Raw genomic sequence first — 114,198 nt, forward strand, 5'->3', positions numbered from 1 at the left:
TGGGCTTTGGCTTTATCGTGCTGCTGGCCTTTGCTGTACCAGTACAGCTGCTGCGGGAGGAGATCCGCCGGGCAGGCATCGGCACAGGCGCTGCAGCGGATGCAGCCTTTCTCTTCCTGCTCCTCCCCCATTTCGGTTGGGGAAGGGGCGAGCAGGCAGTTGGTGATTTTCACTACCGGAACGTCGAGCCACGGCAGGGTAAAGCCCATCAGCGGACCGCCCATGATCACCATCTGGTCGCTGGCAGGGCAAAATTCAGCCTGTTCCAGCAGATGGCGCACCGGCGTGCCGAGGCGCGCCCAGACGTTACCCGGACGAGAGACAGACTCTCCGGTCAGCGTTACCACGCGCTCGGTCAACGGCTCGCCGTCAATCACCGCACGCTTGACGGCGTAAGCGGTGCCGACGTTTTGCATCAGCACGCCGATATCCGATGAGCGTCCGCCGTGCGGGACCTGCTTGCCGGTGAGGATTTGCGTCAGCTGCTTTGCGCCGCCAGAGGGGTACTTGGTCGGAATAACGCGCAGGGCGATATCATGGTTACCGGCCAGCACGGCGCGCAGCATTGAAATAGCCTGCGGTTTATTGTCTTCGATACCGATCAGCACTTCCCGCGGCTGCAGAATGTGCGCAAGGATGCGGATGCCTTCCACCACCTGGGCGGCGCAATCCTGCATCAGACGATCGTCGGCGGTGATGTACGGCTCGCATTCGGCGGCGTTGATAATCAGCGTCTGAATCTTATCGCCACCGCCGCGCAGCTTGACGCCGGTCGGGAAGCCCGCGCCGCCAAGCCCGGCGACGCCGAACTGATGAATACGCTCGATGAGCGCTTCGCGGCTCTGGCTGCGGTAGTCGCTCCAGCCGTCACGGTCAATCCAGCGATCTTCGCCGTCGGCTTCAATAATCACGCTCAGTTCCGACAGCGCGGACGGATGCGCCACCGTATGAGGGGCAATCGCCACCACTTTCCCGGAAGTAGGGGCGTGTACCGGCAGCATACGTCCGCGTCCGAAGGTCAGCGGCTGACCGCGCAGCACCGTATCGCCTTCTTTCACGCACAGCTCGCCCTCAGCGCCAATATGCTGCTTGAGCGGCATGACGTAACGCGTCGCCAGCGGAATTTGACGCAGCGGCGTGCCGTTGGACTGGGCTTTCATCTCTGGCGGATGGATACCGCCGTCAAAGTCCCAGATTTTCTCTTTTCTGAAAGCAGAAAATAACTTAAGCATGTTGTTCCACAGGAATATTGCGAACCGGAATGGTTTGAAGATCCCACTTCCAGCTTTCGGTAGTCGTTTCAACCGGGCGCAGCTCTATACATTGCGTCGGGCAGGGGGCCACGCAGAGGTTACAGCCGGTGCAGAGATCCGCCACAACGGTGTGCATGGCGCGGGTCGCGCCAACAATGGCGTCGACCGGACAGGCCTGAATACATTTGGTGCAGCCGATGCAGTTTGCTTCGTCGATCACCGCGAGGGCACGGACCGGCTCCTGGACTTCCGCATCGCCATCAACGGGCTGCGGATCGACGTTAAGCAGGGCGGCAATTTTCAGCATCACCGCTTCGCCGCCGGGCGCACAGCGGTTAATTTTTTCACCCTGAATGCCTACCGCTTCAGCGTAAGGGCGGCAGCCCGGGTAGCCGCACTGTCCACACTGACTTTGCGGCAAAAGCTCATCAATTTTTTCAACAACAGGATCGTCCTCTACCGCGAAACGGCGGGAGGCGTAGCCCAGGATAAGGCCAAACACCAACCCCAGGACGCTGATAGAGGCGATGGCAATCCAGATAGCACTCATTACAACTTCACCAGACCACTAAAGCCCATAAAGGCCAGAGACATTAAACCCGCGGTCACCAGCGCAATGGCATTACCGCGAAATGGCGCAGGGATATCCGCTGCTGCCAGACGTTCGCGAATCGACGCGAACAGCACCATAACGAATGAGAAACCGACAGCGGCGGAGAAACCGTACAGCGCCGACTGCATGAAGTTATGGCCAAGGTTGATGTTCAGCAGCGCCACGCCAAGCACCGCGCAGTTGGTGGTGATCAGCGGCAGGAAGATACCCAGCAGGCGATAGAGCGCCGGGCTGGTTTTACGCACGACCATTTCGGTAAATTGCACCACCACCGCAATGACCAGAATAAACGCCAGCGTGCGGAGATAGATTAACCCCAGTGGGATGAGGATCCAGGTGTCAATCAACCACGCGCAGATGGACGCCAGCGTCATGACGAAGGTCGTCGCCAGCCCCATGCCCATCGCCGTTTCCAGCTTTTTGGACACGCCCATAAACGGGCACAGGCCAAGGAACTTCACCAGAACGAAGTTGTTAACCAGCACGGTGCCGACAAAGAGCAGTAAGTAATCGGTCATTATTTAGCCTGAAATAAAAAAGCCGCCTATTATCGGACAAACCGGGGCAGGCGACAACAGGTTATCTGTAAGGTTATTACGGGTTCACGAAGGTGTTTTTCACACGCGTTGAACGTTTGAAATAGGGCACCAGCAGCGCCGCAGCCAGTAACGGGAAAAGCAGCTGGCGTACAGCAAGCGCGTCAGAGACGGGCGAGAAAGCAAACGCTTTAACCGCCAGCAGGACCGAGACCAGCAGCCAGATAATGTAGTGCTTAGGCACACTCTTGCGGCGCTTAAAGAAGGCGATAGTCAGCCACAGGGTGTAGTACCACATCCCAATCGCGAAAACGAACGACACAAACCACATCGCTATATTCAGCACGCTTTGCGACATCAGGGTCTGTATAGCGTGAGGGGTAATCAATGCGGTGGTATAAAGCAGCAGCGCAAGCGATGCGCTTAATAAGGCAACCAGCAGCCATGCCAGTGGGGCGATTAACCAGCCTCCGATGCGTTCTCCAGGCGTTGCGGTCATGAACTCTCCCATTATCTGCGCGAAATGTTGTACAGCCAGTTTGCAGGGCGGAGAGTATATAACATTTCGCGCGGATGGCTACTTTCTTATAAAACGTAACGCCATACGGACTTCGGCACCTCGCCGACGTTGAACAAGCGACCGCCGGAGACCAGCTCCGCACGGCGATGGTCAGCGGCGCGATACATATTGATGATGTCCTGATTATCCGACAGGGTGTAGTTCAGATGGTCAAACAGTTTTTCCAGGCTCTCAAGCGAATTGATCTTGCGAAATTTTAATAAATAGTCCTGAACTGTCATATTAATAATTTTCCATATAAAAGTGAGTAATACCAGTTAAGGTAATTCGGTCGAATAATAAACGGATTAATACAGACGTAAACAGCCCACTCAGATAACGCGACGAAATTAGGAGTTTTCTTTGCTGAAATTCAGGCACCGAAGGTGATGCCTGGAAGAGAAGGTTAACCGCGTTCACCAGGGCTGGCAATACGAAACTGACACATTATGTCACTCTTTAAAGCAGCAACCGGTTACTTAGGATGGGTGACGGCAGCAGGCTCCGGCGGCTGGTAGTTATCAATATGGCTGGCTACGCCGAGCAAAATGACCGAAACCCCAAGAACAATCCATCCCGCTAATTCAATGATTCGATTAATAATTGATGCCATGATTCACTGTTGTAATTTATCCATAAATACAGGTCGCAAATGTTACAGCGCTGTTTCTCTGACGGCAAGCGCTTTGGGAACGATTCCCTTAAACAAAATCAGAAGGTTAATACTATGTAACAAAAATAGCCGGTACAGCCTGCTATTTTAAGCGCCATGGCTCATTATTAATGAGGGCAATGCCAGAAAGGCCAGTATGAAATAAGAAACGCAAAAAGAGGACAACACGATGAGTGATAACATCCGCGTCGGGCTTATAGGCTACGGGTACGCGAGCAAAACGTTTCATGCGCCTCTGATAGCCGGAACGCCGGGAATGGCGCTGGCGGCGGTATCCAGCAGCGACGCCGCCAAAGTCCACGCTGACTGGCCCGCAGTGCCGGTTGTCTCCGAGCCTAAACACCTTTTCAACGATCCGAATATCGATTTAATTGTTATTCCCACCCCGAACGACACGCACTTCCCGCTGGCGAAAGCCGCGCTGGAAGCCGGGAAGCACGTCGTTGTTGACAAACCCTTCACCGTGACGTTGTCACAGGCGCGTGAGCTGGAGGCGCTGGCAAAAAGCCTGGGCAGAGTGCTGTCCGTTTTCCATAACCGCAGGTGGGACAGCGACTTCCTGACGGTTAAAACGCTTCTTGGGGAAGGCACGCTAGGAGAGATCGTTTTTTTTGAATCGCATTTTGACCGCTTCCGTCCGCAGGTGAGAAACCGCTGGCGCGAGCAGGCCGGTCCGGGCAGCGGCATCTGGTACGATTTAGCCCCGCATCTGCTGGACCAGGCCGTGAATCTGTTTGGGCTGCCGGTGAGCATGACGGTCGATCTGGCCCAGCTCAGGCCCGGGGCGCAGACAACCGATTACTTCCACGCGGTGTTGAGTTACCCGCAGCGGCGGATTGTGCTGCACGGCACGATGGTCGCGGCCGCGGAATCTGCCCGCTATATCATCCACGGCACGCGCGGGAGCTACGTGAAGTTTGGCCTCGATCCGCAGGAAGATCGCCTCAAAAACGGTGAACGTCTGCCGCAGGAAGACTGGGGCTATGATATGCGCGACGGCGTCGTGACACGGACGGAAGGTGAGGAGCTGGTTGAGGAAACCCTGTTAACGAGCCCGGGTAACTATCCGGCTTATTATGCTGCCATCCGCGATGCGCTTAATGGAACGGGGGAGAACCCGGTTCCGGCCAGCCAGGCGATTCAGATTATGGAGCTGATTGAGCTGGGGATTGAATCTGCCAAACATCGCGCCACGCTCTGCCTGGCATAAGTTTTAAATGCTTTTGTATGCCGGGTAAGGCGTAGCCGCGACCCGGCAAAGGGTTTACGCGGTTGCCACCTTATCCCGCAGCGCCTGCTTCTCCGCAGGCGTCAGGAAGGCGATCTCCAGCCCGTTGATCTGCGCCTGGCGAATCTGCTCGCGGCTCAGGCCCGCCTGCGGCGCGGCGATGTTGTACTCGTGGATGATATCCACGCCCTGAACCGCCGGGTCGTCCGTGTTCAGCGAGGCCAGCACGCCGTGCTCAAGGAACGTTTTCAGCGGGTGCTGCGCCAGCGTTGCTACAGTGCTGGTCTGAATGTTGGACGTCAGGCACGACTCAATGCCGATGCGCTGCTCCGCCAGGAAATCCATCAGCGCGCGGTCTTCTACCGCCTTCACGCCGTGGCCGATACGCTCGGCGCCCAGCTCGCGGATGGCCTGCCAGATACTTTCCGGGCCCGCTGCTTCACCCGCATGGACGGTAATGTGCCAGCCGGCATCGCGCGCGCGGTTGAAGTGGGAGAGGAACAGGCTGCCGGGGAAGCCCAGTTCGTCGCCGGCGAGGTCGACGGCGGTGATGGCATCGCGGTGCGCCAGCAGCGCTTCCAGCTCCTGCAGGCAGGCGGCTTCGCCGAACGTGCGGCTCATAATGCCGATCAGGCGGGCCTGAACGTCGAAGGTTTTACACCCTTCACGGACGCCTTCAATGACGGCTTCCACTACGCCTGCAACGGGCAGGCTGTGGGTCATCGCCATATAGCCCGGCGAGAAGCGCAGCTCGACGTAGTGCAGGCCGTTGCGGGCCGCGTCTTCAATGTTCTCAAACGCCACGCGGCGGCAGGCATCCAGCGACGCCAGCATCTTCACGCCCCAGTCGAGTTTGCTCAGGAAGCTGACCAGGTCCGGTTCATTAGAGGTCACCTGTACGTGAGGGATCAGGGACTCAAGGGTCTGAGCAGGAAGCGTTAAATTGAACTGGCGGCCAAGATCGAGGATGGTTTGGGCACGAATGTTACCGTCAAGGTGACGATGAATATCAGTTAAAGGCAGGCGTGTATCAATCATGGTCGCACTCTTTTCTGGTTAAAGTGCGCCATATTATAAAAACAAAACGGGGTAAAAAGCTATTTGCGCAAGGGAATATTCCGTTGCGCAAACAAATTACAGGAGCGTGTTGATCCCGGCGATGAGGCGCTGCACCCCTTGTTCCAGCTTGCTGCGCGGGCAGCCGGCGTTAAGGCGCACGAAGCCGTTACCCTCGTTTCCGTACGTGTATCCCGGCATGATGGCGACTTTTTGCTGCTCGATCAGTACTTTTTGCAGTGCCCTGTCGTCAATGTTCAGCGGGCGCAGGTCAATCCAGGCCAGATAGGTTGCTTCCGGCGGCTGCCAGTTCAGTTTCGGAAAAGCACTGTTTAATTCCTGTGCGATATACAACAGATTCTCTTCCAGATAACTACGCAAGGCATCCAGCCACGGCTCTCCCTGCTGATAGGCGGCGATATGGGCCGTCAGCGCCAGCACGGAAGGGGAAGAGAGCCCATCCCGTCCTTTTAGCGCGCTGAGATAGCCGTTACGGCTCTCTTCATCGCCGATCAGGCCGTATGCGCCCGTCAGTGCCGGAATATTAAAGCTTTTCGAGCCGGAGGTGAGAAGCGCCCATTTGCCGCGCGCTACCGCATTCCACGGGGTGTGGCGATGCGCCCCCCAGACCATGTCCATATGAATTTCATCGCTGATAACCGCCACATCATAGCGCTCACAGAGTTCCGCCATCTGCGTCAATTCATCCCGCGTCCAGACCTTGCCGGTCGGGTTCTGCGGGCTGCACAGCAGCAGAATTTTGTTTTCCGGTTTCGCCAGGGCCACTTCAAGCGCCGCCATATTGCCCTGCCAGCCAGCCGCCTGCTTTTCCATCTCAACGGCCACAACCTGACGCGCATTGCCTCCAATGGCGTTGTAAAACGCATCGTACGCCGGGGTGTGAACCACCACGCCGTCACCGGGCTTTGACCAGAGGCGAATCAGTTCTGACACCATGTAGATGACGGAAGGGCCATAAACGATGGTTTCTTTATCAATGCGGCTGTTAAAGCGCTGCCGAAACCAGTGCTCAACAGCGGCAAGAAACTCGTCGTTTTTCCAGCGGCTGTAGCCCAGCACGCCGTGGTTGATGCGCTGATGCAGCGCGTCGGTAATGCAGGGGGCGGTGGCGAAGTCCATATCCGAGATGGTGAAGGGCAGCAGATCCGCCGCGCCAAAGCGGTCGGCGACGTAGTCCCACTGCGTACACCAGGTGCCGTGACGATCCACGACGGTAGAAAAATCAAACATGACGTTAATCCTTAAAGTAAAACCCCCTCATGAGAGGGGGTTGAGGCATCAGGCTTCTACTGTTCGCATCAGGGTTGCCAGCTCATCTTTCACCGACTGAACCTGCGGGCCGATAACCACCTGCAAATTGTGCTGATTTAACTGTACCACGCCGATGGCCCGGTTGGCTTTCAGGGCGTTGGTATCCACTTTTGACATATCCGCCACCGACAGACGCAGGCGGGTGATGCAGTTATCCAGCGAGGTAATATTATCCGCACCGCCCAGCGCAGCCAGAATGGCAGGGGTGTTATACCCGGATTTGCCCACAGTACCGGCCACCGCCTGCTCAACGCTGGTGGCGGTATCGGTATCGCGGCCCGGCGTTTTCAGGTTAAAGCGGGTGATGGCGAAGCGGAAGATACCGTAGTACACCGCGAACCAAATAGCCGCCACGACCGGCACCAGATACCACTTGGTTGACAGGCCGTGCAGGATCCCGAACACCACGAAGTCAATCACGTTGCCGTCGGTGTTGCCGATGGTGACGCCCAGCACCGCCATCACGGTAAAGCCCAGGCCGGTCAGCAGCGCGTGGATGAGATACAGCACCGGCGCAACAAACAGGAACAGGAATTCGATAGGCTCGGTGGTGCCGCCCACGACGCAGGCAATCACGCCGGAGATCAGCAGCCCTTTAATTTTATGTCGGTTTACCGGGCGCGCGCAGTGGTACATCGCCAGCGCGGCACCCGGCAGGCCGCCGAGGAAGGCCGGCATTTTACCCTGAGACAGGAAGCTGGTGGCGCTTTCAGAGAAGCCGTGGGTAGTCGGACAGCTCAGCTGCGCCTGGAAGATGGTCAGCGCACCGCTCACGTCGTGACCGCACACCTCCATGGTACCGCCCGCTTCGGTGAAGCGAATCAGGGCCACCAGGATATGCTGCAGGCCGAACGGCAGCAGCAGACGCTCGCCGGTGCCGAAGATCATCGGACCAAAATCTCCCGCGCCGTTGATGATGCGGCCAATGCCGTTGATGCCCATCGCAAAGACCGGCCAGATCAGCGGAATGATCAGGCCGAACAGACCCATGACCACCAGGGTGACAATCGGCACGAAGCGGGTACCGCCGAAGAAGGCCAGGGCATCCGGCAGGCGGATATTGTGGAAGCGCTCGTGCAGCATCCAGATAATGACCCCGGCGATCACCGCACCGAGGATCCCGGTATCAATAGACTGAATACCAATCACGCTCTGAATGTTGTTGGCCTTCAGCACGGCAGCATCGGTCGTCGGCAGAATGCCTTTCGCGGTCAGCCAGAAGTTAACCGCCAGGTTCATCACGGCGTAACCCACAAACCCGGCAAAGGCCGCGACGCCTTTATTCTCGCGGGCCAGGCCCAGCGGGATGGCGATGCAGAACATCACGGGCAGGAAGCTAAACGCGAAGGAGCCGACCTTACTCATCCAGATAAAGATCGCCTGCAGCACGGGAGTACCGAGGAACGGGATCAGCGTGATGACGTCTTTACTGCTCAGCGAGCTGCCGATCCCGAGCATGATCCCGCAGAACGAGAGGAGCGCCACGGGCAGCATAAAGGTTTTACCCAGTTGCTGGAAAAACTCCCACAGCGATATTTTTTGTGCTGTTTTCGCCGTCATAAAACGACTCCTTTATTGTTAAAATCAGTTTGCCTGCTTCAATGCTGCGAGAAGATAAAACGTTTTATCAAAGTTTAGTGCGCGCTAAATCACATTCTCAGGCTTTGACTGGTAGTATAAAGATAACGTATTGATAAAACGTTTTACCGATCTCATTTCAGGGAGTCACGCTGACACATGGCTGTAGCGAAAAAAGTCACCATCAACGATGTCGCGCTGGCGGCGGGGGTTTCCGTCAGCACCGTTTCTCTCGTGCTCAGTGGTAAAGGGCGCATCTCGCCCGCAACCGGCCAGAGGGTGAACGAGGCGGTTGAACAGCTGGGCTTTGTGCGTAACCGTCAGGCGTCGGCGCTGCGCGGCGGGCAAAGCGGGGTGATTGGCCTGATTGTCCGCGACCTGACGTCACCTTTCTATGCGGAGCTGACCGCCGGGTTAACCGAAGCGCTGGAAGCGCAGGGGCGGATGGTCTTTCTGTTGCACGGCGGGCGCGAGGCCGGGCAGCTTCTCTCCCGTCTCGATATGCTGCTGACCCAGGGGGTTGACGGAGTGATCGTCGCCGGAGCGTCGGGCGTGGGTAGCGAACTGTGCGAGCGTGCCGCCGAAAAAGGCGTGCCGCTGGTGTTCGCCTCGCGCGCCAGCTATCTGGACGAGGCCGATACGCTGCGCCCGGATAACATGCAGGCCGCGCAAATGTTGACCGAACATCTTATTCGCCGCGGGCATCAGCGCATTGCCTGGCTGGGAGGGAAAAGCTCCTCCCTGACGCGCGCCGAGCGGGTCGGCGGCTACTGCGCGACGCTGATTAAATACGGCCTACCGTTCCACAGCGAATGGGTCGTGGAGTGTGAATCTAGCCAGAAGAAAGCGGCGGAAGCGATAGGCGCGCTGCTGCGAAGCAATCCGACGATCAGCGCCGTGATTTGCTACAACGATGTGATTGCCATGGGGGCCTGGTTTGGCCTGATCCGCGCCGGGCGTCAGAGCGGCGAGGGCGGGGTGGAAACCTTCTTCGGCCATCAGGTGGCGTTAGGGGCGTTCGCCGACGTTGGTGAAAACGCGCTGGACGATCTCCCCATCGTCTGGGCTACCACCCCTGCGCGGGAGATGGGCTACACGCTGGCAGACAGAATTATGCAGCGCATCGACAACACGGATGTCCAGTCCGGGCACCAGATTGTGGCGGCGCGGCTGGTGACGGTGAAATAATTCAGCTCTGCTGCGTAAGCGGGTTGAGCGTCAGATGTGTCTCCAGGGCTTCTACAAATTTTCGTACTTTTGCCGGGATCAGCCGGGAGGTCGGGTAAACCGCCCAAATGGCCAGCGATTCCGGCTGAGCATCTTCCAGGACGATCCGCACGAGTTTACCCTCAGCAATGGCAGGCTCTACGTACCAGCGAGATAAATTTGCGATGCCGAGTCCCCCCAGACAAGCCTCGAAAATCGCCTCAATAGAGTTAGCCGAGAATCGGCCTGACACCTTTTGTTTGTAGCGCTGTTCACCCTTCTCAAACGACCAGTGTGTCGTATCTGATGTGGCCAGGCAGCTATGTCCAGCCAGATCGTTAAGCAATTTCGGTGAACCGTACGCAGCGAGATACTCCGCGCTGGCGCAAAGCTCGCGGGGGTTATCACAGATGCGGTGTGCGACTAACCGGTTATCGCGCAGCGGTGCAATGCGTAACGCCACGTCTATGCCTTTCCCGACAATATCAATTTGCTCATCGGTTGCCAGCAGGTCGACCTGCAGGGCAGGATGTTGCTGCATAAACAGCGCCAACATCGGTGCAACGATCTTGCGTCCAAACGCCGCTGAGGCGGTAATGCGAAGGCGTCCGGACAGGTGCGTACCATCAGGAAACAGATCGGCCAGCGCGTTATTTTTATCTTCCAGCAACGCCTGCGCATGAGGCAAAAAAACGTCACCATCGCTGGTGGGTGAAAGGGATCGCGTGGTGCGATGCACCAGCCTGACCCCCAGCTCAGCCTCAAGATTGTTAAGAGAGCGTGACGCCGCCATGGCGCTCATTGAGAGCCGACGCGCGGCGCCCGCCAGGCTACCCGCCTTAATGGCTTCGACAAACACTTCTACGTCTTCCAGTTTCATTGTTTCGTTTTTCGTTATGCTGACTTATCAAAGGACATATCTACAGTATTTATCGTTACGTTGCCATAGTCTCTTCACAACCTGAAAAATATCAATCTGGAGTGAAGATGAAAAAGTTGAAAACGGTTCTGGCATTCAGCAGCCTGTTATTGGTAAGTGCCGCCTGGGCTGACGCACCTGCGCAGGTGAAGCAGCAAGTCCCCGGCTATTATCGTCTGGCGGTAGGGGAATATGAGGTCACGGCGCTGTTCGACGGCTATAACGACCTTTCGCCGTCATTACTCCACGGTCTTTCAGACGACAAGGTTCGTAAACTGCTGGCTCAGCATAAAATCGATGCCGACCGCATGCCGACCGCCTTTAACGCTTTCCTGGTTAATACCGGTAAACATCTGGTCATGATTGACAGCGGAGCGGGGCACTGCGTGTCGGAAACGGCCGGCCAGCTGGTTAACAATATGAAAGCATCAGGCTATCGTCCCGAGCAGGTTGATACCATTTTCCTGACGCATCTTCATCTTGATCATGTTTGTGGCCTGAGCGATGCGAACGGTAAAGCGTTGTTCCCCAATGCCACCGTCTACGTACCGCAGGGGGAGGCCGACTACTGGCTTGATCCTGCAAAAGAAGCGAGCGCGCCGGCTAATGCGAAAGAGTATTTTGCTATCGCCCGAAAAGCATTGTCTGATTATAAAGCCTCCGGACATCTTAAAACCTTCGTTCCGCCAGCTTCGCCGATCCCGGAAGTCCAGACGGCCTATGCCGTTGGCCATACGCCCGGCAGTACCGTTTATCGCTTTGCGTCGCAGGGGACGGCTATTAACTTCATTGGGGATCTGATTCATGCGCCAGCCGTCCAGTTCCCGCATCCTGAAGTGTCTATTCGCTTTGATGTCGATTCGAAAAAAGCCATCTCGTCCCGGGCGCAGGAATTTAACGCCCTGGCGAAAGACGGCGAGTGGATGGCCGCTGCGCATCTGCCTTTCCCCGGTATTGGGCATATCACCGCCTGGCAGCAGGGCTATAGCTGGAACCCTGTAAATTACGGTCCTTATCAACGTGCGGCCAACGTGCCTCTGCTGAAATAAAGTGAGGTTATGAATATGAAAAGTTACACCGTAACGGCAAACGGCATTCGCCAGTTTGTGGCTGAAGAGGGTGAAGGCGCGCCGGTTATTCTTCTGCACGGTTTTCCTGAAACAAACTATGCCTGGCGCTACCAGATACCTGTATTGTCCCGGCACTACCGCGTCATCGCGCCGGATTTGCGAGGATATGGCGAAACGGATAAACCGGCTTCTGGCTATGATAAACGGAACATGGCCCGGGATATCCGGGAGCTAATGCGTGCGCTGGGGTTACAGAAGGTGGTGCTGGTGGGGCACGATCGCGGGGCGCGCGTCGCGACGCGGTTCGCAAAAGATTACCCTGAGCTGGTGGATCGTTTGGTGGTCATGGATAACGTGCCAACGCGTATCGTGGCGCGCGATTTGAATGCGTCCATCGCCCGCGCATACTGGTTCTTCCTGTTCCATCTTGTGCCCGATCTGCCGGAAGCGCTGATTGCAGGACGTGAAAATATCTGGCTGCGCCACTTTTTCTCGGACTGGACCTACGATCCGTCAACCATCAGCGGCGAGGCGTTTGACACCTATGTTCGCGCGTATCAGGCGCCCGGAGCCGTGCGAGGCGCGATGGCTGACTATCGCGCCAACGCGGAAGACGTGGCGCAGGATCTTGCCGACGCTGACGTGAAAATCGCCTGTCCGGTAATGTCGCTGTGGGGCAATGATTTTCACGCGGTCGGCAAGCTCTTCGATATGCAAAGCGTCTGGGCTGAAATGGCGGATAACCTGCGGGCGCAGGGTATCGACGAGTGCGGCCATCTTCCTCAGGAGGAACAGCCTGAGAAAGTTAACGCCTTGCTGCTGGATTTCCTGCAGGGATGGAAAGGATAAGGGCAATAAAAAACCCCTCTTGCGAGGGGTTTTGACGTTTACTGCTGCGGTGCCGCCGGTACGGCTGACGCTGCGGGTTCAGCCGGTTCCGGCATTCCCAGCGTCGGCATACCAAACATGCCAACAAACTCTTCCAGCGGCATTTTGTCGCCGTTCAGCGTTACCTGGCCGTTGGCATATTGCAGGCTGGTGGAAATGGTGTTGTCTTCTACTTTGGTGATGCGGAACATCTGACCCATCGCCGCCAGACCTTTTACCTGCTGGTTCGCCAGCTTGCCGGCATCTTCATCGCCGTAGCCTTCCAGCTTCGCAATCTGGGTCATAAACTCGGTCGCCATATCCATCGGGATGGTCAGCTTGCTGTCGAGCGACTTCACGCTGCGATCCACTTCCTGCGCCAGAGTCTGCGGTTCACCCGTGGCGGCTGCAGGATCTTTCAGGAACAGCGACAGGTTAAAGCTGGTTTCGCCTTTGCTGTTTTTCCAGCTCAGCGGCGCAACGGTGACCACCGGCTGGCCTTTCAGCAGGATTGGCAGGTTATTGAACAGCACCGCCATCGCCTGCTGCTGGTACACTTCCGGGTTCTGCTGCAGCGCGGCGTCGGTCAGCAGCGCCTGGCTCTCTTTGCTGTATTTCTGGCTAAATTCGTGCCATGCCTGGCCGTCGATATTGCCGATCTTCAGCGACAGCTTGCCGGTGCCCAGATCCTGATTCTGCACTTTCAGGCTCTTCAGCGTGTAATCCAGCTGGGTATTGATACTCTTACCGTCTTTGGATACGTCGGATTGACCGTTAACGTCCATGCCTTCCAGCACGGCCATCTCTTTTCCTTCAATTGCGATAGCAATTTTATCCACGGAGAGCTTCTGATCGCCGATACGCTCTTTAAAGTCGGTCATACGGCTGTTGCCGTCGGCTTTCAGGTTGTTGAAGGTGAGCTGAACTTTTTGGTTATATTCGTTCACGGCGTTGACCAGGCCGCTTTCCGCTTCACCCGTCATGGAGAAGACGTTGCCGTCCCGATCCGCATCAAGTTTGAAATGGCCACCGCTGAAGGCGACTTTTTCGTTCTCTTTCTCGTAGTTCAGCGGTTTCAGCGCGATATCAGAACTGGTATCACCGGAGTAGCTAATACGGGTGTTAATGTCGAAAGGTGATTCATTCTTCGCCAGGTCAAACAGCGGTTTGGTGACGTCGTTATTCACCAGTACGGTATGAACGGACGCCATGGACGGGATCAGGTTAAACGACTTTAACTGCGCCAGCGGCAGCGGACCGTGGCTTACCACTTCATCCAGCACCACGCTCTGTCCCGGCTTCAGCCAGCCGTTTGCCGCACCGGCCACCGGCTTCACCACCAGCTGCATGCGGCTGGTGAACACGCCGCGCTGATAGTTCTGGTAGCTCAGTTCCAGACCCGCCTCCGGCGCGCTGCGCTTAATTTCTCCGTTAGCCTGCGCCACCATCTCAGCCAGACGGCCTTCCAGCTGTTTCCCGGTAAACCAGGAGGCACCCGTCCAGACCACGCCTAACGCTACAATCACTCCAACCGCTACGACCGATTTTTTCATTGCGACTATCCCTAAAATGAAACCAGGCGGTAAAAACCGCCCGGAGATATTAAGCCTTCAACTAGCTTAGCAAGAGTTGTTAAAAAATTCAGTAAGTGCTTAAAGCTTATTAAAAACGCGCGCCAGGCGACCGGTGCCGCTTACGCTGACCGGGGACTCATTGGCTGCAACGAATGCTGACTCGCCAGGCTGAAGAACCAGACGCTGCTCGCCTTTGCGCAGCGTTGCTTCGCCCTCGACGCAGAACAGGATCGCCGCGCTCTCCTGTGCGATTGTCGTTTCCGTCTGATTGAGGTCGTGCAGGGAGAACGCAAAATCCTCAACCGGAATCGGGAAGTCCAGCTCTGCACCGTTTTTCACCGGCTGAGTCAGCAGCTCCGCGGCAGGCTTCGCCACAAACTTCACGTTGGCAACCAGCTCAGGGATGTCGATATATTTCGGCGTCAGGCCCGCGCGCAGCACGTTGTCAGAGTTGGCCATCACCTCCAGCGCTACGCCCTGCAGGTAGGCGTGCGGGGTTTCCGCGAACAGGAACATCGCTTCGCCCGGGTTCAGCTTCACCACGTTCAGCAGCAGAGGGGAGAACAGGCCGCTGTCGTCAGGGTAAAACTCGGAAATCAGGCGGATGGTCTCCCACGGTTCCCCTTGCTGGCTGTTCAGGGCCGCTTTCAGCACCGCCAGCGCGTGAGATTTCTCTTCACCCTGCATATTCAGCAGGCTGGCAAACAGCTGGCTGAGCGCGTCCGCGTTTGGGTTTTCGAGGAAGTGGGCAATAGCCTTGTTGGCACCCGCGACCGGCTGCAGCAGGGAGATAATCTCTGAAAACTCGCGGAACGCGTTCATCGCCAGGAACGGGGTCAGAGCGAACACCAGCTCCGGCTTGTGGTTTGGATCTTTGTAGTTACGCTCGGCGGCATCCAGCGGGATGCCCGCCGCGTTCTCTTTGGCAAAGCCGATTTCAGACGCTTTCTTGTTCGGGTGAACCTGGATGGAGAGCGGCTGGTCGGCGCACAGCACCTTAAACAGGAACGGCAGTTCGCCAAAGCGCTGAGCCACCTTGTCGCCCAGCAGTGCGGCTTTATCGGCATCAATCACGTCACGCAGGCTGTGTATCTGGCCGCTGGCGTCTTCAATTTTTGAGCTGCTCTTCGGGTGCGCCCCCATCCACAGTTCCGCCATCGGCAGGTTGTTCGGGTTCGCGATACCGTAGAGATCCGTTAACGCAGTTTTACTTCCCCAGGCGTAGTTTTGCACTGAGTTAATGAGTTTTTGCATTATCAAGCCCTGATTCAAATGTGGAATTAACTCCGGGTATTAAAGCAATAAACTACGTGGAAGTAACCTGTGGATGTAAAAAGTCGTACTAGTCTCAGTTTTTGTTAAAAAATTGTGTAGGATAAGCTGACTCGCTTTTAAGCCGGGCAGCGGAACATCTGCCCTGAATAAACAGACCGAAGCAGTAAGTGAGAGAACAATGTCGAATAAACCCTTCCATTATCAGGATCCTTTCCCCCTCAGTAAGGATCAGACCGAGTATTACCTGTTAACCCGCGATCACGTCTCCGTCTCTGAGTTTGAAGGACAAGAGATCCTCAAGGTGGATCCGCAGGCGCTGACGCTGCTGGCGCAGCACGCTTTCCACGATGCCTCCTTTATGCTCCGCCCCGCGCATCAGCAGCAGGTTGCCGATATCCTGAGCGACCCGGAAGCCAGCGAAAACGACAAGTACGTTGCCCTGCAGTTCCTGCGTAACTCCGATATCGCGGCGAAAGGCATTCTGCCCACCTGCCAGGACACCGGCACGGCGATCATCGTCGGTAAAAAAGGCCAGCGCGTCTGGACCGGCGGCGGTGACGAAGCGGCGCTGGCTCACGGCGTCTACAACACCTACACCGAAGACAACCTGCGCTACTCGCAAAACGCGGCGCTGGATATGTACAAAGAGGTCAACACCGGCACTAACCTGCCTGCACAGATTGACCTCTACAGCGTTGACGGTGACGAGTACAAATTCCTCTGCATCGCCAAAGGCGGCGGTTCAGCCAACAAAACCTATCTCTACCAGGAAACCAAAGCGCTGCTCACTCCGGGCAAGCTGAAAAATTACCTGGTTGAGAAGATGCGTACCCTCGGCACCGCGGCGTGCCCGCCGTACCATATCGCCTTCGTGATTGGCGGAACCTCAGCTGAAAGCACGCTGAAGACCGTCAAGCTGGCCTCGACCAAATACTACGACGGCCTGCCTACTGAAGGTAACGAGCACGGTCAGGCGTTCCGCGACGTGCAGCTTGAGCAGGAGCTGCTGGAAGAGGCGCGTAATCTGGGGCTCGGGGCGCAGTTTGGCGGTAAGTACTTCGCCCACGACGTGCGCGTGATCCGTCTTCCGCGTCACGGTGCATCCTGTCCGGTCGGGATGGGCGTCTCCTGCTCTGCGGATCGCAACATCAAGGCCAAGATCAACCGCGAAGGCGTGTGGATCGAAAAGCTGGAAAACAACCCGGGTAAATATATTCCGGAAGCGCTGCGCAAAGCGGGTGAGGGGGAAGCGGTTCGCGTTGACCTGAACCGTCCGATGAAGGAGATTCTGGCGCAGCTGTCTCAGTATCCGGTTTCGACCCGCCTGTCGCTGAACGGCACGATCATCGTGGGCCGCGACATTGCGCACGCGAAGCTGAAGGAGCGTCTGGACAACGGCGAAGGGCTGCCGCAGTACATTAAAGATCACCCGATCTACTACGCGGGCCCGGCGAAAACGCCTGAAGGCTATGCCTCCGGCTCGTTAGGCCCAACCACGGCAGGGCGTATGGACTCGTACGTTGATCAGCTGCAGGCCAACGGCGGCAGCATGATCATGCTCGCTAAAGGCAACCGCAGCCAGCAGGTGACGGACGCGTGCCACAAGCACGGCGGCTTCTACCTCGGCAGCATCGGCGGCCCGGCGGCGGTTCTGGCGCAGGGCAGCATCAAGAGCCTGGAGTGCGTGGAATACCCGGAGCTGGGTATGGAAGCGATCTGGAAAATCGAAGTGGAAGACTTCCCGGCGTTTATCCTGGTGGATGACAAAGGCAACGACTTCTTCAAGCAGATCCAGTCGTCCCAGTGTTCTGCGTGCGTGAAGTAAATTGAAAAAAACGGGTGGCGCCGCCGCCACCCGACATCAAAAAGAGCGCACAAAGCGCCATACCGTTTCTCAGAAGTCATCAATACTTATCCCTTAAGCATGTGAGCAATCCCTCTTTTGTTATCAAGGAGAAAGTAATGACCACGGTACGCCATGAGAAAGACTCGATGGGCGCCATCGACGTCCCGGCCGACAAGCTATGGGGCGCGCAAACCCAGCGTTCGCTGGAGCACTTCCGTATTTCGACCGAAAAAATGCCCGTCTCGCTGATTCAGGCGCTGGCGCTGACCAAACGCGCCGCCGCGAAAGTGAACCAGGATTTGGGCCTGCTGGACGCCGATAAAGCCACCGCCATTATCAATGCCGCAGACGAAGTGCTGGCGGGCAAGCATCCTGACGAATTTCCCCTCGCTATCTGGCAGACCGGTTCCGGTACCCAGAGCAACATGAACATGAACGAAGTGCTGGCGAACCGGGCGAGCGAGCTGCTGGGCGGCGTGCGCGGCATGGAACGTAAGGTCCACCCGAACGATGACGTCAACAAAAGCCAGAGCTCTAACGACGTCTTCCCGACGGCGATGCACGTGGCGGCGGTAATCGCCATTCGCGAGCAGCTTATCCCGCAGCTCAACGTGCTCAAATCCACGCTTAACGAGAAAGCGCAGGCCTTCCGCGACATCGTCAAGATTGGCCGTACGCACCTGCAGGACGCCACGCCTTTGACGCTCGGCCAGGAGATTTCCGGCTGGGTGGCGATGCTGGAACACAACCTGAAGCATATCGAGAACAGCCTGCCGCACCTGGCGGAGCTGGCGCTCGGTGGGACGGCGGTCGGTACCGGGTTGAACACCCATCCAGAATACGCGGTGCGCGTGGCGGAGGAGCTTGCTGCCATCACCGGACAGCCGTTCGTCACGGCGCCCAATAAGTTCGAAGCGCTGGCGACCTGCGATGCACTGGTCCATACCCACGGCGCGCTGAAGGGGCTGGCGGCCTCGCTGATGAAAATTGCTAACGACGTGCGCTGGCTGGCCTCAGGTCCGCGCTGCGGCATCGGTGAAATCAGCATCCCGGAAAACGAGCCGGGCAGCTCCATCATGCCGGGTAAAGTGAACCCGACTCAGTGCGAAGCCATGACCATGCTCTGCTGCCAGGTTATGGGCAACGACGTGGCCGTCAACATGGGCGGTGCGTCCGGCAACTTCGAGCTGAACGTCTATCGCCCGATGGTGATCCACAACGTGCTGCAATCTGTTCGTCTGCTGGCGGACGGGATGGAGAGCTTTAACGAGCATTGCGCGGTAGGGATTGAACCCAATCGCGAACGCATCAGCCAGCTGCTCAATGAATCTCTGATGCTGGTCACCGCGCTCAATACCCATATTGGCTATGACAGGGCCGCCGAGATCGCCAAAAAAGCGCATAAAGAGGGGCTGACGCTGAAAGCCTCCGCCCTGGCGCTGGGCTATCTCACGGAGGCGGAGTTTGACGCCTGGGTTCGCCCGGAAGCGATGGTCGGTAGCCTGAAATAATCATCCCGCCACGTACAGGTGCAGCCGAGGAATAATCAGCTGTAGCGGCTGCGCCTGAGGTCTGTAACGGTGCTGAACATTGTCAGCATCGTAATTCAGCAGTTCCCCGATATCGGGTACTACCGCGCCCTGATCGGCATCGTAAAGCGCAATCAGCGGCGTCGGGCAGGCATACTGTACCTGCTTTTGCTGACCGGAATACCAGACGCGAGCGATAGGCTGCACCTTCACCGGGCGCTTTATCTTCAGGCGCGCATCCACCGGCAGCGAGGCGATGCTGTGGTACTCCTGCTCCAGGCGCTCAATCCACTGCTCCCGCGACCATGGCGCGACGGTGCGCGGCGTCTTCAGGCTTTTTTCCAGCTGGGCCAGAATCTCATCCCGGGTGAAGTTTTTAATGATGTGCTTATTCGCCCAGCCGAAGCGCAGCGTAGCGGGGTGACGCAGTACCGTCAGCGTCCGATAGGCATTCAGGGTAATCAGCCCCGGAAGCTGGCGGTGCACCCACTCAAACCGCGCGGCAGGGGCGAGGCCGGACTCTTCGGTGATGATCTTTTCAAAGGCCGCTTTCAGGGTGTTGATATGCGCAATCTGGCTTTCCAGCGCTTCGCGCGATGTCGCATCGGTTTGCAGGCAGATGACCCCCGGCAGGCGCACGGCGGCCTTGCTGCTGCGGTTTTCTGACTGCTGCTGGATAAACAGGCGACGATAGTGTTTTAGCGCCAGCTCAAGGGCCGCGCTGCCGATGTGCTGTTCGACCTCGATGGTGTCCAGCGGATCGTGCTCGGCTCCCTTAGCCACTTCCGGCAGGGTAAAGACGCGCGCGGCCAGCAGGCGACAGGCCTGCAAACGCTCGGTCAGGGTCAGGAGTTCGTGTTCTATTTCCCGAAACGTGCCGTTAAGCCGTTCGATGAGATCGTAGTTCGCCATAAACACTCTCATTAGTTACAACATACTTATCATATAGCATAGCACGCCGGGTCAGGCCAGCGTGCGGTTGAGGTCAGGCAGGAGCGGGAAGGGCGATGTTATGGTACACCGGCCAGCTAAAGCAGAAGCGCGCGCCGCCGAGCTCGCTCTCCTCGCAGTGTACCGTGCCGCCCATCGCCTGCGCGATAGAGTGGACAATCGCCAACCCCAGGCCGCATCCGCCGGTGGCGCGATCGCGGCTGGGATCGAGGCGGACAAACGGTTCAAACACGGTCTCTCGCGCTTCCGGGGCAATTCCCGGTCCGTCGTCCTCCACCGTCAGGCTGGCCCGGTTGCCCTGCAAATCCAGGCCAATCTGGAGCGTCCTTTCGCTGTAGCGCATGGCGTTGTTCATCAGGTTGTCCAGCACGCGCTCCATCAGGCGCATATCGAGCGCGCCGTAGTCACCCGGCGTGACGCGCGTCAACAGCGTGCGCTGCGGGTTTACGCTCTGAACGTCATCAATGTGGGTTTGCAGCCAGGCGGGCAGATCCGGCGTGGTGAGGTTCAGCTCGTTTTGCGGGCGGTCGAGACGCGCGTAGGTCAGCAGCTCCTCAATCAGCGCTTCAAGCTGGCCAATGTCGCGGTTAAGCGCCTGATTCTCTGCCTCGGTCAGATTCTCGCTCATCTCCAGACGGTAGCGCAGGCGAACCAGCGGCGTGCGCAGCTCGTGCGCAATTCCGTCGATCAGCTGCTTCTTACTGGCGATCAGGGCGTTGATGTTATCGGCCATCTGGTTAAAGGCCACGCCCAGACGCTCAAAGCTGGAACCGCTGTCGAAGTGAATGCGTTCGGTAAAATGCCCCTCGCCAAAACGCTGCGCGGCAGATTCCAGCTTCAGCATGTCCTGCCAGTGGGGCCGCATCCAGATAAAGACCGGAAATGCGAGCGAAATGGCGATAAAGGCCATCAGCGCCATGTCCAGCAGGCGCATCTGGTGCAGATAATAGAGATAGGGCACCGGCCCGACGGCCAGCACATAATGGCTGCGCGGAATGCGCTGGATAAACGTGTATTTCTCATCCAGCGCGACGATGTCACCGTCGCGCAGACGCTGCATGGCGGGCGGATCCAGCTCAAAATCTTTTAACGGCTCGATGCGTAAATCGAATGACAGATTGAGATCCAGCTCTTTCAGGGTTTTCGCCCAGTCGTGTGGCGGGATCTCTCTTAGCTCGCTGCGCATCAAATAGAGCGAGCTTTTCATCAGATCGTCCAGCGACTGCCGGCCCGCACGTTCGGCGGTGAATTTATAAACCAGGCCGACCAGCATGGTCATCACCAGGAAGCAGACAAACAGTAAAAGATAAAACTGCACAAACAGCTTTTTCATTGGATCTCACCGAAGAAACGCTTTGTGCAGAATATACATGAAATCCCATCGATATTTTCATGTCTGTGAAGCGCGTTACATGGCATTCGCGCTGTTTTTTACCCTGCCGATGAGTGTTTCCGTTATGGCCAGACCTTCCGCAATGTGCGGATCGATCACGGCAGTCCCAAATTCGTTAATCAAATCCAGGAGTATTTCGTAAAACTGGATGAGTTCAAGGAGGTCAATGAGCGCTTTTTGATCGGCACGTGAGGGTAAGGCATGGCTAGCTGCTGCCTGATTAACTATCCATTCAAGATTGGTTTTAATGGCTTCTACTTCAGAGTAGCTATACATATCTCATCGGCTTAAATCCTCATTTCAAGATTTCATGGGAGAGAATGTGCTGAAAAGGTGTGGGCTTATAGCCGGCCCGGCGCGACTTAAAGGAGAGAACGTGTGAATAATAATTATGGATTAGTTCGCGCGCTTATCAAGTTAACTGTTGCGCAAACGTGAAAATTAACGCGCGAAAGAAAGGGCTTAGACGCCTGATGCCTTCATTTCGCGCATGTTATCTTTTATCAGGTTTCCCAGGCGTGTGGGGCAAACAGATAACCCTTGTTACGCACGGTTTTAATGCGGTAGGGCTCGGTGGCGTTATCCTGCAGTTTTTTGCGTAATCGCGAAATCGCCACGTCAACGCTGCGATCCATACCGTCATAGCTCACGCCACGGAGGTTTTTCAGCAGCGCGTCGCGGTCCATGATTTGCCCGGCATGCGTGGCCAGCTCCCAGAGCAGGTCAAAGTCTGCGGTAGAAAGGGCGATAAGCTCGCCGGAAAGCAGGACCTGGCGATTAACCGGGTCAATAGACAGCGTACCGAAGCGCAACGCTTTGTGCGGCGTCAGGGACGGCGCGGGCGCTTCGCGTTCAATGCTGGCGTGCTGGCGCAAATGCAGGCGCAGGCGGGCCAGCAGGACGGCAGGCGGTGTGGTTTTCAGAATGTAATCATTGGCGCCCATCTCCAGCGACAGAATATGGTTCATATCGCTGTCCAGTGAAGTAAGCAGAACGATAGGACCGTCCCAGCGGGCGCGCAGGTCCCGGCAGAGCGTCATGCCGTCTTTGCCTGGCAGCATGATGTCCAGCAGCACTAAATCCGGGTTTTCACGGACGACCACCTCTTCGGCACGATCGCCGCGAGGCTCGACAATGACGTCCATATCATGTTTACCCAGATAGGCGGCGATCAATTGCCCGACTTCGGGTTCGTCTTCAACATATACAATCTTATTCATGCAGCGTCTGTTTTCGTGAAAAAAGCCAAAATACACCGCGGAACCTTAACCTTCCATTAATCTTTCAAAATTAACGCCGCTTCCGTTATTCTGACGTTTCTTGTTATTTGATTGTTATAGGAAAAAATATGGGGCTGGTGATCAAAGCCGCGCTGGGGGCGCTGGTGGTGTTACTGATTGGCATTCTGGCAAAAACCAAAAACTACTATATTGCCGGGCTGATCCCGCTATTCCCGACCTTTGCGCTGATTGCCCACTATATTGTGGCCTCTGAGCGGGGTACGGAAGCGCTACGCACGACCATCGTGTTTGGCATGTGGTCAATCATTCCGTACTTTCTCTACCTGCTTTCCCTGTGGTATTTCACCGGTTTTCTGCGGCTTCCCCTGGCGCTGGGCGGGGCAGTGGTCTGCTGGGGGCTCAGCGCCTGGGTGTTAATCTTCTTCTGGAGCCGCTTTCACTAGCGCAGCGGGCGACCGCCGTCCACGGCAAAGGTTCTGCCGGTGACGTAGCAGCTGGTGAGCAGATAATCTACAAGGTCGATCACCTCTTTCTCGCCTGGGGCAATTTTCATCAGCGACTTATTCAGCGCCTGCTGGCGGTATTCCGCATCATCGTGTTCGTTAAACAAAATCATCGCCGGGGCGATGGCGTTCACCTTTACCTCGGGCGCGAGCTTGCGGGCAAAGGAGCGCGTCATGTTATCCAGCGCGGCTTTGCTGGCCGCGTAGGCGATATGCTTGTCGCTGCCGCGCTCCACCACATAATCGGTAAAGTGAATAATGTCGCCCGCCGCATGCCCGTGGCCGCGCAGCAGATCCTGCAGCGCGTGGTTAAGCAGATAAGGGGCGTTAACGTGGATCTGCAGCATGGCGGAGAGCGTATCGCTGAGGGACGTGCCGGGCTTCTCGGCACACCATGCGCTGGCGTTATGGATCACGGCGCGCAACCCCGTCGCGGTGGATTTAACCTGTTCGGCAAAGGCCAGAATGCCTTCGTCGGTGGAAAAATCAGCCTGAATGCAGATCGCTCCGGCTTTGCGCAGCCCCTCAATCGACGGGTATTCCGTACGGTAGCTGACAATGACCGGATGGCGAAGGTTGAGAAAGTGATGGGCGAGGGCGAGGCCGATACGGCGGCCTCCACCGGTGATCAGTATTGGGCGAAGCGGTGCATTTCCCATCGTATTCTCCTTTACAGTTCAACAATGGGAAAGACAGTGCTATCCCATTAACATCCAGGTTGCCGGTACGGCAGCAACCAGTAACAGCCCGATTAAGGCCATTTCACGGCGTTTCAGCGCGTTCTCCAGCTGATGCGTGCGGCGGGCATAGATAAACACCAGCAGACCCGGCGCATACAGCACAACCGACAGCAGCAGATGCATCGGCCCGGAAGCATACAACAACCACAGGCCGTAAATACAGGCCCCTACGCCCACAACATAGTGCGCCGGACGCGTGGCGATTTTTAACAAATACGCACCCACTAAGAAATAGGGTACCAGAATCATCTCCGAGGCGATGGTCAGCAGGGTGTTATAGTCTGAACCTGTGAGCCAGATCAGCACCAGACAGACCTGAACGCTGATGTTGGTCAGCCAGAGTGAGGCTGATGGCGCATTATTTTGGTTTTGACGAGCAAACAGGCGGGGAAACGCCTTGTGCGTAGCGGCCAGAAACGGCACTTCAGCCGCCATGATGGTCCAGCTCAGATAAGCGCCGCAGACGGAGACGATCAGCCCTGCGGCAATCACCACGTCGCCCCACGGGCCGAGCATTTTCACCATCAGTCCTGCCATGGACGGGTTACGCATTTCGGCCAGTTCAGGACGCGCCACCACGCCCAGCGACAGCAGGGTCACCAGCAGATACACGCCCAGCGCTGCCAGGACGGCCAGCAGCGTGGCGCGTCCCACATCGCGCTTATTACGCGCGCGGGCAGAAACCACGACGGCACCCTCAACGCCGATAAATACCCACAGGGTAATCAGCATCGTGTTTTTCACCTGCTCCCAGACCGGAACGCCCAGCGCAATGCCGCTGAAATCAAGCGAAAACACGTCGAGACGAAACGCGATAAAGGCCAGCACGATAAACAGGCCAAGCGGCACCAGCTTCGCCAGCGTTGCCACCAGGTTGATGCTGGCGGCGGTCTGGACACCGCGCAAAATCAGCCAGTGAACAATCCACAGCAGCACCGAGGCGCCGACGATAGACTGCCAGGTATTACCGTCGCCAAACAGGCGCAGCTCAGGGGTATCGGTAAAGAAACTGAGCGCCGAGAAGACAATCACCAGATAAGAGACGTTGGCGATGACCGCGCACAGCCAGTAGCCCCAGGCGGAACAGAAGCCGATCAGCTCGCCGAAACCTTCACGTGCATAGGTGAAAATGCCGCCGTCCAGATCCGGGCGAATGCGCGTCAGCAACAGCATGGCAAACGCCAGCAGCAATATCCCGACACCGGTAATGCCCCAGCCAATGAGCAGGGCGGCAGGGCTTGCGACGGCCGCCATGTTCTGCGGTAAACTGAATACGCCCGCGCCCAGCATTGAGCTCAATACAAGTGCAGTTAAAGCACTCAGGCCAAGTTTCTTTTCCATTGGCTTCCTGTTATGAAAAGTCCCAATCCAGAATAATTATTTCGCTAAGGCGCATAAAAATGGTGGATCACACTAAGGCGCGGGATTTTACGGAGTGTAACGAAAGCATGCAATGATGTGTGGCAGATTTTCAAAAAAAGTAACAAAAAAGGCGGCATTGCGCCGCCTTTCTTCAACGGTTTTGTTACTTGTACAGATCGGCGCTGATGGTCACGTTGTTACCACGTTCCTGCCACTGGCGGGTGATGTGGTAATACTTCGCCCCTTTCTTCGCCGCACGCTTCGCGACCTGATAAGAGACTTCCGTCATATTGCCGTAGTTGCCGGTAAACTTGATGCTGTCGAACGGCACCATCTGCGCGGCAGTGGCTTTGTTCAGCTCTTCAATTTTGGTGCCGTCCGGCAGCGTCACGGAGTAACGGCCACCTTTCGTGGACTGCGTTTCAAAGAAACGGCCCACTTCAGCGCTTGGCGCCGCAGAGGTCGCTACGCCCGGAATTTCAACTTTCTTCGCTTCTTCGCCGCCTTTGGCTATCGCCGCGCGACCCGCTTCAGAATCCGCAGGGATGGCATCCGGGCTCTGCAGAACGCGTTTTTTCGCATCTTCTTTGTAGATGAATGCGGTAATGCGCTGGTTGCCGCCCTGGTTAGCATCCACCTGACGCACGATATAGAAAGAGTAGGCACCTTTCTCTTTCGCGGCTTTGGTGATGGCATCGTTCACTTCTGGCTGGCTGCGATAGAAGCCCTGAACGGTAACGGTGTCGTAAGGTTCCAGCTCAATGGCCTGATCTTTCGGCAGCTCAACGATACCGTTGATCACGCGATTTTTCGGCGCTTCAGCCTTTGGTGCATTATCTTTATACAGCGCAATGGTCACGCGCTGGTTACCGCTGTTGCCGTAATCGGACTGGTCAACTACGTAAAACGAGGCCGCCCCGTTTTTATCCGCGGCTTTTGATGCGGCGGCGACGGCATCGCCAATAGAATTATAACGACCCACAATGACCGTATGGTCAAAAGGTTTTAACGCTGCCGCTTGCTCTGGCGTTAACTCTGTTGCGGCATTCGCAGACAGGGCGGTCGCACAGAGAAGTGCGGACGCCAGGAGTGTGTTCTTAAGCTTCATAAAAATAATCCTTCGCCTTGCGCAAACCATGTACTGGTATTGTTGTTTATTTGAGACGGCCCCGATTATGGCATTTAAAACCCGTCGCTGTCTGCGCCATTTTTCACTGCCTGTGCTCACTCAATTACCGAATTCGATAACATTTAGTGATATGTTGAAAAAACAGGCGTTTGACAAGCAAAACTGATAAAGCATATGACTTTTACAAGTTAATTTAATGTTAATAACTTGTTCTCTTATGGCGCTATATCATGTTTTTACCGCTTCGCTTGCGCGATTTATCGGTTCTGGCGATGAATTTAAGGTAAATATCACTGTCAGTGACGCCGATCGCTTATTTTTCACAGATAAAGTAAGAAATAGTGTTTTCTGGCGGTAGATCACAAGCGCTATTTTCAGTAGGTTATAGACAGTTTGTTACTGTTTTATTTTGCGGGGTTACTCATTTCTCGTCGCTATCATGCTGGCGAAAATTGATACAAACCGCGGGCATTTATCGACAAACCATCATCAAAAACCGATGGAAGGGAAAACTATGCGTATTGGGGTACCAAAAGAACGGTTAGCCAATGAAACCCGCGTAGCGGCAACACCGAAAACGGTGGAGCAACTGCTTAAGCTGGGTTTTACCGTCGCGGTTGAAAGCGGCGCAGGCAAGCTGGCGAGTTTCGATGACGAAGCATTTATTCAGGCTGGCGCGGAAGTGGTGGACGGTGCTGAAGTCTGGCAGTCGCCCGTGATTCTGAAGGTCAACGCGCCGGAAGAGAGTGAGATTGCGCTGCTGAATCCAGGCACCACGCTGGTGAGCTTCGTCTGGCCTGCACAAAATCCTGAACTGATGGAGAAGCTGGCGGCCCGTGGCGTGACCGTGATGGCGATGGACTCTGTGCCGCGTATTTCGCGCGCGCAGTCGCTGGATGCACTGAGCTCCATGGCAAACATTGCCGGCTACCGCGCCATTGTTGAAGCCGCTCACGAATTTGGACGCTTCTTTACCGGCCAGATCACCGCGGCGGGGAAAGTCCCACCGGCGAAAGTGATGGTGATTGGCGCGGGCGTGGCGGGTCTTGCCGCAATCGGTGCGGCAAACAGCCTGGGCGCTATCGTGCGCGCGTTCGACACCCGTCCCGAAGTGAAGGAACAGGTTCAGAGCATGGGGGCCGAATTCCTTGAGCTGGACTTTAAGGAAGAAGCGGGCAGCGGTGATGGTTACGCGAAGGTGATGTCCGAAGCCTTTATCAAAGCCGAAATGGAACTCTTCGCCGCGCAGGCGAAAGACGTCGACATTATTGTTACCACTGCGCTTATTCCGGGTAAACCGGCGCCGAAGCTGATCACCCGCGAGATGGTCGACTCCATGAAGCCGGGCAGCGTGATTGTCGACCTGGCGGCGCAAAACGGCGGTAACTGCGAGTATACCGTTGCCAATCAGGTGACCACGACCGCTAACGGCGTGAAGGTGATCGGCTATACCGACCTGCCTGGCCGCCTGCCAACCCAGTCGTCTCAGCTGTACGGCACCAACCTCGTTAACCTGCTGAAGCTGCTCTGCAAAGAGAAAGACGGCAACATCACCGTCGATTTTGACGATGTGGTGGTGCGCGGCGTCACCGTCGTTCGCGAAGGTGAAATTACCTGGCCTGCGCCGCCTATTCAGGTTTCAGCCCAGCCCCAGGCTGCGCCAAAAGCGGCACCCGAGCCAAAAGAACCGGCAAAACCGGCTTCTCCGTGGCGCAAATACGCCATCATGGCGCTGGTCATTATTCTGTTCGGCTGGCTGGCTGACGTCGCGCCGAAAGAGTTCCTCGGCCACTTTACCGTCTTCGCACTCTCGTGCGTTGTGGGTTACTACGTGGTGTGGAACGTCTCCCATGCGCTGCATACGCCGCTGATGTCGGTGACCAACGCTATCTCCGGGATCATCGTGGTAGGGGCGTTGCTGCAGATTGGACACGGCGGCTGGATCAGCTTCCTGAGCTTTATCGCGGTGCTGATCGCCAGTATCAATATTTTCGGTGGTTTCACCGTGACTCAGCGCATGCTGAAAATGTTTCGTAAAGGCTAAGGGGTAGCATATGTCTGGAGGATTAGTGACAGCCGCATACATTGTTGCTGCAATCCTGTTTATTTTCAGTCTGGCGGGGCTTTCCAAACACGAAACGTCTCAGCAGGGAAATAACTTTGGTATCGCCGGGATGGCGATTGCGCTGATTGCCACCATCTTCGGGCCGGATACCGGCAACGTGGCGTGGATCCTGGTGGCGATGATCATCGGCGGCGCGATTGGTATTCGCCTGGCGAAGCGCGTGGAAATGACCGAGATGCCGGAGCTGGTGGCGATTCTGCACAGCTTCGTGGGCCTGGCAGCGGTGCTGGTGGGCTTCAACAGCTACCTGTATCACGAACCGGGCATGGAGCCGATTCTGGTCAACATTCATCTGACCGAAGTGTTCCTCGGTATCTTCATCGGTGCAGTAACCTTCACCGGTTCTATCGTGGCGTTCGGCAAGCTGCGCGGTAAGATCTCTTCTAAACCGCTGATGCTGCCTAACCGTCACAAGCTGAACCTGGCGGCGCTGGTGGTGTCGTTTGTGCTCCTGGTGGTCTTCGTGCGTACCGAAAGCGTGGGCCTGCAGGTACTGGCATTGTTGGTGATGACCATCATCGCGCTGGCGTTTGGCTGGCATCTGGTGGCGTCCATCGGCGGTGCGGATATGCCGGTGGTTGTCTCGATGCTGAACTCCTACTCCGGTTGGGCTGCGGCGGCTGCGGGCTTTATGCTGAGCAACGACCTGCTGATCGTCACCGGTGCGCTGGTCGGTTCTTCCGGTGCCATCCTGTCTTACATCATGTGTAAGGCGATGAACCGTTCATTCATCAGCGTTATCGCCGGTGGCTTCGGTTCTGACGGTTCTTCTACCGGCTCTGACGAAGAAGTGGGTGAACACCGTGAGATCAGCGCGGAAGACACCGCGGAAATGCTGAAAAACTCGCATTCTGTGATCATCACCCCAGGCTACGGTATGGCGGTGGCGCAGGCACAATATCCGGTGGCGGAAATCACCGAGAAGCTGCGCGCGCGCGGTATCAAAGTTCGCTTTGGTATTCACCCGGTGGCGGGACGTCTGCCGGGCCACATGAACGTACTGCTGGCGGAAGCGAAGGTGCCATACGACATCGTGCTGGAGATGGACGAGATCAATGATGATTTCGCCGACACCGACACCGTGCTGGTTATTGGTGCTAACGACACCGTTAACCCGGCGGCACAGGACGATCCGCGCAGCCCAATCGCCGGGATGCCGGTTCTGGAAGTGTGGAAGGCGCAGAACGTCATTGTCTTCAAACGCTCGATGAACACCGGCTATGCTGGCGTGCAGAACCCGCTGTTCTTCAAAGATAATACCCATATGCTGTTTGGCGACGCCAAAGCCAGCGTAGATGCGATTCTGAAAGCGCTGTAATTCGCTTCACCCTGACAAACCGCCTTTCGGGGCGGTTTTCCTATTTCTGCGGCCAGCGTTTCTCCTCTGTCTATACTTTACCCTTTGTGTAATACGAGGAGGTGTAATGCAATTTCTGTCCCGCTTCGACATCATCGCGTTGATGATGACGCCGACATTCTGGATAGGCGCCGCCACGGTTGTCTTTGTGACGCTGCTGGTGTACTGGCTGCTAACGCGCCTGATCGCGTTCGTTAAGAAAGGCATCACCACCTGGGGCGATAAGCACCCGACCACCAACCGGATGCGTTTTATCCTGACCGATATGCTTAACCGCACCAGCCGATTCCTGCTGTTTGTGGTGGCGCTGCTCTTCAGCCTGCGTTTCGTTGACTTGCCGGATCATCTCTTTGGCACCGTGAGCCACGCCTGGTTTCTGGTTTTCGCCATCCAGGTGGCGCTGTGGATGGATCAGGGGGTGGTGTCGTGGCTTCGTCACGTCATGCTGGCGCCCGGAAGCCATAAAAACCCGGTCACGCTGGTGATCACGGGGCTTATTCTCCGTGCCATCGTCTGGTCAGTGATGCTGCTGTCTATCCTTGCTAATGCGGGCGTCAACATCACTGCTCTGGTTGCCAGCCTTGGGGTAGGGGGTATTGCCATCGCCCTCGCCGTACAAACGATCCTCAGCGACGTGTTTGCCTCGCTCTCTATCGGCTTTGATAAGCCGTTTGAAATTGGCGATTTTGTGGTGTTCAACGACGTGGCGGGGACGGTAGAGCACATTGGCCTGAAAACGACCCGCATCCGCAGCCTGAGCGGGGAGCAGATCGTCTGCGGTAACGCCATTTTGCTTCAGCAGACGCTTCACAACTACAAACGCATGCAGACGCGTCGCATCGTCTTTACCTTTGGCGTTGCCAGCGACACGCCGCCCGATAAGTTGCGCTACGTGGGGGATATGGTCAGGCAGATCATTACCGATGTCGGCGAGACAAAATTCGATCGTGCCCATTTTCTGGGATTTGACCGCGACCGCCTGACGTTCGAAGTCGTCCATATCGTTAATACCGCGGATTACAACAAATACATGGACATCCAGCAGGAGATCAATATCCGTATTCTTGAAGGGCTGAACGCCCAGGGGATTAAGCTGGCGCTGCCCAGCATGGTACTGCACGCGCCGTGGATGCAGGATGAGTCAGGTGAACAGCCGAAGCCGGTAATGGAGAGCTGATGAGAAAAGCCCGCCGGAGCGGCGGGCTTTGATGTTTACGTTAATCGTCTTCCGGGTCGTCCAGCTCAATCGGCGTCTGATACTCATCCGGCTTGATGACCAGCAGGTCGCAGCGCAGATGGTCGATCACCTGTTCGGCGGTATTGCCGAGGAAGGCAGCAGAGATACCGGTCCGGCCAATGGTGCCCAGCACCACAATCCCGGCCTGCAGATGTTCGGCTAAATCCGGGATCACCTCTTCAGGCAGCCCTTTTTCCACGTGCGTCATGTTCTCGTCAATGCTGAACTTCTGGCGCAGCGCTTTCATCGCCAGCAGGTGCTGACCGCGGATCGCGTCGTTATAGACGCTAGGGTCAAATTCCGGCAGCTCAATGGCGATATTGATCGGGGTAACCGGATAGGCGCCCACCAGATGTACTTCGGTATGGTTAACCTGATCGGCAAGCTGGATGGTCTCCTTCACCAGCTTCTCGTTGAGCGAATTGTGATAATCCTCTTCGCTCGCGAGATTCACCGCCACAACGGCTTTCCCGCCTTCAGGCCACGGCTGGTCTTTCACCATCCAGACCGGGCAAGGGCATTTACGCAACAAATGCCAGTCGGTCGGAGTGAAGATGACGGACTCCAGCTTGTCGTGCTGGTGCGCCATCTTCAGCAGCAGGTCGTGCCCACCGGCAACCACTTCCTGGATAATGGCCTCAAAAGGTCGGTTATGCCAGACCACTTTAATATCAATAGGCACTCCCGCTTCCAGGTAATACTTCGCCTGTTCACGGATCCACGCGGTACGCTGGCTGATGACGCCCTGACGCATAGCGGTGCGCTCGTCAGGCGACAGAAGGGTGGTCATCTCATACGAGAAGTCATAGATCGGCAAAAACGCTTTGATTTTGCCACCAATCCGTTGATGTAAATACACAGCACGTCGTAATGCCGGCTGATCGTCCTGATTCGGATCGATAGCTACCAGCATGTTTTGATACTTGGCCATACAGGTCTCCTTACTACTGTCACCACAGTCTGTAATTAAAAGAGTAACCTATATATCCTGAATGAAACAGAGGGGAGCTTTTGCCAGATCAATAATTCATGAAAATTTATCAGAGGAAAAGCACGGTGGATGTCACCGCGATAAACGCAATGAACAGCAGCACCATCACCGCTATCGCAAAGGTCGTGGAATCCTGAACGTAGGTTTTTTCCTCCCCCTTCATCGGACCAATAAGCATGATCCAGATGAATATAAAGGTCACTGAGGCGATCACGACTGAAACGAAAAACAAACTTTCTCTCAATTCATAACCTCAACGACAACCTTTCAGGCGCTGTGTGGGGACGTGCTACGGTGAAAATGTCTTAAAGCGGAAGCGATGATACCAGACCAATAAATCACTTCAATTTATCAGTCTGGTTATCAACATGCGGAGAGTTACGCCACGTTGCGGGCGTGTCCGGCAAGAACGGCCAGCGCTTCGCCGTTTTCGATAGTGATGTATTTACCCTTAACGGCCAGCATTCCGCTCTTCTGGAAACGACCCAGCAGACGGCTGATGGTTTCAACGGTCAGGCCCAGGTAGTTACCGATATCGCCACGGGTCATGGTCAGACGGAACTCACGCGGCGAGAAACCGCGCTCGGCGAAGCGGCGGGAGAGGTTGTAGATAAACGCGGCCAGACGCTCTTCTGCGTTCTTTTTAGAAAGCAGCAGAATCATGTCCTGATCGCCTTTGATCTCACCGCTCATCAGACGCATCATCTGCTGACGCAGGTTAGGCATCTTACCGGACAGATCGTCCAGGGTTTCAAACGGAATTTCGCAAACCATTGAGGTTTCGAGTGCCTGAGCAAAGCTCGGGTGGTGACCAGTGCCGATGGCATCAAAGCCCACCAGATCGCCTGCCAGGTGGAAGCCGGTGATCTGCTCGTCACCCTGTTCGGTGATGGTGTAGCTCTTGATGGTGCCAGAGCGGATAGCATAGAGCGATTTCAGTTCGTCTCCCGCTTTAAACAGCGTCTGCCCTTTCTGAATCGGCTTTTTGCGCTCGATAATATTATCAAGCTGATCGAGTTCATGCTCATTCAGGGTAAACGGGATACAGAGCTGGCTGATGCTGCAATCCTGGCAATGGATAGCACAACCGCCAGACTGAATGCGTCGTATAATTCGCTTTTCCGGGATCATAGGTTTGCTCAAGCCTTAATTGATATTGGTCAATTTTAACATCTTTTTGGTAAGTACGTAAGCCTGACAAACCCTCAATAAGGACAAGAGACGGCAACGTGTTGCCATCTTCTTGAAATTCCACAGCTTGATTATGGATTTTTAGCCTAACCGATAGAAAATTAAGCACAAAAAGCCTGGGATCTACAGCAAGAGATACCCTTCGTGACGCAGTAACCACTCCTTGCGCTGCACGCCGCCGGCATAGCCGGTCATGGTGCCGTTACGGCCAATGACCCGATGGCAGGGCACCACAATGCTGACCGGATTAGAGCCATTGGCGGCACCCACCGCGCGTGCGGCGCCTGCGCGGCCTAGCTGCTCCGCGAGCTGGCCGTAATGCATGACCTGCCCGCACGGAATCGACCGCAGCGCCTGCCACACTTCGCGCTGAAAAGGGGTACCTGCCGTGGCGGTTGGCAGAGTGTCAATGATGCTGAGATCGCCTTCAAAATACGCCGCCAGCTTGTCGCTCAGCCCGCCCGGGTTGGTGGCGCTGATGCGTTCATAACCTTGTGCGCGGTAATGAATATCAAGCAGTTCCTCCATGCGGTCGCTGTGCTCTTCCCACTCAACGGCGCGCAGGCAGAACTGCTCGTCCGCGATCACCCACAGCGGCCCGAGCGGCGTCGCAATTTTATCTTCGAGTAATCTCAGCATTTTCAATCCTTTAATTTAGCCTCGGGTATATCCCCGGCCCAATCGGCAGGCCGACAAGATACCATGCCACCAGCATCACCAGCCATACCCCTAAAAAGATAAGCGGGTAGGGTAAAACCAGCGAATAGTAGGTACCCAGTCTGGCCTCGGGCTTATAGCGCTGCAGGAAGCCTAAAAACAGCGGAACGAAAGGTGAGACGGGCGCCAGCGGGATCACCGAGGAGTCCGCGATGCGGAACAGGATCTGGGCAAACGCCGGGTGGAACCCGAGCATCATAAACATCGGCACGAAGATCGGCGCCAGAATTGACCAGATGGCGGAGCCGCTGGCAATAAACATGCACAGCAGGGATGACAGCAGCGCCAGGCCGACAAACGCCGGTACGCCGCTTAATCCGGCAGCCTCCAGCGCGTCGGTCAGGCCCACGGCCATAAACTTGCCCATGTTGCTCCAGTTAAACATCGCCACGAACTGCGCCAGCGGGAATACCATCACGATAAAGCCCGCCATCTCTTTCATCGGCTCGATCATCAGCTGCGGCAGATCGCCCTGACGGCGGATTTTGCCGGTAGCGATACCGTAGGCGAGCGAAACGACAAAGAAGAAGAGAATAATCAGCGGCACGATGCCCTGAATAAACGGCGACGGCAGGACGGTATGCTTAACCGGATCGCGCAGTATGCCGTTTTCCGGCACCACCATCAGCGCCACCAGCGCGATAAACGCCAGCGAGACCAGCCCGGCCACGCGCAGGCCGAAGCGCTGCTCTTTGCTCAGCGTCTCCAGCTTTTCATCGCTACGGCCTTCCCATTTGCCCAGACGCGGCTCGACGATCTTATCGGTAATCAGCCCGCCGACAATCGTCAGGACAATCACCGAGCTGGCCATAAAGTACCAGTTGTCGATCACGCTGACGTGCATGGCCGCATCAATGGTTTTCGCTGCCTCCGTGCTGATGCCCGAGAGCAGCACGTCGGTGGTGACGATCAGCAGGTTGGCGGTAAAGCCGCAGCCCACGCCCGCAATGGCCGACAGCAGACCCGCCACGGGATGGCGCCCGACGGCGAGGAAGATCAGCGCCCCCATCGGCGGCATAATCACCAGCGCGGCATCGGATGAAATGTGGCTAAAGAAGGCGATAAACAGCACCATGTAGCTGGCGTAGCGCGCGCTGACGTGGGACGCCATTTTTACCATCAGTGCGGGTAACAAGCCCACGCGTTCAGCCAGCCCGGCGCCCAGCACCAGCGCCAGAATGGCCCCCAGCGGAGCGAAACCGCTGAAGTTTTTGATCACGTTCGGTAAAAACCAGTGCAGCCCGTCAACGCTGAGCAGGTTTTTCACCGCCACCAGGCTGCCGTCTGCCGGGCTGCGCACGCTGACGTCAAAGACCGAGAGCACGGCGGTGGCAACCATCAAAATCACAATCAGATAGATAAACAGCAGGAAAGGGTGCGGCACTTTATTGCCGATCCTTTCAACCCAGCCATAGAGCTTACCGGATGGGGAATGCGAAGGTATGGATGACATACTCATGGGCGTTCCTCGGGAGTGTTGTGTTGTTGTGTTTTTTTATTTTAAAGGTGACGGTGTCACGCCAGGTGGGATCGGACACGCGTACGGTTTTTCTTCTATTTGTTGTTCGAACTCTTCACGGCATGTTTTCAGCAGGTCTGCATCCTGCAGCAGATTGAGTGCGGTTGCGCCCATCACTTTCCCGGCCAGCAGCATGCCTTTATGGGCGATGGAGGTTCGTCCTTGCGCCACCAGTTGCCAGGTGTGCAGCGGCGTGCCGACGGTAAAGCAGGGGCTGAAGCACTGGGCGACCGGCATTTTCCAACTGACGTCACCCACGTCCGTTGAACCCGCCAGCACGTTATCGGTGATGGCATAGGGCGCGACTTCATCCACCAGCAGCGTCTCCTGATGGCGGCGGGCAAAGGCTTTGCCTGTTTCTCCCCCCGTGGCGGCAATGTTTTTCAGGCTGTTCTGCAAATCGTTGGGCGTCAGCGTGGCGCGGATTTCGCGGGCAAAGTCGCGCTCTTCATCGGTCCACTCTGGCGTGCCGTAGTGCTGCAACGCGCGGTACATCGCAGCCTCAAGCGTGCGGTTCGGCAGGTAGCTGGAGCAGGCCTTATCAAAGCGGCATTCCACGGTGGTTTCGGTCATCAGCGCCGCGCCCTGGGCGATTTTTTCGATGCGCTCATAGATCTGCTGCGCGTCGGCCATCTCCGGGGCGCGGATCAGGTACAGCACTTCAGCCTGCGCCTGCACCACGTTGGGCGAAATCCCGCCGGTGTCGGTGATGGCGTAATGGACGCGCGCTTTCTCTATGATGTGCTCGTTAAGGAAGTTGGTGCCGGTGGTCATCAGCGTCACGGCGTCCAGCGCGCTGCGCCCTAAATGGGGCGAGTTGGCCGCATGCGCCGCCACGCCGTGAAAACGCCAGGCCGCCTGAATGTTGGCGAGCGTGCTGACGTTAAACATCCCGGCAAAGGCCTCCGGGTGCCAGGTGACGGCGGCATCAACGTCATCAAACAGACCTTCACGTACCATAAAGGTTTTCCCGGAGCCGCCTTCCTCACCGGGACAGCCGTAAAAACGCACCGTTCCGCTGCCGCCGTGCTGCTCCAGCCAGCTTTTTACCGCCACCGCGCCCGCAAGCGCCGCGGTGCCCAGCAGGTTATGCCCGCAGCCGTGGCCGTTCGCCCCCGGCGTGGCGGATTGAGCCGTCGCGCAGTGCGCCTGCTGGCTTAGCCCGGCCAGTGCGTCGTACTCGCCCAGCAGAGCGATAACCGGTTTCCCGCTGCCGAAGCTGGCGATAAACGCGTTTGGGATACCGCCAGCCTCGCGGGTCAGCGTAAAGCCCTCGGCTTCCAGCTCGTCAGCGAGCCGTCTGGAGGACCAGAACTCTTCAAAGCGGGTTTCGGGATGATCCCAAATTGCGTCGGCAATATCGGTTAGCGTCTGACATCGCGTGTCGATGGCATCGGCAATAAAAGCGTAGTTCTCCTGCATTACACACCTCGCGTCCACGGGAAATTGAGCGCAGTTCGCGCCAGCGTTTCAATGGCGACAGCCATGACCTGCTCATCGAAGTCGAATTTTTCGTTGTGATGTCCGGCGCTCAAATCCGTGCCGAACACCATATACGACGCCATGCCGCCGTTCTGCTGCACGCGGGCCATCATCAGCGTGGCGTCTTCAGAGCCTGCTGGCGCTTTCACCTTATCGATTGCGTGCACAATTCCCGATACCTGGCTCGCCTGTTCACGCAGGTAATCAACCCAGGCCGGCGTCGGTGCGCTGGAGGTGGCGGCCCCCATCAGGCGCATCTCCGCGCTCACGCCATAGAGCGCGGCCGCGCCGGTAATGACAGCCTGCGCGCGTTCAAAGACATACTGGTTTATTGCTTCGCTTTCGCCGCGGGTTTCAACCTTAATCAGTGCATTTGCGGGCACCACGTTGCGGCCGCTACCCGCCTGCATCACGCCGACGTTGACGCGGGAAGCGCCTTCGCTGTGCGGGGCGATGCTGTGCAGGGCGAGGGCGGCCTGCGCGGCGGCAAGCAGGGCGTTACGTCCATCCTCCGGTTTGCCGCCCGCGTGTGCGGCAACGCCGGTAAAGTTCACGTCGAACTTGGTGGTTGCCATAAAGTTATCGCTGCCGCAGATCGCCGTTCCGGCGGGGACGCCGGTACCAATATGGATGGCGGTAAAATAGTCCACGCCGTCCAGCGCCCCGGCGGCGACCATGGCGCGCGCGCCGCGGGTGCCTTCCTCGGCAGGCTGGAAGATCAGCTTGACGGTACCGTTGAGCCGCGCTTCGTTCTGCTTAAGCACCTTTGCCAGCCCCAGGCCAATGGTGGTGTGGCCGTCGTGCGCGCAGGCGTGCATCATTCCCGCGTTGCAGGAGGCAAAACCGTCGCGGAACGGGCGATGACTGTCGTCGAACGCTTCGCTTAAATCAAGGGCATCCATGTCGACGCGAAACGCCAGCGTCGGGCCCGGTCGTCCGGTATTCAGGGTCGCCACAATGCCGGTAAATCCGCCTTCAAACGGTGCCAGCCATTTCTCAGGCGCGCCCTGTGACCGCGCACGGGCAAACTCTCGCGAAAGGGTAGCGTCATCGGGCAGCCCCATACGGCTTTCGGCATCGATCACGTCGCGACCCATCGCCAGTTCGTAGCCCAGGGAGTCAAGGATTTCCGCAACCTTTGCGGCGGTACGGAACTCTACCCAGCCGGATTCCGCAAAATGGTGAAAATCGCGACGCCATGCGATCAGCTGGGGGGCTAATGTCTGGATGTACTGCGCCAGTGTGTCCATATCTGTTCCTGTCATCATTAAAAAATGTGAACTGCTTCACGCTGTGATAGTTTTTACTTATCACTAACCGTTTTTTCACAGTTTTAACCGTTCAGGAATTACCCTCGCACATCCCTTTCCATTAAAGTAGATGACAGTTTCTTTACTCTGATAAACAACGGTTATCGGTTGGGCTATGTCATTTCAGATTAAATTCCATCAAATCCGGGCGTTTGTTGAAGTGGCGCGTCAGGGCAGCATTCGCGGTGCCAGCCGGACGCTGAATCTCTCGCAGCCGGCGCTGACCAAATCCATCAAAGAGCTGGAGGAGGGCATGGCGGCGCAGCTTTTTGTTCGCCGGAGTAAAGGCGTTGCGCTGACCGAGTGCGGGGAAGGGTTTTACCAGCGCGCCAGGCTGATTCTGGAAGAGCTGCGTGCGGCGCAGGATGACATTCGCCAGCGGCAGGGGGATCTGGCCGGGCAGATCAATATCGGGATGGGGGCCAGCGTGTCACGCAGCCTGATGCCCGCCGTCATCACCCGTTTTCACGCCCAGCACCCGCAGGTTAAAGTGCGAATTATGGAAGGGCAGCTGGTGTCGATGATCAATGAATTACGCCAGGGCGAACTGGACTTCACCATCAACACCTATTATCAGGGGCCTTACGACCATGAGTTTACGTTTGAAAAACTATTCGAAAAACCATTTGCGGTATTTTGCCGGGAAGGGCATCCGGCGACAGGGGCAACATCCATTAACGATCTGCTGCATTATAACTGGACAATGCCAACGCCGCGGGGAAGTTATTATAAGCAATTAGAAGATCTATTTAGCCACCGCTCGCAAATACCGCGGATTGGCGTAGTGTGCGAAACCTTTTCTTCCTGCATTAGCCTTGTTGCGCAAAGTGATTTTTTAAGTATCCTTCCGCAGGAGTTAGGCTGTGACCCGCTGCTGGCGCACCGTCTGGTCATTCTGCCGGTTGCCGAGTCGCTTCCAAAAGCCGCATATTATTTAATTCAGCGCCGGGATTCTCGTCAAACTCCGCTTGCCGAATCATTAATTACGCAATTCAGAAGGGAGGCGAGGAAAATAGTTTCAGGGTGAATGTCGCATAATAAAAAAACAGAGTCTGCCCGACATCAGACAGACCCTATAGTACACACAGCAGTGCGTCCTTTCGCAAGTCCTGGGTATTATATCCATGAGGCAGGTAAATTTAGTTATAACACCTTTCCCGAAAAATGAAAGGAAGGTGAATGACTGATTTTACAAAAATTTAACGCAAATCACCTATTTTACCGTTGCTGGGGTTTTAGTTAAGTCAGGTTTAAGTGCATTTTATAATGACTATATATATTCATCGGGTTAATATTTATCTCGTGCCTCATCTTCTAAGGGTTATTGAGACACCTGTCTGGCGCAGGTATAGTACAAGCCCAGATGTAGCCGGAGGATTTCCATGAACCCTGACGACAAATCCCTTTTTCTTGACGCCATGGAGGATGTCCAGCCCCTGAAACGCTGCACCGATATCCACTGGCAGCAAAGCCGTAATACCCGGGCTCGCCAGGACATCGATACCGAACAGCTCGACAACTTTCTGACCCTGGGTTTCCTTGAGCTATTGCCGCTTGACGAGCCGCTGGCGTTCCAGCGCGAAGGCGTCCAGCAGGGCGTTATTGATAAGCTGCGTTCGGGTAAATACTCCCGACAGGCCAGCTTAAATCTGTTGCGTCAGCCCGCTGAACGCTGCCGCCAGATGCTGTATTCCTTTATTCGCCAGGCCAGTCGTGACGGATTACGTAACCTCATCATCATCCACGGGAAAGGGCGCGAGCATAATTCGCATCCTAATGTGGTGCGTAGCTATCTGGCACGCTGGTTAACCGAGTTCGAGGAAGTGCAGGCGTTCTGCGTGGCGCTGCCGCATCACGGCGGCAGCGGTGCTTGCTATGTTTCCCTGCGAAAATCCGACGACGCGAAGCAGGAGAACTGGGAACGGCACGCCAAGCGCAGCCGTTAGCGGGCGATATCTTCGCCCGCCTGAGGCTTAGAAGGTTTCCCAGTTACTGTCGGGGGTGGCGTTAGCCGTTGCCGGACGCAGCAGCTGCGGTGTTTTAACGTTGGCCGGGCGCGGGGCGGTGGCGTTTGCTTTACCGTTCAGACGAAACGCGGCCACGGCCTGACGCAGCTGTTCGGACTGATCTTCCAGCGCCGCTGCCGCCGTGGCGGACTGCTGCACCAGCGCGGCGTTTTGCTGCGTCACGCTGTCCATCTGCGACACGGCCAGGCTCACCTGCTCAATTCCGCGGCTCTGCTCATCCGATGCGGACGAAATCTCGCCCATGATATCGGTGACGCGGGTGACGGCGGCGACAATCTCCTTCATGGTGGCGCCCGCTTCGCTGACCTGCTCAGAACCGGTATTCACCCGGCTGACGGAGTTCTCAATAAGCCCTTTGATCTCTTTCGCCGCCTGCGCGCTGCGGCTGGCCAGCGTACGAACTTCACCGGCGACAACCGCAAACCCGCGGCCTTGCTCACCTGCGCGTGCGGCTTCCACCGCGGCGTTAAGCGCCAGAATGTTGGTCTGGAACGCAATGCTGTCAATCACGCCGGTAATGTGGGCGATTTGCTGCGAACTGTCGGCAATTTCGTTCATGGTGCGCACCACGTTATCCACGACGTGGCCGCCGCGAGCCGCTGTTTCAGAGGCATTCTTCGCCAGCAGCGTCGCCTGACGGGCGTTATCGGAGTTCTGTTTAACCGTTGCGGTCAACTCTTCCATGCTGGCGGCAGTCTCTTCGAGCGAGGAGGCCTGCTCTTCGGTGCGGGCGGAGAGATCGTTGCTCCCTGCGGCAATTTCACCCGCGCCGGTGTAGATGGAGTCGGTGCTGCCGCGTACGGCGCTGACGGTCGTCACCAGCGACTGCTGCATCTCGTGCAGGCCAGCCGCCAGTTGGCCCATCTCATTGCGGCCAGAGAGGGTGATATCCTGCGTCAGATCGCCTCCCGCAATGGCGCGAATATGGTTCATGATGGCGTTGAGCGGTTTTAACAGCAGGTGCTGTAAACCCTGCCAGATCACCACCAGCACGGCGATAACGGCCAGGAAAATGGCTGCCAGCGTCCACTGCATCTGCGTGAAGCTGCTTTGGTTCTCTTCGGTTGCCGCCTTCAGCAGCGTGTTGTTCTCGGCGCGCCAGCGGTTATAGACCGCTTCCATGTCGTCCTGGGCCTGCTGAGCGTCCAGATCGCCATAGGCCTGGTAGTTGTCGGCACGCAGATACTCAATCGACAAACGCATCACCTCGTACATCTGATTCCATGACTTCTGCATCTCGTCGGTTAACGCCGCATTCTGGCCGTTAACCTGCGGCATTTTCTGCCATTCTTTGTTATAGGCTTCAGCTTTAGCCAGCGAGTCGCCTGCGGTGCCGAGCAGTTTGTTAATCGCGGCAAGGGATGCCGGGTCGCGCTGGTTCTTCAGGTAGCGGATTGCCACGCGAGTGACGGTAACGCGCGTTTTCACCAGCGTGTTCACGCTGTCGCTCAGGCTTTCCTGCTGGGCATTCAGCACGCCGGAGTTCTGGAAGTTATGGCGATCGTTGCTGACGGCAGAGTAGAACAACCCTCCCGTGACAACTTGCAGCAGACAGAATATGGTGAGGGCAAAGATAATTCCGGTAATCACGTGCAGATTTTTCAGCATAGCGGTCGTCCGTTAGAAAAGATGCAGAGGTACACCCATACTATCGTCGTATAGAATTTAAACTTTAATTTAACTCGCGCTTAACTTAGGGCTTCGGTCAGGAACCTGTTGTAAATCCGGATCATTTTATGAGGAAGGTTAACATGAGCAGCATTGATAAAAGCGGGACGTACGCGCTCGGAACGCGAACGGTGAAACGACTAGGCTACGGGGCAATGCAGCTTGCCGGGCCGGGCGTATTTGGCCCGCCGAAGGATAAACAGGCCGCGCTGGACGTGCTGCGCGAAGCCGTGGCGGCGGGTGTGAATCATATCGATACCAGCGATTTTTACGGCCCGCATGTGACGAACCAGCTGATCCGCGAGGCGCTTCATCCTTACCGGGACGATCTCACCCTCGTCACCAAGATCGGTGCCCGTCGCGATGACAAAGGGGCCTGGCTGCCGGCCTTTTCCGCGCAGGAGCTGACCCAGGCGGTGCATGACAACCTGCGCAACCTGCAGCTGGATGTGCTGGACGTGGTGAACCTGCGGATCATGTTTAGCGCACACGGCCCGGCAGAAGGATCGATTGCTGAACCGCTTTCCACCCTCGCAGAATTACAGCAGCAGGGGCTGGTACGCCACATTGGCCTGAGCAACGTCACGGCCACGCAGGTGGCGGAAGCGCGGAAGATGGTGCAGGTCGTCTGCGTGCAGAACATGTACAACATTGTGAACCGCGGCGACGATGCGCTGGTAGATTTACTGGCGCGGCAGGGGATTGCGTATGTGCCGTTCTTCCCGTTGGGAGGCTTCACGCCACTGCAGTCCACCGGCCTGCAGGCCGTCGCGGATTCCCTGGGCGCAACGGCGATGCAGGTTGCGCTGGCATGGCTACTGCAACGGTCGCCGAACATTCTGCTGATCCCCGGCACGTCATCCGTGGCGCATCTGCGGCAAAACCTCGCGGCGGGAGAGGTGCAATTGCCGCCTGAAGCACTTGAAAAACTGAATGCGCTGATGGGTTAATCACAGCATGGGCAAAGCCGGAAGGACACTTCCAGGCTTTGCCTGCTCAGACTCCGCATTGACTTTTCTGTCTGTGAAGCGCTAACGCTTCTGCCACAATTTCCTGCTTGCTTTTTCGCGTCTCAAAGGCGGTGATTCTGATGTATTCCATCAGGTCAGGCTCAATGCGGGCGCTCAACATCCTGAGATCGGCCTCCTTTGCTGAACCGCGGGCAACTCGCTTGTCGGGATAGTCACGGGCTGGCATAGAAAACGTTCTCCAAAAATCTTGATAATTCGTGCCCTAAAATATGCGTTATTCTGATGTTTAAGTCAATTAATAGTGTTTCTATAGTGATTTAATGATCTTTTTTCACATGAAGTGATTTTAAAGTGTTGGTTGGTGACTTTTTTATGACTTTTGGTTGGCCCGTCTGCGATCGCCAGCAGGAGAGGTTGCTAAATTAAATCCGCTCAAACTTCAACGCGTTTGCGGTCTTTGTCGGAAATGACCTTGATCCTGTGCCGTAATCCGTAATACTGTGTTTATATACAGTATCTGGCGGGAAAGGCATTTATGGACACTCTCTTTTCTTATCATCCAAAGCAACTTATTGAATTACCTTTATATCTTGAGCGTGTTGCCTGTGGCTTTCCAAGCCCTGCGCAGGATTATGTGGAGGATCGTCTCGATCTTAACCGGCTGGCGGTCAGGCACCCCAGTGCGACCTACTTTATCAAAGTGAGCGGGGACTCCATGATCGGCGCAGGGATTAGCGACGGCGATCTGCTGGTGGTAGACCGCTCGTTAAATGCCGAGCACGGGGACATTGTTGTGGCGTCGGTCGGCGGCGAATTTACGGTGAAAGAGCTACAGACCCGCCCGGTTCTGCGGTTGCTGCCACGTAATGCCCGCTATCAGCCGATCGCCTTTCAGTCCGAAGAGGAGCTGCAAATCTTCGGTGTCGTCACTCATACGCTCAAAACGCATAAACATGTTCGCGCTGGTTGATGTGAATAGCTTCTATGCCTCCTGCGAGAGGGTGTTTCGCCCCGATCTGGTGGGTAAGCCCATCGTGGTGGTGTCCAATAACGACGGCTGTATTATTTCGCTGTCGCGGGAGGCAAAGCAGTTCGGCATAAAAATGGGGGAGCCCTATTTTAAATTCAAAGAAAAGGGGTATCCGTCGCGGGTTTACGTCTTTAGCTCCAACTATGCGCTGTATGCCGATCTCAGCAGCCGGGTGATGCAGACGCTGACCGATCTCGCGCCGGCCATTGAGATCTACTCCATCGATGAAGCATTTGTGAACGTTTCGGGTGTCAGCAACTGCATCTCGCTGGAAGCATTCGGTCATCAGATGCGTACGCAGGTCTTTAAAAACACAGGCTTAAGTGTGGGCGTCGGGATTGCGCCGACTAAAACGCTGGCGAAGCTGGCCAACTATGCGGCGAAGCGGTGGTCAGCCACCGGTGGCGTGGTCGATCTCTCGGATCGTGGACGGCAGCGTAAGCTGCTGGCAAAGGTTCCGGTGGAGGAGGTGTGGGGCGTAGGACGACGCATCACGAAAAAGCTTAACGCGATGGGGATAACCACGGCGCTGGAGCTGGCGGAAGCGTCATCCTGGGTCATCCGCAAACATTTTAACGTGGTAATGGAGCGCACGGCGCGCGAGCTTCGAGGTGAGCCCTGCCTCGATCTGGAGGAGTTTACTCCCACGAAGCAGCAAATTATCTGTAGTCGTTCGTTTGGACACCGTATTACGCAGTACGAGGAGATGCATCAGGCCATTTGCGCCTATGCAGAACGTGCTGCGGAAAAACTGCGTGGCGAGCATCAGTATTGCCGCTTTATCAGCGTGTTTGTGCGCACCAGCCCACACGCGGACAACGAAATTTATTACGGCAACCAGGCTTCCGTCACCCTGATGACGCCCACCAATGATTCGCGCGATATCATTCGTGCCGCCACTGAGGCGCTGGGTCGTATCTGGCTTGACGGATATCGCTATATGAAAGCGGGGGTGATGCTGGCAGACTTTTTCAGCAGCGGCGTTGCCCAGCTGAATTTGTTTGACGATAACCGCCCGAGCGCCAACAGCGTGGCGCTGATGGAAACCATCGATAGCTTAAATTATTCCGGCAAAGGGAAAATATGGTTTGCCGGGCAGGGGATTGAGAAAGCCTGGGCGATGAAGCGCGAGATGCTGTCACCGGCCTATACGACGCGGTACGCGGATTTACCGGTGGCGAGGTAAAAGGCGGCTATGTGTGACAAAGAGCCGAAGACGGTTTACGGACGCCGCTCCTGTGCAGCGTCCATAGCATCAGGGTTAAGGGCTTACTCAACCGTTAACGCATCGACAACCTCAGCCACGCTTCTCACGCTGCGGATATTCCCAATCCCCGTGCCGAGCGCGATATAACCTTCATCGGTGTTATTTTCCAGCATGCCCAGGCGCAGGCCCCGCAATCCTCCCATCGCCTTGCCCAGCGCTTCATTGCTTGCGCCAGCTTTATCCATCGCCGCCAGTTTTTCCGCCAGCTTGCCGGGGAGAGAACGATAGTAGTGGGGGACAGTGCGAAAAAGCAGCAGGTCCAGGCCGTTGGCGGCAACAATTTTCTCTTTGACCCCCTGCGGCACGCGGCTTTCTTCGGTACTGATAAACACCGAACCGGCAAACACGCCTTCCGCACCCAATGCATGCGCCGCTCTGGCGGTGCGACGGTCGGTAATGCCGCCCGCGGCCATCACCGGGATGTGCTTCACGGCATCGGCAATCAGCGGCACGATGGAAAAGGTGCCAAGCACCGTGGCGGGTAACGTTCCGCCCTCGTCAAAACCGGTGGCGACGATAATGTCTGCGCCCAGGTCTTCTGCGAGGCGGGTGTTTTCCGGGGTGGGATTGATGTCGCGGTAGATAATGGCGATACCCGCCTCTTTTAGCTCGCTGAAGAGCGCCGGAATAATGCTGCCTTCCCCATAGCCCGTATACACCACGGCCCTGACGCCTTCCTCTTTCACCACCTGAAGAATAGGCCCAGTCCAGACGTCATTAACGGCTGTGGGGATCAGGTTCACGCCAAACGGTTTTTCGGTCAGCCGTTTGGTTTTACGAATTTCTTCCCGCATTTTTTTGGCGGTCTCTTCCGGCGTGGAGACCGCGGTATCGGCGGTTAAACCGGCGTTGGGGCCCAGCACGCCGAGTCCTCCGGCATTGCTGACCGCGGCCACTAAACGGGCATCAGTAAGCCAGGATAACGGTCCCTGAATAACAGGCTTTTCGATCCCCAGGATCTGACAGATACGGTTATTTTTCATAGCAGACTCTCCCTTACGTTTGAATGAGGGAGAGTGTAGAGAGTAAGATTGTTAGGAAAAATAGCCAGAAAAATTCATCACTGTTATAAAATCAATAACAATCATTTTCTCCCGCTCGCGGCAAGACATCCCATATGCAAATAAACCTTTTTGAATCTATTCGAATTTTTATTGAAATTGTCGAGTCAGGCAGCCTTACCCAGGCGGCGGAGAATCTGCAGATCCATCGCCCGGCAGTCACCAAAGCATTACAGTTTCTGGAGCAACACAGCGGCACGCGGCTACTGCAGCGCACAACGCGTCGGATTAGCCTGACGCCGGATGGGGAAGCGTTTTATCGCCGGAGTAAACCCCTGCTGGCGCAGGCGGACGAATTACTGGAGTCGTTTGGTACGGACCGGGCAATACACGGTCAGCTGCGTGTGGATATGCCTGTCTCTTTTGCCACGCTGCGAGTCATCCCCAATCTGCCCGATTTTTATCGTCAGCATCCTGAGATCGACATTATTCTGAGCAGCTCGGATCGCCGTCGGGATATGCTGCGCGATGGCCTGGACTGCGTGCTGCGGGTGGGGGAGCTGGAGGACGGCGAGTATATCGCGCGTAAAATTGGGAACATCAAAATCACGACCTGCGCCAGCCCGGCCTGGCTGGCAAAAAATGGTACGCCAGAAACGCTGGAGGATTTACGCCAGCATCAGGCCATCAACTGGATTAATAACAGCAGCAGACAAATTCATCCGTGGACGTTTACCACGCCGGAAGGCATCGCGGAGATTACCCTGCCCGGTAAGCTTGTCGTGGATAACTCCGAGGCCTACATCGCGGCAGGCCTTGCCGGGCTGGGGTTAATGCAGGGGATGAATCTTTTTCTCCAGCCTTACCTTGACCGCGGTCTTCTGGTTGAAGTCCTGCCGGACTATCGCTCGCCGGACCGAAAGCTGTCACTGCTCTACCCACACCGTCATCTCTCCCGCAAGGTGCGGGTATTTACCGAATGGCTGGAGAGTCTGGTGTGAAAGCGGCCGGTTCATGGCATGGCGCACCAACCGGGCGTGCGCCCCTGAGCCGCCAATCCCGCAGGTACAGTCGGTGAAAGATTACTTCTTCTTATCCATCATCGCTTTTAAATCGGCAAACGGGTTAAACGTGGCGACACCCACGTCTTTTTGCGCGTCTTCACCGGCGACCACGGTGGTGCCGTACTGATCCGCTTCGGTGTATTTCGAATGCTCGTGATCGTGACAAAACAGGCACAACAGCTCCCAGTTGCTGCCATCTTCCGGGTTGTTAGTATGGTCGTGATCGATATGGTGAACCGTCAATTCACGCAGGTTGGAATAGACGAACTCCCGCGAGCAGCGTCCGCAGACCCAGGGATAGATTTTTAATGCTTTCTCGCGATAGCCGCTTTCCAGTCGCGCGTAGTTTTTAGGGATCAGAGCCATTGCCGGTTTTACCTGCCATAAAAAAGTGGGGGATATTATATCCATTATGGAGCGGAATGACGAACCCCTCTATTCCGTCAATTTATTTGATGCTTTCCGTTAAATAAACGGCATTTATTCTTACCGGGTAATGCGTAAAGTGGACAGAACGCAACGCATTATCAGGACACAGGGTTATGAAAAAGATCGGGTTTTTATCGTTTGGTCACTGGACGCCTTCTCCGCAGTCCGGCACGCGCTCGGCGGCAGACACGCTGCTGCAGTCCATCGACCTGGCCGTGGCCGCTGAAGAGCTGGGCGCGGACGGCGCCTATTTCCGCGTGCACCACTTCGCCCGTCAGCTTAGCTCGCCGTTCCCTCTGCTGGCGGCAATAGGCGCCAAAACGAAAACCATCGAAATCGGTACGGGCGTGATTGATATGCGCTATGAAAACCCGATGTATATGGCCGAGGATGCGGGCGCGGCAGATCTGATCTCCGGCGGCCGTTTGCAGCTTGGCATCAGCCGCGGCTCTCCGGAGCAGGTCATTGATGGCTGGCGTCATTTCGGCTATGTCCCGCAGGAAGGGGAAAACGAATCGGACATGGCGCGCCGTCATACCGAGGTGCTGCTTGAGGTGCTGCGCGGCGAAGGGTTTGCAAAGCCGAATCCACAGCCGATGTTCCCCAATCCGCCTGGGCTGCTGCGCCTGGAACCGTATTCTGAAGGGCTGCGGGAGCGCATCTGGTGGGGCGCCGGTTCAAATGCGACGGCGGTATGGGCCGCTAAGCTCGGCATGAACCTGCAAAGCTCAACCCTGAAAGACGATGAAACCGGTGAGCCGTTCCATATTCAGCAGGCAAAACAGATCCGCGCCTATCGTCAGGCCTGGAAAGAGGCAGGGCATGCGCGCGAGCCGCGCGTCTCGGTCAGCCGCAGTATTTTTGCCCTGATGGACGACCGCGACCGGATGTACTTCGGTGCCAGCCGCAACGACAGTGATAGCGTGGGGTATCTTGATGAAAAAACGCGCGCGATCTTCGGGCGCAGCTATGCCGCGGAGCCTGACAGGCTGATTGAACAGCTGAAGAAGGACGAGGCGATTGCCGAGGCTGATACGTTATTACTGACCGTACCGAACCAGCTCGGTGTGGATTACAATGCGCACGTGATTGAGTCCATTCTCAAACATGTCGCACCGGCAATGGGCTGGCGCGATTAAGTATTCCGCCGTCAGCCGTGAGATCGTAATGGAAAATCTGGCCCTCTGGTATCGCCGTTTTGGCGAACCAGAATCTGTTCTGCAACCTGAAACTGCGCCACCGGGCGCGCTTGCGCCGGGACACCTCCGCGTGCAAATGCTGTATGCGCCGGTGAACGCGTCCGATCTCATTCCCATTACCGGCGCTTACCGCCACAGAACCCCGCTGCCCGCCGTCGCGGGGTATGAAGGCGTCGGCGTTGTCATTCAGGCGCCCGCGTCTTTTGCGCATCTGCCGGGTAAACGCGTTCTGCCGCTGCGCGGGCAGGGCACCTGGCAGCGCTATGCGGATTGCCCGGCAGAGTATGCGATCCCCGTGCCGGATGATGTCGATTCACGCCTGGCCGCGCGGGCCTATATCAACCCGCTGGCGGCGCAGATGATGTTGAGCCACTATCCACCGCGGGGAAAGCGGGTGCTGCTCACGGCCGCCGGTTCGGATTGCGCTATTCTGCTCGGGCAGTGGGCGCGTCTGGCGGGGGCAGAGGCGGTGTACGGTATTCATCGTTCGCCCGTTCACGCTGAACGGCTGGCGGCGATGGGGATCGTTCCTGTCGCACAGCATGACATGCAGCGGATCCTCTCCGTTGCCGCGCGTGCCGACGTCGTTTACGATGCAACCGGCGGGGCGCTGGCGGAAGCGATCCTGAGCGTGCTGCCGGAGCAGGGCATATTTGTCTGCTACGGGCTGCTCTCCGGGCAGACCTTCCGCCAGCAGCGGCCCCTGCCGCGCGTGGCGTGGTTCCATATTCGTAACTATCTGGATGGGCTCAGCGCAGAGGCGTGGCGCGCGGAGTTCGATCAAATCTGGCCCCGGATGCGCGCCAGTGCGTACAGCCCCGGAACGGTCTACCCTCTGACGGACTGGCAGAGGGCGCTCAGGGCTTACCGTGAAGGAGGAAGGGCAAGCAAGCCCCTCATGTCGATGGCGGAATGACGGCTATTGATGGCTCATATCGCTCAGCAGCACGGCGATGCTTTGCCCGCCCGCCGTCTGTTCCAGACCAATCTTCACGATGATGGTCAGCGGAACGGAGAGCAGCATGCCTACGGGACCGAGCAGCCAGCCCCAGAAAATCAGGGACAAAAAGACGACCAGCGTCGAAAGCCCCAGCCCACGCCCCATCATTCGTGGTTCAAGAATATTCCCGAATACCAGGTTAATCGCCAGATAGCCGGCCAGCAGAATCAGCGCATCATAAAATCCGCTGAACACCAGCACCTGAAGAATAGGGGGGATTGCCGCCAGCACGGAGCCGATGTTAGGAATGTAATTGAGCGCAAATGCCAGTAACCCCCAGACGAACGCAAAGCGGACGTCCAGCGCCACCAGCATTCCCCAGACCACCACCCCGGTGACCAGGCTGATGACGGTTTTCAGTACCAGATAGCGTGAAACGCTGTCCAGCGCGCGCTGAATAGCGCCCATTCCTTCAACCGGACGAACCATGATTTGCTGTAACTTTGCGGGCAGCTGTGGCACCTCCAGCAGCATGAACACCACCGTTAAAAACAGCAGGAAAATCGAGGTCATGGCATTGGAAAGCTGCGTCAGCAGGCCTGTGACGATGGTCATGGCCGCATTAGGGTCGATATATTTAAGAAGCTCCTCAACCGAAACTTCTATTCCCGCGCGCTGAAGCCAGGGCTCAAGCTGCAGCAGCGGTATCGCCAGCGAGGAACGGTATTTCGGCAGCGTTCGCGCCAGTTCGTTCAACGAGGTACCCAGATACGCAACCAGTAACACCATGGCGAAAATAATGACGCTAATTAGCAGGGTAATTGCCAGCACGCGCGGGATGCGCAGCCGCGTCATGCGCCGGACCAGTGGGTTAAGGATCACCGCAACAAACAGGGCCAGAATAAAGGGCACAATGATGTCGGCGGCAAAACGAACGCCCGTGAGTATGATCACCAGCATGCCCAGCATGATGACAATTTTTAACCCGTTGAGGGTAATAATGGGTTTAGCCATGGTGACTCCAAAAAACGCTTTTTATTTATAATAGAGGGTAAACGTCCTGCAATAAACTAACCAAAATCAAACGGGATGGGTAAAGAATTGAAAAGACTTTGAGTAAAATCTTCAGTTATGGTACAAATTTGGCGTGTTCAACTACCGAGGACAATTTTCATCCGCAAAGACGAGAAGCAACAACGCGGATAATTGTAATTTTATGGACAATTTGTTCAGGACCTATTCTTCAAATAACGCTGCTCTATTTTCTACCTCCTTCTGCCTGATTGCTGGTGAGCAACACTGGCGTACCGCACTATAGTCACCTCTTCTGCCTGAGCTGGCGCTACGCGCTTAGCTATCTGATTTAATTTCATATTTTTTTGGTTTGCTGCATGCGGCGGGCCACGATGGATTATATTCTCAAGCAGGAGAAAAACATGTTTTACTGGATCTTATTAGCCCTGGCTATCCTCGCTGAAATTACCGGCACGCTGTCAATGAAATGGGCAAGCGTCAGCGAGGGCAATACCGGTTTTATTTTAATGCTGGTGATGATATCCCTTTCCTATATTTTCCTCTCATTTGCGGTGAAGAAAATTGCGCTGGGTGTGGCCTATGCGCTGTGGGAAGGGATCGGTATTTTATTGATTACGCTGTTCAGCGTTCTGATATTCGACGAAACATTAACAACAATGAAGGTCGCCGGGTTAACGACGCTGGTCGCGGGTATCGTGCTGATTAAATCAGGTACCCGTAAACCGACAAAACAGCAGAAGGAGCAGAACCATGCAACAGTTTGAATGGGTTCATGCGGCCTGGCTGGGCTTCGCCATCGTGCTGGAAATTCTGGCGAACGTTCTGCTGAAATTCTCTGACGGTTTTCGCCGTAAGGTTTATGGCCTGATGTCGATTGCCGCAGTGCTGGGGGCATTTAGCGCCCTGTCTCAGGCGGTCAAAGGTATCGATCTGTCTGTGGCCTATGCGCTGTGGGGCGGTTTTGGTATCGCCGCCACCCTGGCCGCAGGGTGGGTGCTTTTCGGGCAGCGTTTAAATAATAAAGGCTGGATAGGGCTGATCTTGCTGCTCGCGGGCATGATCATGATAAAACTCGCCTGATCAATCGGTAACGCTGATTCACAGACAGCCGCGCTGGCTTACTCCTTAGCCAGCGCTTCCAGCTTATCGCGAAAACCGGTGACGGATAAGGCCCGGTTATCGGCTCGCCAGCGGTCTTTCGCCGCCGGGGCGGAGCTTTGAACCCCAATCAACTGCCAGCCGTTATCGGTTTTCAGCATCAGCGGTGAACCGCTGTCGCCAGGCAACGTATCGCACTGATGGGAAAGCACGCTGGTCTGCGCCCAGCCCGTCACGATACAGTCCGTGTGGGTGTAAAGCGCATCGAGATGATCGACCGGGTAGCCTGACTGCGTTACCTTGCGGTCGGCGGCTTTCAGCGCGGCGGTGAGCGCCGCTTTATCGCCGTCAAATAACGGCAGCGGCGTAATGCCCGAAGGCGGGTAGCGCAAAATAATCAGGCCAAAATCCCACGAGGCTGCCGCGGGCGGCACAATCCAGCCGTCGCCATCCGGTTTAAGACGCTTCCCAAGAGAAGCATCAACCCGGCCTTCAATGCCGTGGATTTCATAGCGCCAGATCCCTTTTTGCGACACAAATCGTAAGACAACCGCTTTGTCTGGCTTACCGTTGGGTGGCGTCAACAGGCAGTGGCCTGCCGTCAGCGCTAATTGCGGGGTGATTAACGTCGCGGTACACAGGTTGCCGCTGGCGGTTTCCAGTTGGCCTATAGCGTCCCAGGGAGCCTGGGTAGGATCGGTGACGCGAGTACGATCGTCATGACCGAAAAAAAGCGTCTTTAGCTCTTTCGCGCTAATGGCGTTATCACCGCCATCATCCGCCTGTGAAAATCCAGAAAAAAGGCCAAACGTTCCCAGCAACAACACAACAGATTTACGCATATCACACTCTGGTGGGGGTAATTATGATTATTAAAAGTGAACCCTATGAAAATACTATAGACGGGACGGCGCTAAAGTGGGAGTAAAATCAGCGTGCTACAGTCAGGAAAGATAAAAGCGGCTGGCGATGAGCGCGCATAAAATAAGCAGGATAAGAATCAGCTCAAACCGATAGCGTCGCAGCATACGCCCTCCGGATAAAAAAAACGGCGCAGAACCTTTTCCGGTTCAGCGCCGGTTTACCAACGTGCCCCGCAGGGCACGGTTAAGCTTGTACGCTTACGCAGCTGGCTGTGCAGCTGGTTTAGCAGCTTCGTGTTTTACTGCTTTTTTGTGATGCTTTTTCGCAGCCTGGGCTTTCTGCTCTACGGCTGGTTTAGCGGCTTTCTTGTGGTGCTTTTTCGCAGCCTGGGCCTTCTGCTCTACGGCTGGTTTAGCGGCTTTTTTGTGGTGCTTTTTAGCTGCCTGCGCTTTTTGCTCTGCAGCCGGTTTAGCGGCTTTGTGGTGTTTCTTGTGATGCACGGTTTTTGCTGGCGCCGCGGTGGTCGTTGCAGCAGGCGCCGCAGCAGCTGGTGCAGCAGTGGTTTCAGCAGCAAACGCAGCAGAAGACAGACCCATAGCAGCGGCAACAACCAGAGCTAATACTTTTTTCATGTTCATACCCTCGAATTTGGTTTTTCATTTAACCCCACTGCGGGGCCGTTGAAATAACTATATCCCTGTAAATTCGGGGTTTCCGTGAGTGATTGGTATCCGCGTGTAACCATATGTACAAGGCCGGGGAAGAACCCCGGCCTTATCATTACAGGTAGCGTGAGGTCAGGTGTTCGCGGAAGTAGCGGATATTCAGATCTTCCCCCGTCGCCTGGGTGATTAACTGCGACGTGCTAAAGCGGCTACCGTGCTGCCAGATGTTCTGACGCAGCCACTCAAAGAGGGCGGAAAAATCCCCTTCAGCGATAGAGGACGCCAGTCCCGGAAGCGCGGTCTTTGCAGCATGGAACAGCTGCGCGGCATACATCGCGCCCAGCGTGTACGACGGAAAGTAACCAAACCCGCCGTCGGTCCAGTGGATATCCTGCATGCAGCCGTTGCGGTAGTTGTCTTTGGTAGACAACCCGAGCCAGGCCTGCATTTTCTCATCCCACAGGGCGGGGATATCGTCCACCTCGATCTCGCCGTTGATCAGCGCGCGCTCAATCTCATAGCGCAGCACCACGTGTGCCGGGTAGCTCACTTCGTCGGCATCGACGCGGATATAGCCTGGCTTCACGCGCTGGTTCCAGGCGATAAAGTTCTCTTCGCTGAACGCCGCCTGGCTGCCAAAGCGGGCGTGAACGGCAGGGAGGAGGTGCTTAAGGAAGGCTTCGCTGCGTCCCAACTGCATCTCAAAGAACAGGCTCTGGGATTCATGGATCGCGGTTGAGCGGGCCAGGGCAATAGGCTGGCCTGCCCACGCGCGCGGCAGGTTTTGTTCGTAGCGCGCGTGTCCGGTTTCGTGGATCACGCCAAACAGCGCGCTGAGCAGCTCGTCTTCATCATAGCGCGTGGTAATGCGCACGTCTTCCGGTACGCCGCCGCAGAACGGGTGCGCACTTACGTCGAGGCGACCGCCGTTAAAATCGAAGCCGAGCATCTTCATGGCTTCCAGACCCAGTTCGCGCTGGGTTGCCGTCGGGAATGGGCCCTGCGGCGGAACGAACGACCGCTGAGCCTGTTTCTCCACCGCGCTTGCCAGCAGGTCCGGCAGCCAGGTTTTCATATCACCAAACAGCACGTCCAGGCGCGCGCTGGTCATGTCCGGTTCAAAAATATCCAGCAGCGCGTCGTACGGCGTACAGCCTTTGGCTTCTGCGCGCAGGCGGGCTTCTTCACGGCTGAGTTTCACCACTTCTTTCAGGTTGGCGGAAAAGCCCTGCCAGTCGTTGGCGGGGCGCTGCGTACGCCAGGCGTGCTCGCACCTGCTGCCCGCGAGAGATTTGGCTTCCACCAGCGATTCCGGCAGCAGGGTCGCCTGCTGATAGTGGCGCATCATTTCGCGCAGGTTGGCCTGTTCGACGTCATTCAGATCTTCCCCTGCTGCGGCCGCTAACAGGTCGCCGACTTTTTTATCGGTCAGGATCTGATGTTGCAGGACGCTCATCTCTGCCAGCGCTTCACCGCGCGCGGCGCTGCCGCCTGGCGGCATCATGGTGAACATGTCCCAGCTGGCGATGGAGGAGAGATGCGAGAAGCGAGAGAGGCGCTGGAAGGTTTTCACAAGTGACTGATAGGCGGATGTTTTTTGCAATTCTTATTTCCTCTTGCCAGGGATGTGTTTCAGGGAGCATACAATGAAACAGACCAAATTCCCCAACATTTCCCACACGGAGGAAATCTATGCCGATCTCCTCCGTTGAAACCGTCTCCGGAATGCCGGGAGACGGTTTTCGGTGGGCACTCAGGACTTATCGCGCATAACCTGTTGCAGGATCGCCAGCGCCTGGTTGAACTGAGCATCCGGAATGGTCAGCGGATAAAGGAAGCGGATCACGTTGCCGTACTGGCCGCAGATCAATAACAGCAGGCCCTGGGCGAGCGCCTTTTGCTGTATCGCCTGCGCGATGGCGGCCGAAGGCTCACGGCTCTCGGGATCAAAAAACTCCGCCGCAATCATCGATCCTCTCCCCCTTATCGCCACGAGCGCAGGGAAGGTGCCCTGAATCTCCTCCAGCGTGGCTTTCAGTCGATCCCCCAGATGGCAGGCGCGGGCGCACAGTGACTCGTTGTCGATAATCTTCAGCACCGCGTGCGCGGCGGCCACCGCAAGCGGGTTGCCTGCATAGGTCCCCCCCAGACCGCCGGGAGCCGGCGCGTCCATGATTTCGGCGCGACCCACCACGCCAGACAGCGGCATTCCGCCTGCCAGGCTTTTCGCCATCGTCATCAGGTCGGGCTTGTCCGCGTAGTGTTCCATGGCAAACAGTTTACCCGTACGGGCGAAGCCGCTCTGCACTTCGTCGGCAATCATCACGATCCCGTGCTCATCACAGATTCGGCGGATGGCGGCCACCAGCTCTGGCGGGGCGACGTTGAATCCGCCTTCACCCTGAATGGGTTCAAAAATAATCGCCGCCACCTGTTTCGCCTCAATATCCGCTTTGAACAGGCGTTCTATCGCCGTGATGGCATCCTGCGTCGTGATGCCGTGCAGCTCGGAGGGATACGGCACGTGATAAACCGACCCCGGGAAGGGGCCAAATCCCAGCTTATAAGGCGCGACCTTGCCGGTTAAGGCCATGGTCATATAGGTTCGGCCGTGGAAGCCTCCGCCGAAGGCAATCACGCCCGGTCTGCCGGTGTGGGCCCGGGCGATTTTAATGGCGTTTTCCACCGCTTCCGCGCCCGTGGTGAAGAACGCCGTTTTGGCCGGGCTCTGGACCGGGGCCAGCTCGTTAAGTTTCTCGGCTAATGAAACATAGCTTTCATACGGCACAATCTGGTAGGCCGTGTGGGTGAACTGGTGAAGCTGTTTTTCCACTGCGGCCACCAGTTCAGGATGACGATGGCCGGTATTCAGCACCGCGATCCCGGCGGCGAAATCAATATAGTCGTTGCCTTCCACGTCGGTGAGGGTGGCATTCTCCGCCGTGCGGGCAAAGAAATTACACATTACGCCTACGCCGCGCGGGGTGGCAGAAAGTCTGCGCTGATGAAATTCCTGGTTACTCATGTCAGTTACCCTTTTGTCGAAACGATCATACGCCAAGACGATCGCGCAGGCTGTAGTACGCCGCGCCCATCGCCGTGAATGGAATCCGCAGGCTGCGACCGCCCGGGAAGGGGTAGTGCGGGAGGTTGGCAAACGCATCAAAGCGCTCAGCGTCACCGCGCAACAGTTCCGAGATCAGCCGCCCGGCCAGGTGGGTGCAGGTCACGCCGTGGCCGCTGTAGCCCTGCATGTAATAGATGTTCTTGTCCAGACGGCCAAACTGCGGCATCCGCGACAGGGTCAGCAGGAAGTTGCCCGTCCAGCGGTAGTCGATTTTGACGCCTGCCAGCTGAGGGAAGGTTTTCAGCAGCTTTGGCATCACCAGGCGCTCGACATCGTCCGGATCGCGCGCGCCATAGACGACGCCACCGCCGTACAGCAGGCGGTTGTCTGCGGTGAGGCGGTAGTAATCCAGCAGATAATTGCAATCTTCCACGCAGTAGTTATTGGGGATCAGCGTGCGGGCGACCTCCTCCGGCAGCGGGGCGGTGGTCACCACCTGGGTGCCGCAGGGCATGCTGCGTTTTGCCAGCTCCGGTTCTATCTTATCGCCCAGATAGGCATTCCCGGCGACGATCACGTAGCGGGCCGTGACCTGGCCATGCTGCGTGCTTACTACTGCCGGGCTGGTGTGCTGAATGGCGGTCACCGGAGACTGTTCATATACACGCCCACCGTTCAGGCGAATGGCGTCCGCTTCGCCGATCGCCAGGTTCAGCGGATGAATGTGCCCCCCGCTGCGGTCCAGCAGCGCACCGGTATAGCGGTCGCTGTCGACTTCCCGGCGGATGGCGCTGGCGTCCAGCAGCTCCAGCTGCATGTTGCCGTAGCGTTCCCAGTTGGACTTTTGCTCCTCCAGCGTCTCCAGCTGCTTATGGTTTAGCGCCACAAACAGCCCGCCGGGACGATAGTCGCACTGGATCTGATAGCGCTGGATACGCTCCCGAATAATTTCCCCGCCTTCAAACATCATGCTCCCGAGCACTTTGGCGGCATCGGGCCCGTAGTTTTTCTCGATCACGTCGATATCGCGGCTGTAGGAGTTAACCAGCTGGCCGCCGTTGCGTCCGCTGGCGCCGAAGCCGATGCGCGCCCCTTCAAGGAGCACCACGTCGTAGCCCATTTCGGCGAGATGCAGCGCGGAGGAGAGGCCGGTATAGCCGCCGCCCACCACGCACACGTCACAGCTGATCGACTCGTTAAGCGTCGGGAAAGGTTCGTAAGCGTTCGCGCTGGCCGCGTAGTAGCTGGTGGTATGTTCGGTCATGATTGAGGCTCCAGGGCAATCCAGATGGTTTTCAGTTCGGTAAATTTTTCCAGCGCGTGCAGGGACTTATCGCGACCGTTGCCGCTCTGCTTATAGCCGCCAAAGGGTACGGTCATGTCACCGTCGTTATAGTTATTGACGAAGACCGAGCCGGCTTTCAGGCGGCGGCTCATGCGGTGCGCGCGAGAGAGATCGCGGGTCCATACCGCCGCGCCAAGCCCGTATTCACTGTCGTTGGCCAGCGTTAAGGCTTCCTCTTCGGTTTTAAAACGGGTGACGACCAGCACCGGCCCGAAAATCTCTTCCCGGCACAGCGGGGAGGCAGGGTCGATGTCGACAAAAATGGTGGGACCGACTGCGGAAGGCCATGATTGTTCCCGCCCGTCCAGCAGCAGCGTACCTTTCCGGGCTCCCTCGCGAATAAACGTGTGGACGGTATCGGCGTGCGCAGCGTCGATGAGCATGCCCATCGTGCTGTCCGGGTCGAGCGGATCGCCCGGCTGCCAGTGACGGGCCTGCGCTTTCAGCCTTGCCAGGAAGTCATCGGCGATGCTGTTTTCGAGCAGCAGGCGGGTACCGGCGATACAGACTTGCCCCTGGTTGTAAAAAATCCCGGCGGCGGTCGCGCTCACGGCCTTGTCCATGTCCGGACAGTCGGCAAAGATAATGTTGGCGCTCTTGCCGCCTGCCTCCAGCCAGACGCGCTTCATGTTGCTTTCTCCCGCGTCCTTCAACAGCTGCTTGCCGGTACGGGTAGAGCCGGTAAACGTCAGCACTTCGACCTCCGGATGCAGTGCCAGCGCCTGGCCCGCTTCGTGGCCGTAACCGCTTATCACATTCAGCACACCGTCCGGCAGGCCCGCCTCTTTCGCCAGCCCGGCCAGGCGCAGGGCGGTGAGCGGTGATTTCTCCGACGGTTTTAATACCACGCTATTGCCCGCGATCAGCGCCGGGCCCAGCTTCCAGCAGGCCAGCAGCAGCGGGAAGTTCCAGGGGACGATGGCCGCGACAACCCCGATCGGCTCGCGCACGATCATCGCCAGCTCGCCCGGACCCGTAGGCGCCACTTCGCCGTAGACTTTATCCGCCGCTTCGGCGTACCAGCGAATGGCGCGAGCCGCGCCGGGAATATCGTCGCGCAGGCTGTGGCGGATGGGTTTACCGGTGTCCAGCGTTTCCAGTAAGGCCAGCTCTTCGCCGTGGCGTTCCATTAAATCGGCGAGCTTATTGAGCACGGCCTTGCGCTGGGCCGGAGACGCCTGTGACCAGTCGCCGCGTTCAAATACCTCACGTGCGGCCTGAACCGCGCGGTTCACGTCCGCCTGCTTGCCCCGGGCCACGTTCGCCAGCGTCTGTTGGGTAGCGGGATTGACGGTTTCAAACGTGGCATTATCGGCGGCGTCACAATAGGCACCGTTAATAAATAACCGGGTCTCAATGGCGCTGTTTTTTGCTTTATCCTGCCAGTAAGTCAGGTGCTGAAAATGCATATTCACTCCTTTCTTTCGCAATCAGATAAATAAAGGCATGGCCGTTTCAGGCAATACGAAGCCGTGGGGCATCCCGGGAATTAACCCGTTGAATGCCGACATTGATCGTTTTTATTTGTCCCGGCGTAAGCGCGCTTACGCCGGGACTGAGTGGTAATTAGAACGTGGTGGGGGTGTGGGCACTGATAATGCGGCAGATGCCTGCCGAGGTATTGCTGAAGCTGTGCGGTATGCCGGTATTGATGGCATAGCTCTGCCCTGCAACCAGGTGATAAGGCTGGCCATTAATGGTCAGCACTATTTCACCTTCCAGTATCGTACCGATCTCCTCACCCTGATGTTTGATCCTCTCTCCGGTCGTGGTTCCAGGCTGGTAAGTTTCAAAAATCATCGCCAGCGTACGGTTCGGATTTCCGTTATGAACCAGCTTCATCGAAACTCCCTGACTGCCTATTTCGATAAGGTCTTCCTGATTAATAACCACCTGCGGTTCATCAGGTTTTTCCGGTTCCGAAAAGAATTCCGAGAGCGACAGCCCATAGACTTTCAGCAGCTTTTGCAGCGTACTGATGGCAGGACTCACTTTGTCCTGCTCAATGGTGCTGATGGCACTGTGTGTTAACCCAGACAGTTCGGCGGCACGCCGCTGCGAGAGACCCAATTGCTGGCGGATCTCAGACAGACGTTTCCCTGGCGCCAGTCCGTCATCGCTCATAGTTGCATTTCCTTTACGGTAGTGGTCAAAGCCGCTGCTTCTCGGCAATGTGGCTTTGACAGGCGGTGATAAAACCATCAAACAACATACGTGAGAGGGCGTACTCGCTGCTGTTCCATTCGGGGTGCCATTGCACGCCGAGGGCAAAAGGGTGGTCATGAACGCTGACCGCTTCGACCAGCCCGTCCGTCGAACGGGCCTCCACGCGAAGCCGTGGTCCTAACGATCGTGCACCTTGCCCGTGTAACGAGTTTACCCAAAATGTGTTACAGCCTGGTATTAATTGAGACAGCAGTCCTCCCTCCTGAACCTGAACCTCATGAGAAGGGGCGTATTGTAGCTCAACCGGCAGTTCAGGATCTTCCCGGTGTTCAAGCAGGTCGTTCTGCTCGAACAGGCGGCGATACAGCGTCCCTCCCGTCGCAACAACCAGTTCCTGCAGCCCCCGGCAGATGGCGAAAATGGGGATGCGCCTTTCGAGCGCGGCGGCAATCAGCGCCATACTCAGAAGATCTCGCCCGGGATCGGCGTCAGGCTCATCGCCGTTTTCACCATAAAGGTGCGGCTGCACGTTACTTGGGCTGCCCGGCAGGTAAATCCCGTCCAGGGTTGGCAGCAGAGCGGTAAGTAGCTCTGGCTCTGCCAGCGCATGGGGTAAGGCAATCGGTAAGCCCCCCGCGTTAATAATGGCATTCAGGTACTTTTCTTGCAGGGTCTGGGTCTCATGACCCTTAAGCCTGTTTCTGCACATCACTACGCCAATAACTGGCTTGTTCATTATATTTTCCATGATCGCCCTCACAAAGTGGACTAAATTTAGGCCATTCTCGCCTGTGAAACGGCCTTTTCGTTCAATATTTTCTCAATCTAGCAATGGGATCTGCCTTTTGCAAACTTAATTTAACATTTGACAAACAATTTGTTTGCATACAGATTCGATAGGGTGGACATTATATTTGACAGTCCAGAGCAGCGAACGCAAATCCCAAAAACGGTGGTAAATCATGGAAACCAATATCGTAGAAGTTGAGAACTTTGTGCAGCACACGGATGAGAGGCGGGGCAGCGCCTTTACGCAGGAAGTGAAGCGCTATTTAGAAAAGTATCCTGACACCCAGTTTATTGATGTCCTCCTGACCGACCTGAACGGCTGTTTTCGCGGCAAGCGCATCCCGGTTGCCGGACTGAGCAAGCTTGAAAAAGGCTGCTATTTCCCGGCATCGGTTTTCGCCATGGACATTTTAGGTAACGTCGTGGAAGAGGCGGGCCTGGGGCAGGAGCTCGGCGAGCCGGACTGTATCTGCGTGCCGGTACCGGGTACCCTGACGCCGTCCGCCGCCGACCCGGAATACATTGGTCAGGTGCAGCTCACCATGGTCGATGAAGATGGCGCTCCCTTTGACGTTGAGCCGCGGAACGTACTCAACCGACTCTGGCAGCAGCTGCGCCAGCGCGGTCTGTTCCCCGTGGTAGCGGTAGAGCTGGAGTTCTATTTACTTGACCGTAAGCGCGATGCCGACGGCTATCTGCAGCCACCCTGCGCGCCGGGCACCGACGTACGCAACACGCAGAGCCAGGTCTACTCGGTTGATAACCTGAACCACTTTGCTGACGTGCTGAACGACATTGACGAACTGGCGCAGCTGCAGCTGATCCCCGCCGACGGGGCCGTGGCTGAGGCCTCCCCGGGCCAGTTTGAGATAAACCTGCACCATACGGAAAACGTGCTCGACGCCTGCGATGATGCGCTGGCGCTAAAACGTCTCGTCAGGCAGATGGCGGAAAAACATAAGATGCACGCCACGTTTATGGCAAAGCCGTATGAAGAGCATGCGGGCAGCGGGATGCATATTCACATCAGCATGCAAAACAACCGAGGCGAAAACGTGCTCGCAGACGCCAGCGGCGAGGATTCCGCGCTGCTGAAACGCGCGCTGGCCGGGATGATCGATCTGATGCCAGCGTCCATGGCGCTGCTGGCGCCGAACGTCAACTCCTACCGCCGCTTCCAGCCGGGAATGTACGTACCGACGCAGGCGTCATGGGGACACAATAATCGCACCGTTGCCCTGCGTATCCCCTGCGGCGATCGCCATAACCATCGGGTCGAGTACCGCGTGGCGGGAGCAGACGCGAACCCGTATCTGGTGATGGCGGCGATTTTTGCCGGCATTCTGCACGGGCTGGATAACGATTTGCCCCTGCAGGAAGAAGTGGAAGGCAATGGTCTGGAGCAGGACGGACTGCCGTTCCCGATTCGTCAGAGCGATGCGCTGTGGGAATTTATGCAAAACGATCACCTCCGCGAGCGGCTGGGCGAACGTTTCTGCCACGTCTATCACGCCTGTAAAAACGATGAATTACTGCAGTTTGAACGCCTGATTACCGAAACGGAAATTGAGTGGATGCTGAAAAACGCCTGATGACGAGCCCCGGTAAGGGGCCGCTTTGTTTCATCGCATACGTATCACCAAACGGCCTGCGCGGAGCCTGGCCGAAACGTTCGCTGGCACGCCAGCTATCTCCCGGGAGTCGCGTTATGGAGCGCAGGCGGCACAGGGACTTTCTTAACGACACTGTGTGACGAGGTAGGAAATGATGCAGATGTTCAACTATCCGCAGGGCGAAGGGGGCCAGTCAGGCGCCTGCTGTGAGTGCGAGCGAGAGACGCTGCGCTGGTACGATCGCGTATGTTCTTTACAACTTCCCCCTTTGCTAAGCAGGTTTGCGTTACGGTCAACGCGATTGCAAACCACGGTAAGCATGGGGGGGATGGTTTATGGCGACTAACACCTCTCTTGACTCGCCGCGCATGGCCGGAAGAACCCGGCTGCGCAGTTCCCTCAAGCTCTGGCAGGTGGTCATGATGGGGCTGGCTTACCTCACTCCCATGACCGTGTTTGATACCTTCGGCATTGTGTCCGGTATCAGCAATGGCCACGTGCCCGCCTCGTATCTGCTGGCGCTGGCGGGCGTCATGTTTACCGCCATCAGCTACGGCAAACTGGTACGACAGTTCCCGGAAGCGGGCTCCGCGTATACCTACACGCAGAAATCGATCGGCCCCCACCTGGGGTTTATGGTCGGCTGGTCATCCCTGCTGGACTATCTCTTCCTGCCGATGATCAACGTGCTGCTGGCGAAGATCTACCTTTCCGCATTGTTCCCTGAAGTCCCGCCCTGGGTCTGGGTGGTGGGGTTTGTGACGATCCTGACGCTGGCGAACCTGAAAAGCGTTAACCTGGTCGCCAACTTTAACACTCTGTTTGTGCTGGTGCAGGTCGCCATCATGGTGGTCTTTGTCATACTGGTAGTGCATGGACTGCACAAGGGGGAGGGGGTTGGCACCGTCTGGTCGCTCCAGCCGTTTATCAGCGAGAACGCGCACCTGCTTCCTATCATTACCGGCGCGACTATCGTCTGCTTCTCTTTCCTCGGCTTTGACGCAGTCACCACGCTGTCGGAAGAGACGCCAAACGCGGCGCGGGTTATTCCCAAAGCCATTTTCCTGACCGCACTGTATGGCGGGCTGATATTTATTGTTGCCTCGTTTTTCATGCAGCTCTTTTTCCCGACGATCGCGCGTTTCAAGAACCCGGACGCCGCGCTGCCGGAAATTGCGCTGTACGTGGGCGGCAAGCTCTTCCAGTCGGTGTTTCTGTGTACCACGTTTGTGAATACGCTCGCTTCAGGCCTGGCCTCGCACGCCAGCGTCTCACGCTTGTTGTATGTGATGGGGCGTGACAACGTCTTTCCGGAGCGGGTGTTTGGCTACGTGCATCCGAAATGGCGCACTCCGGCCCTGAACGTCATTATGGTTGGGATAGTGGCGCTGTCGGCCCTGTACTTTGATCTGGTGACCGCGACGGCGCTGATCAACTTTGGCGCGCTGGTGGCGTTTACGTTTGTTAATCTCTCGGTTTACAACCATTTCTGGCGGCGTAAGGGGCTGAACAAAACGTGGAAAGATCGGCTCCACTATTTCCTGCTACCACTCATTGGTGCCGCAACGGTCGGCGTGCTGTGGGTAAACCTCGAAGCGACGTCCCTGACGCTTGGCCTCATCTGGGCGGCACTGGGTGTCCTTTACCTGACCTGGCTCACGCGCCGCTTCCGAAAACCGCCTCCGCAGTTTGAAGCCGGTAAGATAGAGCAGGCCTGGGATTCCTGAACGTGAAACGGCACCAGTAAGCTGGTGCCGTTTATCTGGATCGGGCATCAGCCCGCAGGATGATTATCTCAGGCATTTATGAAGGCTTGCGCCCACCAGCAGTGCGGCACAGAGCATCAGCGCGATAAATCCGCCCACGCCGTTCCAGCCGTAGTGATGCCAGAACACGCCGCCCAGCGTCCCGGCGATGCTTGAGCCCAGATAATAGCTAAACAGATACAGCGACGATGCCTGGCCTTTGGCGCGACGCGCGCGCGGGCCAATCCAGCTGCTGGCGACGGAGTGAGCGGCGAAGAAGCCTGCGGAGAAGAGCAGCATCCCGGCAAAGATAAGCCACAGGGAAGAGAAAAGCGTCAGCAGCAGGCCGAGCAGCATCACCGCGGTAAACACCAGCATCACCGGCCCGCGGCCAAAGCGTGCCGTCATCGCCCCGGCTTTCGGCGAGCTCCACGTACCGGTGAGATAGGCCACGGAAAGCAAACCCACAACGGCCTGATTCAGATGCCACGGCGAGAGCATCAGCCGGTAGCCAATATAGTTAAACAGCGTCACGAAGGAACCCATCAGCAGGAATCCCATCAGAAACAGTCGCGGTAAACCTTTGTCACGCCAGTGCAGGCGGAAGTTGATAAACAGCGTTTTCGGGCGCAGAGACGTCGGGCGAAAATGGCGCGATTCCGGCAGGATTTTCCAGAACATCAGGGCCGATGCCAGCGCAAAACACCCGATCACCGCCAGCGCAATGCGCCAGCTAAAGAAGTCCGTGAATACCCCGCTCAGCAGACGCCCGCTCATGCCGCCAATCGAGTTCCCGCTGATGTACAGCCCCATCGAAAAGGCGACGAAGCTCGGGTGGATCTCCTCGCTGAGATAGGTCATCCCGACTGCCGCCACGCCGCTGAGCGAGAGCCCGATCAGCGCGCGCATCATCAAAATGCCGTGCCAGCTGGTCATCATTGTCGAGAGTAACGTACAGACCGAGGCCAGCATCAGGGCGGTTACCATCACCTGTTTACGGCCAATGGCGTCGGAGAGCGGGCCGGTAAAAAGCAGGCCAATTGCCAGCATCCCGGTTGAAATGGAAAGCGAAACGCTGCTGCTGGCAGGCGATACGCCAAACTCGTGGGAGAGAACGGGCAGGATCGGCTGAACGCAGTAAAGCAGGGCAAACGTTGCCAGACCGGCGGAAAAGAGCGCCAGCGTGACGCGCATAAACTGGGGGGTACCACGTTTGATGAACTGAACCGGCTGCGATGCTACAGGCAAATCATTAATATCTCTGGCCGGCTCGATATCAATGGTAGATGTACGACTCACACAGTTTCCTTGCTTAAACATCCCCGTGATTTCTGGTGACGGGTATGACCACCTCTTCAGGGTAGGAAAATGTAAATATTCTGTCTAATATATTAATAATCTCAAATGATACTTTAGAAATATGAATATCGAGCTGCGTCATCTTCGCTACTTTGTCGCCGTCGCCGAAGAGCTGCATTTTGGCCGCGCGGCGGCACGGCTGAACATTTCTCAGCCGCCCTTAAGCCAGCAGATTCAAATCCTCGAACAGCAGGTCGGGGCGCGTCTTCTGGCCCGCACCAACCGCAGCGTGAGCCTGACGGCAGCGGGTAAGCAGTTTCTGATCGACAGCCGACAAATTCTGAGCATGGTCGACGACGCCGCTGCCCGGGCGGAACGGCTCTATCTTGGGGAGGCCGGAGAACTGCGGATCGGGTTTACCTCGTCCGCGCCGTTTATCAGCGCCGTCTCGCAGACGCTTTCGTCATTCCGCCGTCATTTTCCGGACGTGCATATTCAGACGCGCGAAATTAATACCCGCGAGCAGATTGCGCCGCTTAACGAAGGTGCGCTCGATCTGGGGCTGATGCGTAATACCCAGCTGCCGGACACGCTGGCGTGGGAGGTTATCCTGCGCGAACCGCTGATGGCCATGATCCCGAACGATCACCCGCTGGCGTCGCGTCCGGCGGTTTCGCTGGCGGAGCTGGCAAAAGAGCCGTTTGTCTTTTTTGACCCGCAGGTCGGGACGGGCCTGTATGACGATATTCTGGGGCTGATGCGCCGCTACGATCTGGCGCCGGTCATTACCCAGGAAGTGGGAGAGGCGATGACCATTATCGGCCTGGTCGCCGCCGGGCTGGGCGTGTCGATACTCCCGGCCTCCTTTAAGCGGGTACAGCTGCGTGAGATGCGCTGGGTTACTATCGCCGAGGAGGATGCCGTTTCGGAGATGTGGCTGGTGTGGTCAAAACATCGCGAACAGAGTCATGCTGCCCAGCGCTTCAAACAGCGGTTAATCCAGGCTTCCGCGGTCTGATATTTCCCTGGAAAACGGGTAAAAATGTGCAGTAAATCACAAGGCTAAGTAAATATTTGACGACACCCATGGAAGTGCTTCACCATAGCCAACAGTTTATTTCGAAGCTCGAAAATAAGGGAGTACGAGGTGGTTGCTGATAGTCAGCCAGGGCATATTGATCAGATTAAGCAGACCAACGCTGGCGCGGTGTATCGCCTGATTGATCAGCTTGGTCCGGTTTCGCGTATCGATCTGTCGCGCCTGGCACAGCTGGCACCTGCCAGTATCACCAAAATTGTCCGCGAAATGCTGGAAGCGCACCTGGTCCAGGAGACGGAAATTCAGGAGCCGGGCAGCCGTGGTCGTCCGGCGGTCGGCCTGGTGGTCGAGACGGAAGCCTGGCACTACCTCTCGCTGCGCATCAGCCGCGGAGAGATCTTCCTTGCACTACGCGATCTCAGCAGCAAGCTGGTGGTGGAAGACCGCCTTGAGCTGCCGCTCAACGCCGAGGAACCGCTTCTCGATGCGATTGTCTCCCATATCGATCGCTTCTTTATTCGCCATCAGCAGCGGCTTGAACGCTTAACGGCGATTGCCATCACCATGCCCGGCATTATTGATACCGAAAATGGTATTGTTCACCGCATGCCGTTTTACGACGATGTTAAAGAGATGCCGCTGGGCGAAGTGCTGGAAAACCATACCGGCGTGCCGGTCTATATTCAGCACGACATTAGCGCCTGGACGATGGCGGAAGCGCTGTTTGGCGCGTCGCGCGGTGCGCGGGATGTCATTCAGGTGGTCATCGACCATAACGTCGGGGCGGGGGTGATCACCGACGGACGGCTTCTCCACGCCGGGAGCAGCAGCCTGGTGGAAATTGGCCATACCCAGGTCGACCCGTACGGTAAACGCTGCTACTGCGGGAACCACGGCTGTCTGGAGACGATCGCCAGCGTGGAAAGCGTGCTCGAACTGGCGCAGGTGAGGCTCAGTCAGTCCATGAGCTCCTCGCTTCACGGCCAACCCTTAACGGTGGATTCCCTTTGCGCCGCCGCGCGTCAGGGGGATCTGCTGGCGAAGGACATTATTACCGGGGTGGGTAATAACGTAGGCCGCATTCTGGCGATTATGGTGAACCTCTTCAATCCGCAAAAAATCCTGATCGGCTCACCGCTCAGCCAGGCGGCGGAGATCCTTTTTCCGGCGATTACGGCCTGTATTCAGCAGCAGTCGCTTCCCGCCTACAGCAGAAATATTGCGGTAGAAAGTACCCAGTTTTCCAACCAGGGCACAATGGCCGGCGCGGCGCTGGTCAAAGATGCCATGTACAACGGCTCGCTGCTTATCCGCCTGTTACAGGGTTAACTCTTTTCCGCAGATGTAAGAAAAATTGCGCTATCTCAAGCCGGGTAGCGCACGCATCCCGTAGACTTCCTCCACTGAATTATTTACCTGGTTGATATTTTCGAAGCATACCCAAGAGGTGGAGTGAGTCATGCTTAAGCGTTTCTTTGTTACTGGTACAGATACCTCTGTCGGCAAGACCGTTGTATCCCGCGCATTGCTGCAGGCTCTGACAGCAAGCGGTAAACGCGTCGCTGGGTACAAACCGGTCGCAAAAGGGAGTAAAGAGACGCCAGAGGGATTGCGAAATAAAGACGCCCTGGTGCTGCAAAGCGTCTCGTCGCTGGAACTACCTTATCACGCGGTCAATCCTATTGCGTTAAGCGAAGATGAAAGCAGCGTGGCGCACAGCGGCCCGATCAATTATTCCCTGTTATCCGACGGGCTGGCGAACCTGAGTGAGCAGGTCGATCACGTAGTCGTCGAAGGAACGGGCGGCTGGCGCAGCCTGATGAATGATTTACGCCCGCTGTCTGAATGGGTCGTGCAGGAGCAGCTGCCGGTAGTGATGGTGGTGGGGATCCAGGAAGGGTGTATCAACCACGCGCTGCTGACGGCGCAGGCGATTGCCAATGACGGCCTGCCGCTGGCTGGCTGGGTGGCAAACCGTATTAATCCAGGCCTCGCGCACTACGCGGAGATCATCGACGTACTGAGCACCAAACTGCCTGGCCCGCTGGTGGGCGAGCTGCCTTATCTGCCTCGCGCCGAGCAGCGCGAGCTAGCGCAGTACATCGATCTCTCTGCCCTCGGTGGCGTGTTGACCGTAGATCGAGTCGTGGCGTAACGTCCGCGACAGTACGGACGCTATCACGCAGGCGACCAGTAAACCGGGCAGTAAAAAATACTGCCCGGTCATTTCACAGACCATCAGCGCCGACATAATGGGTGCATGCGTGGTCGCAGCGAGCAGCGTTGCCATCCCGGCCAGCCCCAGCAACATGGCCGTCTCAGAACCCGGCAGCCACAGCGCGAAAAGCTGCGCGAACAGCATCCCCGTAGCCATACCGACAAACAGCGTTGGCGTAAATACCCCGCCCGGCGCACCCGAACCGCTGCTTGCCAGCACCGCCAGCAATTTACAGATGAACACGCCGGCAATCACCGACAGCAGCGGCGGGGCGAGCAGAAAAGCCTGAACCACGCTGTAGCCGTTCCCCCAAACCTTCGGCGTCAAAAGTGAAAGCAGCCCGACAATCAAGCCGCCGAGCGCCAGCTGCAACGGCGGCGAAAGCCTGAGGCGCAGGAAAAGCCCGTGGCTGAACGCCATCAGCCACATCAGCAGCGGTCCGCAGAGACCTGCCAGCAGCCCTATCGCAACCAGCAGGGCATAATCGGCCGCGGTGAGTATGCCGCTTAAATGGACCGCGTAGAGCGTGCCGGCACCCGGTGCCAGGAGTTGCGTCGTAAGAAGCGCCACCACCGCCGCAATCACCACGGGGCCGAGCGAGGCCAGCATCAGCGTGCCAAACAGAATCTCTGCAATGAACAGGCTTCCCGCTAACGGAGCATGGTAGGCGCTGGCCATCCCGGCGGCGGCGCCACAGGCGATCCAAAGCTTCCATTCCGATTTGGGCGTAAAGCGCCGGGCAAAAAAGGAGGCGGCGAGGGCGGCAAGCAGGATCATGGCCCCTTCGCGGCCGATGGCGCTTCCGCTGGCAACGACCAGCAGCGAAGCAAGAGATTTAACGAGGCTCGCGCCGTAGTCAAACTGACCGTCGCCGGTCTCCAGCGCTTCCATATAATCGGTGGGGGCATGAGGCCGCTGGGCAGTCAGGCGCTGCCATCCCCAGAGCAACAGCCCGGCAGCCAGCCCGCCCAGCGCGGGCGTCAGCGCGCGCCTCCAGGGGGAGAGCGACGCGGCGGCATTCACCAGGCTGCCGCTGTCGTTGCTCAGAAGCAGCCACTCCAGCAGGTACATGCTGTGGCGGAACACCGCAACGGCCAGCGCGGCCAGCACGCCGGTGACGGTTGCAATCAGGAGTCGGCGAAACATTGCGCGGATGTCGGGGTACGTATGAAGACGTTGCATGGGTCGCGAGTAAACGGGGACGATACAATATTGTGGCGGGAAATCGTGGGGTTAGCAAAAGGTATGCGTGCGAAAAAGCCGGGCGATGCCCGGCCGGAAAAATTAACTCTCGCTATGAATATTCAGCGCCCGGCGCGTACGCCCTGAACTGAGATACTCGGCAATATAATCCTGCGAAATCTCGCCGTTGTAGCGCCCGTCCTCATCCACGATCGGCATCCAGCTGGTGTTGCTCTCATACAGGCGTGATAGCACCACGCGCAGGTTGTCTTCGGCTTTGCCGGTCATGCGGAACGGATGCAGGATGTCGGCGCAGGTCCCGCTGGCGTTACGCGCTTCGCGACGCTTCACAAAGCCCAGCGGCTTGCCGTGCTCGTCAACCACGGTAATCGCGCGAATATCGTTATCATCCATGGTTGCAAAGGCTTCCGGGAGCGGAGTCGAACCCCGTACCGTAATGGTCGGCTGCTGGTCGGTGACGTCGCCGGCGGAAACCAGCAGCAGACGCTTCAGCGTGCGGTCCTGACCGACAAACGAGCCGACAAACTCGTTCGCCGGTTTCGCCAGCAGCTCGTCCGGGCTGGCGCACTGGACGATTTTCCCCTGACGGAATACCGCAATGCGGTCGCCGAGCTTCAGGGCTTCGTCGATATCGTGGCTCACCAGCATGACGGTTTTTTTCAGCTTGCGCTGCATCTCGAGGAACTGGTTCTGGATCACCTCACGGTTGATCGGGTCCACCGCGCCGAACGGTTCATCCATCAGCAGTACCGGAGGATCCGCCGCCAGGGCGCGAATAACGCCAATACGCTGCTGCTGGCCGCCGGACATCTCGCGCGGATAACGGTTGAGGAACTTGTGCGGATCCATTGCCACCATATCCATCAGCTCTTCGGCGCGGGCTTTGCAGCGCGTTTTATCCCAGCCCAGCATGCGCGGCACGACGGTGATGTTCTCTTCGATGGTCATGTTCGGGAACAGGCCAATCTGCTGGATCACGTAGCCGATGTTGCGGCGCAGGGTGACGGTGTCCATCCCGTTGGTGTCCTCGCCGTTAATCAGGATGTTTCCGCTGCTTGGGGTGATGAGGCGGTTAATCATCTTCAGGGTGGTGGTCTTTCCGCAGCCAGACGGGCCAAGCAGGACGCACATTTCCCCTTCGGGCACGTTCAGGTTGACGTTATCGACGGCCTTAAAGGTCTGGCCGTGCTTCTGTGAAAATTGTTTGGTGAGGTTTTCCAGTTTTATCATTATCGAATCCCCTTTGGAGTCAGAACCACCTGCAGACGGTGCAGCAGCCAGTCGAGCACAATCGCTAAGAGACAGATCATCAGCGCGCCCGCAATCAACATACGAATATCGCTTCCGCCGATGCCGTTAAGCAGCAGCAGGCCAAGTCCGCCCGCGCCAATCACGGCGGCAATCGCCATCACGCCGATGTTCATCACCACGGCGGTGCGGATCCCGCCGAAAATCACCGGCAGCGCCATCGGAATTTCCACCCAGCGCAGACGCTGCCAGAACGTCATGCCGATGCCGCGTCCGGCTTCGCGCAGGCCCGGCGGCAGGCTGTCGAGCGCCGTGTGGGTGTTACGCACGATCGGCAGCAGCGAGTAGAGAAACACCGCCGTGATTGCGGGCAGGGCGCCAATCCCCTGACCGATCAGCGAAAACAGCGGGATCATCAGGCCAAACAGGGCAATGGACGGGATGGTCAACACGATGGTGGCAATCCCCAGCACCGGCGTCGCCAGCCACTTGTGGCGCACAATCAAAATGCCCAGCGGGACGCCGATGATAATCGCTAAGCCCACGGCCAGCGCCACCAGCCACAGATGCTGCAGCGTCAGGGTTAACAGATAGTCCCAGTTGTCCAGAATGTAGTGAACGGTATCCATAGCGCCTCCTACAGCAGCTGTTTGCTACGCAGGAAATCGCGGGCGACCTGCTGCGGTGACTGATGGTCAATATCCACCTTCTTGTTCAGCTCGGTGATAACGTCGTTGTTGAGCTGGGCCGAGAGGGTATTGAGCGCCTCTTCCAGACCGGGATTGGCCTCCAGGGTGTCCTTGCGCACCACCGGGGTGACCGCGTAGCTCGGGAAGAAGCCTTTATCATCTTCCAGCACTTTGAGATCAAAGCCCTTCACGCGCCCGTCGGTGGTATAAACCAGCCCGGCGTCGACGAAGCCGTCGCGCACGGCGTTATAGACCAGACCCGGGTCCATCTGGCGGATTTGCGGACGGTCCAGATCCATCTTATAGGCCTCCTGCAGTGGCTTCATGCCGTCACTGCGCCCGGCAAATTCAAGGTCTAAGCCCAGCAGCCAGTTTTTGTCTGGGTTGGTTTTGCGAACCTGTTCAATTTTCGCCACCATCTCCGACATGGTGTTGATATGCTCCGCCTCGGCGCGCTTGCGCTGCATGGCGAAGGCGTAGGTGTTGTTCATGTCGGCGGGTTTGAGCCACACCAGACCGTGCTTCGCATCCAGGCGCTTCACCGTCTCCCAGGACTCCTGCGGCGACATGCGCTTGTTGATGTGGTTGAAGATGATCAGCGACGTGCCGGTGTACTCCCAGGTCATATCAATCTGCTTGTTGATCATCGCGTTGCGGGAGATCACCGTGGCGATATTGGTTTTTGGCTGAACCTGAAAACCTTTCTTTTGCAGGTACTGTACGGTCATCGCCGAGAGAATGTGCTGCTCGGTAAAGCTCTTGGTCGCCAGAATCAGCGGGGCTGCCATCGCCTGGCCGGTGAACAGCGCCGCGGCACACAGCGCCGCCAGGCTGGATATCAGTCTCATAAAAGCTCCTTGTTATTGTTATCGAGCGAGATGGGGACTCATCACGCGACCCAGCGCCGCCAGCAGGGTGTCGAGGATCAGGGCGAACAGGGCGGTGGCCGCCGCGCCGAGGATCAGGGTCGGGAAATCGTTCAGGTAAATGCCCGGGAAAATCAGCTCGCCGTAGCTGCTGGCGCCAATCAGAAACGCCAGCGGCGCGGTACCGACGTTAATGGCGGTGGCGATGCGGATCCCCGAGAGCATAACCGGCCAGGCGTTGGGCAGCTCAACCTGGCGCAGGCGCTGCCATTTGGTCATCCCAATCCCGTTTGCCGCTTCCAGCAGCGACAACGGGACCGAGCACAGCCCGGCGTAGGTATTGCGCACAATCGGCAGCAGCGAGGCGAGGAACAGGGCGATGATGGCAGGCGTATCGCCGATACCAATCACCACCATCGCCAGCGCCAGCACGGCCAGCGGCGGCAGGGTGTTGCCGACATTAAAGATTTGCATCACGTATTCGGCGACGCCCCGCGCGGCCGGACGGCTCAGCAGAATACCGGCCGGAATGCCCACCAGCAGGGCAAAAAACATCGACGAGAAAACCAGAATCATGTGCTGTTGCCCGAGGTAGACCAGGTCAACCTGACGCGCCTTGATTGTCTCAAGCCCGATTCCCCAGACGAGGAGGGCGAGGACCACGAGAATGGCGCCGACAAACAGCAGCGAGCGTTTGAGTAATGGGTGCATTGCGGTGTGTCTCCCTGTGCGCATGCGTTATAGCAACCACCGGTTGCCTGTTGTTATGCCATGTTTCGGCAGGGGTAATTGACCTATAGCAAGCGTTTGGGAAGGGTTCCAGCGAAGGGGGGAAATCAGTAACCCTATGAAATTAGTGACAACCTTAATTAAAGCCTTATGGCGTAAGGGCTGGTTGCGTGCCGGGCAGAATAGTCCTAAAGCGAATTTTAAATAGTGACAGTGTCACATATCAGAAGGCGCCCTTACGCCGAGAGTCGTTCGTTATTTAGATAGAGGCACGAACCCGGCGAACGCGAACCGAGATGCTAATGATAGAAAAAATGGCAACAATCGCGAGCAGCAGCCCAAGCGCCAGCATGGCGTTAAACCCAATCCATCTGAACAGCAGCAGCCCAGCAATCCCTCCGCTCATAAACGAGAAAATAGTGGTTAAGTGAGTTTTCAGCTGACTTTTTTGTGCCGCGGTATCCTTCGAGTAATCCCTGCGAAGCATCGCCACCAGCACGGAGGCCAGTGATATGCCTGCATCCGTTAGCGTGCCGGTAATGTGCGTCGATCTCACCCGCCCTCCGGAGAGCTGCGTGGAGGTTGAATTATGAATGCCCATCAGGCCGCACAGAAAAATAATAATCTCGCGGTTGCTCGTGAGGGCGTGGAAATACATCTCGTAGAGAGAGATGCCGGTCAATAGTACCCCCTCGACAAAAAGGATTTGGCAAAAAACCAGCCTGATATTGTGGATAATGCCCCAGAGTACAATAAGACGAGCAAGGATGGCGCCGGTGACAAAAGAGAGAATAATCGAGCCAAAGAAAATCATATCGCTCAGATCGGTGGAGGAGACTTCGCTGGATAATTGTGAGGTATTGCCGGTCATGTGAGAGGGGAAAAAGCCAAATGCCCCAAGGGCGATGGCGTTAAGCAAACCTGCCGAGGTCGCCAGCCAGAGGGCAAGCCGACGATCCTCCTTATGCGTTCGTTCTTTCTTGAGTCTAATCAGCAAGAATACCTCCGGGTTGAGCTTTGCCTGAATAGTCAGGCTAGCAAAGCGGTGCAATGGGCTGTCCAGGATATGGCTTAATTATTATTCCCTCTGACGCCATTCAGGGTTTAGTAATTAAATAAAATATCCTTACTCAAGGTGTGGGCGTAAATAATTTATATCATGCCGTTATTGCCGTGACGCAAAAACGCCGGGCGCTGGTTGAGGCGCTCATACCAGGCCTCAATCGCCGGCACGTGGGGCTTGTCAAACGGCGTCATCTTCCAGCGATTCACCGACAGCCCAAGCACCACGTCCGCAAGGGTAAACGTCTCGCCCGCCGCAAAGGCCCCGGTGCGCTGCAGCTGGTTTTCCAGAATGGTGATGCAGTGGTTCCACTCTTTTATTCCCGCCGCAATGCGCGCAGGGTCGTTAAAGTCCGGGTTTTTTCGTCCCAGTGCCGGGAAGACATAGCGCCAGGCGTTATTGAATTCAGTTGCCTGCCAGTCCATCCAGCGCTCAACGTTGGCGCAGGCCTGCGGCTCTGCAGGCAGCAGATCGTGACGTCCGGCCTTGCGCACCAGATAGCGGCAGATGGCGTTGGACTCCCACAGCACGAAATCGTCATCCATCAGCACCGGCACCATGGCGTTGGGGTTCAGCGCGCGGAAGTCATCCGTCTCTGTTGAGGCAAAACCGCTGCCGTAGTCTTCCTGCAGGTAAGGGATGCCCGCTTCTTCACAGGTCCAGAGCACTTTACGAACGTTGATGGAGGTGGTTTTACCGAGGATGTTAATCATGACGCCGTTTCTCTTCAGGGGGATTAATCATTTAAAAACAATACACCCTTTGCGCGAAGAGGGAGGGATAATATTGAGTGAGTAGTGCGCTGTACGGGCAGGTCAGCGCGTTTTAAGCGGAAACGTTACGTCTTCAGGGTGCGTAATGGCGGTTATTCCGCGCCGTTTTCTCCAGAGGCGCCTGCTTGCTTAATGCCTGGAAAAAATTTAGGCTAACCTCAGAGATATGCTTGCTCATTAAAGGCTTAGAAATGGAAAAAATAACCCCTGAATATACGTCCGTTGACTTATCTCGTTGGGCAAGGAAGGAACATTTTGAGATTTTTCAGGGGTTCGCTCAGTCGACGTTTAACCAGACGGTTTTAATCGATATTACTGCGCTGTTAAAACATATCAAAGCGGTCGGCTGGAAATTTTACCCGACTATTATTTTTCTCATTTCGAAAATCGTCAACAGTCATCCGGAGTTCCGTATGGCCATGAAGGACAATGAGCTTATTATATGGAACGAAGTTCATCCAAACTATACCATTTTTCATAATGAAACAGAGACCTTTTCATCATTATGGAGCCATTATGATGGCAATATTCAGCACTTCCAGAAGACCTACGCTGAAGACATTGCGCGCTACGGTAATAATCTTGCTTATTGGCCTAAGGACGAATCCAGGGAAAATATCTTTTTCATATCGGGTATTCCCTGGGTGAGTTTTACCAGCTTTAACGTCAACGTTGCGCACATGAAGAACTTTTTTGCCCCTATGTTTACGCTTGGAAAATACCATGAACAAGATGGCAAAGTATTATTGCCCCTTGCCGTTCAGGTTCATCATTCCGTGTGCGATGGTTTCCATGTGGCAAGACTGTACAATGAACTACAAGAGATGATTGATGCCTTGCCGCAATCCGGCGCGTGACGTTAATAAAAAAGCCGCAAGCAGCATGCTGCTTGCGGCGCCAGGCTCGGTGACGATGTGGCAATCAGGCAGCTTTTACCGCTCTGATTTTTTTACTGTCAGCCGCAGGGGCATCGAGAGCAGGGAGCTTGCTGGTGCGCAGAATATGCTGCACGGTCTCTTTCTGCTCGGCGAGATACAGACCAAGATTTTCAGCCTGCGTTTCATCCATCTGCATTCCGCTTTGCAACAGCCAGTCGGTGAACGCGTCTGCCATATCGAGCAGCTTGTCGTGAGCGTCAGCCTCTTTCTTACTGGCAAATGTCATTTTCTCTTCACCTTTTCTTACGACAACATATTTTATTTCAACAGCCATCACGCACCTCTCATACTGTATTTATATACAGTATAACAGCTTCGGGATGATGTTGCAGTAAAAAGTGAGCTACTGGTGCATCGGCTGCGTTTCACGGCCGCCGATACTGCGTCGCCATGCGCCAGGTGCCTGACCGAATTGGCGCTTAAAGCTGCGGTTGAACGACTGCTGAGAGTCAAACCCGAGCGCGATTGCCACGTTCAGGATGGGCTCATCGCTGTGGGCTAAGCGCTCAACCGATTTTTGCAGCTTTTGCGCGCGAATATAGCCGGCGAGGGGATAGCCCGTGTGCTCTTTAAACAGGCGCTGGAGGTGCCATTTCGAGTAGCCGGAGCGCCTGGAGACGGTCTCAATGTCCAGGCGACTGTCGAGGTTGTTATCAATCCAGTCGAGTAAATCATGCATAAATGCGCCAGTGTTCATCAGGTTTCCCCCACGCAGCGATAGAAAGGTATCTTTGTCTGTTGCATTTTAAGGTGGCCTGGTTTCACGATAATTGCAAGTTTTATTGTTGCATTTAAATCCTTGCCCGAAACGGGCCTTTTATCGCCGCCTCAAATAGCACATAAAGTGCAACAATTATTCTTGCACTTAGTTAGGCGCATTCCTACAATCGCCGCGATAGTGTATTCGAAACTGTTACAGTTTTGTGGCGATGAACGACACAAATGGCCTTAAGCCAGCCCGGACAAAGGAAGTGGCGCGGCACCTCCCGCTGCGTCTTGCCCGGCGGCTACAATTACCGGAATAAAAATAATGAGCCTGCAAAAAACCTGGGGAAACTATCATCTGAATGCGCTGGGAGCGATGATGCTCTCCGTGCTGCTCGTCGGATGTGATGACAGCGTCGCGCAAAACGCCGCGCCGCCCGCGCCCGCCGTTAATGCTGCAGACGTGGTTGTGAAATCCATTAGCCAGTGGGATAGCTTTAACGGCCGGATTGAAGCCGTGGAAAGCGTGCAGCTTCGTCCCCGTGTCTCTGGCTACATCGACAAAGTGAATTTCACCGACGGCCAGGAGGTGAAAAAGGGCGAGGTGCTGTTCACGATTGATGACCGAACCTATCGCGCCGCGCTGGAGCAGGCGCAGGCGACGCTGGAGAGAGCCAAAACGCAGGCCAGCCTGGCGCGAAGCGAGGCTAACCGTACCGATAAACTCATCAATACCAACCTGGTATCCCGTGAAGAGTGGGAGCAGCGCCGTTCGGCCGCCATTCAGGCACAGGCCGATATTCGCGCGGCCCAGGCTGCGGTAGACGCCGCGCAGCTGAATCTCGACTTCACCAAAGTGACGGCTCCTATTGATGGCCGCGCCAGCCGGGCGTTAATCACCAGCGGTAATCTGGTCTCCGCGGGCGACAGCGCCAGCGTGCTCACCACCCTGGTCTCGCAGAAGACGGTTTACGTCTACTTTGACGTGGATGAGTCAACCTATCTTCACTATCAAAATCTCGCCCGCAACGGGCAGGGGGCGTCCAGCCACCATACGGCGCTACCGGTTGAGATCGGCCTTGCCGGCGAGGAGGGCTACCCCCATCAGGGTAAAGTGGATTTCCTTGATAATCAGCTCACGCCGAGTACCGGTACGATCCGCATGCGCGCGCTGCTGGATAACGCGCAGCGTCAGTTCACGCCGGGACTCTTTGCCCGCGTGCGCCTGCCGGGCAGCGCGGAATTCCAGGCCATGCTTATTGACGACAAAGCGGTACTGACTGACCAGGATCGCAAGTATGTCTATATCGTGGATAAAGAGGGCAAAGCGCAGCGTCGCGATATTACGCCGGGGCGTCTGGCCGACGGTTTACGCATCGTGCAGCAGGGGCTGAAACCTGGCGATAAGGTCATCGTTGACGGTCTACAGAAAGTGTTCATGCCGGGTATGCCGGTGAACGCGAAAACCGTCGCCATGACCGCCAGCACCGCCCTCAACTGATCACTTGACCTGAGAATCCTTCCCATGGACTTTTCCCGCTTTTTCATCGACAGGCCGATTTTCGCTGCCGTACTGTCGATTCTGATTTTTATCACAGGATTAATCGCCATCCCGCTTCTGCCGGTGAGTGAATATCCTGACGTCGTACCGCCAAGCGTACAGGTGCGTGCGGAGTATCCGGGCGCCAACCCGAAAGTGATTGCCGAGACCGTGGCGACGCCGCTGGAAGAGGCGATCAACGGCGTCGAGAACATGATGTACATGAAATCCGTTGCCGGCTCGGACGGCGTGCTGGTTACTACCGTCACGTTCCGTCCGGGTACCGATCCGGATCAGGCGCAGGTGCAGGTGCAAAACCGCGTAGCGCAGGCCGAGGCGCGTCTGCCGGAAGACGTGCGGCGCCTGGGCATCACGACGCAGAAGCAGTCGCCAACGCTGACGCTGGTGGTGCATCTGTTCTCGCCCAGCGGTAAGTACGATTCACTGTACATGCGCAACTACGCCACGCTGAAGGTGAAGGACGAGCTGGCGCGTCTGCCCGGCGTCGGCCAGATTCAGATTTTCGGCTCCGGTGAATACGCGATGCGCATCTGGCTGGATCCGAACAAGGTCGCGGCCCGCGGGCTGACCGCCTCGGACGTGGTCACGGCAATGCAGGAGCAGAACGTGCAGGTCTCCGCCGGGCAGCTTGGCGCCGAGCCGCTGCCGAAAGAGAGCGATTTCCTGATCTCCATTAACGCCCAGGGGCGTCTGCATACCGAAGAAGAGTTTGGCAACATTGTCCTGAAAACGTCGGAGGACGGTTCGGTCGTCCGCCTGCGTGACGTGGCGCGTATCGAGATGGGTTCCGGAAGCTATGCGCTGCGTTCCCAGCTTAACAATAAAGACGCGGTCGGGATTGGTATCTTCCAGTCACCGGGGGCAAACGCCATTGATTTGTCTAACGCGGTGCGCGCCAAAATGGACGAGCTGTCCACCCGTTTCCCGGAAGATATGAAGTGGGCGGCACCTTACGATCCGACAGTTTTCGTGCGCGACTCCATCCGTGCGGTGGTGCAAACCCTGCTGGAAGCGGTGGTGCTGGTTGTACTGGTGGTGATCCTGTTCCTGCAAACCTGGCGCGCGTCGATCATTCCGCTGATCGCGGTGCCGGTGTCGGTGGTGGGGACGTTCAGCATTCTCTATCTGCTGGGCTTTTCGCTTAACACCCTGAGTTTATTCGGGCTGGTGCTGGCGATTGGTATCGTGGTGGACGATGCCATCGTGGTGGTGGAAAACGTCGAGCGAAACATTGAAGAGGGGCTTGCGCCGCTTGCGGCGGCGCATCAGGCGATGCGTGAAGTTTCCGGGCCCATTATCGCAATTGCGCTGGTGCTGTGCGCGGTGTTCGTGCCGATGGCGTTCCTCTCCGGCGTAACCGGTCAGTTCTACAAGCAGTTTGCGGTGACGATAGCGATTTCCACGGTGATCTCCGCCATCAACTCGCTAACGCTCTCTCCGGCGCTGGCCGCGCTGCTGTTAAAACCGCACGGCGCGCCGAAAGACTTCCCGACCCGGCTTATCGATCGCCTGTTCGGCTGGATTTTCCGTCCGTTTAACCGCTTTTTCCATCGTAGCTCTAACGGCTATCAGGGGCTGGTGGGCAAAACGCTTGGCCGACGCGGCGCGGTGTTTGTGGTGTATCTGCTGCTGCTGTGTGCCGCGGGCGTCATGTTTAAAGCGGTACCCGGCGGGTTTATTCCGACACAGGATAAGCTCTACCTGATTGGCGGCGTGAAGATGCCGGAAGGTTCGTCGCTGGCGCGCACCGACGCGGTGATCCGCAAAATGAGCGAAATCGGCATGAATACCGAAGGCGTGGACTACGCGGTGGCTTTCCCGGGGCTGAACGCGCTGCAGTTTACCAACACGCCGAATACCGGGACGGTGTTTTTTGGCCTGAAGCCGTTTGACCAGCGCAAGCACTCTGCGGCGGAAATTAACGCGGAGATCAACGCGAAAATCGCGCAAATCCAGCAGGGCTTTGGTTTCTCCATACTGCCGCCGCCGATTCTGGGGCTGGGTCAGGGGTCAGGCTACTCGCTGTATATTCAGGATCGCGCAGGTCTGGGCTATGGCGCGCTGCAAAACGCGGTGAACACCATGTCCGGTGCGATTATGCAGACGCCGGGAATGCACTTCCCGATCTCAACCTATCAGGCTAACGTTCCGCAGCTGGACGTGCAGGTTGACCGCGATAAGGCGAAAGCGCAGGGCGTGTCGCTGACCGATCTGTTCGGTACGCTGCAAACCTATCTGGGCTCGTCGTACGTGAACGACTTCAACCAGTTCGGGCGCACCTGGCGCGTGATGGCGCAGGCAGACGGGCAGTTCCGCGACAGCGTGGAAGATATTGCGAATTTACGCACCCGGAATAGCCAGGGCGAAATGGTGCCAATTGGCAGTATGGTGAAAATCACGACCACCTACGGACCGGATCCGGTGATCCGCTACAATGGCTACCCGGCGGCGGATCTGATTGGCGATGCCGACCCGCGCGTACTCTCGTCCGCGCAGGCGATGACGCAGCTGGACGCGATGTCTAAGCAGATCCTGCCGAACGGAATGAACATTGAATGGACGGATCTGAGCTTCCAGCAGGCCACGCAGGGCAATACGGCGCTGATCGTCTTCCCGGTCGCGGTACTGCTGGCGTTCCTGGTGCTGGCGGCGCTGTATGAAAGCTGGACGCTGCCGCTGGCGGTGATCCTCATCGTTCCGATGACCATGCTTTCCGCGCTGTTTGGCGTCTGGCTGACCGGGGGCGATAACAACGTCTTCGTGCAGGTGGGGCTGGTGGTGCTGATGGGGCTGGCCTGTAAAAACGCGATTCTTATCGTGGAGTTTGCCCGCGAGCTGGAAATTCAGGGGAAAGGCATCATGGAAGCAGCGCTGGAAGCGTGCCGCCTGCGTTTACGTCCGATTGTGATGACATCCATCGCCTTTATCGCCGGGACCATTCCGCTGATCCTCGGCCACGGCGCGGGCGCAGAAGTGCGCGGCGTCACCGGGATTACGGTCTTCTCCGGGATGCTGGGCGTGACGCTGTTTGGTCTGTTCCTGACGCCGGTCTTTTACGTGACGCTGCGTAAGTTCGTGACGCGCGGCAAAGTGGAAAGAGAGGTTCTGCCTGCGTAGGGATATCGCAGATAACAAAAAACCGCACTCACTATGAGGGCGGTTTTTTTTTGCGTAAATTACTGGGCTTTTTTGTACTGGGCAATCAGTTCAGGTAAAGGATCGCACCCGCTGGTATCGGCTTTTTTGACCTCGTCCAGCGCGCTTGCCACGGTGTGGCGCGCTAATACCGCGAGCGAGGCCTGCTCTGCTTCTTCGGAAATAGATTTGAAGTACCAGCAGGCGTTCGCGCTGACCACGCAGCGGGCCGGCACGTCCGGGCGCGACGCCCAGAGTTTTTTATCTTCGGTGACTGAAAGGTAGATATCGCGCAGGGTAATCTCTTCCGGCGGACGTCCAAGATGAATTGAGCCGTTGCGGCCAAGCGTTGAGACGATAATGCCGTCACGCGTGAGTGGAACCATCAATTTGCGGATAAAGCTCGGGTTGGCTTCCAGGCCGTAGGCCAGAATCGCACTCGTCGAACGTTCACCTAGTTGCTCCGCCATCGCTACGCTGAGAACCATCTGCAAAGCTGTCGGGAAGCGGTAATCTAACATTTCTCTTTCCTGGGTTGCGGTGAATCTTGTTCTTTTTGGCACCGCAGAGGTGAATAAGCAATAAACAACAATATAACAAATACGGTAATTTTTTTGAAGCAATCTGCGGCATTTGCGATCAAACACCCTGTTCCGGTTTAGCTATACGTGCGGCTCGGGAAGTCAACCGTCACCAGGAGGCCACCTTCTGCGGAAGTACTCAGGTTTACGCTGCTGCCGTGCTGCTGTGCAACGGCTTTGACAATGGCAAGCCCCAGTCCGCTCCCGCTTTGCAGCTGATTGGGATCGCGGAAAAACCGGTCGAATACGCGCTCGCGCAATTCAACCGGGATACCCGGCCCCCGATCGGAGACGCGTAGCTGGGCTGATGTATCTGCTGAGCATACCTCCACCTGAATCCGCCCGCCCTCAGGACTGTACTTCACGGCGTTTTCAATGAGATTGTCTATAAGCGACATCAGACGCTCCCTGACGCCAGCGATCCAGATTTCATCCTCAGCGAAGAATTCCAGCTCAATCTTGCGCCCGGACGCTAGCGGCTCCAGCGCAGCCATCCGCTCTTGTATAAGCGAGGTTAGCGGCACGGGCTCCATCGCGGTGTCAATGCGCGCTTCACTGTGCATCATCAGCAGCAGCTGGTTGACGAGACGGGCCGCCCGGCTATTGCTGCGCACAATCCCTGCAAGCAGCTGCCGCTGGCTCTCGCTGCTCACCCAGGACTGCAGCGCCTCCACGTTGATGCGCATCGCGGCCAGCGGCGTGCGCAGCTCGTGCGCGGCGTCCGCAATGAAAACCCGTTCGCGTTCAGCGCTTTCCCGCACTCTGGCAAGAAAGTCATTTATCGCGTCCACCATCTGGCGAAGTTCCTTATGCCCGGGAACAGCCTTTAAAGGGGAGAGATCGTCAGGCGAACGTAATGAGATCTCATTAACCACCTTGCTCCAGGGGCGCATCGCAATGCGGATTGACAGCCACGCAGGAAACAGAAGAAAAGGAATACATACCAGCAGCGGCATAATGTAGTAGCCCCGCGAGTTCAGGTAAATAAAGAAGTTCCAGCTTCCGGCAGGGGTGAAAAGGGTTACCTCCACGTTGGAGTGGGGGGATTTAAGCGTGCGGCTCGTCCAGGCGTGACCTTCACTCTGAACGCGCTGCATTTCGCCCAGTCTGGTGTTTTTTACCCCCGTAGGTGCACCATCAGAAGAGAAAATAACCTCGTTGTTTTTGCGAACGATTAGGTTAATCGACAGCTCCGGATCTTCACCGCCGCCATAGCCTTCCCGCAACGCTTTGCTGAATGCTTCCAGGACATCATTACGAGCCTGCGGGCGCTCGTCACTGAGATCAACCAGAGTAAAAATGGTTTCGTAAGTCTTACTTCCCGTGAGTATCGGAGGGCTACGCAGGTCTTCCAATAAAATAAAGGTTAAAAAAAGACACCACAGCAGGGTAAGCAGCAGCATCTGGGCGATGATAATTCGCCGTACCAGCGTTGGGCGCCTCAGTTGGTGCCAGACATTTCGCATTAATCTGTCACCTTCTGGATAGCGACGGTATCAATGACATACCCGACGCCCCGCACCGTTCGTACATAGCCGTCACCAATTTTTCGCCGCAAATTCCCCATATGCACGTCGAGCGCATTGCTGAGATTTTCCTTCGCGCCAAATATCCTCTCTTCCAGGAACCGCCGCGTGATCACCCGGTCAGCGCGCAGCATCAACGTTTCAAGCAGCGCATATTCACTGGCCGTCAACTCAACGTGACGCGCGTTCACCGTTACGCGACGCGTCGGGATATGAAGCGATAAGCTCCTGATTTCTATCGCTTCATTTTCAAAACCGTAGCTGCGTCGCGCAAGGGCTCTGACTCGCGCCAGCAGTTCGGCGAGAACGAAGGGTTTGACAAGATAGTCGTCTGCGCCAGCATCCAGCCCGCACAGGCGATCCTGCAGGGTGCCTCGCGCCGTCAGGATAATGACGGGGATCCCCTTAAGCTGCTGGCGCAAACGCGTCATCAGGCTCATGCCGTCGCCGTCGGGCAGCCCCAGGTCGAGCAGAATAAGTTCCGGCACGCCGACCTCAAGCTGATGCAGCGCATCCTCTTTACGGCGAACCCATATGACATCAAATCCTTGATCTGAAAGGGCGATACGTACGCCATTGCCGAGATCCAGGTCGTCTTCGATTAGTAAGATTTTCACATTGGTAACTGTATCAACAGTGAATGAAGAACAACTTAAGAAAAAAACGGTAGCAGGAAATCCGTCCGGTTGACAGCGCCCGCACGCGCTTCAGCGTTTCTTCATTTTCGGCTCATAAGAACCTCAGGGTGAGTATTCAGAATGAGTGCTCTGGCGTGTAAACCGCTTGCATTGCAATCATTTGAATCCAAAGGACTTCTTCAATGAGTAACATCGAACTGCGTCATTCTTTCCCCTATTTACTTCCGAGCCGCAGACTTAAAAACATCGTGCCGGGCGTTATTCTGGCGTTACTGGCTACCCCGGTACTGGCGGCAGAGCAGAAACAGGGCAATGTCTTAACCCTGGGGGGAGGCGTGGACGTCGCGCCACGCTACTCGGGTTCGGATAAAAGCCGGGTCTCGGCATCTCAGGTAGTAGATTATTCCATGGCAAATGGTTTCTTTATCAGCACCACGCGGGGTATCGGTTACGGAAACAACATTGGCAACCTGGATTACAACGCCGCAGTGAGCTACCGAACAGGCCGTAAAGATAAAGACGTGAGCAGTGATTCGATCAGCTCCGGCAGCGACTACCTGCGGGGGATGGGCGATATCAAAGGTTCCGCTATCGTGGTGCCGGGGCTGGGGTATAAGGTGACCGACTGGCTCAATCTTCAGCTGCAGGCTGAGATCCCGGTTTCTGAGAGAGACAACGGTGAGGCGGTGCATTTCGGCATTTCCAGCCCGCTCTACACATCGTCGAAAAATGCGGTGACGCTGGGGCTGACGGGCAGCTGGGGTTCCGGCAAGTACATGCAAACGTACCATGGGGTTAATGCTGCCCAGTCCGCCGCATCGGGGTTTGCCCGACATGACGCCGGAGCGGGAATTTACGCCTGGTCGATGAACCTTGACTGGACCTACAGGCTCACCTCGCGCTGGAGCGTTCTCACCTCCGCGGGCGTAACGCAGCTGACGGGGGATGCGGGTGATAGCCCGATAGTGCAACGTAAAACGTCGCCAACGGGAAGCCTGAAGGTGACGTACAGTTTCTGATTGCGGGTTGCTTATAGATATGAGCGCGCAATAGCGACGAATTTGAGCCGCCCCGGAAAGATGATGGGGCGGTAGTTTTTAAATGATGTTTAACAGTAGTCAGAATAATGAGTTGACTGACGTTTTATTAAGAACTGAGAGGCATCGACCTGACTCCGGAGCATTTGGAAACCATAACCTCACTGAGAAGTGTGCCAATATTACGTGGCTATCATCCCTGTCCGGAGAATAAAGTGCTCGGAAAATTATTGTTAAAGTACATGCCAGGGTTACAAAATTTATTAGCCTACGATAAAAGCTGGCTAAAACATGATGTTAAAGCTGGATTATCCGTCGCGGCTGTAGCGCTACCCGTTGCTATTGCTTATGCTGAATTGGCGGGTGTTGGGGCAATAGTGGGGCTCTATTCCTGCGTTTTACCGATGATAGCTTATGCACTGTTTGGTTCTTCACGTCAGCTTATTGTTGGCCCTGATGCAACGACCTGCGCCGTGATTGCAGCCGTCGTGTTTCCTCTTTCTGCAGGCAATCCTGAACTGCACTGGCAACTGACGATCGTCATGACGTTGATGATGGGCGGGTGGTGCCTGCTTGCCAGTAAATTCCATCTGGGTGCACTTGCCGATCTCCTGTCTCATCCCATTCTTACAGGGTTGCTTAATGGCGTAGCCGTGACGATTATTGTCGGGCAATTAGGCAAGGTTTTGGGGATCAAGCTCGATGAAGCGCAGGTTATTGAGAAAATACTGGCCTTGCCAGGCCGACTTTTAGATAGCCATGTATTAACAATAGGGATATCACTTTTAACGTTAATTATTTTAATGGTTATCAAAACGTATCGCAGCAACTGGCCAGCACCTCTGATTGCCATTGTGATAACAACGATACTGGTATGGGGAACATCTGCGCAACAGTATGGTATTGCCACGATTGGGGGGGATGGCTTCCAGCCTGGTTTACCCGTCGTTAACTGGGGTGCGTTCCAGCCCGGTCCGATGCGAGAATTAGTGATCCCGGCGCTTAACCTGGCTTTAGTGAGTTTTGTCAGTCTGATGCTGACCGCTCGCAGTTTCGCCGCGAAAAATGGCTATGAAATTAATGCTGATGCAGAGTTCCGGGCACTGGGTATTGCGAACATTATGTCTGGGCTATCTCAGGGATGTGCCATCAGTGGAGCCGATTCCCGGACCGCGGTTAATGATTCCGTTGGGGGGAAAAGTCAGCTGGTTTCCATAGTCGCAGCCTTACTGATAGGTTTAGTGGTGGTATTTTTCACGCAGCCATTACAATTTATTCCGGTATCTGCATTAGGTATTGTTCTAATGTATGCATCGTGGTCATTAATTGATTTACGTGGGTTATGGAACCTGAGGCGAAGAAATAAACAGGCATTTCGCCTGGCCTTCTTTACGTTTGGCTGTGTTTTAATCATCGGTGTAATCCAGGGGATCGGCCTTGCGGTGTTGCTTGGCCTGTTACAGTTCCTGCGTACGGTATTTCGTCCCTCTGAGCACTTACTGGGGACTGACGAAAATGGAATGATCCACTCATTAGGGAATACAACCGATATTAAAATGGTCCCGGGCGTGCTGATGTATCGATTTAACTCACCGTTGACCTATTTTAATGTGGCTTATTTTAAGCGTCGGGTATTGAACCTGGTTGATGGTGCAGCATTACAACCTAAATGGGTGGTTATTGATGCCGTGGCTTGCTTCACCTATTCAGATATCAGTGTCCTGGCAACCATTAATGAGTTAAAGCGTGACCTGAAAGCCCGACAGATTATCTTAATCCTTGCGGGCAGGAAAACGGAATTAACACGTTGGTTTAAAGAAAGTCGGCCAACAATGAATGATGATGACATGATTCTGGCGCCAGATCTCTATTTGGCACTCCGGTTCATTCAAAGCAAAGAGAGTGTGAGTGAATCAGGTGGTGATGCACAACCAAACCCTGGTTAAAGGCTTGCTCGCCACCCGCGAGCAAGCCATATCCCTTAGCGGTACAGCGTCTTTTCCGCAACCGGAACAACCAACGCCGATCGCCAGTCCGCCAGCGTCAGCTGCGCAAGCCTGCCGAGCGCGATATAGAACGGATGCCCGGCGTTGTCGACAAACACCGACAGAAAGCGGGTGCTCCACGGCAGCAGATGCCACGCCAGAAGCCGATCGCACTCCGACTCGCGGCCATTCTCGGCCAGCCATGCCGCCAGCAGCAGCAGGGTGCCGAAATGATCTTCCGGTTCATTTTGCTGCATCTGAAACGCGATATTGTTTTCCCGCATCCACTGGCGCAGCGCGAGGGTCGAATCGCCAAACAGCACGGATTCACGGTCCAGCCAGACGGAACCCCACGGCGGAGCGGGCAGGGCATAAGGACCAATAAACAGCCGTTGCCAGGCATCCGTCAGCGGCTCAACGGAAGATGAGGCAAAGGTTTCGGCAACGGGCAGCAGCGTTTCCGGCGGCAGGGGCCAGTCCTCTATCCATTCGCCAGCGGTAAGTGCCTGCACCAGCGGGGCTGTCTGCTCGCTGTCAGGCGCGAAGTAAAACAGCGCGCCCAGTACGCGGGCGCTGAACGCGAACGAGTCACGGTGTGAGACGTCTTTCATTAAACCTTCCTTGCTCGCGCGGTTATGTCCGCGCGACGTGATTAACCATTAATACAGACCAAAGCATAAACCAGGGTCATAGAATTCACCCCTTACACCTTCTCAATCTGCACCAGATTGGTGTGCTGCGGGTTGCCTTTTGCCAGCGGTGACGGGCGGTGCGTGGTCAGGGTGTTGATACACGAGCCGTGGTCGATACGATCGTCATTCATATTGGCATCGTGCCAGGCTCCCTGGCCCATGGCGCTTACGCCTGGCATGATGCGCGGCGTGACTTTCGCTTCTATTCTCACCTCACCGCGATCGTTAAAGACGCGCACCGTATCGCCGTTTTTAATGCCACGTTTCGCGGCATCAACGGGATTCAGCCAGACCTCCTGGCGGCAGGCCGCTTGCAGCACGTCGACGTTACCGTAGCTCGAGTGGGTGCGGGCTTTAAAATGGAAGCCAAACAGCTGCAGCGGGAACTGCGCGCGCTCGGGCGCATCCCAGCCGTCAAAGGTGGATGCGTAGACGGGCAGCGGGCTGATGGTCTCATCTTTTGCCAGCTCCCAGGTCGCCGCAATATCCGCCAGCTTGCTGGAATAAATTTCAATCTTGCCTGAGGGCGTTTTCAGCGGGTTGGCTTCCGGGTTCTCGCGGAATTTTTTATAGGCCACAAAGTGTCCGTTCGGATCTTTGCGCTTATAGATGCCCATTTTTTTCAGCTCGTCATAGGACGGCAGCGTGGGATCTTTTGCGAGCATTTTGGCATACAGATACTGCAGCCACTCTTCCTGCGTTCGCCCTTCGGTAAATTTCTGATGGATATCCGGTCCGAGGCGTTTCGCCACTTCGCTCATGATCCAGTAGATAGGCTTGCGCTCAAACTTCGGCGCGGTCACGGGCTGGAGAAAAATCAGGTAACCCATGTTCCCGGCGTAATCGTTAGGGATAATGTCTTCCTGCTCGACGGTCATTAAATCTGGCAGCAGGATATCGGCGTATTTCGCCGATGAGGTCATAAAGTTGTCGATCACCACGATGGTTTCGCACTTACTTTCGTCCTGCAGAATATCGTGGGTTTTATTGATATCGGAGTGCTGGTTAATAATGGTGTTGCCCGCATAGTTCCAGATGAACTTAATCGGTACGTCCAGCTTATCTTTACCGCGTACCCCGTCGCGCAGAGCGGTCATTTCCGGGCCACGGGCGATGGCGTCCGTCCAGCTGAAGCAGGAAATTTGCGTTTTGACCGGGTTTTCCGGCAGCGGCATACGTTCGATAGTGATGGTGTAGGTCGATTCACGGGCGCCACTGTTGCCGCCGTTGATCCCCACGTTGCCGGTCAGAATCGGCAGCATCGCGATGGCGCGGGAGGTCAGTTCACCGTTCGCCTGACGCTGTGGTCCCCAGCCCTGGCAGATATAGGCCGGCTTCGCGGATCCAATCTCGCGGGCCAGTTTAATGATGCGGTCTGCAGGAATGCCGGTGATGCGCGAGGCCCACTCCGGCGTTTTCGCCGTGTTGTCCTCACCCTGGCCGAGAATGTACGCTTTATAGTGACCATTCGCGGGGGCACCTTCCGGCAGCGTTTTTTCGTCGTAGCCAACGCAGTATTTGTCCAGGAACGGCTGGTCAACCAGGTTTTCGTCGATCAATACCCAGGCAATCCCCGCCACCAGGGCGGCATCGGTACCCGGACGGATCGGGATCCACTCGTCTTCGCGTCCGGCTGCCGTATCGGTGTAGCGCGGGTCGATGACAATCATACGTGCGTTAGAACGCTCGCGGGCCTGCTCCAGATAGTAAGTAATCCCGCCGCCGCTCATGCGCGTTTCCGCCGGGTTATTGCCGAACATCACCACCAGTTTGGTATTTTCGATATCCGAGGTGCTGTTGCCGTCGTTGCTGCCGTAGGTATAAGGCATCGCGCAGGCGATTTGCGCCGTGCTGTAGGTGCCGTAGTGGCTCAGGAAACCGCCGTAGCAATTCATCAGGCGCGCCACCAGCGAAGCGTAAGGGGAGGAGCGGGTGATATTGCCGCCGACAATCCCGGAGGAGTAATTAATATACACCGCTTCGTTGCCGTACTTGCTGACCACGTCTTTCAGGCTGGTGGTGATGGCGTTCAGCGCTTCGTCCCAGCTGATGCGCTCGAACTTGCCTTCACCCCGCTTACCCACGCGTTTCATCGGGTAGTTCAGACGGTCAGGGTGGTTGATGCGGCGGCGAATGGAGCGCCCGCGCAGGCAGGCCCGCACCTGGTGATTGCCGTAGATATCCTCACCGGTGTTATCCGTTTCGACCCAGTGCACTTCGTCATCGCGGACGTGCAGACGCAGCGCACAGCGGCTGCCGCAGTTGACCGAACAGGCGCCCCAGACCACTTTATCTTCTGCCGGTTTCATTGCATTTTGTACCGCGGCTGCGGCGCTTTTCAGTCCAAAAGGCAACGAAATTCCGCCAGCGGCAAGCGCCAGAGAACCTATCGCCGTAGATTTCACGAGTGTTCGACGGCTAATCCCGCCGTGATGTTCGATATCGGACATGGCTCACCCCACCATTGTGATTACATATTATTTTTCCCGAAACGATAACCGGGCTAATGATGGGGTGAGTGTTACTTATTTGGAGGTATTAAATATTAATCCTTGTCAAATCAAAGGGGATTGACGGTGATTTACTGAGGTTCAGCCGGCGCATTATCCTGATTGCCGGACGCCGCCCCGCTGCCCGTACGGGTGTACAAAATTTTAAAGGTGTCGTTGGCACAGTGGCCCACCACCTGAGCGTCCGGCTGGTCAGCCTGATCGTTCGGCACAATGTTCAGCGTAAAACCTGACTCCGGCACGCCGTTGTTGATGATCTTCTGCTGAATGTCGCTTTTCACGCGCTCGCAGGAGTCCGGTGCCGCCAGCGCGGCCGTTGAGGCACTCATTAACAGCAGGGCGGTAATCCAGGGTAACCGTTTCATCTGTAGCTCCTTTTCTCTGTGTAGAGATTAATTTTAGCAGGCTTCGTGTAAACAACTGTATTTGCTAATATGATTGGGAATAATCTCTCTGTATTGGTAAAGAATGTGAAGAAATATGCAGCGATAACGCTCCTGGCAGCTACTCTCGCAGGGTGTGATAACAACTCCGCGCCGCTGTCGTTTACGCCCGAGATGGCGAGTTTTTCGAACGAATTTGATTTCGACCCTCTTCGCGGCCCGGTCAAGGATTTTACCCAGACGCTGTTCAACGAGAAGGGTGAAGTGTCCAAACGGGTCACCGGCACCGTGTCGGCGGAAGGGTGTTTCGATACGCTGGAGCTGCACGACCTGGAGGCTAACACGGGCGTAGCGCTGGTGCTGGATGCCAACTACTACATCGATGCAGAAACCCAGCAGCGTAAGGTGAAGCTGCAGGGCAAATGCCAGCTGGCCGAACTGCCGTCAGCCGGGGTGACGTGGGATACCGACGACAACGGCTTCGTGGTGGCCGCACATGGTAAAGAGATGGAGGTGAAGTACCGCTACGATGCGGATGGCTACCCGCTGGGCAAAACCACCGTCTCCGGGGATCAGCATTTATCGGTACAGTCGACGCCGTCTAAGGATCTGCGCAAAAGAATGGATTACTCGGCCGTGAGCCTGTTAAACGATAAGCCGCTGGGCAACGTGACGCAGAGCTGCGACTACGATCGCCACAATAATCCGGTGAGCTGCGATCTGACGATCACGGACGACAGCGTCAAACCCGCCGTTGAGCGTAAGTACACCATCAAAAACACGATTGAGTATTACTGAGAATGAAACCGCGCAGGCTACTGCGCGGTAGGTTTCAGCAGGCTGGCGCCTGACGGCTTGTGACCGGCCAGATGCTGATGCTGGAAAATGCACATGCGGATGGTATTGCGGTATTCACCGTTGATAAAGAACTCATGAATCAGCTCGCCTTCTACCATAAAGCCCAGCTTGCGGTAGATATGGATCGCTTTTTCGTTCTCTTTATCCACGATCAGATAAAGCTTGTAGAGATTCAGGACGTTGAATCCGTAATCCATCGCCAGCTTCGCCGCCCGGGAGGCCAGGCCTTTCCCCTGGTGCTCCGGCGAAATAATGATCTGGAACTCCGCCCGGCGGTGAACGTGGTTGATCTCAACCAGCTCCACCAGCCCGGCTTTGTCGCCTTCACACTCCACCACAAAACGACGTTCGCTCTGATCGTGAATGTGCTTGTCGTAAAGATCCGACAACTCGACAAAGGCCTCGTACGGCTCTTCGAACCAGTAGCGCATCACGCTGGCGTTATTGTCAAGCTGGTGGACAAAGCGCAGGTCTTCACGCTCCAGCGGCCGGAGTTTTACGTCACAGGGCGCCGACATTATGGGGCTACCGTACGACCAGTGCGGCGATCCAGGCAGCGCAGGGTGTTCGGCTCCCAGTAGGCATTGACGTTCGCACTTTGCTGACACTTATCGCGTGCGTCAAAGGCGACGTCTTCTTTGTCCCACTCTTTTTCAGCACGTTTGTTGACCTTCTGACGAAGGCTGCGGGTGTCATTCCATTGTTCTTTGTCCATCGCGGCGTTCTGGCGGCTTTGCGCGCTGTCACCAGACTCAATAATGAGCTTGCTGGTTTCCGCTGTCGCAGAGGCGGCAAAGACGAACGATGACAGCGCCAGCAGGGCTGTCAGACAAAGGCGTTTGCTTAATGTAGTCATAGCGTTTCCTTTTAAATGGGTGCAGATGAGCAAGTTTCCCCGTTCAGATTCTACACCAAAGAGCAATAACGGCATACCCGCGGAGCAAGTATGGAAAAGTAAAGGGCATCATCAGGTAAGATGGTTAAATAAATCCTCACCTGACGTGAAATATGCTCAAAACGACGCTGCTTTTTTTTGCCACCGCGCTATGCGAAATCATCGGTTGCTTCCTGCCCTGGCTCTGGCTGAAGAAGGGGGGAAGCGCACTGCTGCTGATCCCGGCGGGCGTCGCGCTGGCTCTGTTTGTCTGGCTGTTAACGCTGCATCCGGCGGCCAGTGGGCGCGTTTACGCGGCTTACGGCGGCGTCTATGTCTGCACGGCGCTGCTGTGGTTGCGCGTGGTGGACGGCGTCAAACTCAGCGCATATGACTGGGCCGGGGCGCTGATTGCCCTGTGCGGTATGCTGATTATTGTGGCGGGATGGGGCCGTGCTTGAGCCCCCCGGGTTTTGTGATCGTTAGCTGATTTTATGATCATTATACTTGTATGGTAGTAGGGTTGGTGGGTAAATTTCCAGCATCACAACGAACGATGTAAGGAAAGGAATTATGAAGATTGTCGCGGCTGACGTGTTTGTTACCTGCCCGGGGCGAAACTTTGTCACCCTTAAAATCACCACCGATGAGGGGATTGTCGGCCTCGGTGACGCCACGCTGAACGGGCGTGAGCTCTCCGTTGCTTCCTATCTGAAAGATCATCTCTGCCCGCAGCTGATTGGCCGCGACGCGCACCGTATCGAAGATATCTGGCAATTCTTCTATAAGGGCGCCTACTGGCGCCGCGGGCCGGTCACCATGTCGGCTATCTCCGCCGTGGATATGGCGCTCTGGGACATCAAAGCCAAAGCGGCCAATATGCCGCTCTACCAGCTGCTGGGCGGCGCATCCCGTGAGGGCGTAATGGTCTACTGCCACACCACCGGGCACACCATTGACGACGTGCTGGAAGATTACGCCCGCCATAAGGAGATGGGCTTTAAGGCGATCCGCGTCCAGTGCGGCGTGCCGGGTATGAAAACCACCTACGGCATGGCTAAAGGGAAGGGGTTGGCCTACGAGCCCGCCACCAAAGGCGACTGGCCGGAAGAGCAGTTCTGGTCCACCGAGAAATACCTCGATTTCACGCCAAAACTGTTTGACGCGGTGCGCAGTAAATTTGGCTTCAATGAGCATCTCCTGCACGACATGCACCACCGCCTGACGCCCATCGAAGCGGCGCGCTTCGGCAAGAGTATCGAAGCGTTCCGCATGTTCTGGATGGAAGACCCAACGCCTGCGGAAAACCAGGAGTGCTTCCGCCTGATCCGCCAGCATACCGTCACGCCAATTGCGGTGGGCGAGGTGTTCAACAGCATCTGGGACTGCAAGCAGCTTATAGAAGAGCAGCTTATCGACTATATCCGCACCACTATTACCCATGCGGGGGGGATCACCGGGATGCGCCGCATCGCGGACTTCGCGTCGCTCTATCAGGTGCGTACCGGCTCGCACGGCCCGTCCGATCTGTCGCCGATCTGCCACGCGGCCGCGCTGCATTTCGACCTGTGGGTGCCGAACTTCGGCGTGCAGGAATATATGGGATACTCCGAACAGATGCTGGAAGTCTTCCCGCACAGCTGGCGCTTTGATAACGGCTATATGCACCCGGGCGAGAAGCCGGGGCTGGGCATTGAGTTTGATGAAAAGCTGGCGGCGAAATACCCGTACGATCCGGCCTATCTGCCGGTGGCCCGTCTCGAAGACGGCACGCTGTGGAACTGGTAACCGAGGAGCAAACGATGAAAAGCGTAGTGATTCAACAGCCGAACCAGCTGGTGATTGAAGAGCGTCCGCGCCCGGAGCCAGGCGCAGGGGAAGTCCGCGTCAAAATCAAGCTGGCCGGGATCTGCGGGTCAGACAGCCACATCTACCGCGGGCATAATCCGTTTGCAAAATATCCGCGCGTGATTGGCCACGAGTTTTTTGGCACGATCGACGCCGTGGGCGAGGGCGTAGAACCGTCCCGGTTAGGGGAGCGCGTTTCGGTGGATCCGGTGATCAGCTGCGGGCACTGCTACCCGTGCTCCGTCGGCAAGCCTAACGTCTGCACCTCGCTGGTGGTGCTGGGCGTCCACCGCGACGGCGGATTCAGCGAATATGCCGCCGTGCCCGCTAAAAATGCCTGGCGCATCCCGGATGCGATCCCGGATAAACACGCCGTGATGGTTGAACCTTTCACCATTGCCGCCAACGTGACGGGGCAGGCTAGCCCTACCGAACAGGACGTTGCGCTGATCTACGGCGCAGGGCCGATGGGACTGGTCACCGTACAGGCGCTGAAGGGCGTCTACAACGTGAAGCAGGTTATCGTCGTCGACAGAATCAATGAGCGTCTGGCCATGGCCCAGCGCAGCGGCGCGGACTGGGTCTTTAATAACGACGAAACGTCGCTGCAGGCCGCGCTGGACGAAAAAGGCATCAAGCCGACGCTGATTATTGATGCCGCCTGTCATCCGTCGATTTTGCAGGAGGCGGTCACCCTGGCTTCCCCGGCGGCGCGCATCGTGCTGATGGGCTTCTCCAGCGAGCCGAGCCAGATAGTCCAGCAGGGGATTACCGGTAAAGAGCTGGCGATCTTCTCCTCGCGCCTCAATGCCAACAAATTCCCGGTCGTCATCGACTGGCTTGAAAAAGGGCTGATCGATCCGGAAAAACTGATCACCCATACCTTTGACTATCACCATGTAACAGACGCCATCGAACTGTTTGAAAAAGACCAGCGGCAGTGCTGCAAGGTTTTACTGACGTTCGGGCAATAACCCTACACGCGGTTAAGAGCCCGCGAAGACGGGCTCTCAGTGGTACGCATCTTACCTTTTAGAGATAGCCATTATGACGCAAGCACAACCTCAAAGAACCACCTCAGATCTGGTGAAAGCCGCCGTCTCCGGCTGGCTGGGCACCGCGCTGGAGTTTATGGATTTCCAGCTCTACTCGCTGGGGGCGGCGCTGGTATTTCATGAAATCTTCTTCCCGGAACAGTCGGCCGCGATGGCGCTGATTCTGGCGATGGGAACCTACGGCGCGGGCTATATCGCGCGTATCGTCGGGGCTTTCATCTTCGGCAGAATGGGTGACAGCATCGGTCGTAAAAAGGTGCTGTTTATCACCATCACCATGATGGGGATCTGCACCACGCTGATTGGCGTGCTGCCGACCTACGCGCAGATCGGCATTTTTGCGCCCGTACTGCTGGTGACGCTGCGCATTATTCAGGGGCTGGGCGCTGGCGCGGAGATATCTGGCGCTGGCACGATGCTCGCGGAGTACGCTCCGAAGGGGAAACGCGGCATTATCTCCTCGCTGGTGGCGATGGGGACTAACTGCGGGACGCTGAGCGCCACGGCGATCTGGGCCATTATGTTCTTCGCCCTCGATCGTGAACAGCTGCTCGCCTGGGGCTGGCGCGTGCCGTTTCTTGCCAGCGTCGTGGTGATGATCTTTGCCATCTGGCTGCGAATGAACCTCAAGGAGAGCCCGGTCTTTGAGAAAGTAAACGATGCAGAAACCGTGCAGCCCGACACCTCGCTGGGTTCAATGGTGAAAAGTAAATCCTTCTGGCTGGCGACCGGCCTGCGTTTCGGTCAGGCGGGCAACTCGGGGCTGATCCAGACCTTCCTCGCGGGTTATCTGGTCCAGACGCTGCTGTTCGATAAAGCGATTCCCACCGACGCGCTGATGATAAGTTCTATTCTCGGGTTTATCTCCATCCCGCTGCTGGGCTGGCTTTCCGACAAAGTGGGGCGCAGGCTGCCGTACATTATCCTCAATATCTCCGCCATTATTCTGGCGTACCCGATGCTGTCGATTATCGTCGATAAGAGCTATGCGCCGGGGACAATCATGCTCTCGATCATCGTTATCCATAATTTCGCCGTGCTGGGGCTGTTTGCGCTGGAAAATATCACCATGGCGGAGATGTTTGGCTCGCGAAATCGCTTTACCCGTATGGCTATCTCGAAAGAGGCGGGCGGTCTGGTGGCGGTGGGCTTTGGCCCGGTACTGGCGGGGATTTTCTGCAATATGACGGGTTCCTGGTGGCCGATTGTAGCCATGCTGGTGGCTTATTCCGTGATTGGGCTGGTTTCGGCGTTCCTGATGCCGGAAGTCCGCGACCGCGACCTCAGCGCGGCTGAAGATGCCGCGGAGGCCGCGCCGAAAGAGCGCGTGGGTTACGGCGCGTTCTCCACGCGACGCTAGTGGTTTATATCTTTCGTGACTTATCACACAACTTTTTGTTTATGTCACACCACCTGAGCAAAAGTTAATATAAATCAAAAACTCAAACGGCAGTATCAGTATGGTTGATGGCAGTAATTTTTTACCCCGACTGCCATTCTAGTCGGTGTAGTCAGCAGGCGCTGCCGCTCTGGACTGGGGGCGGCAGCGATCCACAGCTTTCTAATTAGCGAGTCTTAATCATGGAAAACACCTTATTACAGGCCAACGCGACGCTGCCTAAGTACGATCGCGACAGCCTTAAAGCACGCATTGTACATTTAGGCTTCGGCGCATTTCACCGCGCGCATCAGGCGGTGTATGCGGACATCCTCGCGGCTGAACACGGCAGCGACTGGGGGTACTGTGAGGTTAACCTGATTGGCGGCGAGCAGCAGATTGCCGACCTGAAGGCGCAGGATAACCTCTACACCGTAGCGGAAATGTCTGCCGATGGCTGGACGTCCCGCGTGGTTGGCATAGTCAAAAAGGCCCTGCACGCGCAGGTCGACGGGCTGGAAAGCGTGCTGGCGGCAATGTGTGAACCGCAGGTGGCGATTGTCTCGCTGACCATCACCGAAAAAGGCTACTGCCACTCTCCGGCAACCGGGCAACTGATGCTCGATCATCCTTTCATCGTTGCCGACCTGCAAAACCCGCATCAGCCGAAATCCGCGCCGGGCGTGGTGGTGGAAGCGCTGGCGCGCCGTAAAGCGGCGGGGCTGCCCGCGTTTAGCGTGATGTCCTGCGACAACATGCCGGAGAACGGTCACGTGATGCGCAATGTCACCTGCGCGTACGCCCGGGCGGTAGACGGCGAGCTGGCGGACTGGATCGAGGCTAACGTCACCTTCCCGTCAACCATGGTGGATCGCATCGTACCGGCGGTCACACCCGATACGCTGGATAAAATCGCGCAGCTGACCGGCGTACGCGATCCGGCGGCGGTGGCCTGCGAGCCGTTCCGCCAGTGGGTTATCGAGGATAACTTTGTGGCCGGGCGTCCGGAATGGGAAAAAGCCGGAGTCGAACTGGTTTCAGACGTGATCCCGTTTGAAGAGATGAAGCTGCGCATGCTCAACGGCAGCCACTCTTTCCTGGCCTACCTGGGCTATCTGGCCGGTTATCAGCACATCAATGAGTGTATGGAAGACGAACACTATCGCGTCGCCGCGCACGCGCTGATGCTCAACGAGCAGGCGCCGACCCTGAAAGTGAAGGGCGTCGATTTAGAACGCTACGCTGACCTGCTGATCGCCCGTTACAGTAACCCGGCCCTGCGCCACCGTACCTGGCAAATTGCGATGGACGGCAGCCAGAAGCTTCCGCAGCGGATGCTGGATCCCGCGCGCTGGCACCTGGTGCACCAGACGCCTTTCCCACTGCTGGCGCTGGGCGTGGCTGGGTGGATGCGCTATGTCGGCGGCGTGGACGAACAGGGTAACGCTATCGACGTGAGCGATCCGCAGCTGGCGGTGATTCAGGCGGCGGTGAAGGGAAGTGCCGAAGGGGAAAACCGGGTTAACGCGCTGCTCGGCATTGAGGCCATTTTTGGGAAAGAGTTGCCGCGAGAAAAAGCCTTCACAGATGCCGTGATGAGCGCGTATCAGACGCTGCTGCAGAAGGGGGCTAAGACCACGGTGGCGGAGTACGTGTCGCACCTGTAATTCAACACATGCCGCCGTTCGCGGCGGCATGTCGGCGCACAATTTAGTGCATACCCAGACGAATCAGTTCAATTGGTTCGAACTTACCTTCGCATCCTTCCACTTCCACCGTTTTGCCACGGCGCACCTGCGCGGCATCCAGCCCGTCGCTGTGGATCGCCTTAATCACGCCGGTTTTGCCGGTGCCGCTAATCATGACGCGGCTGCCGGTGGTGATTGCATTGCGGTTACGGTCGTATGTCATCATGGTATTTTCTCCTCTCTAAACTATCCGTTATGGCGCTATTTCAGGTTTTGCCGTTCACGGGGCACTATAAATACGCCTGTCTGCCAGTCATGTTTTTGTTTTTGATCAAACTCACACTTTTTTCTTTATTACATGGGGCGTTGACGCTTCACGACGGCAATTTACAAAGCAGACCGTTATTTTCACTTATTGATAGTTTCTACGGAGAAGCGTTGAGGATTGGTTTATATTCCCGATGCCATTCTGGTTGCAGGAAATAACCCTTCATCGGAATAAGGAGTCAGGCTTATGTATAAGAAGATTTTGATGCCTGTTGACGTGTTTGAAATGGATTTAAGCGACAAAGCGGTTCGCCACGCGGCTAACCTCGCGAAGGCCGAGGGCGCGTCGATTACCCTGGTCAATATTCTGCCTGCCAGCAGCCGGTCTCTGCTGCGCGGATTCAACGCCGATATTAAAAAGTTTGAAGAGTATATGAGCGCAGAATCCGGGAAGAAAATGAACGAGTTAAAACGACTGTTCGATATCTCCCCGGAGAATATTCACACTCTGGTTCGTTTTGGCAGCGTCCGCGATGAAATTATCAAGCTGAGCAAAGAAGGGGAATATGACGTGATTGTCATCGGGTCAAAAAATCCGGGCATCACCACCCATCTGCTGGGGTCAAATGCGGAATCTATTCTGCGCTACGCCACAATTCCGGTGTTAGTCGTTCGCTAATTACGGCGCCGCCCGCGAAAAGGGCGGCAAATATCACTCTTCGCTAAACCACTCGCTATTTTCCTGACGAATAAGCTGCACTGATTCGCCTATCTCCTGCAGATGCAGGGTCATCGCTTTTTCCACGCCGTCCGGGTCGCGTTTTTCCAGCGCGCTGAAAATATCGTGATGCTGGCGGAGCAGCATTTCCGGCGGGGAGACGTGATCGAGGCTCATGTAACGCACCCGGTCAATGGTGGCCTTGATGTTCTCAATGGTATCCCAGGCCAACTGGCAGTCTGCAATTTGCGCCAGCTTCTGGTGAAACTCATCATCAAGCTGGAAGAAATCGTTGAGCTGTTTACGGTCAATCGCAATGCGCTGCTGATGCAGGTTTTGCTCCAGCAGGTAACACTGGTTGTCATTAATGAGCGTCGCGGCACGGCGCACCACCGCGCATTCAATTGCCTGGCGTACGAAACAGCCGTTGCGCACCTGTGAGAGTGAAATTTTGTTCACGTAGCTGCCGCGCTGCGGGCGGATCTGAATCAGGCCGTTCTCCGCAAGCTTAATAAACGCTTCACGCACCGGCTGACGGGACACGTCAAATCGCACGGAGACCTCTTTTTCAGAAAGCGGCGTTCCCGGTGGGATCAGGCAATGGACAATATCACGTCGCAAAATGCGATAAATTTGCTGGTTTACGGGCTGGGTGGGATTGAGTTGCGATTCAGCGGCCATGAGTTGTCATTTCTCAGAGAGTTAGCCCGAACATACTACCATTCTTTTATGACCCGAAACAGACCCGGCCCGCGGGCCGGGAAGGGCTTATTTAGCCACGATGGACGCTAAGTCCGGCAAAACTCTGGCTGACCGGCATCATTTCCACGGTATTGATGTTGACGTGTTTTGGCAGCGTTGCGACCCACCAGACCGTTTCGGTGACGTCTTCCGGCGTCAGGGCGTTGGCGTTTTCGTAGGTTTTATCCGCTTTCGCGTCATCACCTTTGAAGCGCACGTTGGAGAATTCGGTGCCGCCTACCAGCCCCGGCTCGATATCGGTGACTCGAATGGCGGTGCCGTGCAGGTCGGTGCGCAGGTTCAGGCTGAACTGGCGCACAAACGCTTTGGTCGCGCCGTAGACATTACCGCCCGCGTAAGGCCAGCTCCCGGCGGTAGAACCGATGTTGATAATGTGGCCGCGGTTGCGCTCGACCATGCCCGGCAGCACCGCGCGGGTCATGTACACCAGCCCTTTGTTGTTGGTGTCAATCATGTTTTCCCAGTCTTCAACGCTGGCTTTGTGGGCAGGCTCCATGCCCAGCGCCAGACCGGCGTTGTTGACCAGCACGTCGATGGCGCGCCACTCTGCCGGCAGGCTGGCAATCATCTCTTCAATGGCCGCACGGTTACGCACGTCCAGCTGCGCGGTCAGGATGCTGTCACCTAAATCGTCCTTCAGCTCCTGCAGGCGCTCCTGACGACGGCCCGTTGCAATCACCTTATGCCCGTTGGCGACGAAGCGACGCGTGATGCTTTCACCAAAACCTGCCGTTGCCCCGGTAACTAAAATAATCATCTCACTGTTCCTCAACGCTTTTTGTGTTGTACTAACATAGCACGCCCGCAGAGGGTGCGTTAAGGCAACATTTGTATGACGGCGTTGCAGGCGATGGCAGCCTGGCCTACTCTGGGAAGATATTCGTTCGGAGGAGTGAAAGATGACGGCCACCAACCCCTTTTTTGACATTAGCCTGCTGCCTTACCAGGCCCCCCATTTTGATACCATCAAAGACGAGCATTATCGTCCGGCCTTCGATGAAGCGCTTCGCCAGAAGCGGGCGGACATAGAGGCGATAGTCTCTCACACCGCTGCGCCAGACTTTACTAACACCGTGCTGGCGCTGGAGAAAAGCGGCGTCATGCTCGCGCGCGTCAGCAGCGTTTTCTTCGCCATGACCTCCGCGCATACCAATGCGTACCTGCAGGAACTGGAGGAGCAGCTCTCCACCGAACTTGCCGCGCTGGCGAACGACATCTGGCTGAACGACACTCTTTTCGCCCGCGTCGAGAGCGTCTGGCAGGACCGCGCCGCGCTGGATGCTGAATCCCGTCGGCTGGTCGAGGAGACGTACCAGCGCTTTATTCTGGCCGGCGCGCGCCTGAATGAAGCGGAAAAAGCCGAGCTGAAGGCGCTGAATACCGAGGCCGCTTCCCTGACCAGCCAGTTTAACCAGCGCCTGCTGGCTGCTAACAACGCGGGCGGGCTGGTGGTGGATTACGCGCACCAGCTTGAAGGCCTGAGCGCCGAAGAGATTGCCGCCGCAGCGCAGGCCGCCGCGGAAAAAGGGCTTAACGACCGCTGGCTGATCCCGCTCCTGAATACGACACAGCAGCCTGCGCTAGCCGCGCTGCGCAATCGGCAGACGCGCGAAAACCTGTTCAACGCCGGCTGGACGCGCACCCAGAAAGGAGATGAAAACGACACCCGCACGCTGATCCTGCGCCTTACGGCGCTGCGGGCGCGCCAGGCCCGCCTGCTCGGCTTTGAGGATTACGCCAGCTGGAGCATCGCCGACCAGATGGCGAAAACCCCGGCCGCCGCGCTGGAATTTATGCGCGGCATTGTGCCTGCCGCCCGCGCCCGCGCGGAACGCGAGCAGGCCGATATTCAGAAGGTCATCGACGACGAGCAGGGTGGCTTCACCGTGCAGGCCTGGGACTGGGCCTTTTATGCCGAGCGCGTGCGCCAGGCGAAATATGCCCTCGATGAATCGCAGATTCGACCCTATTTTGTGCTCAATACCGTATTGCAGGACGGTGTATTCTGGGCGGCCAGCCAGCTGTTTGGCATTCGTTTTGTGGAGCGTTTCGACATTCCGGTTTATCACCCTGACGTCCGCGTATGGGAAATTTTTGACCATACCGGTGAGGGCATGGCGCTGTTTTACGGCGACTTCTTCGCCCGCGATTCCAAGCAGGGCGGGGCCTGGATGGGCAATTTCATCGAGCAGTCCTTTGAGTTTGCAGCCCGCCCGGTGATCTACAACGTCTGCAACTACCAAAAGCCGGGTAACGGCGGCGTCGCGCTTCTCTCCTGGGATGACGTGATAACCCTGTTCCACGAGTTTGGCCATACCCTGCACGGTCTGTTTGCCAGCCAGCGGTTCGCCACGCTGTCCGGTACCAATACGCCGCGTGATTTCGTTGAATTCCCGTCGCAAATCAATGAGCACTGGGCCAGCCATCCTCAGGTGTTTAGCCACTATGCCCGTCATTACGAAACCGGTGACCCCATGCCGGACGCGCTGCGGGAAAGCATGCTCAACGCGACCCATTTCAACAAGGGTTATGACATGACGGAGCTGCTGAGTGCGGCGCTGCTGGACATGAACTGGCACGGCATCAGCGAAGCCGTGTCGAACGTTGAAGAATTCGAAGCCGCGGCGTTGAAAAAAGAGGGGCTGGATCTGCCCGCTGTACCGCCGCGCTATCGCAGCAGCTACTTTGCCCATATCTTCGGCGGCGGCTACGCGGCGGGGTACTACGCCTACCTGTGGACACAAATGCTGGCGGACGATGGCTATCAGTGGTTTGTCGAACAGGGTGGATTGACGCGTGAAAACGGGCAGAAATTCCGTGAGGCGATTTTGTCTCGCGGCAACAGCGCTGATTTAGCCGAACTTTATCGAAACTGGCGCGGACACGATCCGAAGATTGAACCGATGCTGGAGAATCGCGGGTTGAGCGCATAAAGTCACTTTTAGCTAAGAAGATAACCGGGCCCCGCGCCCGGTTTTTTATAGGTCTGAAAGTCCGAAAATGGTCAAAAAAAGAACTGAAATTTACATTTATTAATAGTTTGAAATGTATTTATATTAAATGTGCTTAAATTTAGGCGCTTTTACCAATCTCAATTTTATAATGCTCGCAAGTTTATTTAATTATTTATGCTGACTGGTACATGGCCGTTTATTGCATATAAGAATCATCGCAAAAAGATGTTTATTATATTTTTATCTCAGCCTAAAGTATTAATTCTCTCTGCCGATTAGCATGGGTGTGGTCGTGGTGGAAACCCATTTCCATTAACCACAAAAAATAAGCCGTTATTAAAATTCATCTCCAGAAGATGAACCTATGCTAATTATTAAGGAAGAGTCATGTTTAAAAATCTCAACATCGGCACCCGGCTTACCATAGCATTTGGCGCAATTGTGGTTTTAATGTCCGTCGTCTGCGGGCTGCTCTATTTGAGCTTTGACAGAGTGACGGCCGTCAGCAAGCTCAACGTTCATAGCTATAAAGTGGTCGATAACCTTCGCTCCGTAACCGAAAACCTGATCAACATGGAAACCGGCATTCGCGGTTTTGCGCTCACCGGCAATCAGGACGTTCTTCAACCCTTCACGCAGGGGGATGAGAGGTTTAAAAGCAAAGTTGACGAAATTGCAGGGCTTACGCGTGATAACCCGTCGCAGCAGCAAAAATTAACCACCCTCTCCAGGCTTGAAGAAGATTGGAAAAGATCATTTGCACTGCCGTTAATCCAGCGAAGAGAGAGCGTATCCCGCGGGGGGGAAGATATGGATGCGTTCATCAGTAGCCTGGAGCGTAATACCGGAAAAGAGCAAATGGACGCCATGCGGGGTGTTATTCAGCAAGCGTTGAACGACGAGTACCGCATTATGGCTGAACGTCAAACCCGACTGGCTGAAGAACGCTTCCGTACGCGCATGATGATAATCCTGGGAATGATTGCGGCGGTTGTCACCGCGCTGCTGACGGGCATTTTGCTGTCGCGCAGTATTCTCCGACCGCTAAAGCAGGCCGTGAATACGGCGAACACCATTGCCGCTGGCGATCTCACCTCAACCATACGTATTACCCGGATGGATGAAACCGGCACGCTGCTTGCGGCTCTGGACAACATGCAGACCCAGTTGAAAACCCTTGTCACGGAAATCAAAGAGGCCGCGACGTCGGTGGATCTGGCTGCCGGTGAGATCGAGCAGGGCAATATGGAGTTATCGTCTCGTACCGAGGAGCAGGCGGCGGCGTTGCAGCAGACTGCCGCCAGCATGGAACAGTTGACGATGACCGTTCGGAACAATACCGAGGTCGCGGAGCATACGGCAACGTCAGCAAGAAAGACGGAAGCACTGGCACGTGAAGGTGAGTCTGCCGTGGGCGAAATGAGCGAAACGATGCAGAATATCTCGGCTAACGCCCTGAAGATAAAGGAAATCACCAGCGTTATAGAAGGGATTGCTTTCCAGACTAATATTCTGGCGCTGAATGCGGCGGTCGAGGCTGCACGTGCCGGCGAGCATGGTCGTGGCTTCGCCGTGGTGGCGACGGAAGTCAGAAATCTCGCTCAGCGCAGCGCAACGGCGTCCAAAGAAATTGGGGCGCTGATTGAGCATGCCGTTGAGGATGTCGATAACGGTGTGTCGGTGGCATCCAGAACGGCAGAGACGATTTTGCGGGCTGCGAGCAACGTGGCTACGCTTGCTGAAACTATGGACAGTCTTTCAATGGCCTCGGTTGAGCAAATGCAGGGCATCATGCAAATCAGCGCTGCTGTCACCCAGATGGATGGCGTGACGCAGGGTAATGCGGCGCTCGTTGAGCAGTCCGCAGCGGCATCGCAGGCGCTGACCGAGCAGTCCAGGGCACTGAAGCAGATGACGGAAAACTTTGCTATTTGAGCAGCAAAAGCATAATCAAAAGGTAAAGCTCCGGCGTTTTAAACGCGAATTTTAATCAAACCAGCAACGGGGGCGCTAATAAAAAGGGGCGTCCCCGTGAATAATGAAGAAAATAGCCGAGCGTCAGTGACAATTTAAAAATACTGACTACGATTTCGTAAAACGAAAAATTTAAAAGGAGTTTCTGATGGCGATTGCTGTGGTGACAGTTTTACTCTTCCTGTTGATGTTCCCGGCGGCTATTCACATTTTGCTACAGCTCGTTGGAGGCTGGTGTGACGCGTAGCCTCCCTGGTTAATCCGGTCTTTTGGGCCGTCATCTGATTTTCAATAAGCAGCGCTACGCTACATTTTTAATTTTATTGTACGATCGTCTGGACGCGGGTCATCGCGAAACGCGAGCCGGATAATTTACAGGCAGGAAGTATGTCTCTTCGTTCGCTGCGGGCGTTATGCCTGACAAGTTTTTTCATTGCGGATGTCCGTGATGGCCTTGGTCCTTTTCTCGGTATCTTTCTGACAGAACGCCACTGGAGCCCCGATGATATCGGCATCCTGATGACTGCCGGTGGGCTGGCGGGATTGCTGGCTACGCTCCCGGCGGGGGTAATTACTGACACTTCGCGGAACAAACGCTCCGCGCTGGCGCTGCTCTGCACTTTGATCACCCTGAGTACGCTGCTGCTCTGGTTTAGCCAGCAGACCAGCGTTGTTGCCGTCTCACAAATGGTCACCGGCATCTGCGCGGCGTTTGTCGGGCCGCTCATCGCCGGGATTACGCTGGGCCTGACCGGCCAGCGCGGGTTCAGCGCGCAGATGGGCAAAAATGAGGCGTTTAATCACGGCGGCAATTTTGTCACCGCAGTGATAGCAGGCGGCATTGCCTGGTACTGGGGCGTCGGGGGGATTTTCCTGCTGATGACCTGCACGACGCTGCTGACGCTCTGCGCGCTGCTTGCCATCCGCAACGGGGACATTGATAACGATGCGGCGCGAGGGCTTTCATCCTCAGGTAGCGTTCCTGTCCCCGGCTTCGCGGTGCTGATTAAAAACCGGGCGCTGTTTGTGACCGGACTGACGCTACTGCTGTTCCACCTGGCGAATGCCGCACTGCTGCCGATGCTGAGCATGAGGGTGGCCGCGGCACCCGCCTCGGTCAACCCTGGCCTGTACGCGGCAGGCACCGTCATCATCTCGCAGGCGGTGATGATCCCCGTTGCCATCTGGGTTGCAGGCCGAATAGAACGCTACGGCTACTGGCGCTTAATTATGCTGGCGCTGCTGGTTATGCCGGTGCGCGCGGCGCTGGCGGCATCGACCGACGCGCCGTTAATGATGATCCCGGTACAAATTCTCGACGGTCTCGCCGCCGGGATCCTGGGTGTCGTCGTACCGTCGTTTATTGTGGTGCTGCTGCGCGGAAGCGGGCACGTTAATGCCGGGCAGAGTGTGGTGATGCTGATGCAGGGAGTGGGGGCAGCCATGAGCCCGGCGTTAACCGGCACTATCGCCGGTCATTACTCGTTTGCGACGGCATTCAGTGTCCTGAGCGCGATTGCGCTGGCCGCCGTCCTGCTCTGGTGGCGCGTTGCTCACCGAAGCTGGGAAACAAACGCGCCGGATGAGGCTTAGCCCCACCCGGCGTCGCAGTTAAGCCAGTTCGTTAGGGCACGGTTCACCCTTTTCTAACTGCTGAAGATTCCCCAGCGTGGTTTCCGAAATGCTGATCAGCGCTTCGGCGGTCAGAAACGCCTGGTGTCCGGTAAACAGCACGTTATGGCAGGCTGAGAGGCGACGGAACACGTCGTCCTGGATGACGTCATTAGACTTGTCCTCAAAGAACAGATCGCGCTCGTTCTCATACACGTCCATCCCCAGCGCGCCAATCTTCTGGGTTTTCAGCGCTTCGATAGCGGCCTGAGAATCCACCAGACCGCCGCGGCTGGTGTTGATGATCATCACGCCGTCTTTCATCTGGTCAAACGCCGCCTGGTTAAGCAGGTGGTAGTTTTCCGGCGTCAGCGGGCAGTGCAGGGAGATCACGTCGGACTGCGAGAACAGTGTCGGCAGGTCGACGTAATCCACGCCCAGATCCAGCGCTGCGGCGCTCGGGTACGGATCGAATGCCAGCAGACGCATGCCGAAGCCTTTCAGAATGCGCAGGGCAGCCACGCCAATTTTACCGGTGCCGATCACGCCCGCGGTTTTGCCGTACATGGTAAAGCCAGTCAGCCCTTCGAGCGAGAAGTTGGCGTCACGCGTACGCTGATAAGCGCGGTGAATACGACGGTTGAGCGACATCATCATGCCAATCGCATGTTCTGCTACCGCTTCCGGGGAGTACGCCGGGACGCGAACCACCTTCAGACCCAGCTCTTTTGCCGCGTCGAGATCCACGTTGTTGAAGCCGGCGCAGCGCAGGGCGATATACTTCACTCCCTGCTTTTTCAACTCTTCCAGCACCGGACGACTGCCGTCATCGTTAACAAAAATGCAGACGCCTTCACAGCCGTGCGCCGTTTTGGCGGTTTTTTCGGACAGCAGAAAGTCGAAAAATTCAAGCTCAAACCCGTAAGCTTCGTTAACATGTTGCAGATACTTTTTGTCGTACTGCTTTGTGCTATATACCGCGAGTTTCATAAGACTTTCTCCAGTGATTTTGCATTCACGTTAGCATGATTAAAATTATCTTACAATTTCTAAAATATTATTGAATTCAATAAGTTCTATCAATTATTCTAGAGCATCTATCCTTAAAAATGGCATTCTCTACAACTGACTGGCCAAACATGCGACAATATTCGGCATTGCCGGCTTAATTCTTTTGAAAAATCAGGACATTAACTGCCCATGAAGGGTAAATACAAAGCCGCCATTGCGGTTTTACTGCTGTTGATTTTGGTGCCGCTGACGCTGCTGATGACGCTCGCCCAGTGGGTGCCGACGCTCGCCGGGATCTGGCTCCCCCTCGGGACGCGCATTGCTTTCGAAGAAAGCCCAAAACTGACTCGCCACGCGCTGGTGATCCCCGATCTTCGCTATCTGGTGGAAGACTGCGAAATTGCCCGCATCGAGAACGTGACGCTGTCACATCCGAGCCGCTGGAAACTGGATATCGGTGCGCTGGATCTTAACACCGTCTGCCTGAGCAAAATTCCCCAGTCTGCACCCTCAACGGTCGCCCCCAAAACGCTGGCCCAGTGGCAGGCTGTGTTGCCCAATACCTGGCTCACCATTCACCGTCTGACGCTCTCGCCCTGGCAGCAGTGGCAGGGCGAGCTTAATGCGTCACTGACGCCCTCCAGCCAGGAGATCGCTTACAGAGGCGAACAGGTCAGCATCAAAGGCACGCTTCGCGGCCAGACGCTCTCGGTCAGCCAGTTTGATGTTCAGCTCCCTGACCAGCCGCAGCCGATTAAGCTGGTGGGCGAGTTCACTTTGCCGCTGGTGCCGGACGGCGTGCCGGTGAAAGGCCACGCGGTCGCGACCTTTAACGTGCCACAGTTAACGTCTCTGGTCGATGCCGATCTCGACTGGGAAGACAATGAGGGACAGCTGGTGGTGATGGCGCGGGATAACCCCGATCCGCTTCTCGACCTGCCGTGGCAGATCACGGCGGAACAGCTGAACATCAGCGACGGGCGCTGGAACTGGGATCTTTCGGGTATGCCGTTGAGCGGGCGGGTGTCCCTTCGCGCCGACAACTGGCAGCAGGGGCTGGAGAAAGCCACCCTGACCGGACGACTGAACGTGTTGACGCAAGGCGATGCGGGTAAAGGTAACGCGGTACTGAACATTGGGCCCGGCAGGCTCAGCATGGAAAACAGCAACATGCCGCTGCATCTGAGCGGCGAGGCGAAGCAAAACGATCTCATTCTTTACGCCAAATTGCCCGCCACACTGACCGGCAGCCTGTATGAACCGCAGCTTGCTTTTGAGCCCGGCGCGCTGCTCCGCTCGCGCGGGCGCATTATTGACTCACTCGATATCGATGAAATCCGCTGGCCGCTGGCGGGCGTGAAGCTCACCCAGAAGGGCGTGGACGGGCGTCTGCAGGCTATTCTGCGTGCCCATGAAAACGAGATGGGCGGTTTTGAACTCCACCTGGACGGTCAGGCCAACGACTTTTTGCCTGATAACGGCCTGTGGCAGTGGCGCTACTGGGGAAAAGGCGGCTTTACGCCGATGCATGCCCGCTGGGATGTCGCCGGGAAAGGCGAGTGGCGAGACAACCTTATTGAGCTGACGGCGCTCTCCACCGGTTTTGACAAGCTCCAGTACGGCACCATGGAGGTCAGCAAGCCGCGGCTTGTGCTGGATCGGCCTGTACGCTGGCTGCGCGATGCCGAAAAACCCGCATTCAGCGGCGCGCTGTCGCTGAATGCCGGGCAAACCCGGTTCTCCGGCGGCAGCGTATTGCCGCCTTCGGTCCTGACCTTCAGCGTCGACGGTACCGACCCGACTGTTTTTCAGTTTAAGGGCGACCTCCATGCGGACAGCATCGGCCCGGTACAGGTGAACGGACGCTGGGATGGCGTGCGCCTTCGCGGGCAGGCCTGGTGGCCGAAACAGTCGCTCACCGTCTTCCAGCCGCTGGTCCCGCCGGACTGGAAAATGACGCTGCGTGACGGAGAACTCTATGCGCAGGTTGCCTTCTCGGCGGCCCCCGATCAGGGCTTTGAGGCGGGCGGACACGGCGTGCTGAAATCCGGCAGCGCCTGGATGCCGGACAACCAGATCAACGGCGTCGATTTTGTGCTGCCGTTCCGCTTCAGCGAGGGAACCTGGTCCCTGGGCACGCGCGGCCCGGTCACGTTGCGCATTGGCGAAGTGGAAAACCTGGTGACCGCGCGCAACATTACCGCGGACCTGCAGGGAAATTACCCCTGGACGGAGGACAACCCGCTGCTTCTCACCAACGTTAAGGTAGAAACGCTCGGCGGGAAGATCACCATGCAGCAACTGCGGATGCCGCAGCACGATCCGGCCCTGCTGCGCGTGGACAATATCTCCTCAAGCGAGCTGATCAGCGCCGTCAACCCGAAGCAGTTTACCCTGTCGGGCCCGGTGAGCGGGGCGCTGCCGTTCTGGCTGGACAATGAAAAATGGATCATTAAAGATGGCTGGCTGACCAACCCGGGGCCAATGACGCTGCGCATCGACAAAGATACGGCAGACGCCATCGTGAAGGATAATATGGTCGCGGGCGCAGCGATTAACTGGCTCCGCTACATGGAAATTTCGCAGTCGTGGACGAGAATCAATTTAGATAACCTGGGTGAATTAACCATGCAGGCGACCATCAAGGGGACCAGCCGCGTGGACGGCAAAAGCAGCTCCGTCAATCTGAACTACACCCATGACGAGAATGTCTTTACCCTGTGGCGCAGCCTGCGTTTTGGCGACAACCTGCAAACCTGGTTTGAGCAACACGCGGCGATTCCCGGTCTCCGCAGTTCGACTGGCAAGGAAAGTGAGGAACAACAATGAAAAAGATGGCTGGTGCGCTCACCGTTGCCGCGCTACTGACCGGCTGTACGCCGCGCATTGAAGTCGCTGCGCCAAAGGAGCCGATTACCATCAATATGAATGTCAAAATCGAACACGAGATCCACATCAAGGTCGATAAAGACGTTGAAGCCCTGCTGAAATCGCGCAGCGATCTGTTCTGAGGATGCCATGAAACGATTAGCGTTGATTTTACTGGCCCTGAGTATAAACGTGCAGGCGGCTGCGCTGACCTTAAACGATGCCCGCGCGCAGGGGCGCGTGGGGGAAACCCTGAGCGGCTATCTTGCTCCGATCCAACAGGATGCCGAAACGCTGGAGCTGGTGAATCGCATTAACGCGGCGCGCACGGAGAGCTATCAGAAGCTGGCCGACAGCAATAATTTGCCGGTTGATGAAGTGGCGAAAATGGCGGGGCAAAAGCTGGTGGCCCGCGCGCAGCCGGGCGAGTACGTGAAGGGCATTAACGGTAAGTGGCTGAAAAAATAGCTAGCGGTAGCGCTTGCGGTATTCACCCGGCGAGACGCCAAAACGCTGCTTAAAGGCCGTTGAAAAGTGGCTATGGTCGGTGAATCCCCAGCTGTAGCCAATGCCCGCCAGCTTTTCATCGTCGCCGGTTGACTGCAATTCCTGCGCGCAGAGATCCAGACGACGGTTTTTAATGTACTGCGCTACCACCAGCCCCTTCTCGGCAAACATGCGGTAGAGGCTGCGTACGGACATTCCGCTCTCGGCGGCAATCCATTCCGGACGCAGCGATTCAGACTGAATATGGTCATCAATCAGCGCCACAACGTGCTGGAACTGGCGCTCCTTGCGCGGCTGAATCACGTCGCGCTGCTGGAACGCGGGGCGCAGCAGGCAGACCATCGCCTCAAGCGCCGCTTCACTCTCCCGGTCACTCAGGTCGCGGTTGTTCATACTTTCCATCAGCAGGCGATGGCTCAGCTGTACCGTGGGTAAGGTGCGGGAAAAGGCGAGCGCGCAGCTTACCTCCTGAAAGCGGCACTGCTGTTCGATAATCTGACGGGGAACCAGCAGCGAAATCTGGCGGGACTTTTCCAGCCAGTTGATCGAGCAGGGACGAGAGGCGTCAATCAGCGTGATATCCCCGGTTCTGAGCACCGCGCGACGCTCATCCTGCTCAATTTGCGCGCTGCCTTCAAGCTGGAAGACGGTGTAGAACCAGGCATCATTACTCTGTGCGATCTCTCGTCGGGAGCGGAACAGGTTAACGCCGCCGGCGGTGACGGTACTGAGCTTCAGGCTGCGCGCGTAGCTGGTCTCCAGCTCGCCGTAGAACTTTCCCTCGGTGGGCTGCGCGTTAAAACGCCCGCAAACCTGGTTAATTTGCGCCAGCCACTGCTGATACTGTTCCTGCTCGCTTGCACACGCCATCGTTTCTCTCGCTGCACCGTCAACGTTTTCGCATTGTTGCATTTGTGTTGCATTTTGTCAGAGCTATGAGGCTGACTATAGGAAAGAACACTCACCGGTAACAGCGATATAAGCGGCGATTATCGCGATTTGCGGCACCTGTCACAGGTGGCAAAGCGAATGTCACAGAGACAAAAGCGAGAATGCAAAACCCCTCTTAGACTGGATGAACACCCTGCGAAGAATAACGAAGGAGTATCCTATGTCTGAATCACAGGTGGCTGTTCTGCCTGCCGTGCAGCAGTTTTTAGACCGACACCACGGCCTGTGGATTGAAGGGCGTCAGGCCGCGTCGGACAGCGAAAAACGGCTGAACGTCTACAACCCGGCCACGGGCGAGGTGATTGCCTCGACCGCCGATGCCAGCGTCGATGACGTTGACCGGGCCGTTATGTCCGGCTGGCGCGCGTTTGTCGCCCGCAGCTGGGCCGGAAAATTGCCGGCTGAGCGCGAGCGGATCCTGCTCCATTTCGCCGATCTGGTCGAACAGCACTGCGAGGAGCTGGCCCAGCTTGAAACGCTGGAGCAGGGCAAATCAATTAACATCTCCCGGGCTTTTGAAGTGGGCTGCACCCTTAACTGGATGCGCTATACCGCCGGGCTGACCACCAAAATTGCGGGCAAAACCCTCGATCTTTCCATCCCGCTGCCGCAGGGTGCGCGCTACCAGGCGTGGACGCGTAAGGAGCCGGTTGGTGTGGTGGCCGGGATTGTGCCCTGGAACTTCCCGCTGATGATCGGGATGTGGAAAGTGATGCCAGCGCTGGCCGCGGGCTGCTCTATCGTCATTAAGCCGTCTGAAACCACGCCGCTGACCCTGCTGCGCGTGGCGGAGCTGGCCAGCGAAGCGGGCATCCCGGACGGGGTGTTCAACGTAGTAACCGGCAGCGGCGCGGTGTGTGGCGCAGCGCTGACCTCGCACCCGCATATTGCGAAGGTGAGCTTTACCGGCTCAACGGCAACGGGTAAGCAAATTGCCCGCGCGGCGGCGGACACGCTAACCGGGGTGACCCTGGAGCTGGGCGGGAAAAACCCGGCCATCGTGCTGAAGGATGCGGACCCCGCGTGGGTGATAGAAGGATTAATGACCGGCAGCTTCCTGAACCAGGGGCAGGTGTGCGCGGCGAGCTCGCGCATCTACATTGAAGCGCCGCTGTTTGACACGCTGGTGAGCGGGTTCGAACAGGCGGTTAAATCCCTGAGCGTCGGGCCGGGCATGTCGCCGGAGGCGTTTATCAACCCGCTGGTGTCGCGCGCCCACTGCGATAAGGTGCAGACCTTCCTCGACGAGGCGACGTCCCGCAACGCGGAGCTGATCGTCGGTAACCGCGGCCCGGAGGGCAAAGGCTATTACGTGTCGCCTACGCTGGTGGTGAACCCGGATGCCGCGCTGCGGTTAACCCGAGAAGAGGTGTTTGGTCCGGTGGTCAACCTGGTACGCGTCGCCGACGGGGAAGAGGCGCTGCAGCTGGCGAACGACACCGAATATGGCCTGACGGCCAGCGTCTGGACGCAGAATATCAGCAAGGCGCTGGAGTACACCGACCGGCTGCAGGCGGGCACCGTGTGGGTGAACAGCCATACGCTGATTGACGCCAACCTGCCGTTCGGTGGGATGAAGCAGTCCGGCACCGGACGTGATTTTGGCCCGGACTGGCTGGACGGCTGGTGCGAAACCAAGTCGGTTTGCGTGCGGTATTAAAAAACAAGCCGGGTAAGGCGTAGCCGCCACCCGGCTTTATTTACAGCGACC

108 protein-coding genes (2 of these 108 only partly in view) are annotated in these 114,198 nt (G+C 56.6%); 44 read left to right on the forward strand and 64 right to left on the reverse strand.

Translation table 11 applies throughout. The features are described from left to right. The 6 genes from rsxC to blr form a co-directional block, all read right to left on the reverse strand. Positions 1–1,232 carry the 5' portion of an electron transport complex subunit RsxC gene (gene rsxC, locus IB212_RS09895; RefSeq protein WP_337282679.1) on the reverse strand. The gene continues 886 nt to the left of window position 1, outside the view, so 1,232 of the gene's 2,118 nt are visible here — the first part of the coding sequence; it begins with the start codon at positions 1,230–1,232; its stop codon lies beyond the left edge, outside the window. Next, entirely contained in the window at positions 1,225–1,803 is a 579-nt protein-coding gene (gene rsxB, locus IB212_RS09900) for an electron transport complex subunit RsxB (protein WP_032640037.1), read from the reverse strand. Before rsxB ends, rsxC begins: the two co-directional genes overlap by 8 nt. After that, a complete protein-coding gene (gene rsxA, locus IB212_RS09905) occupies positions 1,803–2,384 on the reverse strand; it encodes an electron transport complex subunit RsxA (protein ID WP_028012919.1) in 582 nt (193 codons plus the stop codon). Before rsxA ends, rsxB begins: the two co-directional genes overlap by 1 nt. A gap of 76 nt (positions 2,385–2,460) precedes the next feature. Continuing rightward, positions 2,461–2,901, reverse strand: coding sequence for a DUF2569 domain-containing protein (locus IB212_RS09910; protein ID WP_025758365.1), 441 nt, complete (start codon positions 2,899–2,901; stop codon positions 2,461–2,463). An 86-nt stretch (positions 2,902–2,987) separates the two neighbouring features. Then, the gene (ydgT, locus tag IB212_RS09915; RefSeq protein ID WP_013096896.1) at positions 2,988–3,203 is read right to left on the reverse strand and encodes a transcription modulator YdgT; all 216 of its coding nucleotides are present in this window, start codon (positions 3,201–3,203) and stop codon (positions 2,988–2,990) included. A gap of 233 nt (positions 3,204–3,436) precedes the next feature. Beyond that, positions 3,437–3,562: a division septum protein Blr gene (gene blr, locus IB212_RS09920; RefSeq protein WP_168733269.1), complete on the reverse strand. Its 126-nt coding sequence runs from the start codon at positions 3,560–3,562 to the stop codon at positions 3,437–3,439. A gap of 241 nt (positions 3,563–3,803) precedes the next feature. Here blr and IB212_RS09925 point away from each other — a divergent pair, with 241 nt between their 5' ends. After that, complete coding sequence (locus IB212_RS09925; RefSeq protein ID WP_045630190.1) at positions 3,804–4,844, forward strand: oxidoreductase; 1,041 nt, start codon at positions 3,804–3,806, stop codon at positions 4,842–4,844. A 54-nt stretch (positions 4,845–4,898) separates the two neighbouring features. Here IB212_RS09925 and add read toward each other — a convergent pair whose 3' ends face one another. The 3 genes from add to malX all read right to left on the reverse strand — a co-directional run bounded on the left by add (position 4,899) and on the right by malX (position 8,810). Beyond that, positions 4,899–5,900, reverse strand: coding sequence for an adenosine deaminase (gene add, locus IB212_RS09930; RefSeq protein ID WP_028012921.1), 1,002 nt, complete (start codon positions 5,898–5,900; stop codon positions 4,899–4,901). 96 nt (positions 5,901–5,996) lie between these two features. Next, positions 5,997–7,169 carry a MalY/PatB family protein gene (locus IB212_RS09935; protein WP_041910315.1) on the reverse strand — a complete coding sequence of 391 codons (1,173 nt, stop codon included), beginning with the start codon at positions 7,167–7,169 and terminating at the stop codon, positions 5,997–5,999. Positions 7,170–7,217: 48 nt separating this feature from the next. Continuing rightward, positions 7,218–8,810 (reverse strand): maltose/glucose-specific PTS transporter subunit IIBC, encoded by a 1,593-nt coding sequence (malX, locus tag IB212_RS09940; protein ID WP_041910314.1) that lies wholly within the window; start codon positions 8,808–8,810, stop codon positions 7,218–7,220. Positions 8,811–8,987: 177 nt separating this feature from the next. On the opposite strand from malX, the gene IB212_RS09945 reads away from it, so the two are divergent. Beyond that, positions 8,988–10,016: a Mal regulon transcriptional regulator MalI gene (locus tag IB212_RS09945; protein WP_028012924.1), complete on the forward strand. Its 1,029-nt coding sequence runs from the start codon at positions 8,988–8,990 to the stop codon at positions 10,014–10,016. 1 nt (position 10,017) lies between these two features. On the opposite strand, the gene IB212_RS09950 is transcribed toward IB212_RS09945, so the two are convergent. Next, the gene (locus IB212_RS09950) at positions 10,018–10,914 is read right to left on the reverse strand and encodes a LysR family transcriptional regulator (RefSeq protein WP_041910312.1); all 897 of its coding nucleotides are present in this window, start codon (positions 10,912–10,914) and stop codon (positions 10,018–10,020) included. Positions 10,915–11,021: 107 nt separating this feature from the next. Here IB212_RS09950 and IB212_RS09955 point away from each other — a divergent pair, with 107 nt between their 5' ends. Continuing rightward, on the forward strand, positions 11,022–12,002 hold the full coding sequence (locus IB212_RS09955; protein ID WP_041910310.1) for an MBL fold metallo-hydrolase: 981 nt from the start codon (positions 11,022–11,024) through the stop codon (positions 12,000–12,002). A 15-nt stretch (positions 12,003–12,017) separates the two neighbouring features. Further along, positions 12,018–12,872, forward strand: coding sequence for an alpha/beta fold hydrolase (locus tag IB212_RS09960; protein ID WP_041910308.1), 855 nt, complete (start codon positions 12,018–12,020; stop codon positions 12,870–12,872). A 38-nt stretch (positions 12,873–12,910) separates the two neighbouring features. Here IB212_RS09960 and IB212_RS09965 read toward each other — a convergent pair whose 3' ends face one another. Continuing rightward, positions 12,911–14,443 carry a YdgA family protein gene (locus IB212_RS09965; protein ID WP_041910306.1) on the reverse strand — a complete coding sequence of 511 codons (1,533 nt, stop codon included), beginning with the start codon at positions 14,441–14,443 and terminating at the stop codon, positions 12,911–12,913. 99 nt (positions 14,444–14,542) lie between these two features. Continuing rightward, complete coding sequence (gene manA / locus IB212_RS09970; protein ID WP_041910304.1) at positions 14,543–15,718, reverse strand: mannose-6-phosphate isomerase; 1,176 nt, start codon at positions 15,716–15,718, stop codon at positions 14,543–14,545. A 199-nt stretch (positions 15,719–15,917) separates the two neighbouring features. Between manA and fumA the strand changes: the two genes are divergently transcribed. After that, entirely contained in the window at positions 15,918–17,564 is a 1,647-nt protein-coding gene (gene fumA, locus IB212_RS09975) for a class I fumarate hydratase FumA (protein ID WP_028012930.1), read from the forward strand. Positions 17,565–17,701: 137 nt separating this feature from the next. Then, positions 17,702–19,096, forward strand: coding sequence for a class II fumarate hydratase (gene fumC, locus IB212_RS09980; RefSeq protein WP_041910301.1), 1,395 nt, complete (start codon positions 17,702–17,704; stop codon positions 19,094–19,096). On the opposite strand, the gene tus is transcribed toward fumC, so the two are convergent. The 4 genes from tus to rstA form a co-directional block, all read right to left on the reverse strand. Further along, complete coding sequence (gene tus / locus IB212_RS09985; RefSeq protein WP_041910300.1) at positions 19,097–20,026, reverse strand: DNA replication terminus site-binding protein; 930 nt, start codon at positions 20,024–20,026, stop codon at positions 19,097–19,099. Positions 20,027–20,099: 73 nt separating this feature from the next. Further along, entirely contained in the window at positions 20,100–21,398 is a 1,299-nt protein-coding gene (gene rstB / locus IB212_RS09990; protein ID WP_041910298.1) for a two-component system sensor histidine kinase RstB, read from the reverse strand. Between the two features lie 75 nt (positions 21,399–21,473). Continuing rightward, on the reverse strand, positions 21,474–21,734 hold the full coding sequence (locus IB212_RS09995) for a hypothetical protein (protein WP_041910295.1): 261 nt from the start codon (positions 21,732–21,734) through the stop codon (positions 21,474–21,476). 227 nt (positions 21,735–21,961) lie between these two features. Then, complete coding sequence (gene rstA / locus IB212_RS10000) at positions 21,962–22,678, reverse strand: two-component system response regulator RstA (RefSeq protein ID WP_028012938.1); 717 nt, start codon at positions 22,676–22,678, stop codon at positions 21,962–21,964. Between the two features lie 128 nt (positions 22,679–22,806). Here rstA and IB212_RS10005 point away from each other — a divergent pair, with 128 nt between their 5' ends. Continuing rightward, the gene (locus tag IB212_RS10005; protein WP_014883596.1) at positions 22,807–23,142 is read left to right on the forward strand and encodes a GlpM family protein; all 336 of its coding nucleotides are present in this window, start codon (positions 22,807–22,809) and stop codon (positions 23,140–23,142) included. Here IB212_RS10005 and folM read toward each other — a convergent pair. From folM to ydgH, 3 genes are all read right to left on the reverse strand, one after another. Then, complete coding sequence (gene folM, locus IB212_RS10010) at positions 23,139–23,861, reverse strand: dihydromonapterin reductase (RefSeq protein ID WP_041910292.1); 723 nt, start codon at positions 23,859–23,861, stop codon at positions 23,139–23,141. The two genes, IB212_RS10005 and folM, sit on opposite strands and share 4 nt — an antisense overlap. Before the next feature lie 39 nt (positions 23,862–23,900). Continuing rightward, the gene (locus IB212_RS10015; protein WP_028012940.1) at positions 23,901–25,283 is read right to left on the reverse strand and encodes an amino acid permease; all 1,383 of its coding nucleotides are present in this window, start codon (positions 25,281–25,283) and stop codon (positions 23,901–23,903) included. A gap of 184 nt (positions 25,284–25,467) precedes the next feature. Next, the gene (gene ydgH, locus IB212_RS10020) at positions 25,468–26,412 is read right to left on the reverse strand and encodes a DUF1471 family protein YdgH (RefSeq protein ID WP_041910290.1); all 945 of its coding nucleotides are present in this window, start codon (positions 26,410–26,412) and stop codon (positions 25,468–25,470) included. Between the two features lie 535 nt (positions 26,413–26,947). Between ydgH and pntA the strand changes: the two genes are divergently transcribed. From pntA to IB212_RS10035, 3 genes are all read left to right on the forward strand, one after another. Further along, complete coding sequence (gene pntA / locus IB212_RS10025; protein ID WP_028012942.1) at positions 26,948–28,477, forward strand: Re/Si-specific NAD(P)(+) transhydrogenase subunit alpha; 1,530 nt, start codon at positions 26,948–26,950, stop codon at positions 28,475–28,477. 10 nt (positions 28,478–28,487) lie between these two features. Next, positions 28,488–29,876, forward strand: coding sequence for a Re/Si-specific NAD(P)(+) transhydrogenase subunit beta (gene pntB, locus IB212_RS10030; protein ID WP_041910288.1), 1,389 nt, complete (start codon positions 28,488–28,490; stop codon positions 29,874–29,876). A gap of 106 nt (positions 29,877–29,982) precedes the next feature. Further along, positions 29,983–31,092: a mechanosensitive ion channel family protein gene (locus tag IB212_RS10035; protein WP_041910286.1), complete on the forward strand. Its 1,110-nt coding sequence runs from the start codon at positions 29,983–29,985 to the stop codon at positions 31,090–31,092. Between the two features lie 40 nt (positions 31,093–31,132). On the opposite strand, the gene uspE is transcribed toward IB212_RS10035, so the two are convergent. The 7 genes from uspE to IB212_RS10070 form a co-directional block, all read right to left on the reverse strand. Continuing rightward, the gene (uspE, locus tag IB212_RS10040; RefSeq protein ID WP_028012944.1) at positions 31,133–32,083 is read right to left on the reverse strand and encodes a universal stress protein UspE; all 951 of its coding nucleotides are present in this window, start codon (positions 32,081–32,083) and stop codon (positions 31,133–31,135) included. A gap of 109 nt (positions 32,084–32,192) precedes the next feature. Further along, positions 32,193–32,345, reverse strand: coding sequence for a hypothetical protein (locus IB212_RS10045; RefSeq protein WP_223239597.1), 153 nt, complete (start codon positions 32,343–32,345; stop codon positions 32,193–32,195). 176 nt (positions 32,346–32,521) lie between these two features. Next, entirely contained in the window at positions 32,522–33,274 is a 753-nt protein-coding gene (gene fnr, locus IB212_RS10050; protein ID WP_006174991.1) for a fumarate/nitrate reduction transcriptional regulator Fnr, read from the reverse strand. Positions 33,275–33,457: 183 nt separating this feature from the next. Continuing rightward, entirely contained in the window at positions 33,458–33,973 is a 516-nt protein-coding gene (gene ogt / locus IB212_RS10055; RefSeq protein WP_028012946.1) for a methylated-DNA--[protein]-cysteine S-methyltransferase, read from the reverse strand. 10 nt (positions 33,974–33,983) lie between these two features. After that, positions 33,984–35,510, reverse strand: a complete 1,527-nt coding sequence (gene abgT / locus IB212_RS10060; RefSeq protein ID WP_041910281.1) for a p-aminobenzoyl-glutamate transporter — start codon at positions 35,508–35,510, stop codon at positions 33,984–33,986. 36 nt (positions 35,511–35,546) lie between these two features. Continuing rightward, a complete protein-coding gene (locus tag IB212_RS10065) occupies positions 35,547–36,992 on the reverse strand; it encodes a M20 family metallopeptidase (protein WP_041910279.1) in 1,446 nt (481 codons plus the stop codon). Beyond that, the gene (locus tag IB212_RS10070) at positions 36,992–38,302 is read right to left on the reverse strand and encodes a M20 family metallo-hydrolase (RefSeq protein WP_041910278.1); all 1,311 of its coding nucleotides are present in this window, start codon (positions 38,300–38,302) and stop codon (positions 36,992–36,994) included. Before IB212_RS10070 ends, IB212_RS10065 begins: the two co-directional genes overlap by 1 nt. Positions 38,303–38,477: 175 nt before the next feature. On the opposite strand from IB212_RS10070, the gene IB212_RS10075 reads away from it, so the two are divergent. Together IB212_RS10075 and smrA are read left to right on the forward strand one after the other, a co-directional pair. After that, entirely contained in the window at positions 38,478–39,389 is a 912-nt protein-coding gene (locus IB212_RS10075) for a LysR family transcriptional regulator (protein ID WP_028012950.1), read from the forward strand. A 355-nt stretch (positions 39,390–39,744) separates the two neighbouring features. Beyond that, complete coding sequence (gene smrA / locus IB212_RS10080; RefSeq protein WP_041910275.1) at positions 39,745–40,308, forward strand: DNA endonuclease SmrA; 564 nt, start codon at positions 39,745–39,747, stop codon at positions 40,306–40,308. Between the two features lie 27 nt (positions 40,309–40,335). Here the strand turns inward: smrA and tcp are convergent, their stop codons facing one another. Next, on the reverse strand, positions 40,336–41,997 hold the full coding sequence (gene tcp / locus IB212_RS10085; RefSeq protein WP_188245656.1) for a methyl-accepting chemotaxis citrate transducer: 1,662 nt from the start codon (positions 41,995–41,997) through the stop codon (positions 40,336–40,338). A 143-nt stretch (positions 41,998–42,140) separates the two neighbouring features. Here tcp and IB212_RS10090 point away from each other — a divergent pair, with 143 nt between their 5' ends. Further along, positions 42,141–43,007 (forward strand): aldo/keto reductase family oxidoreductase, encoded by an 867-nt coding sequence (locus IB212_RS10090; protein ID WP_188245655.1) that lies wholly within the window; start codon positions 42,141–42,143, stop codon positions 43,005–43,007. Positions 43,008–43,053: 46 nt separating this feature from the next. On the opposite strand, the gene IB212_RS10095 is transcribed toward IB212_RS10090, so the two are convergent. Continuing rightward, positions 43,054–43,254: a hypothetical protein gene (locus tag IB212_RS10095; protein ID WP_041910272.1), complete on the reverse strand. Its 201-nt coding sequence runs from the start codon at positions 43,252–43,254 to the stop codon at positions 43,054–43,056. Positions 43,255–43,563: 309 nt separating this feature from the next. Between IB212_RS10095 and umuD the strand changes: the two genes are divergently transcribed. Then, entirely contained in the window at positions 43,564–43,998 is a 435-nt protein-coding gene (gene umuD, locus IB212_RS10100; RefSeq protein ID WP_028012955.1) for a translesion error-prone DNA polymerase V autoproteolytic subunit, read from the forward strand. Continuing rightward, the gene (umuC, locus tag IB212_RS10105; RefSeq protein ID WP_188245654.1) at positions 43,982–45,244 is read left to right on the forward strand and encodes a translesion error-prone DNA polymerase V subunit UmuC; all 1,263 of its coding nucleotides are present in this window, start codon (positions 43,982–43,984) and stop codon (positions 45,242–45,244) included. The genes umuD and umuC overlap by 17 nt, the downstream gene beginning before the upstream one ends. Before the next feature lie 83 nt (positions 45,245–45,327). On the opposite strand, the gene IB212_RS10110 is transcribed toward umuC, so the two are convergent. After that, positions 45,328–46,308 (reverse strand): nitronate monooxygenase family protein, encoded by a 981-nt coding sequence (locus IB212_RS10110; protein WP_041910266.1) that lies wholly within the window; start codon positions 46,306–46,308, stop codon positions 45,328–45,330. Between the two features lie 134 nt (positions 46,309–46,442). Here IB212_RS10110 and IB212_RS10115 point away from each other — a divergent pair, with 134 nt between their 5' ends. Continuing rightward, complete coding sequence (locus IB212_RS10115; protein ID WP_041910264.1) at positions 46,443–47,327, forward strand: LysR family transcriptional regulator; 885 nt, start codon at positions 46,443–46,445, stop codon at positions 47,325–47,327. 81 nt (positions 47,328–47,408) lie between these two features. On the opposite strand, the gene yajD is transcribed toward IB212_RS10115, so the two are convergent. After that, a complete protein-coding gene (gene yajD, locus IB212_RS10120) occupies positions 47,409–47,756 on the reverse strand; it encodes an HNH nuclease YajD (protein WP_003857471.1) in 348 nt (115 codons plus the stop codon). A gap of 176 nt (positions 47,757–47,932) precedes the next feature. On the opposite strand from yajD, the gene IB212_RS10125 reads away from it, so the two are divergent. Beyond that, complete coding sequence (locus tag IB212_RS10125) at positions 47,933–48,958, forward strand: LLM class flavin-dependent oxidoreductase (RefSeq protein WP_041910262.1); 1,026 nt, start codon at positions 47,933–47,935, stop codon at positions 48,956–48,958. Positions 48,959–48,986: 28 nt separating this feature from the next. Continuing rightward, a complete protein-coding gene (locus tag IB212_RS10130; protein WP_041912018.1) occupies positions 48,987–49,934 on the forward strand; it encodes a zinc-dependent alcohol dehydrogenase family protein in 948 nt (315 codons plus the stop codon). 3 nt (positions 49,935–49,937) lie between these two features. Here the strand turns inward: IB212_RS10130 and IB212_RS10135 are convergent, their stop codons facing one another. Further along, a complete protein-coding gene (locus IB212_RS10135; RefSeq protein ID WP_041910260.1) occupies positions 49,938–50,972 on the reverse strand; it encodes an AI-2E family transporter in 1,035 nt (344 codons plus the stop codon). A gap of 422 nt (positions 50,973–51,394) precedes the next feature. Between IB212_RS10135 and mdtJ the strand changes: the two genes are divergently transcribed. After that, positions 51,395–51,757: a multidrug/spermidine efflux SMR transporter subunit MdtJ gene (mdtJ, locus tag IB212_RS10140; protein ID WP_028012965.1), complete on the forward strand. Its 363-nt coding sequence runs from the start codon at positions 51,395–51,397 to the stop codon at positions 51,755–51,757. Continuing rightward, positions 51,744–52,073, forward strand: a complete 330-nt coding sequence (gene mdtI / locus IB212_RS10145) for a multidrug/spermidine efflux SMR transporter subunit MdtI (protein WP_028012966.1) — start codon at positions 51,744–51,746, stop codon at positions 52,071–52,073. The genes mdtJ and mdtI overlap by 14 nt, the downstream gene beginning before the upstream one ends. Positions 52,074–52,111: 38 nt before the next feature. Here the strand turns inward: mdtI and IB212_RS10150 are convergent, their stop codons facing one another. The 9 genes from IB212_RS10150 to puuD all read right to left on the reverse strand — a co-directional run bounded on the left by IB212_RS10150 (position 52,112) and on the right by puuD (position 60,946). Further along, positions 52,112–52,933, reverse strand: coding sequence for a serine protease (locus IB212_RS10150; RefSeq protein WP_028012967.1), 822 nt, complete (start codon positions 52,931–52,933; stop codon positions 52,112–52,114). Between the two features lie 102 nt (positions 52,934–53,035). Next, the gene (locus tag IB212_RS10155) at positions 53,036–53,119 is read right to left on the reverse strand and encodes a hypothetical protein (RefSeq protein WP_023617729.1); all 84 of its coding nucleotides are present in this window, start codon (positions 53,117–53,119) and stop codon (positions 53,036–53,038) included. A 93-nt stretch (positions 53,120–53,212) separates the two neighbouring features. Continuing rightward, positions 53,213–53,587: an acid resistance repetitive basic protein Asr gene (asr, locus tag IB212_RS10160; RefSeq protein ID WP_032642591.1), complete on the reverse strand. Its 375-nt coding sequence runs from the start codon at positions 53,585–53,587 to the stop codon at positions 53,213–53,215. Positions 53,588–53,735: 148 nt separating this feature from the next. Next, positions 53,736–55,223, reverse strand: coding sequence for a carboxypeptidase M32 (locus IB212_RS10165; protein WP_041910255.1), 1,488 nt, complete (start codon positions 55,221–55,223; stop codon positions 53,736–53,738). 150 nt (positions 55,224–55,373) lie between these two features. Then, positions 55,374–56,645 carry a 4-aminobutyrate transaminase gene (gene puuE / locus IB212_RS10170; RefSeq protein WP_041910252.1) on the reverse strand — a complete coding sequence of 424 codons (1,272 nt, stop codon included), beginning with the start codon at positions 56,643–56,645 and terminating at the stop codon, positions 55,374–55,376. A gap of 25 nt (positions 56,646–56,670) precedes the next feature. Continuing rightward, positions 56,671–57,951 (reverse strand): FAD-binding oxidoreductase, encoded by a 1,281-nt coding sequence (locus IB212_RS10175; protein WP_188245653.1) that lies wholly within the window; start codon positions 57,949–57,951, stop codon positions 56,671–56,673. Then, positions 57,948–59,441 carry an aldehyde dehydrogenase PuuC gene (gene puuC / locus IB212_RS10180; RefSeq protein ID WP_188245652.1) on the reverse strand — a complete coding sequence of 498 codons (1,494 nt, stop codon included), beginning with the start codon at positions 59,439–59,441 and terminating at the stop codon, positions 57,948–57,950. Before puuC ends, IB212_RS10175 begins: the two co-directional genes overlap by 4 nt. 157 nt (positions 59,442–59,598) lie before the next feature. Next, positions 59,599–60,156 (reverse strand): HTH-type transcriptional regulator PuuR, encoded by a 558-nt coding sequence (gene puuR / locus IB212_RS10185; RefSeq protein WP_013096835.1) that lies wholly within the window; start codon positions 60,154–60,156, stop codon positions 59,599–59,601. Between the two features lie 25 nt (positions 60,157–60,181). Then, positions 60,182–60,946, reverse strand: coding sequence for a gamma-glutamyl-gamma-aminobutyrate hydrolase (gene puuD / locus IB212_RS10190; RefSeq protein ID WP_041912017.1), 765 nt, complete (start codon positions 60,944–60,946; stop codon positions 60,182–60,184). 214 nt (positions 60,947–61,160) lie between these two features. On the opposite strand from puuD, the gene IB212_RS10195 reads away from it, so the two are divergent. Both IB212_RS10195 and IB212_RS10200 read left to right on the forward strand, forming a co-directional pair. After that, a complete protein-coding gene (locus IB212_RS10195; RefSeq protein WP_024909135.1) occupies positions 61,161–62,579 on the forward strand; it encodes a glutamine synthetase family protein in 1,419 nt (472 codons plus the stop codon). A 356-nt stretch (positions 62,580–62,935) separates the two neighbouring features. Then, positions 62,936–64,327 carry an APC family permease gene (locus IB212_RS10200; protein WP_041910246.1) on the forward strand — a complete coding sequence of 464 codons (1,392 nt, stop codon included), beginning with the start codon at positions 62,936–62,938 and terminating at the stop codon, positions 64,325–64,327. Between the two features lie 63 nt (positions 64,328–64,390). Here IB212_RS10200 and IB212_RS10205 read toward each other — a convergent pair whose 3' ends face one another. Continuing rightward, on the reverse strand, positions 64,391–65,644 hold the full coding sequence (locus tag IB212_RS10205) for an MFS transporter (RefSeq protein WP_041912016.1): 1,254 nt from the start codon (positions 65,642–65,644) through the stop codon (positions 64,391–64,393). A 121-nt stretch (positions 65,645–65,765) separates the two neighbouring features. Between IB212_RS10205 and IB212_RS10210 the strand changes: the two genes are divergently transcribed. The 3 genes from IB212_RS10210 to bioD all read left to right on the forward strand — a co-directional run bounded on the left by IB212_RS10210 (position 65,766) and on the right by bioD (position 68,838). Next, entirely contained in the window at positions 65,766–66,662 is an 897-nt protein-coding gene (locus IB212_RS10210) for a LysR family transcriptional regulator (RefSeq protein ID WP_048961364.1), read from the forward strand. 129 nt (positions 66,663–66,791) lie between these two features. Next, the gene (gene mlc / locus IB212_RS10215) at positions 66,792–68,012 is read left to right on the forward strand and encodes a sugar metabolism global transcriptional regulator Mlc (protein WP_041910244.1); all 1,221 of its coding nucleotides are present in this window, start codon (positions 66,792–66,794) and stop codon (positions 68,010–68,012) included. Between the two features lie 130 nt (positions 68,013–68,142). After that, positions 68,143–68,838: a dethiobiotin synthase gene (bioD, locus tag IB212_RS10220; RefSeq protein WP_028012980.1), complete on the forward strand. Its 696-nt coding sequence runs from the start codon at positions 68,143–68,145 to the stop codon at positions 68,836–68,838. Here the strand turns inward: bioD and clcB are convergent. From clcB to IB212_RS10255, 7 genes are all read right to left on the reverse strand, one after another. After that, positions 68,773–70,083: a voltage-gated ClC-type chloride channel ClcB gene (clcB, locus tag IB212_RS10225; protein WP_060572970.1), complete on the reverse strand. Its 1,311-nt coding sequence runs from the start codon at positions 70,081–70,083 to the stop codon at positions 68,773–68,775. The two genes, bioD and clcB, sit on opposite strands and share 66 nt — an antisense overlap. Positions 70,084–70,185: 102 nt before the next feature. Beyond that, positions 70,186–71,334, reverse strand: a complete 1,149-nt coding sequence (gene osmV / locus IB212_RS10230) for an osmoprotectant ABC transporter ATP-binding protein OsmV (RefSeq protein WP_041910239.1) — start codon at positions 71,332–71,334, stop codon at positions 70,186–70,188. Continuing rightward, on the reverse strand, positions 71,334–71,981 hold the full coding sequence (osmW, locus tag IB212_RS10235) for an osmoprotectant ABC transporter permease OsmW (protein ID WP_028012983.1): 648 nt from the start codon (positions 71,979–71,981) through the stop codon (positions 71,334–71,336). Before osmW ends, osmV begins: the two co-directional genes overlap by 1 nt. An 8-nt stretch (positions 71,982–71,989) precedes the next feature. Further along, complete coding sequence (gene osmX, locus IB212_RS10240) at positions 71,990–72,889, reverse strand: osmoprotectant ABC transporter substrate-binding protein OsmX (protein WP_041910236.1); 900 nt, start codon at positions 72,887–72,889, stop codon at positions 71,990–71,992. 18 nt (positions 72,890–72,907) lie between these two features. Continuing rightward, on the reverse strand, positions 72,908–73,618 hold the full coding sequence (gene osmY, locus IB212_RS10245; RefSeq protein ID WP_041910234.1) for an osmoprotectant ABC transporter permease OsmY: 711 nt from the start codon (positions 73,616–73,618) through the stop codon (positions 72,908–72,910). 277 nt (positions 73,619–73,895) lie between these two features. Continuing rightward, positions 73,896–74,633, reverse strand: a complete 738-nt coding sequence (locus IB212_RS10250; RefSeq protein ID WP_041912015.1) for a YoaK family protein — start codon at positions 74,631–74,633, stop codon at positions 73,896–73,898. Positions 74,634–74,788: 155 nt separating this feature from the next. After that, the gene (locus tag IB212_RS10255) at positions 74,789–75,412 is read right to left on the reverse strand and encodes a glutathione S-transferase family protein (RefSeq protein WP_041910232.1); all 624 of its coding nucleotides are present in this window, start codon (positions 75,410–75,412) and stop codon (positions 74,789–74,791) included. 251 nt (positions 75,413–75,663) lie between these two features. On the opposite strand from IB212_RS10255, the gene catA reads away from it, so the two are divergent. Then, entirely contained in the window at positions 75,664–76,329 is a 666-nt protein-coding gene (gene catA, locus IB212_RS10260) for a type A chloramphenicol O-acetyltransferase (protein ID WP_041910230.1), read from the forward strand. A gap of 64 nt (positions 76,330–76,393) precedes the next feature. Here catA and IB212_RS10265 read toward each other — a convergent pair whose 3' ends face one another. Together IB212_RS10265 and IB212_RS10270 are read right to left on the reverse strand one after the other, a co-directional pair. Next, entirely contained in the window at positions 76,394–76,684 is a 291-nt protein-coding gene (locus IB212_RS10265) for a YebG family protein (protein WP_028012989.1), read from the reverse strand. 69 nt (positions 76,685–76,753) lie between these two features. Then, on the reverse strand, positions 76,754–77,107 hold the full coding sequence (locus IB212_RS10270; RefSeq protein WP_028012990.1) for a helix-turn-helix domain-containing protein: 354 nt from the start codon (positions 77,105–77,107) through the stop codon (positions 76,754–76,756). 333 nt (positions 77,108–77,440) lie between these two features. Here IB212_RS10270 and IB212_RS10275 point away from each other — a divergent pair, with 333 nt between their 5' ends. Next, entirely contained in the window at positions 77,441–78,616 is a 1,176-nt protein-coding gene (locus IB212_RS10275) for an efflux RND transporter periplasmic adaptor subunit (RefSeq protein WP_028012991.1), read from the forward strand. Positions 78,617–78,640: 24 nt separating this feature from the next. Beyond that, positions 78,641–81,793, forward strand: a complete 3,153-nt coding sequence (oqxB, locus tag IB212_RS10280; protein ID WP_041910228.1) for a multidrug efflux RND transporter permease subunit OqxB — start codon at positions 78,641–78,643, stop codon at positions 81,791–81,793. A gap of 59 nt (positions 81,794–81,852) precedes the next feature. Here oqxB and IB212_RS10285 read toward each other — a convergent pair whose 3' ends face one another. From IB212_RS10285 to IB212_RS10295, 3 genes are all read right to left on the reverse strand, one after another. Further along, on the reverse strand, positions 81,853–82,332 hold the full coding sequence (locus tag IB212_RS10285; RefSeq protein WP_028012993.1) for an Rrf2 family transcriptional regulator: 480 nt from the start codon (positions 82,330–82,332) through the stop codon (positions 81,853–81,855). A gap of 137 nt (positions 82,333–82,469) precedes the next feature. Continuing rightward, the gene (locus IB212_RS10290) at positions 82,470–83,858 is read right to left on the reverse strand and encodes a HAMP domain-containing sensor histidine kinase (RefSeq protein WP_188245651.1); all 1,389 of its coding nucleotides are present in this window, start codon (positions 83,856–83,858) and stop codon (positions 82,470–82,472) included. Then, on the reverse strand, positions 83,858–84,535 hold the full coding sequence (locus IB212_RS10295) for a response regulator (protein WP_028012995.1): 678 nt from the start codon (positions 84,533–84,535) through the stop codon (positions 83,858–83,860). Before IB212_RS10295 ends, IB212_RS10290 begins: the two co-directional genes overlap by 1 nt. Positions 84,536–84,738: 203 nt before the next feature. Here IB212_RS10295 and IB212_RS10300 point away from each other — a divergent pair, with 203 nt between their 5' ends. Beyond that, complete coding sequence (locus IB212_RS10300; protein ID WP_188245650.1) at positions 84,739–85,575, forward strand: MipA/OmpV family protein; 837 nt, start codon at positions 84,739–84,741, stop codon at positions 85,573–85,575. A 233-nt stretch (positions 85,576–85,808) separates the two neighbouring features. Next, on the forward strand, positions 85,809–87,539 hold the full coding sequence (locus IB212_RS10305) for a SulP family inorganic anion transporter (protein ID WP_041910226.1): 1,731 nt from the start codon (positions 85,809–85,811) through the stop codon (positions 87,537–87,539). Between the two features lie 35 nt (positions 87,540–87,574). Here the strand turns inward: IB212_RS10305 and dmsD are convergent, their stop codons facing one another. The 3 genes from dmsD to IB212_RS10320 all read right to left on the reverse strand — a co-directional run bounded on the left by dmsD (position 87,575) and on the right by IB212_RS10320 (position 91,145). After that, positions 87,575–88,189 (reverse strand): Tat proofreading chaperone DmsD, encoded by a 615-nt coding sequence (gene dmsD / locus IB212_RS10310; protein ID WP_041910225.1) that lies wholly within the window; start codon positions 88,187–88,189, stop codon positions 87,575–87,577. Between the two features lie 92 nt (positions 88,190–88,281). Then, positions 88,282–90,720: a selenate/tellurate reductase subunit YnfE gene (ynfE, locus tag IB212_RS10315; RefSeq protein ID WP_041910223.1), complete on the reverse strand. Its 2,439-nt coding sequence runs from the start codon at positions 90,718–90,720 to the stop codon at positions 88,282–88,284. Between the two features lie 131 nt (positions 90,721–90,851). Continuing rightward, entirely contained in the window at positions 90,852–91,145 is a 294-nt protein-coding gene (locus tag IB212_RS10320; RefSeq protein WP_028013000.1) for a DUF1161 domain-containing protein, read from the reverse strand. A gap of 69 nt (positions 91,146–91,214) precedes the next feature. Between IB212_RS10320 and IB212_RS10325 the strand changes: the two genes are divergently transcribed. After that, positions 91,215–91,961: a YnfC family lipoprotein gene (locus IB212_RS10325; protein WP_032644870.1), complete on the forward strand. Its 747-nt coding sequence runs from the start codon at positions 91,215–91,217 to the stop codon at positions 91,959–91,961. A 17-nt stretch (positions 91,962–91,978) separates the two neighbouring features. Here IB212_RS10325 and speG read toward each other — a convergent pair whose 3' ends face one another. Beyond that, positions 91,979–92,539, reverse strand: coding sequence for a spermidine N1-acetyltransferase (gene speG, locus IB212_RS10330; RefSeq protein WP_041910220.1), 561 nt, complete (start codon positions 92,537–92,539; stop codon positions 91,979–91,981). Further along, entirely contained in the window at positions 92,539–92,877 is a 339-nt protein-coding gene (locus IB212_RS10335) for a DUF1283 family protein (protein WP_041910218.1), read from the reverse strand. The genes speG and IB212_RS10335 overlap by 1 nt, the downstream gene beginning before the upstream one ends. Before the next feature lie 152 nt (positions 92,878–93,029). Here IB212_RS10335 and IB212_RS10340 point away from each other — a divergent pair, with 152 nt between their 5' ends. The 5 genes from IB212_RS10340 to IB212_RS10360 all read left to right on the forward strand — a co-directional run bounded on the left by IB212_RS10340 (position 93,030) and on the right by IB212_RS10360 (position 98,843). Continuing rightward, positions 93,030–93,356, forward strand: a complete 327-nt coding sequence (locus IB212_RS10340; RefSeq protein ID WP_025757996.1) for a YnfA family protein — start codon at positions 93,030–93,032, stop codon at positions 93,354–93,356. 112 nt (positions 93,357–93,468) lie between these two features. After that, positions 93,469–94,683, forward strand: a complete 1,215-nt coding sequence (gene manD, locus IB212_RS10345; protein WP_041910215.1) for a D-mannonate dehydratase ManD — start codon at positions 93,469–93,471, stop codon at positions 94,681–94,683. Between the two features lie 14 nt (positions 94,684–94,697). Further along, positions 94,698–95,717, forward strand: coding sequence for a Zn-dependent oxidoreductase (locus IB212_RS10350; protein ID WP_041910213.1), 1,020 nt, complete (start codon positions 94,698–94,700; stop codon positions 95,715–95,717). Between the two features lie 73 nt (positions 95,718–95,790). Beyond that, positions 95,791–97,158: an MFS transporter gene (locus tag IB212_RS10355; protein ID WP_041910211.1), complete on the forward strand. Its 1,368-nt coding sequence runs from the start codon at positions 95,791–95,793 to the stop codon at positions 97,156–97,158. Between the two features lie 221 nt (positions 97,159–97,379). Further along, positions 97,380–98,843 carry a mannitol dehydrogenase family protein gene (locus IB212_RS10360; protein WP_041910209.1) on the forward strand — a complete coding sequence of 488 codons (1,464 nt, stop codon included), beginning with the start codon at positions 97,380–97,382 and terminating at the stop codon, positions 98,841–98,843. 43 nt (positions 98,844–98,886) lie between these two features. On the opposite strand, the gene ydfZ is transcribed toward IB212_RS10360, so the two are convergent. Continuing rightward, the gene (ydfZ, locus tag IB212_RS10365; RefSeq protein WP_028013008.1) at positions 98,887–99,090 is read right to left on the reverse strand and encodes a putative selenium delivery protein YdfZ; all 204 of its coding nucleotides are present in this window, start codon (positions 99,088–99,090) and stop codon (positions 98,887–98,889) included. Positions 99,091–99,378: 288 nt separating this feature from the next. Between ydfZ and IB212_RS10370 the strand changes: the two genes are divergently transcribed. Beyond that, complete coding sequence (locus IB212_RS10370) at positions 99,379–99,810, forward strand: universal stress protein (protein ID WP_041910207.1); 432 nt, start codon at positions 99,379–99,381, stop codon at positions 99,808–99,810. Positions 99,811–99,843: 33 nt separating this feature from the next. On the opposite strand, the gene IB212_RS10375 is transcribed toward IB212_RS10370, so the two are convergent. Further along, positions 99,844–100,530 carry a GntR family transcriptional regulator gene (locus IB212_RS10375; protein ID WP_028013010.1) on the reverse strand — a complete coding sequence of 229 codons (687 nt, stop codon included), beginning with the start codon at positions 100,528–100,530 and terminating at the stop codon, positions 99,844–99,846. Between the two features lie 91 nt (positions 100,531–100,621). Next, complete coding sequence (ydfG, locus tag IB212_RS10380; RefSeq protein WP_028013011.1) at positions 100,622–101,368, reverse strand: bifunctional NADP-dependent 3-hydroxy acid dehydrogenase/3-hydroxypropionate dehydrogenase YdfG; 747 nt, start codon at positions 101,366–101,368, stop codon at positions 100,622–100,624. 142 nt (positions 101,369–101,510) lie between these two features. Here ydfG and dcp point away from each other — a divergent pair, with 142 nt between their 5' ends. From dcp to IB212_RS10395, 3 genes are all read left to right on the forward strand, one after another. Beyond that, positions 101,511–103,544, forward strand: a complete 2,034-nt coding sequence (gene dcp, locus IB212_RS10385) for a peptidyl-dipeptidase Dcp (RefSeq protein WP_041910205.1) — start codon at positions 101,511–101,513, stop codon at positions 103,542–103,544. Between the two features lie 408 nt (positions 103,545–103,952). Next, positions 103,953–105,500 (forward strand): methyl-accepting chemotaxis protein, encoded by a 1,548-nt coding sequence (locus IB212_RS10390; protein WP_041910203.1) that lies wholly within the window; start codon positions 103,953–103,955, stop codon positions 105,498–105,500. A gap of 426 nt (positions 105,501–105,926) precedes the next feature. Beyond that, positions 105,927–107,132 (forward strand): MFS transporter, encoded by a 1,206-nt coding sequence (locus IB212_RS10395; protein ID WP_188245649.1) that lies wholly within the window; start codon positions 105,927–105,929, stop codon positions 107,130–107,132. 18 nt (positions 107,133–107,150) lie between these two features. Here the strand turns inward: IB212_RS10395 and IB212_RS10400 are convergent, their stop codons facing one another. Next, a complete protein-coding gene (locus IB212_RS10400; protein WP_188245648.1) occupies positions 107,151–108,140 on the reverse strand; it encodes a 2-hydroxyacid dehydrogenase in 990 nt (329 codons plus the stop codon). 210 nt (positions 108,141–108,350) lie between these two features. Here IB212_RS10400 and IB212_RS10405 point away from each other — a divergent pair, with 210 nt between their 5' ends. From IB212_RS10405 to IB212_RS10415, 3 genes are read left to right on the forward strand one after another with little or no spacing between them, the layout of a single operon-like run. Further along, complete coding sequence (locus tag IB212_RS10405) at positions 108,351–110,990, forward strand: YdbH family protein (RefSeq protein ID WP_041910201.1); 2,640 nt, start codon at positions 108,351–108,353, stop codon at positions 110,988–110,990. Further along, positions 110,987–111,172, forward strand: a complete 186-nt coding sequence (locus IB212_RS10410; protein ID WP_028013019.1) for a YnbE family lipoprotein — start codon at positions 110,987–110,989, stop codon at positions 111,170–111,172. Before IB212_RS10405 ends, IB212_RS10410 begins: the two co-directional genes overlap by 4 nt. 7 nt (positions 111,173–111,179) lie before the next feature. Then, entirely contained in the window at positions 111,180–111,497 is a 318-nt protein-coding gene (locus tag IB212_RS10415) for a YdbL family protein (RefSeq protein ID WP_028013020.1), read from the forward strand. On the opposite strand, the gene feaR is transcribed toward IB212_RS10415, so the two are convergent. Further along, positions 111,498–112,406 carry a transcriptional regulator FeaR gene (feaR, locus tag IB212_RS10420; protein ID WP_041910200.1) on the reverse strand — a complete coding sequence of 303 codons (909 nt, stop codon included), beginning with the start codon at positions 112,404–112,406 and terminating at the stop codon, positions 111,498–111,500. Positions 112,407–112,647: 241 nt separating this feature from the next. Here feaR and IB212_RS10425 point away from each other — a divergent pair, with 241 nt between their 5' ends. Then, entirely contained in the window at positions 112,648–114,147 is a 1,500-nt protein-coding gene (locus IB212_RS10425; protein WP_041910199.1) for an aldehyde dehydrogenase family protein, read from the forward strand. Between the two features lie 40 nt (positions 114,148–114,187). On the opposite strand, the gene IB212_RS10430 is transcribed toward IB212_RS10425, so the two are convergent. Beyond that, positions 114,188–114,198, reverse strand: partial view of a GGDEF domain-containing protein gene (locus IB212_RS10430; RefSeq protein WP_041910198.1) — the 3' portion only. Its footprint extends 1,096 nt past the window's final position; 11 of the gene's 1,107 nt are visible here — the last part of the coding sequence; its start codon lies beyond the right edge, outside the window; the stop codon is at positions 114,188–114,190.

The sequence above is a fragment of the Enterobacter sp. E12 genome, from assembly GCF_014596715.2.
GTDB classification, from domain to species: Bacteria; Pseudomonadota; Gammaproteobacteria; order Enterobacterales; family Enterobacteriaceae; genus Enterobacter; species Enterobacter bugandensis.

Excerpts from the sequence above, each read along its gene's own strand:
- rsxB (WP_032640037.1), bottom strand. The coding sequence starts at position 1,803 with ATGAGTGCTATCTGGATTGCCATCGCCTCTATCAGCGTCCTGGGGTTG.
- rsxA (WP_028012919.1), bottom strand. The coding sequence starts at position 2,384 with ATGACCGATTACTTACTGCTCTTTGTCGGCACCGTGCTGGTTAACAAC.
- IB212_RS09910 (WP_025758365.1), bottom strand. The coding sequence starts at position 2,901 with ATGACCGCAACGCCTGGAGAACGCATCGGAGGCTGGTTAATCGCCCCA.
- ydgT (WP_013096896.1), bottom strand. The coding sequence starts at position 3,203 with ATGACAGTTCAGGACTATTTATTAAAATTTCGCAAGATCAATTCGCTT.
- IB212_RS09925 (WP_045630190.1), top strand. The coding sequence starts at position 3,804 with ATGAGTGATAACATCCGCGTCGGGCTTATAGGCTACGGGTACGCGAGC.
- add (WP_028012921.1), bottom strand. The coding sequence starts at position 5,900 with ATGATTGATACACGCCTGCCTTTAACTGATATTCATCGTCACCTTGAC.
- IB212_RS09935 (WP_041910315.1), bottom strand. The coding sequence starts at position 7,169 with ATGTTTGATTTTTCTACCGTCGTGGATCGTCACGGCACCTGGTGTACG.
- malX (WP_041910314.1), bottom strand. The coding sequence starts at position 8,810 with ATGACGGCGAAAACAGCACAAAAAATATCGCTGTGGGAGTTTTTCCAG.
- IB212_RS09945 (WP_028012924.1), top strand. The coding sequence starts at position 8,988 with ATGGCTGTAGCGAAAAAAGTCACCATCAACGATGTCGCGCTGGCGGCG.
- IB212_RS09950 (WP_041910312.1), bottom strand. The coding sequence starts at position 10,914 with ATGAAACTGGAAGACGTAGAAGTGTTTGTCGAAGCCATTAAGGCGGGT.
- IB212_RS09955 (WP_041910310.1), top strand. The coding sequence starts at position 11,022 with ATGAAAAAGTTGAAAACGGTTCTGGCATTCAGCAGCCTGTTATTGGTA.
- IB212_RS09960 (WP_041910308.1), top strand. The coding sequence starts at position 12,018 with ATGAAAAGTTACACCGTAACGGCAAACGGCATTCGCCAGTTTGTGGCT.
- IB212_RS09965 (WP_041910306.1), bottom strand. The coding sequence starts at position 14,443 with ATGAAAAAATCGGTCGTAGCGGTTGGAGTGATTGTAGCGTTAGGCGTG.
- manA (WP_041910304.1), bottom strand. The coding sequence starts at position 15,718 with ATGCAAAAACTCATTAACTCAGTGCAAAACTACGCCTGGGGAAGTAAA.
- fumA (WP_028012930.1), top strand. The coding sequence starts at position 15,918 with ATGTCGAATAAACCCTTCCATTATCAGGATCCTTTCCCCCTCAGTAAG.
- fumC (WP_041910301.1), top strand. The coding sequence starts at position 17,702 with ATGACCACGGTACGCCATGAGAAAGACTCGATGGGCGCCATCGACGTC.
- tus (WP_041910300.1), bottom strand. The coding sequence starts at position 20,026 with ATGGCGAACTACGATCTCATCGAACGGCTTAACGGCACGTTTCGGGAA.
- rstB (WP_041910298.1), bottom strand. The coding sequence starts at position 21,398 with ATGAAAAAGCTGTTTGTGCAGTTTTATCTTTTACTGTTTGTCTGCTTC.
- IB212_RS09995 (WP_041910295.1), bottom strand. The coding sequence starts at position 21,734 with ATGTATAGCTACTCTGAAGTAGAAGCCATTAAAACCAATCTTGAATGG.
- rstA (WP_028012938.1), bottom strand. The coding sequence starts at position 22,678 with ATGAATAAGATTGTATATGTTGAAGACGAACCCGAAGTCGGGCAATTG.
- IB212_RS10005 (WP_014883596.1), top strand. The coding sequence starts at position 22,807 with ATGGGGCTGGTGATCAAAGCCGCGCTGGGGGCGCTGGTGGTGTTACTG.
- folM (WP_041910292.1), bottom strand. The coding sequence starts at position 23,861 with ATGGGAAATGCACCGCTTCGCCCAATACTGATCACCGGTGGAGGCCGC.
- IB212_RS10015 (WP_028012940.1), bottom strand. The coding sequence starts at position 25,283 with ATGGAAAAGAAACTTGGCCTGAGTGCTTTAACTGCACTTGTATTGAGC.
- ydgH (WP_041910290.1), bottom strand. The coding sequence starts at position 26,412 with ATGAAGCTTAAGAACACACTCCTGGCGTCCGCACTTCTCTGTGCGACC.
- pntA (WP_028012942.1), top strand. The coding sequence starts at position 26,948 with ATGCGTATTGGGGTACCAAAAGAACGGTTAGCCAATGAAACCCGCGTA.
- pntB (WP_041910288.1), top strand. The coding sequence starts at position 28,488 with ATGTCTGGAGGATTAGTGACAGCCGCATACATTGTTGCTGCAATCCTG.
- IB212_RS10035 (WP_041910286.1), top strand. The coding sequence starts at position 29,983 with ATGCAATTTCTGTCCCGCTTCGACATCATCGCGTTGATGATGACGCCG.
- uspE (WP_028012944.1), bottom strand. The coding sequence starts at position 32,083 with ATGGCCAAGTATCAAAACATGCTGGTAGCTATCGATCCGAATCAGGAC.
- fnr (WP_006174991.1), bottom strand. The coding sequence starts at position 33,274 with ATGATCCCGGAAAAGCGAATTATACGACGCATTCAGTCTGGCGGTTGT.
- ogt (WP_028012946.1), bottom strand. The coding sequence starts at position 33,973 with ATGCTGAGATTACTCGAAGATAAAATTGCGACGCCGCTCGGGCCGCTG.
- abgT (WP_041910281.1), bottom strand. The coding sequence starts at position 35,510 with ATGAGTATGTCATCCATACCTTCGCATTCCCCATCCGGTAAGCTCTAT.
- IB212_RS10065 (WP_041910279.1), bottom strand. The coding sequence starts at position 36,992 with ATGCAGGAGAACTACGCTTTTATTGCCGATGCCATCGACACGCGATGT.
- IB212_RS10070 (WP_041910278.1), bottom strand. The coding sequence starts at position 38,302 with ATGGACACACTGGCGCAGTACATCCAGACATTAGCCCCCCAGCTGATC.
- IB212_RS10075 (WP_028012950.1), top strand. The coding sequence starts at position 38,478 with ATGTCATTTCAGATTAAATTCCATCAAATCCGGGCGTTTGTTGAAGTG.
- smrA (WP_041910275.1), top strand. The coding sequence starts at position 39,745 with ATGAACCCTGACGACAAATCCCTTTTTCTTGACGCCATGGAGGATGTC.
- tcp (WP_188245656.1), bottom strand. The coding sequence starts at position 41,997 with ATGCTGAAAAATCTGCACGTGATTACCGGAATTATCTTTGCCCTCACC.
- IB212_RS10090 (WP_188245655.1), top strand. The coding sequence starts at position 42,141 with ATGAGCAGCATTGATAAAAGCGGGACGTACGCGCTCGGAACGCGAACG.
- IB212_RS10095 (WP_041910272.1), bottom strand. The coding sequence starts at position 43,254 with ATGCCAGCCCGTGACTATCCCGACAAGCGAGTTGCCCGCGGTTCAGCA.
- umuD (WP_028012955.1), top strand. The coding sequence starts at position 43,564 with ATGGACACTCTCTTTTCTTATCATCCAAAGCAACTTATTGAATTACCT.
- umuC (WP_188245654.1), top strand. The coding sequence starts at position 43,982 with ATGTTCGCGCTGGTTGATGTGAATAGCTTCTATGCCTCCTGCGAGAGG.
- IB212_RS10110 (WP_041910266.1), bottom strand. The coding sequence starts at position 46,308 with ATGAAAAATAACCGTATCTGTCAGATCCTGGGGATCGAAAAGCCTGTT.
- IB212_RS10115 (WP_041910264.1), top strand. The coding sequence starts at position 46,443 with ATGCAAATAAACCTTTTTGAATCTATTCGAATTTTTATTGAAATTGTC.
- yajD (WP_003857471.1), bottom strand. The coding sequence starts at position 47,756 with ATGGCTCTGATCCCTAAAAACTACGCGCGACTGGAAAGCGGCTATCGC.
- IB212_RS10125 (WP_041910262.1), top strand. The coding sequence starts at position 47,933 with ATGAAAAAGATCGGGTTTTTATCGTTTGGTCACTGGACGCCTTCTCCG.
- IB212_RS10130 (WP_041912018.1), top strand. The coding sequence starts at position 48,987 with ATGGAAAATCTGGCCCTCTGGTATCGCCGTTTTGGCGAACCAGAATCT.
- IB212_RS10135 (WP_041910260.1), bottom strand. The coding sequence starts at position 50,972 with ATGGCTAAACCCATTATTACCCTCAACGGGTTAAAAATTGTCATCATG.
- mdtJ (WP_028012965.1), top strand. The coding sequence starts at position 51,395 with ATGTTTTACTGGATCTTATTAGCCCTGGCTATCCTCGCTGAAATTACC.
- mdtI (WP_028012966.1), top strand. The coding sequence starts at position 51,744 with ATGCAACAGTTTGAATGGGTTCATGCGGCCTGGCTGGGCTTCGCCATC.
- IB212_RS10150 (WP_028012967.1), bottom strand. The coding sequence starts at position 52,933 with ATGCGTAAATCTGTTGTGTTGTTGCTGGGAACGTTTGGCCTTTTTTCT.
- IB212_RS10155 (WP_023617729.1), bottom strand. The coding sequence starts at position 53,119 with ATGCTGCGACGCTATCGGTTTGAGCTGATTCTTATCCTGCTTATTTTA.
- asr (WP_032642591.1), bottom strand. The coding sequence starts at position 53,587 with ATGAAAAAAGTATTAGCTCTGGTTGTTGCCGCTGCTATGGGTCTGTCT.
- puuE (WP_041910252.1), bottom strand. The coding sequence starts at position 56,645 with ATGAGTAACCAGGAATTTCATCAGCGCAGACTTTCTGCCACCCCGCGC.
- IB212_RS10175 (WP_188245653.1), bottom strand. The coding sequence starts at position 57,951 with ATGACCGAACATACCACCAGCTACTACGCGGCCAGCGCGAACGCTTAC.
- puuC (WP_188245652.1), bottom strand. The coding sequence starts at position 59,441 with ATGCATTTTCAGCACCTGACTTACTGGCAGGATAAAGCAAAAAACAGC.
- puuR (WP_013096835.1), bottom strand. The coding sequence starts at position 60,156 with ATGAGCGATGACGGACTGGCGCCAGGGAAACGTCTGTCTGAGATCCGC.
- puuD (WP_041912017.1), bottom strand. The coding sequence starts at position 60,946 with ATGGAAAATATAATGAACAAGCCAGTTATTGGCGTAGTGATGTGCAGA.
- IB212_RS10195 (WP_024909135.1), top strand. The coding sequence starts at position 61,161 with ATGGAAACCAATATCGTAGAAGTTGAGAACTTTGTGCAGCACACGGAT.
- IB212_RS10200 (WP_041910246.1), top strand. The coding sequence starts at position 62,936 with ATGGCGACTAACACCTCTCTTGACTCGCCGCGCATGGCCGGAAGAACC.
- IB212_RS10210 (WP_048961364.1), top strand. The coding sequence starts at position 65,766 with ATGAATATCGAGCTGCGTCATCTTCGCTACTTTGTCGCCGTCGCCGAA.
- bioD (WP_028012980.1), top strand. The coding sequence starts at position 68,143 with ATGCTTAAGCGTTTCTTTGTTACTGGTACAGATACCTCTGTCGGCAAG.
- clcB (WP_060572970.1), bottom strand. The coding sequence starts at position 70,083 with ATGCAACGTCTTCATACGTACCCCGACATCCGCGCAATGTTTCGCCGA.
- osmV (WP_041910239.1), bottom strand. The coding sequence starts at position 71,334 with ATGATAAAACTGGAAAACCTCACCAAACAATTTTCACAGAAGCACGGC.
- osmW (WP_028012983.1), bottom strand. The coding sequence starts at position 71,981 with ATGGATACCGTTCACTACATTCTGGACAACTGGGACTATCTGTTAACC.
- osmX (WP_041910236.1), bottom strand. The coding sequence starts at position 72,889 with ATGAGACTGATATCCAGCCTGGCGGCGCTGTGTGCCGCGGCGCTGTTC.
- osmY (WP_041910234.1), bottom strand. The coding sequence starts at position 73,618 with ATGCACCCATTACTCAAACGCTCGCTGCTGTTTGTCGGCGCCATTCTC.
- IB212_RS10255 (WP_041910232.1), bottom strand. The coding sequence starts at position 75,412 with ATGATTAACATCCTCGGTAAAACCACCTCCATCAACGTTCGTAAAGTG.
- catA (WP_041910230.1), top strand. The coding sequence starts at position 75,664 with ATGGAAAAAATAACCCCTGAATATACGTCCGTTGACTTATCTCGTTGG.
- IB212_RS10265 (WP_028012989.1), bottom strand. The coding sequence starts at position 76,684 with ATGGCTGTTGAAATAAAATATGTTGTCGTAAGAAAAGGTGAAGAGAAA.
- IB212_RS10270 (WP_028012990.1), bottom strand. The coding sequence starts at position 77,107 with ATGAACACTGGCGCATTTATGCATGATTTACTCGACTGGATTGATAAC.
- IB212_RS10275 (WP_028012991.1), top strand. The coding sequence starts at position 77,441 with ATGAGCCTGCAAAAAACCTGGGGAAACTATCATCTGAATGCGCTGGGA.
- oqxB (WP_041910228.1), top strand. The coding sequence starts at position 78,641 with ATGGACTTTTCCCGCTTTTTCATCGACAGGCCGATTTTCGCTGCCGTA.
- IB212_RS10285 (WP_028012993.1), bottom strand. The coding sequence starts at position 82,332 with ATGTTAGATTACCGCTTCCCGACAGCTTTGCAGATGGTTCTCAGCGTA.
- IB212_RS10290 (WP_188245651.1), bottom strand. The coding sequence starts at position 83,858 with ATGCGAAATGTCTGGCACCAACTGAGGCGCCCAACGCTGGTACGGCGA.
- IB212_RS10300 (WP_188245650.1), top strand. The coding sequence starts at position 84,739 with ATGAGTAACATCGAACTGCGTCATTCTTTCCCCTATTTACTTCCGAGC.
- dmsD (WP_041910225.1), bottom strand. The coding sequence starts at position 88,189 with ATGAAAGACGTCTCACACCGTGACTCGTTCGCGTTCAGCGCCCGCGTA.
- ynfE (WP_041910223.1), bottom strand. The coding sequence starts at position 90,720 with ATGTCCGATATCGAACATCACGGCGGGATTAGCCGTCGAACACTCGTG.
- IB212_RS10320 (WP_028013000.1), bottom strand. The coding sequence starts at position 91,145 with ATGAAACGGTTACCCTGGATTACCGCCCTGCTGTTAATGAGTGCCTCA.
- IB212_RS10325 (WP_032644870.1), top strand. The coding sequence starts at position 91,215 with ATGATTGGGAATAATCTCTCTGTATTGGTAAAGAATGTGAAGAAATAT.
- speG (WP_041910220.1), bottom strand. The coding sequence starts at position 92,539 with ATGTCGGCGCCCTGTGACGTAAAACTCCGGCCGCTGGAGCGTGAAGAC.
- IB212_RS10335 (WP_041910218.1), bottom strand. The coding sequence starts at position 92,877 with ATGACTACATTAAGCAAACGCCTTTGTCTGACAGCCCTGCTGGCGCTG.
- IB212_RS10340 (WP_025757996.1), top strand. The coding sequence starts at position 93,030 with ATGCTCAAAACGACGCTGCTTTTTTTTGCCACCGCGCTATGCGAAATC.
- manD (WP_041910215.1), top strand. The coding sequence starts at position 93,469 with ATGAAGATTGTCGCGGCTGACGTGTTTGTTACCTGCCCGGGGCGAAAC.
- IB212_RS10350 (WP_041910213.1), top strand. The coding sequence starts at position 94,698 with ATGAAAAGCGTAGTGATTCAACAGCCGAACCAGCTGGTGATTGAAGAG.
- IB212_RS10355 (WP_041910211.1), top strand. The coding sequence starts at position 95,791 with ATGACGCAAGCACAACCTCAAAGAACCACCTCAGATCTGGTGAAAGCC.
- IB212_RS10360 (WP_041910209.1), top strand. The coding sequence starts at position 97,380 with ATGGAAAACACCTTATTACAGGCCAACGCGACGCTGCCTAAGTACGAT.
- ydfZ (WP_028013008.1), bottom strand. The coding sequence starts at position 99,090 with ATGATGACATACGACCGTAACCGCAATGCAATCACCACCGGCAGCCGC.
- IB212_RS10370 (WP_041910207.1), top strand. The coding sequence starts at position 99,379 with ATGTATAAGAAGATTTTGATGCCTGTTGACGTGTTTGAAATGGATTTA.
- IB212_RS10375 (WP_028013010.1), bottom strand. The coding sequence starts at position 100,530 with ATGGCCGCTGAATCGCAACTCAATCCCACCCAGCCCGTAAACCAGCAA.
- ydfG (WP_028013011.1), bottom strand. The coding sequence starts at position 101,368 with ATGATTATTTTAGTTACCGGGGCAACGGCAGGTTTTGGTGAAAGCATC.
- dcp (WP_041910205.1), top strand. The coding sequence starts at position 101,511 with ATGACGGCCACCAACCCCTTTTTTGACATTAGCCTGCTGCCTTACCAG.
- IB212_RS10390 (WP_041910203.1), top strand. The coding sequence starts at position 103,953 with ATGTTTAAAAATCTCAACATCGGCACCCGGCTTACCATAGCATTTGGC.
- IB212_RS10395 (WP_188245649.1), top strand. The coding sequence starts at position 105,927 with ATGTCTCTTCGTTCGCTGCGGGCGTTATGCCTGACAAGTTTTTTCATT.
- IB212_RS10400 (WP_188245648.1), bottom strand. The coding sequence starts at position 108,140 with ATGAAACTCGCGGTATATAGCACAAAGCAGTACGACAAAAAGTATCTG.
- IB212_RS10405 (WP_041910201.1), top strand. The coding sequence starts at position 108,351 with ATGAAGGGTAAATACAAAGCCGCCATTGCGGTTTTACTGCTGTTGATT.
- IB212_RS10410 (WP_028013019.1), top strand. The coding sequence starts at position 110,987 with ATGAAAAAGATGGCTGGTGCGCTCACCGTTGCCGCGCTACTGACCGGC.
- IB212_RS10415 (WP_028013020.1), top strand. The coding sequence starts at position 111,180 with ATGAAACGATTAGCGTTGATTTTACTGGCCCTGAGTATAAACGTGCAG.
- feaR (WP_041910200.1), bottom strand. The coding sequence starts at position 112,406 with ATGGCGTGTGCAAGCGAGCAGGAACAGTATCAGCAGTGGCTGGCGCAA.
- IB212_RS10425 (WP_041910199.1), top strand. The coding sequence starts at position 112,648 with ATGTCTGAATCACAGGTGGCTGTTCTGCCTGCCGTGCAGCAGTTTTTA.